The sequence below is a fragment of the Paludibacillus litoralis genome (assembly GCF_037646705.1).
Taxonomy (GTDB): domain Bacteria; phylum Pseudomonadota; class Alphaproteobacteria; order Rhodobacterales; family Rhodobacteraceae; genus Pikeienuella; species Pikeienuella litoralis.
Genome location: NZ_JBBHER010000004.1, coordinates 285729 through 401071, shown reverse-complemented (window position 1 = coordinate 401071; position 115343 = coordinate 285729). Strand labels below are relative to the sequence as shown.

Below are 115343 nucleotides of genomic sequence, written 5' to 3'. Positions count from 1 at the left end.
ACTCTCCCATTCCCGGTCGTTGGCGTAGACGACATGGCAGGCGGCGCAGCCGGAGGAGCGGTAGTCGCCCGGCTGCTCATTGGTGCCGAAGAACCAGGTGTGGGGGTCGTTGAGGCGGGTCTTGTGGATGTTCAGGATCGGGATCGCGACGCGGACGCCGGTGCCGGTGCCGCGGTTCGATTGGCGGATGTCGGGGCGGCCCGGCTCCTCGAGCCGCTGAAGCTGGCCGAGGGCGTTGGGGAGGCCGATCTCGGGGAATTGGGTGCCGATGTTGCGCCCGCCCCGCTCGAACACGCGGAAGACGTCGCCGACCGGCATCACCTCCCAGGCCGGCATCGGGTAGAGTTTGGCGATCGCGCCGCGGTCGATCATCTTCTGATTGAGGCGCACCGGGCTGTCGAGCACGGCCGGCTCGCCGTCGCGGGTGTAGGCCTCGCCGAGGACATAGCGCTTGAAGGGCAGGATGCCGTTGTTGTAGGCGGCGCCGCCCCAGAACATCGTCGCGGTCGCCATCAGCGAGCGCTCCGCGGCCTGGATCTCCTTCATGTGGCATGCGCCGCAGGATTCCCGCACCACACGGTAATCGGAGGGGTTCACGAAGCGGAGGAACTCGGGGCTCTCGCGGTTGATCAGCGTGTAGCTGCTGCGCGGGTTCGCCGAGCTCGGCCAATTCCAGGTTTTCGGATAGAGCGGCAGCACATGCGCCTTGCTCAGCGCCGCGACATAGCCATCCGAGCCGGGCGCCTCGGACGCGTCGCGGAAGACGCCGGCGTCGCCGCCATGGCAATCGGTGCAGCCGAGGGCGACGCCGCCGGAGATATGCATGGTCGGGCTGTCGGTCTGCTCATGGCAGGTCATGCAGCCGGCGGATTTCAGCGCGACGTCGGCCGGGGTCTGCCCGGCGGGGGCGGGCGGGTATTCGGGGTAGACCCGCTCCACCGGAACCTCGCCGCCTCCCGCCGCCCGAACGTCGGCCGCGCCGAACATGGCGGCGCCCGCGAGGGCGATGAAAACAAGGTGCGAGAACCGGATCATGGTCGCCTCAATAGGTCAGGACGAGGTTGGCGAGGACGGAATAGTACATATCGCGCTCCCCCTCCGCCGCGTAGAGATCGTTGAATCCCCGCCCCGGAAAGAGGGCGGCGCCGGACAGGCGGAAGACGACGTTCTGCGTCTGGAACGGGCGCCAGATCGCGGCGGCCGAGAGATCGAGGCCGATGTCGTTGCGGATGTTGCCCTGGTTGCGCAGCACCTCGAGCGAAGACGTGTCGTCGAACCACATGTAGTTGGCGTTGGTGGAGAGGCGGAGTTGCGGCGAGATGTCGAAATCCGCGCCGGCGCCGACAAGGATGATGCCCGGGTTCACGAACTGGGACTGGCCGTGCTCCTTCGACGGCCGGAGCGAGGGGAGCACCGCGTTCCGCGAGGAGAGGCCGACGCCGCCGCCGCCGATCAGCGGGATCTGCTGACGGATCCAGTAGTTGGTGTCGCCGCCGGCGAATTGCGGGTTCTCGAAGATCGCGTCGAACCCGCCCTGGCTGTTGTCGAACGGGTCGCTGTCGCCGGAGGCGTAGAGCCCCGAAAGCCGCCAGCGGGTCCAGTCGAAATCCATCGAGACCTCGGCCGCCGCGAAGAAGGCGGAGATATTGGCGCTCTCGTCGGTGAAGACGTTGTCGTCGCGCCCGAAGGCGTAATAGCCGGAGCCGGTGAGATTGACCCGGCCGATCCGCCCGTCGACATTGTAGCCGAGATAGACCACGTCGTAATTCCGGCCGCGCTGGGTGCCGAAGGAGGCGGGCCGGGCGAGAAAGCCGTTATCGTCGAAGAAGCGGTCGCCGCCTTCGCGGTTCCGGTTGTAGATCGCGGTCGCCTGGCTGGTGAGGCCGAGGACGGGGAAGTCCTGCCGGTAGACGTTGGCGACGAAGACGTCATCCTCGCGCGGGGTCTGGAACGGGTCGTTCAGGCCGGAGTTTGTGTCCTTCTCCAGCCGGCGAAACCAGGCGAGATTGTATTGCCAGAGGTTGTTGTCCCAATTGCCGAACAGGCGGACGCCGAGCTGGCTGTCCTGAAACAGGAAGCCCCGGAAATCCGAGCTGAACGGTTGAACGCCGGCGCGCACGGAAAAGAAATCGTAACGGTCCGAGATGTTCCGGACGTGGTAGTCGACGAACAGCTCCGCGAGCCCGTAATGATGATCGAAGCGCGACGTGCCGGCGCCCGGGTCCGCGCGGAGCACGCGCTTCTCCTCCACATCGGCGAAATTTCCGTTTAGAACACCGGTATAGCGGAATTCGATGTCCTGCGGCCTGAAGGCGGTGTCGCCGTTTATGAGGCTGAAGCCGTGGATGAAGTTCTGGTTGAACAGGATCTGGTCGGGCTTTCCGAAGAGATCGTCGGTGCCGGAGCGCTGCGTGGTCTGCACGCCGGTCGGGGTCGGGAAGCTCCGCGGCTCGATCACGGTGTCGGAGATGCCGAGCAGCACCAGGAAACAGTCGGTCTCGCTCTCGCCGAGCACCGGCTCGAGGAAGGGGAAGCAGCTCCCTTCCCAGACCGGCTTGTCGCCCTTCAGCGTGTTCTGCTCATAGGGGTTGAGCGGATTCTCCTTGATGATGCCGAGCGTGTCCACCAGCCGCCAGCGGTCCGGGACCGGGAGAAAGTCGTCCGGCCCGGCCGCGCGCGGCGGCGGCAGCGGCACGGCGAGCGGGTCGATGTAAGGCTCCGGCTCCGGCGGGATGATGGCGACGCCCGGCGGCGCCAGCCGGCCATCGGCGCCGCGGACCGGGCGGGCGGGCGAATCCTCGGTCTCTCCGGTGAGAAGGACGCGGTCGTTCAGGATGAACCCGCCGGGGCGGATCTGCGGGCCGGGCTCGCCGGCGCCGGGGGCGGGCGCGGTCGTGGTCTCGATCCGGGGCTCGTCGGGGGCGCGCCGCCAATCGCTTTCGCCGACCGGGGGTTCGCTCTCCGGGGCGGTTTCGGGCGCGGGGCGGCCGGTCAGCCCGCCGGGGCGCGAGCGGCCCGCCGCGTCGATCTCGTCCTCGAGCGGCGTGACCTGCTCGGGGACCGCGTCCGGCGTCGACTCGCGGATGTCGGGGCCCCTGTTGCGGCGGAGAACCTGGCTGAAGCCGAAGATCTCGCGCTCGGCGAGCGGAGCGGCGGCGTCCGCGTCCCGCGCCGCGCCGGGACCGGCGGCGCCGACGATCAGCGCCGCGGCCGCGGCGGCGGCGAGAAGGCTGGATCGGACGGCGGGGCGGTACGACATCTCTTCGCTCCTTCGAATGTCGTTCTCAGAGCACACGGCAGGGATTCTGGACATTGCTGTTGATGAACGGGCCGGGCGGGCAGGAGACGTAGCGGAGCCGGTTGCCGTTTCCTTCCCGGGGGATCAGCGTGTCCGAGCGGACCGCCTCCGGCGCATGGCCGAGCCCGCCGCCAAGCGCGAGGCCGGCGCGGCGAAGGCTGAGCGCGGAGACCATGTCGTCCTGCTCGATGCCGTCGCCGGAGACGCCGATCCCGCCGATCAGAACGCCGCCCCGATAGATCGGGACCGAGCCGGCGAAGATCTGCGCGCCGTTCGCAAGGGGCGGGCGCGGAAAGACCAGCCCGTCGCGCGGCGCGAGACCGGAGCAGCCGACCGCCGTGTCCTGGCCGAGGCCGAGAATGTAGAACACGTGCTCAAGGATGTTTCCGCCGATCAGGTCGAACTGGATCCCGGTCGAGAAGGGGGACCAGTTCTCGGTCGGGTCGGCGGAGTTGAACGGGCGCGAGAGCGGCCCGTGCGGCGAGAGGGTCCCGTTCTGCTGGCGCTGCACGCCGTCGGGGTAGAACGGGCGCGCGAGATTGCCGTTGCCGCGGTCGGAGAAGGCGTTCTTGCCGGTCAGCGCGTCGGGGGCGACGAAGCGGCGCATGGCGCGGACATAGTCGGAAAGCGGCGGGATCGTGACCGCCTGCGGCGCGCCGCCGTTCAGCGGGTCCGGCACCTGCACGACCGCGCCGCCGACCGCGTTCAGCTCCGCCCCCGCGGTGCGGGACGAGAAGAACATCGCGGTGCGCGCCTTCTGGAGCGAGACGTCGGTGCCGAAGATCGGGCCGTCCGGCGTCCGCGCGACGGCGAGGATCTCTCCATTGGTGTCGACGATCGAGACGGAGACCTGAATGCGGCTGTTCAGGGGCTTCCTGATCTGGGCGCGCCCGGCGAGCGCGGCGCCGAGCGCCTCGTCGACCAGCCGGATCACCTCGGCGCGTTTCAGCGCCTTGGCCGGGTCGCCCCCCGGCGCGTCGGATCCGGCCTTCGGCGGAAAGCGCGGCGCGCCGGCGGCGTTCACCAGAACGAAGGCGTTGGGGTTCTGATACGGCCCGCCGCCCGGCAGGTCGGACGCGGGCATGACGCCGGACGCCGGCGTCCCGTACTGGGTTCCGGGCAGAACGTCGGCGGCGCCGCCGGTCGGCGTGCGGTAATAGCCGGTCACCGGGACCAGCGCGCCGGCCGAGCCGAGGATCGCGCCGAAGCTGGGCGCGGCGGCGGGGTTGGCCCGAAGCCGGTCGGTGTCGTCGGTGGTGTCGGTGTAGCGAAGGGTGTTGCCCTCCAGCGTGATGTTGAACGCCTTGATCCGCTCCGGCGGCTCGAAGCCGGACGTCGCGGCGAGGGCGATCAGCTCATCGCGCATGTCGTCGTCGGAATCGATGTCGGTGACGGACAGGTCCAGCCCGTAGACGCCGTCCGCGATCACGCCGACGCCGCCGACGAGGACGCCGTTCTTGTAAAGCGGCATCCCGCCCGGGTCGGCGGCGAGGCCGAGCGGGGAGCGGCGCGGCCCGACGGTGGAGCCGACGATGGCGCCGGCGCCGTTGTCGCTGGCGAAGCGGGTCGAGAGGTCGGAGCAGGGCAACTGGCTGAACTGCACGCCGAAAAGCGGGCCGCCGGGCTGGAACGTCTCTCCGGGGTTGAAGTTCTCCTGCACGATCTGGCTGGCGGTGCGGGTCGTGAAGGCGTTGCCGCTGGACGAGAGATAGGCCCCGGTCACCGCCTTGGCGATGGCGCCGACGGCGGCGGCGCCGGGGATGTTCAGCCCGTCGAGGCCGGAGCCCTTCGCGCCGGTGAGGCGCGTGCCGGACAGCGGCCCCTGAGAGATCGTGCGCGGGACCTCCGCGATGGCCGAGAGCGTGGTCGGCGCGCCGTTCATCGCGAAGACGGCGAGCACGTTGCCGACCCGGTCCACCACCGCGATCGTCGCGGGCGCGCCCTGGGCGTCCGCTTCGTTCACCGCCTGGGCGATGACCCGCTGCACGTCGGCGCTGGTCAGGTTCATGAGCGGGGGAAAGTCGATCCGCCCGGTGAATTTGGTGCCGGGCGCCGGGGTCGCGCCATCGTCGCTGCCGGTCTCCGAGCCGCCGCAACCGACGAGAAGCCCCGCGGTCAGCGCGGCGGCGAATGCGTAACGGAAGACTCTGGAGAGGGATTTCATTCGCTGCGCTCCGCTGCGTCGAACCAGCCGTATTTCAGCCCTTCAGGGGTCCGGTAGGCGAGGGTGATGGTCATCGCGCCGACGCCGTCGGGGGGCGAGGTGAAGATCTTGAACACGAGATCGCCGCCTTCGCGGCGGGCGGCGCTGGGGAAAAGCGCGGCCGGGTCGCCGTTCCACTCGGCCCAGAACCCGTCCCGATCGCGCATCCATGTCTGATTGGAGGAGGCCGGGCGCAGGATGGCGTGAACCGAGAGCACCTCGTCGCCGGCGGCGTCGATCCGCGCCTCGAGCGCGCCGCCGGGGGCGAAGCTGACGGCGGGCAGGCGGACGCCGGATTCGCTCAGCCGCTCCGCCGCATGCGCCGGCAGGGCGGCGGCCATCAGCACGATCGCGAGGCCTGATCGAAGCAGCATTGGGTTCTCCCTCTTCGCGCGCGTGACGCGCTTTTCTTCCCCCCCCCCGGGGCGCGGCCTCTATCGCGTGGCGCGCTCTACGGTGGATTTCTCGGCCCTCTCCCGCTGAGCCGCCATCGCCGCGCCATGCGGCGGCGACATCGGCGCGTAGTCGTCGATATGGAACTCGTGGCACGCGAGACATTCCGACGATGCGGAGGCGCCCGCGTTCTCGCCCTTATGGCAGGCGCGGCAGTCCTCGATCGGCGGCATCAGCACGTCGGTGCTGGCCTTCGAGGTCGTCGCGGCGTGGCAGGAGACGCAGTCCATCGCGAAATGCGGCTTGTGGTTGAAGGAGGATTTCGGCATCCAATGCCGTTGCAGGAGCGCGCCCTGCACCTTCCAGACCGTGCGCCCGCGATCGTCGGGCTCGGCCGCCGCCTCCGCGACGTGACAGTCGCCGCAGAGGCTCACCTCCATGATCCGCTTCAGTTCGAGCTCCGCCTGAGCGCTCGCCCAGGCGAGCCCTTCCTCGCGGCCGGCGAGGCCGAGCGGCGTTCCGGGGCGGCGGCGCACGCTCGCGGGCGCGCCCGGCGCGGTCACCCCGCCTTCGAGCGCCCGGGCGGCGTAATAATCATGCACGATCTCCTGCACTTCGGCGGCCTTCGCGTGCGGAAGCTCCCGAAGGACGCTGAAATTCTCGGGCTGGAACACCAGTTCGTGGCAATAGCCGCAATCGCGCTCCATCTCGACCGGCCGCATCAGCGCGCCGTCCGCCTGCGGGAGATGGCAGCTCTGGCAGGTGAGATCCCAGATCTTGTCCGAGACCCGGCCGAGCCCGCGCACGCCGTCCTTGTTCAGGTGAACGTCATGCGGGAATTTCAGCCCCGATTCCTCCGTGAGCGGATAGCGCGGGTCGAGCGGGGCGCGCGCCACCGTCGGCTTCAGCGCGCCATCCTCGGTGGAGGCGACGCCGGTGACCAGCGTGGGGCGGAACTGCGGATGCTCGTCCGCGAAATCGGAGACGTTGAAGAGCGTGGTCGAGGCTGCGACGGCCTTCAGATCGGCGTGGCAATCGGTGCAGACCGAGGACGCCCGCTCGACCGGATGCTCGCCTCCCTGGTGCTCCTTGTGGCAGGCGGCGCAGCGCGCCAGCGCCGGATCGCCGGCCGCGTCCGCATGGCTGGCGACGTCGAAATGGCTCGCCGTGTCCGCGTGGCAGGCGAGGCAGGCGGCGTTGGTCGTCATCTCGAAGGGGCGAAGATGGCAGGCGCCGCAATCCTCGCCGAGATTGGCGTGGACGTTGCTGAGCGGGCCGGAGAGCCAGGCGCTCTCCATCGGCGTGAACCTGGGCGCTTCGGGGCGCGGCGTCCCCTCGGCGAGGCTGGTCCCGAAGGCGACCAGCGTCTCGATCTGGCCCGGCTCCGGCGCCGGCGGGACCATCGCGGTCACCACCGTCGCGGCGGGGTCCGGCGCGGTGCGCTGCAGGATGAAGCTCAGCGGCCAGGCGACGAAGACCAAAAGGACCGCGAGCGCCAGGATCCAGGAGAGCCGGCGGCGCGACGGCAATGTCTCGACGATGCGCTGCGGCGCTGCGGCGCCGCGCGGCGCCTCCTCCCGGCGGGTGAGCGTGATCGCGTGGTCGGCGTGCTCCGGCGCGGCCTCGCAGCCGATCTCGAACGCGCCGATCCGGCAGACGGCGCCGGGGCGGAGCGCGACGCTTTCGACCAGATCGCCGCCCGCCTCGATCAGCGCGCCGCCGACGCCGGTGAGGACCAGGCCCTCCGCGCCGGCGCTCAGCGTCGCGTGGTGATAGGCGATGGCGACGTCCGGCAGGTTGATGTCCATGTCCGAGCCGCGGCCGACGCGGAACTCCTCGGCGGTCAGAAGAGTCTCGCGGCGCGAGATCTCGTCGCTGTCGGGGCGACGCTTCAGCGTGATGAGTGAAAGACGCATCAGCGGTGCCTCACCAGTAGAAGAAGACGATGAGGACATGCGCGACGAGCGCTGCGATCAGCCCGAGCGTCAGCGGCACATGGAACCAGAGCCAAATGTCCATCATCGCCTTGTAGGACAGGTCCAGTCGGAGCCGCGCCGCCACCTCGGCCTTTCGGCTGAGGGCGGAGAGCATCTCGGTCGCGCTCGCCTGCTGATCGGCGCGGGTGAGCGCTTCGGCCTCCGCGCGCGCCGCGTCGCGCGCCGCCGCCGACCCGCACCCGGCGCTGGAGCCGCTCAGAAGGCGGAAAAACCCGCCGCCGATCCGCGTCTGCTCCAGGCTGAGCCGCGCCGCCTCCGCGAAACTGTCGGGCAGGCGCTGCGCCAGCCGCGCGATGCGGGTGTCGAGCTCCGCCAGCTCCTGACGGAGAAGGGCGGAGGAGCGCCCGGCCATGTTCTCCGACATGGCGCGCGGGTAGCGGAGATAGGCGAATATCCCGAACGCGCCGGAAATAATGACCGCCATCATAAGGGCGTAGGCGAGCGTGTGCACGTTCCAGCCGAACTCGAACCCGGTGTGCAGCGTGGCGATGATGGTCAGCGAGAGCCCGAGATAGACATGCGCCGAGGTCCAGCCCCGAATGCTGTACGCCCCGGGGGAGAAGCGGCGCTTCTTCACCCCGAGCCAGGCCAGCCAGAGGATCAGCAGCAGCGCGATCCCGCCGAGGCCATAGCCGACCCAGGTGCCGCCGTTGCGCCCTCCGACCGGGGAATAGGCCGAGTAGATGACGATGGAGATCAGGCAGAGCCACGCCGAGCGCTTGACCCATCTGAAGCGCTCATAGGCCAGAAACGAGACATGCGCGGCCATCAGGCGCTTTCCCGGATGCGGCGGAACAACTCCTCCGGGCCGACGCGGATCACCGCGCCGGTCGGGCAGGCCTTGATGCAGGCGGGATCCCCGCCGATCTCGCGACAAAGGTCGCATTTCCGGGCCAGGTATTTGTTTTCCTTGGATTTCACAGGCGCCGGCGCTTCTCCGGGCCCGTAGGCGCCGCCGAAGAGCAGCCAGGAGAAAAGCCCGCTCTTCGGCGCCGGCAGAGCGCTCATGTGGATCGCGTCGTACGGGCAGTTGCGGACGCAGTTGCCGCAGCCGATGCAGGTCTCGTTGATGTAGACCGCGCCGTCCGGGTCGCGCTGGAGCGCGTTTGGCGGGCAATCGTCCATGCAATGGGGCTGCTCGCAGTGGCGGCAGGAGATCGGGACGTGGATGTTGGCGTAGGTCGGCCCCGCCGCGCGGTCGAGCCGGGAGACGCCGTCATGGGTCTCGGCGCAGGCCTTCTCGCAATAATCGCAGCGGATGCAGAGGCTTTCGTCGATGACGATGGCGTTCATCGCCTCGCCGAGCCCGACCGAGACCAGGAAATCGATCCTGCGGCTGCCCTCGTCGTTGACGGCCTTCTGGTTCTGCTCCGCCCGCTCGCGCGCGACCCTGTCGACGATGGCGCGCAGCTTCGGCTTCTGATCCAGAAGCGCGCGAAAGAGCGCGCCGTCGAGCTCGATCGTCTCCACCGGCACGGTGGCGCGAACGGTGGCGGAACGGGTCTGATGAAAGAGCAGCGCCATCTCGCCGACGAACTGGCCGGCGGGCACATAGGCGAGCACCACGTCGGAATCGCCGATCTTCCGGGTCACGGTCGCGGAGCCGGTGCGGATGATGTGGATCGCGTCGCTCTCGTCGCCCTCCTCGATCAGCGCCTCGCCGCGGGCGTAGCGCCTGTGTTTCGCGGCGGCGATCAGCTCGGAAAGGTCGTCGAGCGTGAGGCCCGGCGAGAGGAAGGTCTGCAATTGCCGGAGGATCGTGATCTCGTCCATCACCCGCCGCGCGACCGGCGAGGAGGCGATCAGCTTCAGCGCGGCGGTGCGCGGAATCTCGATCGCGACCGCGCCGGAGCCGTTCGGGTCCGCGAGAACCGTCGCGGTCCGCCGGCGCCCCATGATCAGGCCCATCTCGCCGAAGAACTCGCCCTGGCCGAGATGAAACACCCTCTCCGGCGTCACCGGAATTTCGACGGCGCCCTCATGGATGACGAAGAGGCTGTCGCCGGCCTTGCCCTTCTCCATGAAGGCGTCGCCGGGTTTCTTGAAGTGGATCTCCGCGTCGAGAAGGAATTCGGAGAGCTGGAGGAGCGTCAGCCCCTGGAAGAGCGGCGCGCCATCCTTGATCCGCTCCAGCATGTCCTGAACGGTGGTGAAGCCCGGAACGACGTTGAATTTCTTCGCCAGCTCCTGGCGGATGATGCTTTCAACCGGATCGCCGACGATGGTGTGGACCACCTCGTAGCCCTGGTTCATGCAATGCTTGATCAGCGGATAGCCCGCAAGGGCGCCGATGATGAAGACGCCGGGGCGGTCGGTCTCGTAGATCTCGTTGACGCGGGGCGTGTCCGCGCCCTCCTCGAAGACGCCGCCGACGGCTTCGACGAAGGCCCGCGGCGCCATCGCGCCGAGCCGGGCGATCACCCGGTCCGCGGCGACGGCGCGCTCGCCTTCCGGGGTGTCGAGAACGATCGCGTTCTCCTCCACCCGGACCGGCGTCGCATTATAGGCGCATTCCAGAAGCTCGTCCTTGATCGCGGCCAGAATGAGCGAGATGTTGCCCGACTTGGCGCGCGAGAACTCGCGTTTGCGGTTGACGATGGTGACGCGGTTCTGCGCCTGCGCGAGGGCGACGGCGTTCTCGATCGCTGCGTCGCCCGCGCCGATCACCACCACATCCTTGTCGAAATATTCCTTCGGGTCGTCGAGCTGGTAATCGGTCAGCCCGTTGTCGGCGCCCGGGATCTTCGACGCGTCGAGTTTCCGGAGGTTGCCCTGAAGGCCGATGGCGAGGACGACATGGCGCGCCTTCACATCGTCGCCGGAGGCGATCTTCAGGGTGAAATCGCCCTTCTCGCCTTCAACCGAGATCACTTCCGCGTTGAGCCTGACGTTGACCCCGATCTCCGCGACGCCCTGATCCCACCAGCCGAGGATGTTCTCCCGGGTGTCGGCCTCGAACTGCAAATCGGATTGCAACGGCAGGTTGTCCGGCGTCGCCATGACATATTTGCCGCGCTGGTATTTGTAGATCGTGTCCGAGAGGTGATCCGTCCGCTCCAGCAGAATGTGGCTGACGCCGAGTTTCGCCGCCCGCGCGGCGGCGCTTGCGCCCGCGGGACCGGAACCGACGATGGCGATTTCGTAAATCTCTGACATCATGCCCCTGCGGCAACTCTTGCGCATGATGGTTTTTTTTGGCGCGACGGTCAATCGTCACGTGCCCGCCGCCACGCATTTGATGCATGGGAGCGCGAGTTGCGTTTAGTCTGGCGACGCGATCACCTCGAATGCGCCGCCACCGCCGCAGCAATGATTAACAGATAGGAAATACCGGCCCGGCGTCAACTCCGCCGAGAACAAGAATCCGTAACCCCGCCCCGAATCGTCGTCGCCGGCGATGACGCGCCCGTCCGCCGTCTCCAGAGTGGCGGCGAAATCGGCCTCCGGCCCTGAGGCGAAGACCACGCGCCCCGGTTCCGTTACAACCACGGGTATCCGCGCGGCGCCGTCGAGCGCGACCTCGCCGGCGATCCGGCCGCCGGGGCTGAGCGTCCCTGTCGGGGGCGCCGGGGGCGCGGCCGGGCCGGGCAGAATCTGGATCGGATACGCCGCGATCGGATGGAACCGGTCGCCGGGCGCGTAGACGCGGATCTCGGCCTCTCCGGGCGCGGCGTCTCCGGTCGCGCGGAGCGCGAGGAGGGCGTCGCCTTTCGCGGTCTCCTCGATCAGCGCCCGCACGCCGTCCGGGCCGCGCGCGTAGGCGCCGGCCGGGGCCGTCTCCAGCGGCAGAACCGCCTCGCCGCCGATGGCCAGCGCCGTCCGCGCCGCCGCCTTGCGCCGCGCGTCTTCAAAGGGCTGGGCCGACGCGCCCGCGCCGCCAAGGGCCGAGACCATGCGCCGGAGCGCGTCGCATGGATCGCCAAGCCGGAGCGCCCCGCCGTCATGCACGGCGACGCCGTCCGGACCGGTCTCGATCATCACCGGCGCGCCCGCCAGCCCGGCGCCGGCGGCCTGGCCGTAGAGCGCCAGCGCCGCCGCCTTCGCGCCGAGCGCGGCCTCCGCCCAGAACGCCGCCGCCGCCGCCGCGCGCGCGTCCGCCGGAACGATCTCGACCCCGTTCGGGCCGAGCCGGAGCCAGACCAGCCCTTCGGGCGGCGGCGCGGCGCGGAGCGCCTCGCACCGGGCGTCCAGATCCCGCTCGGCCGCGCCGATGGAGGCGAGCCACGCCTCGAGCCCGGCGCCGTGGCCCGGCGCGGCGAGGAGGGCGAGCGAAAGGGCGAAGACGGTCGCGCGGATCATGGCGCGATGCTATGCGCAAAGGCGATGACCGGGAAGGCGAATTGATGGGCGAGGCGTTTCTGACGGCGGGCGGCGCCGGCCTTCTCGGCTATTGCGTCGCCCGCCGCCGGTCGGATCTGGCGCTGCCGGCGCTGCGGACCGGCGCGCTCTCGGCGCTGCTGGCCGCCGGTTTCGCGGCGGCGTTGGCGTTCGCCGGCGCGGCCTGGGAGGCGTATCTCCTCTTCGCCGCTCTCGCGCCGCTCGCGGTGATCGACGCGCGCCGGATGGTGCTGCCGGACGACATCACGCTGCCGCTGATCGTCATCGGCCCGGCGCTGGGGCTGCTTGGCGGCGCCGGCTGGGGCGGGGCGCTGGGCGCGGCGCTCGGTTTCGGCGTTCTCGCGGCGCTCGGCCAGCTTCGGGGCGGCGACGGAATCGGCCTCGGGGACGCGAAGCTCTTCGCCGCGCTGGGCGGCTTTCTCGGCTGGGCGGCGCTGCCGGAGGTCGCCTTCCTCGCGGCGCTCGGCGGGATCGCGCACGCGCTTGTAGCGCATGGCTGGCGCGCGCGCGGGCGAAGCGTTCCCTTCGGGCCGGCGCTGATCGGCGCGGCGCTGGCGTCGGTGCTGTTCGGGCCGATTTTCGGCTGAGGTCAGGAGGCCTCCAACTCCGTGATCCGCGCGTGCGCCGCGCCGAGATTGCGCGTCGTCTGCTCGAGCCGGGCGGCGAGGAACCGCATCACCTGCAGGGAGACCTCGGGGAATTCCTTCAGGAGGCTCAGAAACGCGTCGCGTTCGATGCGAAGCACCTCCAGATCCGTCTTCGCGGCGATCGCCGCGGTGCGGGGGATGTCGCACAGGACGGCCATCTCGCCGAAGACCTGCTTCGGCCCGATCTCCGCCACCTCGCATTTCTCGCCGCCGACGTCGATCAGCACCGAGGCGGTCCCGGCGATGGTGACGAAGGCGCTGTCGCCCTCATCGCCCTGATCGAACAGAAACTCGCCCGCGCGATAGGTCAGACTCTCGCCCATGAAGGCGAGAAGGCGGAGACGCTTGGGATCGACGCCGGCGAAGATCGGCGTCTCCATCATCGTCTCTACAGCTTTATTCAGGCTCATTTTGGCCTCCTTGCGCTCATGTCCCGCCTCCCCGCCGCCCGCGCGTCGTCATTACGCGGCGTCGAGCAGCGCGGCGGGGTCGCCCTCGCGCACGCTTCCGTCGTCGTTGATCCGAATCAGATGGTCGAAATCCTGCGCGGCCGCCGGGTTGACCGCCATGATCAGCGTGCGTCCGGCCATTTCCTCCCGGATCGTGGCGCGGACGGCCGCGTCCTCCGGGGAGACGCCGCCGGCGACGCCGTTGACGATGAGGGCGGCGGGCCGTTTCAGCAGCGCCCGGACCAGCGCCGCCCGGCGGCGCGAGGACGCGCTGAGGCCCGAGCCGCCCGCGCCGAGCGGGGCGCCGAGGCCGACCACGGTGACGCCCTCCCTGAGGCCGCACCGATCGATGGCGGCTTCGAGGAAAGCGTCGAACCGGCGCCAGGCGCTCCGCCGGTCATAGCGGCGCTTGCCGTCGAGAAGGTTCTCCGACAACGAAAGGGCGGGAGAATAGCGGTCCTCGCCGAAGCCGACCACGGTCGGATCGTCCTTGAGCGCCTGCATGGCGCGGGCGCGCGCGGCCAGAATCTCGGCCTCCAGCGCGTCGTCCAGCACGTCGAGCCGGTCGCGGACGGGAACGAAGGTGAGCGCGAAGGACAGAAGAATGCGCCGCGCCTCGCCCTTCGGGGTCCAGTCGGACTTCTGCCCGGCCTCCTTGACGATCCCGGTCAAGGCGAGAATGTCTTTCTTGGAGTAGTCGACGAAACTGTCGAGGAGCGAGCTTTCCTCGTCGACCGAGTCGAGGAACTCCACCAGTTGCCTGGCGATGGACAGGCCCGCGCGCAAAAGCGGCTGGGTCGCGCCGGCGGCGTCGAGGATCGCCAGCACGTTCTGGTCCTCCGCATAATCGGCGATGCTGGCGCGCGCCGCCGCCGGCATGCCGTAGAGGATGTTCTCGAGCAGGGAGGCGTTCTGGTTGAAGCGGCCGACCTCCCAGAATTCGATGATGTCCGACGTTTCGGGATCCTGCGCGGCGGCTTCGCGCAGTTGCGCGCGCGCCCCGAGGACCCGCGCGGCGAAATCGGGATGCTCCTCGGGGTTCATCCGGGCCTGGAGCCCGAGATGGTAAAGCTCGTCCGCCAGCCCGACGCGGTCGGCGAGCGAGACGATGCGCGCGTCGAGTTCGGCGGGGCCGGAGACGCCGGCGGCGGCGTAATCCGTCCAGTCGCCATAGGGCGTCGCGGCGATGTTGCCGGTCTGCTCGGCCTCGCGGAGCCTGAAGGCCGCGTCGGGGCGCGGGTCCGCCTGCAGGGCGGCCGGGGTCCGCCTCAGCGAATAGGTGAGATTGTCGCGGAGCGAGCCGACGAAAAACACGCTTTCGGCGGAGACGAAGGCGAGGCTGCGGCCGATCACCGGCATGGACGCCTCGATCACGACCTCGCCGCCGATGGAGACCCGGCCCTGATCCGGCTCGATCAGCCCCGCCATCATCTTCAGCAGAAGGTCGCGCGCGCCTTCCTCGCCGCCGATCACCGCCGTCGCCTTTCCGGCGGGCGCGGCGCAGGCGGCGCCGTTCAGCCCGCTCGCGCCGGGGCCGTGGCTGACGCCGCGCACCGTGACGTCGCCGGTCAGCATCGCCGCCGGGTCGTCGGCGCCGCCGGTGACGCGGCTCTCGTCATAGACTTCGTCGCCGGAGAAATTCTCCACCACCATCTCGAACCGGCTGTTGAGATCGTTCCAGCGCTGAAAGTAGTTGAGCAGCTCCTTCCACGGCCCGGAGACGTCCTTGTAGGCGGCGAGGACCGCGACGAGGGAGCCGAGTTCGAGATTGCCCTGAATCACCTGTATCCCGCCGAAGAGATAGAAGGCGAACGGGGTGAGGGCGATCAGGAAATTGTTCAGCCCCTTGATCAGATATTTGCGCTTGAAGATGTCCAGCCGGATCGAGAAGCTCTCGTGAAGCTGGTCGGCGATCAGCGCGAGATGCCAGCGGGCGGTGGCGGAGGTGTGAATTTCCTCGATCGCGCCGACGCTTTCGCCGATATCGTCGGCGATCCGGCGCACATTCGCGATCCGGGCCTTGTTCAGCCGCACGATCTTCTTCTGCAGCTTCGGGATCAGGAAACCCTGAACCGGATAGAGCGCGATCGCCGCCGCGCCGAGAAACGGATCCTGGATGAAGATGAAGGTCATGTAGACCAGAAGCATCCCGCCCTGCCAGACGGGGGTGGAGATCACCTCGCCGAAAAAGCCGCTGAGCGCGTCGATCTCGCCCATCACAGACTGCACGATCTCGCCCTGCTTCATGTGCTGGAAGCGTTTGGCGCGAAAGCGCAGCACGGATTCGTACAGCGTGAAACGGAGCCGGCGCATCATCCGCTCGGAGGTGAGGCCGATCTGGGTGTTGAGGATGAATTTCAGCCAGTTGTTCAGGACGATCATGCTGATGAAAATCACGCAAAGGGCCAGAAGATAGGTCATCTGGTCCATGCTGAACGTCATGAACTCGACGGGAAACGACACCGGGGTCTTGCCCGCGCCGAGCGCGTCGTTGACGATGATCTTCGGGATCTCCAGAGAGATGTAGATGATCGGGAACGTCAGGAAGGTCACGATCAAAGTCTTGATCGTGTCCAGCTTGCCGTATTTCCATACGAAGCTGACAAGGCCCTGTTCCATGTCATCTCCTCGACGCCTGTTTGATTTGTGACGCATGGAGCCCGGACGATCAATGGCGCCGTTCGGGCGGATGTCGATGGAATCGCGCGGAAATGACCGGATGCGCGACCGTTCAAGCGGTTTTGAAGGGCGCGGACCCGGATCGGGCGGCGGCGGCGCGCGGCGCGTTCATCCGCCGGGTCCGAAGCGGCGGGTCAGGCGGCCTTCACCTTCGCGGCCTTGAAGACGAACTCCATTCCGTCGCGCCCGGCGAAGGCGAAGGGCGCCTTTTTGGGCAGCCGCCTCTCGATCTCGGCGATCTGGGCGTCGGTGCGGGTCGGGTTGTGGTGAAAGAGCGCGAGGCGCTTCGCCCCGGCGATGGCGGCGAGGCGCACGCCTTCATCGGGGGTCGAATGGCCCCAGCCGACATGGTTTGGATATTCGCTCGCGGTGTAGGCGCTGTCGTAGATCGCGAGATCGGCGCCGTCCATCAGGTCGAGGACGTTCTGGTCGGTCTGGCCTTCGATATGCTCCGTGTCGGAGCAATAGGCGATGACGACGCCTTGCGTCTCCACCCGATAGCCGGTGCAGCCGCCCGGATGGTTGAGCGGCCGGGTGACGATGGCGACGTCGTCGTTCAGCTTCATCCGCCCCGAGGGCTCGGGCTGAAAATATTCGAGATCGGCGCCAAGCATCGCCTCCTCCACCGGGAAGAACGGCCGGCAGAAGAGCCGCGGCATCAGGAGCCGCATGTCGTGCGGCTCGACCGCGCCGAGGCGGAAGCGCTGCCCGGGAATGAAGATCGGGGTGAAGAACGGCAGGCCGCAGACATGGTCGAAATGCGGATGGCCGAGAAGGATGAAGGTCTCCCGGTCGTCGGGCTCCTCCATCATCGCGTTGCCGAGCCGGCGGATGCCCGAACCGCAATCGATAATCACACGGGTTGTGGCGGTCGTGATCTCGACACACGGGGTGTCGCCGCCATAGATGACGGTGTCGGGCCCCGGAGAGGGCAGAGAGCCGCGCACGCCCCAGAAGCGGAAGCGGACGTCGGTGTCACTCATCGGGCCGGTCCAGTCTCTCATCGCGGTCTCCGCCAAGCCGCTCCTCCTGCGTTCCGTCCGCCCCCAGCCGGGCGCCATGCCGGCGCGTCGATGGATCCGGGCGTCCCACTCGGATCTCATATAGCGATTCTATTGTAGAATTTCTGCGCCGTCGAGCAAAGCTCGCCTCACGATGTGTGAGTTTTGTCACCATCTGGGCCCTTTTTCTTTCTGCGGGCCGGCGATGTCGGCGATGCGCATGCGCGGCTCCGGCGGCGAGACCCGGTCGGCGCGGGGGCCGCCCGGCGCCGGGCGCAGGCGTGACGGGGTCTTGTTCAACGTGCGCGATCGTATTCCCCTCTCATTCGTTTCAAGGGTAGGGGAAATTCAGTGTCGCGCAACTGTGGATTGTGCGCCTGGCGCGCGGAGGCGGCGAGACGCGTTCAGCCGGCCACGCCCCGCCGCGTCAACTCAGCAGACCCGGTAGCCAGAGCACGAACGCGGGCCAGAACGAGACGATCAGAATGACCGCGAGATGGCTGAGATAGAAGGGAATCGCGGTGATGATCACACGTTCATACGGAACGCCGGCGATCTGCGACGCGGTCATCAGGGTCATGCCGACAGGGGGCGTGATGTTCGCCACGTTCAGCGTGATGATCATGATGATGGCGAAATGGAGCGGGTCGAACCCGAGCGCCACCATCGCCGGAACCAGCACCGGCCCGACGACCACGAGGGCCGGAAGCACGTCGATCACCATGCCGAGAAGAATGAGCAGGAGGTTCACCAGCAGGATCTGGACCACGGGGCTGTCGCTGATCGTGGTGATCATCTCCGCGGCGTCCCGCGCGACGCCGGAGCGGGTGACGACCCAGCCGAGCACCGTGGACGCGGCGAGGAGGAAGAACACCACGCCGCTGAAGCGGATGGTCACGATCAGCGCCGACCAGATATTCGCCATGGTCAACTGGCGATAGAAGAAGACCCCGATGGCGATCGAATACACCGCGGCGAAGGCCGACGCCTCGGTGACGGTGGTCAGGCCGCCGAGAATGCCGCCGAGGATGATGAACGGCACCAGAAGCGCCGGGATCGTCACGACGAAGGCCACCGCCGCGGTGCGAAGATCGGTTCCGCCATGTTTGGGGAATCCCTTCAGCCAGGCCATCACGCCGCTGGCGATCAGCAGCATAACCGTCATCAGGACGCCGGGCAGGATGCCGGCGGCGAAAAGCTGGAACACCGAGACGTCGCGCAGGGTCGCGGCGTAGATGACCATCACGACGCTCGGCGGGATGATCGGGCCGATGATGGATGAGCAGGCGGTGACGGCCGCGGCGTATTCGGCGCTGTAGCCTTCGCGCTTCATCGCCGGGATCATGATCTTGCCGACGGAGACCGTGTCGGTGATCGCGGCGCCGGTGAGCCCCGAGAAGAACAGGCTGACGACGATGTTCACATGGCTGAGAGCGCCGCGAATCCGCCCGAAAAGCGCGTTGTTGAAGGCCACCAGCCGCTCGGTCAGCCCGGCCTGGTTCATCAGCTCGGACGTGAAGATGAAATAGGGGACCGCCATCAGCAGATAGCCCGAGACGCCGGAGAACATCCGCTCCGCGATGATGCCGAGAAAGGCCTGCCCGCCAAGCTCATAGCCGCCGGCGAGCCCCGAGAAGACCATGACCAGCGCGATCGGCGTTCCGATCAGAAGCAGAATGATGAAGGCGGAAAGAGCTGAGATCATGTCGGTCTTCCCGTCAGGCGTTCGATGAGACGTCGGGGTCTTCGGAATAATCGGCCATCGTCAGCAGGTCGGCGCCGCAAAGAAGATGAACAAGCACGACCAGCCCCGAGGCCGGAACCGAAGCGACGACCCAGGCCGAATGAATCTGGATCTGGTCGGAGACCATGTACGTGTCCGACGCGTTGATCAGGAACTTCCCGCCATACCAGATCATCAGCAGGGAATAGGCGCCGACCAGCAGGACGTTGACGACGCGAAGCGCCCGGGTGAGCGGCGCGGGAAGCGCGGTGGCGAGCGCCCCCATCGCGATATGCTCGCCCCGGAAGAAGGCGACCGTGACGCTCATCAGGCCGACCCAAGGGATGAACAGCCTGGCGAGCGAGTAGGTCCAGCTCAGCGCCGATCCGGTGGCGATCATGTAGAAGAAGCCGACGAACGAGATCGAGAGCATGACCAGGACGCAGATCACGCAAAAGATCTCGACCGCCCGGTTGAGCTCGACGCTCAACCGGGCGCGACGGGTCTGGCTGGTCATGTCACGCGCCCCCCGTCCGGTTCACCGCCTCAGCGGCCGTAGCGGCGCATGTCTTCGGCGTCGATATCGGCGCCGATCTTCGTCACCTCGGCGAGCATGTCGTCGATGATCTGGCCGTCGAGGCCGAAATCGGTGGTGATCCATTCACGCCATGCGGGCCGCGCGATGTCGGCCATCGCCTGCCGCTCGGAGGTGGGGAGCACATAGCACTCCTTGAATTCCTTGCAGGAGGTCTGCCAGCCGGCGATCGCCGCGAGAGAGGCGATGCCATGGCCGATCCCGATCGCCTCCTGCGCCGCGTGGATGACGATGGCCTGGTAGTCCTCGGGGAGCGACTGGAACCATTTCTCGCTGACGACCCAGGTCTGGGTGTTGTAGATGTGGCCGCTCAGGGTCGTGTAGTCGTTCACCTCCCAGAGCTTGAAATTCTCGCTGACGCCGGGCGCGTTGAACTGCCCGTCCGCGAGGCCGGTGGCGAGCGCGGTCACGACTTCACCCCAGGGAAGCGGCGTCGCGGAGGCCCCGAGCGCCTTCATCACGGTGACATGCGCCGGGTTTTCCTCGACCCTGATCTTCAGGCCCTTGATGTCGTCGGCGGTCTTGATCAGGCGCTTGTTGTTGGTGAAGGCGACGAAGCCGCCGCCATCGTCGAAAGTGCCGAGATAACGGAGCCCGGACTCCTCGGCGGAGTCGGACATGAAATCAGCGAACCAGGCGCCGTCCAGGAACGCGTGCGCGACGCGGTAGCTCGGGAAAAGGAAGGGCGCGGTGATCGCCTGATATTTCGGATAGAAGGACGACATCGCGCCCGAAGAGATCACGGTGGATTGCAGGAGCGCGCCGTCCTGCGCCTGCTTGCCGGTCTCGACCTCGGAGCCGAGCTGCATCGCGCCGAAGATCTGCACCTCGATGCCGCCCTCGGTCGCGGATTCGACGAGAGACTTGAAGTGGACGAGCGAGACCTGGACCTCATTGCTCATGGCTTCGGGCAGGATGTGCGCGATCGCCATCGTGTAGTCGGCCGCGTTGGACGCGCCGGCGCCGCCAATGATGAACGCGCTCGCAAAAAGGGCGCTTTTCAGCTTCCCGGCGGCGCGCGAAGTTTTTTGTCTGGTGATCGAAAATTGTCGCAGCATTTCGTCGCTTCTCCCTGTTCGACGCCGGATTCAAGGCGCCCGACGTATCAATCCATTAGTGGATGGGGCTCTCGGTCCCTGTCAACGTTTAAAACCCGCGCCGGCGCGGGAGGCGGCGGCGGTCAGGGCGTGAATCCGGCGAGAAGCCGGCGCAACTGACGCTCGCGGACCTGGCCGGCGGCGTCCTTTTGCGGCCACCAGCGGACGACGCGCTGCCCCTTTTCGGGGAAGCTCTCCTCCAGCCTCTCGACCTCGAGCGGAAAGAGATCGACGGCGAGGCGCGCCCATGTGCCGTCATCGCGGAATTTCAGCGTCTCGAACGCGCCGATCGGCTCCTCCGCGACGGCGCCGATCACGCCCGCCTCCTCCCAGGCTTCGATCGCCGCGCTCTCGGAGGCGGTCTTGTCGCGCATGCGCCCGCCCTTCGGGACGATCCATCGGCCGGTGCGCCGGGTGGTGATGAGCAGGATCTCTATCCCGTCGCCCGCCCGCCGCCAGCAGAGCGCGCCCGCCTGCCGTTTTCGCGAAGGGCGGAGCGCGGCGCGCGCGCGCGTCAGGCGACCTTTGAGTGAAGAACACATCCCCGCAGCTTACCCGGGATCCGGGGAAAGTCGATTGCCGGGCGCCGGAGTTTCTTCTAAGCCTGTCTCGGATCGCACGGAAACCGGAGGAGACGGCCATGGTCGCGGAACTGACTCATTTCATTGATGGCGCGCATGTGAAAGGGGCCTCGGGCCGCTTCGCGGATGTCTATAACCCGGCGACCGGGGAAATTCAGGCGCGCGCGCCGCTGGCGGATCAGGCGGAGGTGGACGCCGCCGTCGCCAGCGCGAAAGCCGCGCAGCCGGCCTGGGCCGCGGTCAACCCGCAGCGCCGGGCGCGGGTTCTGATGGAGTTCGTGCGGCTCTTGCACCGCGACATGGACAAGCTGGCCACCGCGCTCTCGCGCGAGCATGGCAAGACGCTGCCCGACGCCAGAGGCGACGTGGTGCGCGGGCTTGAAGTGGCGGAGTTCTGCATCGGCGCGCCGCATCTTCTGAAGGGCGAATTCAGCGAGGGGGCGGGCCCCGGCATCGACATCTACTCGGTGCGTCAGCCCGTCGGCGTCGCGGCGGGGATCACGCCGTTCAATTTTCCGGCGATGATCCCGATGTGGAAATTCAGCCCGGCGATCGCCTGCGGCAACGCCTTCATCCTGAAGCCTTCGGAGCGCGATCCGTCCGTGCCGCTGATGCTGGCGGAGCTGATGATGGAGGCGGGGCTGCCGAAAGGCATCCTCAACGTCGTCAACGGCGACAAGGTGGCGGTGGACGCCATCCTCGACCATGAGGATATCGCCGCGGTCGGCTTTGTCGGCTCGACGCCGATCGCGCAATATGTCTATGGGCGCGGAACCGCCTCGGGCAAGCGGGTGCAGTGCTTCGGCGGGGCCAAGAACCATCTGATCATCATGCCGGACGCTGATATGGACCAGGCGGTGGACGCGCTGGCCGGCGCCGGCTACGGCGCGGCCGGGGAGCGCTGCATGGCGGTCTCGGTCGCGGTGCCGGTCGGGGAGGAGACCGCGGACCGGCTGATCGAGAAGCTGGCGCCGCGGGTCGAGTCGATGAAGATCGCGCCCTACACCGGCGGCGAAGACGCCGATTTCGGCCCGCTCATCACCGCCGAGGCGAAAAAGCGCGTGCTCGGCCTGATCGACCGCGGTGTCGAGGAGGGCGCGAAGCTGGTGGTCGACGGACGCGGCTTCAAGATGCAGGGCTACGAAGACGGGTATTTCGTCGGCGGCTGTCTCTTCGACAATGTCACGCCCGACATGGACATCTACAAGACCGAGATCTTCGGCCCGGTGCTCTCCACCGTGCGCGCGGACAGCTATGAGACCGCGCTGAAGCTGGCGACGGACAACGAGTACGGCAACGGGGTCGCGATCTACACCCGCGACGGCGACACCGCGCGCGATTTCGTCAGCCGGGTTCAGGTCGGCATGGTCGGCGTGAACGTGCCGATCCCGGTGCCGCTCGCCTATCACACCTTTGGCGGCTGGAAGAAATCGGCCTTTGGCGATCTCAACCAGTACGGGCCGGACGCGTTCCGCTTCTACACCCGCACCAAGACCGTGACCTCGCGCTGGCCGTCCGGGGTGAAGGAGGGCGCGGAGTTCAATTTTCCGTCATAGGTCATAGGGAAAAAGAAGCCCGGCCCGGAGCGATCGCTCCGGGCCGGGCCTCGGCGTTCGGTCGGGCGCGGCTCAGGCGGCCGCGGCGCGCCGGCGCCGGCTGACGAAGCCGAGCAGGCCAAGCCCGCCGAGCAGCAGCGGCAGCGCCGCCGGAACCGGAACCGGAGAGGGCGGCGGCGTGACCCCGGTCGAGTCGAGGAAGACGCCCGAGCTGGACGTGTAGGTGACGCCGGGGTCCGCATCGATCCCGAACGTGCCGGTGTTCATGAAGTCCATCATGATGCTGATGTCGTTCTGGTTGGTCGCAGCCGCGATCGATAGCGAGGCGAAGACGTCGTACCGCTTGTTCGCCTCGACGGTGATCGAACCAGAAAGCGTCCGGTCGACGTCGAAGAACGTGTTTGACGGCGTTGCGCCGGAGGATGTGCCGTAGTCTTGGGCGAACGTCCGGGAGATGAGCGCGCCGCCCAGCGAAGTGAAGTTCTGATAGGTCGCGCCCGCGGTCGAATCGTAAACGAAGAGATTGGCGAAGACGAATGCGCTGTATCCCGTCGCCAAGGGCCCGTTCAGCAGATCGGACACCTCGATGGTTCCGTCGAAGTCGAAGGAGAAGCTGACATTCGTGCCGGCCGCGTCGGGGGAGAAGGCCACGCGCTCGCCGAACGAGGCGCCAGACTGGCCGTTGCTCTGGGCGGACGGGATATTCGTCCGCGCCTTGACGGTCCCGTCATCCAGGTCGACCGTGGACTGGAAATTGGTCCCGAAGTTCTGCGAGGCGTTCGTCGCCCCGTTCTGCTGAAGGCCGTCGATAAGGCCGCCGGCGCCCACCTGGATAAACGGCCGTACGAAATAGGAGGCCGCCTCCGCGCTTTGAGGCAGGGAGAATCCGGCGATCGCCAGAGCCGCACCTGCGATAGTCAAATGTTTCATCATGTCTTTGGATCCTTTCCCACGGGGTCCCCCCCCACTCACCACAGCGCGGACGTGATCTGAGCCGGCCCGCCCGCAGCCATCGCGAGGCTCCGGGCGGAGACTGACCACAGTGGATACCCCTGGGTGGCCAGAACCGATAACTTATGCCTTTGAGCGCCCCCGCATCGCCGTGACGACGAATTCAAATTTACACTGCACTCCACATGCGAACAAAATTTGATGAAAATTAATGATCTAGATATGTGGCGATTCGCCGCAGTTTTTCGACGCGAAAATGATTTCTGTTTTTATGTGCGCCCACAATGGATTGCGCGCATTTCAGAAAGTGAAGGATCGTATGACGATGCAGGGCTTCGGCTGATTCGCGGCCACGGCTCCATCTGGCGCGTTCGCCTCACGGAAGAGTTGACGCGCGGAAGATCGCGCGCATGCCGAAGCCCGGGAGCGGGCCGGCGGGCGGCGTTCGACGCTGCGGCGCCCCCCTTGCGTCCCGCCCGATGGCCGGGTCATTCTGCGACGGTGAAAGAACCGGTGGTCATCATCGACTTTGAAAGGCGCGGCCTTCATGTTGATCCTGAACCGCCGGCGCGCGGCGTCACGGGCCCGGAGGATAGACCATGGATTTCGCCTTAACCGAGGAACAGCAGGCCATCTTCGACATGGCCCGCGCCTTTGGCCAGGAGGAGATCGCGCCGAATGCGCGCGCGTGGGAGGCGGAGGGAACCATCCCGAAAGCGCTCTGGCCGAAGGTCGCCGCGCTCGGTCTCGGCGGCATCTACGTCTCCGAGGCGCATGGCGGCTCCGGGTTGACCCGGCTCGATGCGACGCTGGTGTTCGAGGCGCTGGCGATGGCGTGCCCCGCGACCGGCTCCTTCCTCTCGATCCACAACATGTGCGCCGGCATGATCGACCGTTTCGGCTCGGACGAGATGAAGGCGGCGTGGCTGCCCCGGCTCTGCTCGATGGAGACGGTGATGTCCTATTGCCTGACCGAGCCTGGCTCGGGCTCCGACGCGGTGGCGCTCCGGACGCGGGCGGCGCGGACCAATGACGGCTGGGCGCTGACCGGGACCAAGTCCTTCATCTCCGGCGGCGGCTATTCCGACGCCTATCTGGTGATGTGCCGGACCGGGGAGGAGGGCGCGCGGGGCGTCTCCGCGATCATCGTCGAGGCGGGGGCGGACGGGCTCTCCTTCGGCGCCAAGGAGGAGAAGATGGGCTGGCGCGCGCAGCCGACGACGGAGGTCCGGCTGGAGTCCGCCGCGGCGCCGGCGGCCAATCTGGTCGGAGAGGAGGGGCGCGGCTTCGTCTATGCGATGGCGGGGCTGGACGGCGGGCGGCTGAACATCGCCGCCTCCGCGCTCGGCGGCGCGCAGGCGGCGCTCGACGCGGCGCTGCGCTACACCGGAGAGCGGCGCGCCTTCGGCAAATCCATCGACCAGTTCCAGGGCCTGCAATTCCGGCTCGCCGATATGGAGACGCAGCTTCAGGCGGCGCGGGTGTTCCTGCGGCAAGCGGCGTGGAAGCTGGATCAGGGCGCGCCGGACGCGACCAAATTCTGCGCGATGGCGAAGCGCTTCGTCACCGATGCGGCGTTCAACGTCGCCAATGACGCGCTGCAGCTTCACGGCGGCTACGGCTATCTCGCCGATTACGGCATGGAGAAGATCGTCCGCGATCTCCGGGTGCATCAGATTCTGGAGGGGACCAACGAGATCATGAGGGTGATCATCGCCCGCGCGCTCCTGGCCGAACGGGAAGGGCGCGCGGCGTGAGCGACATCCTGGTCCGGATCGAGGGCCGCGCGGGGCGGATCACGCTCAACCGGCCGAAGGCGCTGAACTCGCTCACATACGACATGCTGCGCGCGATCGACGCCGCGCTCGACGCGTGGCGCGAGGATGAGCGCGTCGCGCTCGTGCTGATCGACGCGGCGGGCGAGCGGGCCTTCGCGGCGGGCGGCGATATCGTCGATCTCTACGAGACCGGCCGGGCCGGGGATTTCGCGTTCGGGCAGGCGTTCTGGGCGTTCGAATATCGGCTGAACGCGAAGATCGCGAATTATCCCAAACCTTATGTCGCGATCATGCATGGCTTCGTCATGGGCGGCGGGGTCGGCGTCTCCGCGCTCGGCTCGCACCGGGTGGTGACGGACGGCACCGAGGTCGCGATGCCGGAATGCGGCATCGGGCTCGCGCCGGATGTCGGCGGCTCGAAGCTCCTCGCCTCGGCGCCGGGGCGCGCGGGCGAGTATCTCGGCATGACCGGGGCGCGGATGGGGCCGGGCGACGCGATCCATGCGGGCTTCGCCGATGTCTATGTCCCGAAAGACCGGCTGGAGGCGTTGAAGGCGCGGCTGATCGAGACCGGCGACGCCGGCGAGATCGGCCGGTTCGCCGCCGCCCCCGAGAGCGGCGATCTGGTCGGCGCCGAGGCGCGGATCAACGATGTTTTCGCCGCCCCGAGCGCGGTGGAGATCGAGGCGCGGCTGGAGCGGGACGCGAAGGCGGGGTCGGCATGGGCGGAGAAAACCCTCAAGGCGCTGCGGCGCGCCTGCCCGCTCTCGGCGGCGGTGACGATGGAGATGGTGCGCGCCGCGCGGGGCATGACGCTGGAGCAGGCGCTCACGCAGGAGTACCGCTTCACCTCCCGCTGCATGGAGGAGGGCGAATTTCTGGAAGGGGTGCGCGCCGCGGTGATCGACAAGGACCGGGCCCCGAACTGGGCGAAGCCGCGTCTTTGCGACGTGACGGCGGCGGACGTGGCGGCGATGCTCCGCCCGGCCGAGACGGGCGACCTGACATTTGAGGGAGACAAGTCATGAAGATTGGATTCATCGGCCTTGGCAACATGGGGAGGCCGATGGCGGCCAACCTTGTGAAGGCCGGCCATGAAGTGACGGGGTTCGATCTCCAGCCTTTCGACGTTCCGGGGGTTGCGCGCGCCGCTTCGGCGGCGGAGGCGGCGGCGGGGCGCGACGCGGTGCTGACCATGCTGCCGAACGGCGCGATCCTCGGCTCGGTGATGGCGGAGATCATCCCGGCGGCGACGAAAGGCGCGGTGCTGATCGATTGCTCGACGGTCGATGTCGCGGCGGCGAAGGCGGCGCATGAGGCGGCGGAGACGGCCGGATTCCTCTCGGTCGACGCGCCGGTCTCCGGCGGCGTCGGCGGGGCGGAGGCGGGCACGCTCACCTTCATGTGCGGGGGCTCGGACGCCGCCTTCGCCGCGGCCGCGCCGCTGTTCGAGATCATGGGCGGCAAGGTCGTCCATTGCGGCGCGGGCGGCGCGGGGCAATCGGCGAAGATCTGCAACAACATGATCCTCGGCGCGACGATGATCGTGACCTGCGAAGCCTTCGCGCTGGCGGACAAGCTCGGGCTCTCCCGGCAGGCGATGTTCGATGTCGTCTCCACCTCCTCGGGGTATTCATGGTCGATGAACGCCTATTGCCCGGCGCCGGGGATCGGGCCAAAAAGCCCGGCCGACAACGACTACAAACCCGGCTTCGCCGCGGCGCTGATGCTGAAGGATCTGACGCTGGCGCAGGCGGCGGCGGCGGATGCGGGCGCGGCGACGCCGCTCGGCGCTCACGCCCGGGCGCTTTACGACGATTTTGTGGCGGCGGGAGGCGGAGACAAGGATTTCTCCGCGATGCTGCCCCGCCTGATGAAGATGACGAGGGAGTGATTTCATGAGCGAGACCGTGATCGTCGAGCGGCGCGGCCGCGTCGCGACGCTTCGGCTGAACCGGCCGGAGGCGCTGAACGCGCTGAACAAACAGATTCTGACCGAGATGCTGGAGAAGGCCGCCGCGCTGGATGCGGACCGCGACATCGGCTGCCTGATCGTCACCGGCTCGGAGAAGGCGTTCGCCGCCGGGGCGGACATCAAGGAGATGAGCGACAAGTCCTTCATGGACATGTATTACAGCGACGCCTTCTCGGGCTGGGACGGCTTCGCGAAGATGCGCACGCCGAAGATCGCGGCGGTTTCGGGCTATGCGCTCGGCGGCGGCTGCGAGTTGGCGATGATGTGCGATTTCATCATCGCCGGCGAGGGCGCGAAATTCGGCCAGCCGGAGATCAAGCTGGGCGTGATCCCCGGCATGGGCGGCTCGCAGCGCCTCGCCCGCGCCGTCGGCAAGGCGAAGGCGATGGACATGGTGCTGACCGGCCGGATGATGGGCGCCGAGGAGGCGGAGCGCGCCGGCCTCGTGAGTCGGGTCGTCCCCGACGCGAACGTGATGGATGAGGCGATGAAGGCGGCGGAGACGATCGCCTCCTATTCGAAGCCCTCCACCATGGTCGCGAAAGAGGCGGTGGACCGGGCGTTCGAGACCACGCTGGCGGAAGGGCTGCACTTTGAACGGCGGGTCTTTTTCGGCCTGTTCGCGACCCAGGACCAGAAGGAAGGGATGAAGGCCTTCACCGAAAAGCGAAAGGCCGATTTCAAGCACGAATAGGGCGGGCGGCGCGGCCTCGCTCCCCCACGGAGCGAGGCCCGGCTTCCTCACCGTCTCTCTTCTGAGGGATGGAGCGACGCGGCTGTCCTCACGTCGCCTTTGCCCGTAGAAGCGCCCTGCGTTAGATCATTCGATCAGACCGAAGACACGCCTGAAAGGACGAGCAATGTCGGAGAAGAAACTCGATCGGATGTTGTCGCGGGGTGTGCGGACTGGCGCTGTGGAGATGGTGTATCCGTCGGGCGAAGTCCGCCGATATGGCGACGGAAGCGCGCCGGTGGCGCGGCTGCGCATCGCGGATTCAGCGGCGGTGCGCGGCATATGGATGGATCCGGCGCTGAAGGTGCCGGAGCTCTACATGGAGGGGCGGCTGGTTGTGGAGGAGGGCGACCTCTTCGACTTCCTGATTCTGGTGAAGAAGAACGGCGCGCGCGGCTTCGTGACTTTCCCCTCCATGGCGCTCGGGGTCGGGCGCATGCTGAACGGCGTCCTCCGCCGGCATCTGCTCCCTGAGCGCGCGAAGCGGAACGTCGCGCATCATTACGACCTGGATGAACGGCTGTTCCGGCTCTTCCTCGATGAGGATCTCCAGTATTCCTGCGCCTATTACGAGACCGGCGACGAAACGCTGGAAGAGGCGCAGCGGAAGAAGAAGCGCCATATCGCGGCGAAGATGCAGCTCGAGCCGGGACGCAAGGTGCTCGATATCGGCTGCGGCTGGGGCGGCATGGGGCTGTATCTGGCCAGGGTGGCGGGCGTCGGCGTCACCGGCGTCACGCTGGCCGAGGAGCAGCTTCGGGTCGCCAAGGAGCGGGCGAAAGCCGCGGGGATGGAGAAGGACGCGACATTTCTGCTTCAGGATTACCGGAAGGTGGAGGGGCGGTTCGACCGGATCGTATCCGTCGGGATGTTCGAACATGTCGGCTCACAAAATTATGATGAGTACTTCAGGACGATCGAACGGCTCCTGACCGACGATGGAATCGCGGTGGTGCACGCCATCGTCCGGGCGAAGCCGAACCGGTTCGACGCGCCCTTCATCGACAAGTACATCTTCCCGAACGGCCATATCCCGAGCCTTGGGGAGACCTTCCCGGCCATCGAGAAGACGAAGCTTCTGGTGAAGGATGTCGAAATCCTGACGATGCACTACGCGGACACTCTGAAGGAGTGGCGCAAGCGATTCCACGCGAATCGAGAGGCGGCGCTGGCGCTTTACGACGAAAGATTCTTCCGGATGTGGGATCTGTATCTGATGGCGTCCGAGATCAGCTTCCGGTACGGCAAGCTGGCCAATTTTCAGATCGTGCTCACCCGCCGGCACGCCGAAGCCCCACGAAGCCGGGCCTATATCGCCGCCGCCGAGGCCGAACTGGCCGCGGCCGAGGCCAGGGTCGACGCGGAGATCGCGGCGGGCGCGAGGGCGCCTGCGACCGCGCCCGGCCTCGACGCCGCCGGCGGGGGGGCTTAAGGAGTCGAAGCCGGAAAAACGGAGCCCAAGCCGATGCCCGCATCAGCAATCTCGCCTGTCGTGCTATGCATTCTGGATGGCTGGGGCTGGCGCGCGGAGCGTGAAGGGAACGCTCCGGCGCAGGCCCACACCCCGAATTACGATGCGCTGGTCGCGGCGCAAACGCCTGCGATGCTGGCCTGTTCCGGCCCCGATGTCGGCCTGCCGGCGGGGCAGATGGGCAATTCCGAAGTCGGGCACATGAATATCGGGGCCGGGCGCGTGGTCTGGATGGATCTGCCGAAGATCGATCGCGCGATCGAGGATGGATCCTTTCGCGCCAATCCGGAGCTGAAGGCCTTCGCCGCCGCGCTGAAGGCGAGCGGCGGGACCGCGCATCTGATGGGGCTGATGAGCCCCGGCGGCGTCCATGCGCATCAGCGCCATATCGCCGAAGCTGCGAAGGCGTTGGCCGCGCAGGGGATTCCGGTCGCGCTGCATCTCTTCACAGACGGGCGCGACACGCCGCCGACGAGCGCGGCCGGCTATCTGGAGACGTTCGAGGCGGATCTCGGCGGCGCCGGGCGCGTCGCCACGGTTTCCGGCCGCTTCTACGCGATGGATCGGGACAAGCGTTGGGAGCGGGTGGGGGCGGCCTATTCCGCGATCGTTCACGGCGAGGGGGCGGCGGCGGCGAGCGCGGCGGCTGCGATCCGGGCCGCTTATGAGCGGGGCGACACGGACGAGTTCATCACGCCGACGGTGATCGGCGGCTACAAGGGCGCGGCGGCGGGCGACGGCGTTCTCTTCCTCAATTTTCGCGCGGATCGGGCGCGGGAGCTGCTCTCCGCGCTCGGCGATCCGGAGTTTGACGGGTTCGCCGTTCCCGGACGGCCGCGCTTCGCGGCGATGGCGGGCCTCGTCGAGTATTCGGAGCGGCACAACGCGTTCATGTCGACGCTGTTTCCGGTCGCGCCGATCGTCAACACGCTCGGCGCATGGGTTTCGGCGGCGGGGCGCCGCCAGCTTCGCATCGCCGAGACCGAGAAATATCCCCATGTCACGTTCTTTCTGAACGGCGGCGAGGAGGCGCCCGCGGTTGGCGAGACCCGGGTGATGGCGCCGAGCCCGAAGGTGCGGACCTACGATCTCGCGCCGGAGATGGCCGCGGCGGAGGTGACGGCGGCGCTGGTCGAGGGGATCGAAGCCGGCCATGATCTGATCGTGGTGAATTACGCCAACCCCGACATGGTGGGCCATACCGGCGATCTTCAGGCCGCGATCCGCGCCTGCGAGGCGGTGGACGAAGGGCTGGGGGCCGCGCTGGCGGCGCTTCGCCGGGCGGGGGGCGCGATGATCGTGACGGCCGATCACGGAAATTGCGAGATGATGATCGACCCGGAGACGGGCGGCTCGCACACGGCGCATACGGTGACGCCCGTGGCGGCGCTGCTGGCCGGGGTTCCGGGGGCGGCGCTTGCCGGGCCCGGGCGGCTCGCCGATCTTGCGCCGACGCTGCTCGACCTGATGGGGCTTGCGCCGCCGCCCGAGATGACCGGCCGGTCGCTTCTCGTTCGCTGATGCGGAAAGCCGCCCTCCTCCTCGCGGCGATAGCGCTGGCCGGCGCCGGGGCCGAGGCCGGAACGCCCGGTCGGGCGGCGGACATGCTGGAGAAGGCGCGGGCGTTCCTCGCGGCGGCGCGCACGCCGGAGGAGCGGCTGGCCGCGCTCGGGCGCGCGGCGCAGGCGGAGGAGGCGGCGCTGGCCGCGCTCCGCGCCGATCTTCGCCGGGGGGCCGACCGGCGCGCGGCGATCGAGAGCGGGCTCCATGCGAAACGCCGGCGGCTGGCCGCCATTCTCTCGGCGCTGCAGCGGATCGAGCGCGCGCCGCGGGCGGCGGCGCTGGCGCATCCCGGCGGCGTCGTGGCGGGGGCGCGGGCGGGGATGATGCTGGCGGCGCTGGCGCCGGAGCTCGAAGCGGAGGCGGCGACGCTGCGCGCGGCGCTGGCGGAGCTCGATGAACTGGCGGCGCGGCGCGCGGAAGCGGCGGCGGCGGCGCGCGCGGCGCTCGGAGCGTTGCAGCGCCGGCGCGCCGAAATCGCCAGGTTGCTGGACCGTGGAGAGGAGGGCGGCGCGGCGGCGGGCCGGCTGGCCGCCGAAGGCGCGGCGCTGGCCCGATCGTCCGAAACGCTGAGCGCGCTCGTCGCGCTGCTTCCGGCGGCGCCGGGCGCGGATACGCCGGGCGCCGCGAGATTCACTGCGGCGCGGGGCGCGCTGCCGCCCCCGGTCGAGGGCCGCCTGAAGGCGGCGTTCGGCGCGCCGACGCCGGGCGGCGGGCGGCTTGAAGGGGTCGCGCTCGCGGCGCCGCCCTACGCCATGGTTTACGCGCCGTGGCGCGGAGTGATCCGCTTCGCCGCTCCGTTCGGCGAGGACGGCGTGGTGGTGATGCTGGAGCCGGAGCCGGATGTCCTGATCGTGTTCTCGGGTCTCGCCGCCGCGATGAGGGAGCCGGGCGACCTGGTTCTGGCGGGAGAGGCGATCGGCGCGCTCGGCGGGCCGGCCCCCGCCGCGGAAGAATTTTTGCTTGCGGCGACGACGCCGGTTGAAGCCATCGGCCGGGAAACGCTCTATATGGAAGTGAGACGAGGCGGCGCGCCGGTCGATCCGGCGATCTGGTTCGAGTTCGAAACAGAGGAAGGTGACAGATAATGAAACAGGCGTTCAACGCTGCGATCGGCGGCGCCGCGCTCGGCATTCTGGCCGCGACCCAATTCGCGGCGCCGCTCGCCGCCGAGGAGCGGGGCGCGCGCAGCACCTACGAGCAACTCGACCTTTTCGGCGATATCTTCGAGCGGATCCGCAGCCAGTATGTGGAGGAGGTGGACGAGGAGAAATTGATCGAAAGCGCGATCAACGGGATGCTCTCGTCGCTTGACCCGCATTCGAGCTACCTGCCGCCGAAGGGCTTCGAGGACATGCAGGTCCAGACCAAGGGCGAGTTTGGCGGGCTCGGCATCGAGGTGACGATGGAGAACGGCGTCGTGAAGGTGGTCGCGCCGATCGACGAGACGCCCGCCGCCGAGGCGGGGATCGAGTCGGGCGACTACATCACCCAGCTGGATGGAGAGCCGGTTCTGGGCCTGACCCTGTCGGAGGCGGTCGAGAAGATGCGCGGCGGCGTCGGCGAGAAGATCGTGCTGACCATCGTCCGCGAGGGCGAGGACGAGCCGTTCGACGTCGCCATCGTTCGCGACACGATCAAGATCCGCGCGGTGCGCGCGCGCGCCGAAGGCGATGTCGGCGTGATCCGGATCACCACCTTCAACGAGCAGACATACGAGAATCTCGAATCCGGAATCGAGGAGGTGAAAACCGAGATCGGCCCGGACCGGATCAAGGGCTATGTCATCGACCTTCGAAACAATCCGGGCGGGCTGCTGAACCAGGCGATTTCGGTCTCCGACGCGTTCCTGGAGGCGGGAGAGATCGTCTCGACCCGCGGGCGCAACCTCGAGGACAGCGAACGCCACAACGCCGAGCCGGGCGATCTGACCGAAGGCAAGCCTCTGGTCGTGCTGATCAACGGCGGGTCCGCCTCCGCGTCGGAGATCGTCGCGGGCGCATTGCAGGATCATCGCCGCGCGATCGTCGTCGGCGAGAAAAGCTTCGGCAAGGGCTCGGTCCAGACGATCATGCCGCTTGGCGGCGAGGGCGCGATCCGGCTGACGACGGCGCGCTATTACACGCCGTCAGGCCGGTCGATTCAGGCGCTCGGGATCGAGCCGGACATTCTGGTGGAGCAGATCAAGCTGAAGCAGGACGACACGGAGGACTCGCCGACCGCGTTCCGCCGGTCCGAGGCGGATCTCCGCGGCAGCCTGAAGAACCAGCTGACCGAAGAGGAGCAGCGGCTGCTGAAGGAGGAGCATGACCGGCATGTGGCGACGGCGAAGCTTCGCGGCGAGGATCTTCAGCTCGCCTATGCGCTCGACCTCCTGACCGGGCTCTCCATCTATACGGAGGCGCGGTGAGGCCATGGCGGAGACGAGTCGAAGGATGAGCGCGGCGGAGATCGCCGCGCTCCCCTACCGGCCATGCGCCGGGCTGGTGCTGATGAACCGCGATGGCGCGGTGTTCGCCGGCAAACGGATCGACAACCCCGCCGACGCCTGGCAGATGCCGCAAGGCGGCGTCGAGCCGGGGGAGGCGCCGCGCGTCGCGGCCCTGCGCGAATTGAGCGAGGAGACCGGCGTCAGGCCGGAGCGGGTGAAGCTCCTCGCCGAATCGCCGGACTGGCTCCCCTACGATCTTCCGTATGACCTGGTTCCGAAGCTCTGGAACGGGCGCTTTCGGGGGCAGAAACAGAAATGGTTCCTGCTGCGCTTCATGGGCGACGATCGCGAGGTCGTCATCGATGGCGACACGCCCGAGTTCAGGGAATGGGGCTGGTTCGCGCCCGAGACGCTGATCGACAAGATCGTGCCGTTCAAGCGGCCGGTCTATGAGGCGGTGTTCGCGACCTTCGCGGGCAAGATCGGGCCCGGTTGACGAGGCCCGCCCGGCGAATGCGCAGGACGAGCGCGTCCGCTCCATATTTTCGCCGAACTGGTCTATGATCCCGCTCCGCGCTGACGAGCAGTAGAACAAAGAGGCGTGCGTGGCCCGAAAGTCGAAGAAATCCGCCGGAAAGCGGGCGGGGAGCGCGCCGCGCGCCGTGCGGGCGTCGGGCTTCGACCGCGTGATCGGCGGCGTTGTGAAATGGATGTTCCGGCTTCTGTTCAGGATCGGGCTCCGTCTGGCGCTGATCCTGCTGCTGATCCTCGGCGGGGCGGTGGGATATTATCTCTTCAAGCTGCCGCCGGCGTCGGAATTGCTGGATGCGCGCACGCATGGCTCCGTCACGATGCTGGACCGGAACGGGGACGTGTTCGCGTGGCGGGGGGCGCAGTTCGGCGGCGAGATCGGGCCGGGGGACGTCTCTCCGTATCTGGTGGAGGCGATCCTGGCGGCGGAGGACCGGCGCTTCTATTCGCATTTCGGCATCGATCCGCGCGGCCTCCTGCGGGCCATGGTGGCCAATGTCCGGGCCGGCGGGTTCGTGCAAGGCGGCTCCACGATCACGCAGCAGGTGGCGAAGAACGTGTTCCTCACGTCCGAGCGCACGCTGGAGCGCAAGCTGAAGGAGGTTCCGGTCGCGCTGGCGCTGGAGCTGAAATACACCAAGGATGAAATTCTCTCGATCTACATGAACCGGGTCTATCTCGGCGCGGGGGCGACCGGGTTCGAAGCGGCCGCGGAGCGCTATTTCTCCAAATCCGCGAAGTTCCTGACCATTCCCGAGGCGGCGATGCTGGCGGGGCTGCTGAAAGCGCCGAGCCGCTTCGCGCCGACCTCAGATCTCGGGCGCGCGGAAGGGCGGGCGGCGGTGATCATCAAGGCGATGGTCGAGACCGGCGCGATCAGCGAATCCGAGGCCGTCGCGGCGCTGGCGCGGCCGGCGCGGCTGTCAACGGCGGCGGCGCGGCGGACGGGCGGCCATTTCGCCGATTGGGTGATGGACAGCGGCCCCGCCTTCCTCACCGCGACGACGACGGAAGACGTCCGGATCGCGACGACGTTCGACGCGAAGATCCAGGCCGCCGCCGAGGCGGGGCTGGCCGAGGTTTTCGAGACCAAGGTCAAGCCCGGCAGCCCGGCGGAGGCGGCGGTGGTGGTGATGAGCCCGGCGGGCGAGGTTCGCGCCATGATCGGCGGGCGCGATCCGAAGGCCGGCGCCTTCAACCGCGCGGTGCAGGCGCTCCGTCAGACCGGGTCCGCGTTCAAGCCCTTCATCTACGCGGCGGCGCTCGAGGCGGGTTTCTCGCCGCTCGACGTCATCGTCGATCGGCCGCTGACGATCGATGTTCCCGGCTCCGGCCCCTGGAGCCCCGAGAATTACGGCGGCGGCTACGCCGGCCCGGTGACGCTGACGACGGCGCTGGCGCGCTCGATCAACACGGTCGCGGTTCGCCTGTCCGAACGGGTGGGCCGGGAGAGGGTGCGCCGCCTCGCCGCCGCCATGGGGATCACCACGCCGCTCGCCGATGGCCCGGCGCTGGCGCTTGGGGTGTCGGAATCGACTCTGCTGGAGATGACCGGAGCCTATGCGGCGATCGCGAATGGCGGCCGCCGCGCGACGCCGCGCGGCATTTCGGAGATCACCATTCGCGGCGACGCGGAGCCGGTGATGTCCGCGCCGGAGACTGGCGGGGGCGAGCGGGCGCTCTCGGCGGAGACGGCCGGACAGTTGACCGGAATGATGGAGGAGGTGATCCGGAGCGGCACCGGCCGGCGCGCGGATCCGGGGCGCCCGGCGGCGGGCAAGACCGGCACGACGCAAGCCGCGCGCGACGCCTGGTTCATCGGATTCACCGCCGATTACGTGATCGGGGTCTGGATGGGGAAGGACGACAACGAGCCGCTGGCGGGCGTCACCGGCGGCGGCCTGCCGGCGGAGATCTGGCGCGAGGTCGCGGTCAGGATTCATGAGGGGCTGCCGCCGCGCCCGTTGAAGACGCGGCCGCCGAGAGGCCCGGCGATGGCGGCGGATGATGACGCGGGGGCGGCGCGGCCGTCCTCATCCTCCGACGACGGCGTCGTCACCTCGGTGCTGAAGGATGTGATCAACCTTCTGGGAGGCGGCGGCGGCGGCGAGCGGGGCAGGGAAGAGCGGTCCGAGCCGATCAACCGCTGAGATTCCGGGCCGGAACAGCCGCGCGCCGGATGGCCTCGCCGCCGCCCGGCGCTTTTTCATGGCGAAGATTTGGGATGGAAGGGCGCCGAGACGCGGCGCCCTGGTTTCCGGCCTCAGATCAGGCCGATCTTCTTTCTGATCGCCTCGTCGCGGAGCGAGATGTCGCGGCCATGGAATTCCGCCGCCTCGGGGCCGGCGGCCCAGGCGATTCCCCGCGCCGCCCATTGGGGCGGGATATGAACGGAGGGATCGAGCTGCGAGACCGGATTGATCCCCGACGCCCGGATCGAGACCTGCATCTCGGTCGCCACGGTGCCGGGGCTGAGCCCGAGAATGCGGATCCCGGCGCCGGCCTGCTCCAGGTCCACCGTGCGGGTGAGCATCAGGACCGCCGCCTTCGACGCGCAGTAGTGGCTCCACCCTTCGAGCGGGTTCACCGCCGCGCCGGAGGAGACGTTGACGATGACGCCGGCGCCGCGCGCGCGCATGCGCGGCAGCGCGGCGTGGAGGCCGTGGAAGACGCCTTTCAGATTCACATCCACCACCTGGCTCCAGGCGGCGGGGTCGATGGTCTCGAGCCGGCCGATCGGGTCGATGGCCCCGGCGTTGTTCACCAGAATGTCGAGCGGGCCGAAGGCGGATTCCGCCCGGGCGACGGCGGCTTCGACGTCGCTGTAGCGGGTCACGTCGCAGGCGACCGCCTCCGCCCGTCCGCCGGCGGCGCGGATTCGCTCCGCGAGCGCCTCCGTTTCATTTGTGGTCCGGGCGGCGAGGATGACGGCGGCGCCGGCGTTCGCGAAAACCTCCGCGGTCGCCGCGCCGATGCCGCGGCTGGCGCCGGTGATCAGCGCGGTCTTGTCTTTCAGGTGTCGCATCGTTTCATCCCTCCTCGTTCGCATCGAATCGGTAGCGGTGAAGATCCGGCCCTTCGACCCGCAACCAGTCTCTCTGGCGCTTCCAGTTCGGCCGGAGCCGAGTCACCAGCGCCCAGAATCGGGGCCCGTGGTTCATCTCCAGAAGATGCGCCGCCTCATGCACTGCGACATAGTCCAGCACGGCCGGCGGCGCCATCGCCAATCGCCATGAGAAGCTGAGGTCGCCGCGGCTGGTGCAGGACCCCCAGCGGCCCTTCTGATCCCTGAGGGAGATTCTTCCGAATTTCGCGCCGATCTCCGCCACAGAATCGGCGACGATCGGGGTGATCGCGGCGCGCGCGCGCTCCTTCAGCCAGGCGGCGGCGCGCGGGCCGGGGGCGCCTCGCCCGTAAAAGGCCAGGGTCTCGTTTTCGATGCGGGGGGCCCGCCGCAGGCCGGGCCGGGATTCGATCAGCAGCATCCGCCCCGCGACAGGGAGTTGCGCCCCGGGGGCGATCCGGATCTGGGCAGGCGCGCGCGCAAGCGCCGCGCGAAGCCAGTCGGCCTGACGCATGAGGAACATCCGCAATTCCGGATCGGCCGCATGAGGCGGCGCGGTCAAGCGGGGCGGCGCTCCAGTGCGCGGCACGGTCAGCGTCAACCTCCGCGCGCGGGCGGAGCGATGAACGGTGACGAGAATATCCGGATTTTCCAGACGCAGATGCGTCGCCATCGGCGCGCTATTGGGCGGCGACGCCAGCCGCGTGCGGCGCCCCGTTCATGGCCTGCGCCGATGCGGAATCGCACCGGTTCTCCGAGATGAAACCGGCGACTTTCGGGTGAATCGAGGACCGGAAGCGCGAACCGGTGAAGATGCCGTAATGGCCGACGCCCGACTGCTCCCAGTGGCGTTTCCGATCGTCGGGGACCGAGGAGCAGAGATGAAGCGCCGCGCTCGTCTGGCCGCGCCCGGTGATGTCGTCATGCTCGCCCTCGACCGTCATCAGCGCGACATCGGTGATCGCGTCCGGCCGAATCCGCCGCTCGCCCCGATACGCCATCCTGCCGGTGGGCAGATCATGCCTCTGGAACACCACTTCGATGGTTTCGAGATAGAATTCGGCGGTCATGTCCATAACCGCGCGGTACTCGCGATAGAACGCCTTGTGGTTGTTCACACTCTCTTCGTCGGCCTCTTCATCCACGAGACGCAGATATTGCTTCATGTGCGCGTCGAGGTGACGGTCCAGATTCATGGACATGAAGCCGGAGAGTTGGAGAAAGCCGGGATAGACCGGCCGCATGAAGCCCAGATTGGGATAGGGCACCGTCGTGATCACGTTCTGCTCGAACCAGGAGAGCGGATTTGTGGTCGCCAGCACGTTCGGCTCGGTCGGATTCTTCGTCGTGTCGATCGGGCTGCCCATCAGAACGACGGAGGCGGGGCGCTCGGGCGCGCAATCCTCCGCCATCATCGCGGTCGCGGCCAGAACCGGAACGCCGGGCTGGCAGACCGCCATGACCGCCGGGCGCTCGCCCGCCGTCGCGCAGAGCGCGCCGCAGAATTCGCGAATGTAGTCGATATACTCATCCAGGCCGAATCGCCCTTCGGAAAGCGGCACGTCGCGCGCGTCGATCCAATCGGTCACGTAGACGTCATGCTCGGTCAGCATCTCGCGAATCGTGCCGCGGAGAAGCGTGGCGAAATGGCCCGACATCGGCGCGACGATCAGAACCGGCGCGTCGCGCCGCGAAGTCAAACCCTCGCGGCGGAAATGCAAAAGGTCGCAGAACGGCTTTCGGAGCGCGACCTCTTCGACAACCGCGCATGGCGCGCCGTCAACCACCACCGAGTCGATGCCGAATTCGGGCTTGTCGTAGCGTTTGGTGACGGAGACGAACATCTCCATCATCGCTGCGGTTGCGCGCGCAGGCAGACTCGGCGCCAACGGATTGAACGGATCACGGAGCGCCTGCATCGTCATCGTGGCTGCGCTTCGCCACGGCGACATCGCCGCATGAGTACACTCATACGCCTGATAAGTTTGATAAATCAAGATGCTTATCCCCCGTGTTGCATCCGCTTCGCGCCAGTTTTGCGCCCGATGGCGTCGCGTTGGGCAGACCCTAAACCAGCTTTCCGCACCGCGGCAAGAAAATTTCGCATCTGCGGCGCCAGCGGGAAGATTAGTACAAGGGAATTAATTTGCGCTTTCCTTTTGACTAGCGCGGCGACTTATGGCAATCCGCCGCTTCCTTCGAATCGACATGTTCTGCGCTTGGGAGCTCCAATGCCCAAAGACGAATGGGGTGTTAAACGCCTCTGCGCCGCGTGCGGCGTCCGCTTTTACGATCTGGGTCGCGATCCGGTCGATTGTCCGTCCTGCGGCGAGACATATACGCCGCCGGTCTCCACGGTGGTGAAAAGTCGCGTCTCCAAGGCGACCGCGAAGAAGACCGCGGACGACGTGGAGGATGATGATGACGATCTCGACGTCATCGAGAAAGACGATGACGACGACGATGATCTCGACATCATCGGGAAGGATGACGACGACGACGACGTGGATGTGGCGCCGAAGGGCGTCATCCCCGGCGATGATGATGACGAGGACGATGACGAGGTCCCGGTCATTGACGATGAGGCCGACGAAGACGACGAAGCCGATGACGACGACGCTCTTCTTCCGGACGACGACGACGACGACGATCTGGGCGAGTTTTCCAAGGTCGACACGAAGCACAAGGATATCTGACGATACGGCGCTCCGCTTCCGCGCACCCCATTTTGGGGGTTGCGTGGGCGGCGGAGCGACCCTAATGAGTGTCCATCGTCAGGGCCTCGCCCGGCGACGAACTTGGGGGCCATAGCTCAGTTGGGAGAGCGCTTGCATGGCATGCAAGAGGTCAGGGGTTCGACCCCCCTTGGCTCCACCACGTTCCTTCGAAGGCGGGCTGCGGCGCGCCATCAACCTCACCGCCGGAAATCCGCGCCGCTCGATGAGCGCCTGATGATTTCAGCGGAATTCTTGTGATCTTGCCGAAACATTCAGCCGCGCCGGCGGAGATATTGGCGCGCGCGCCGATTCCCTTCGGCCCTTCCCCTCAGGCCCGAACAATGGAATCCTTCACAGGGCCGATGACCTCTGCGAGGTGAAGAAGCGCGTCGATCCGACGCTGTCGCGCCAGGAGAGACGTAGTGGAAAGCCTGATCAGCAAACCCCCCGTTCACGATCCTGAGATGACAGATTGCGAAATCGCGTGACCACCGATCCCCCCGCCGCGACCGAAGAGGTCGCGTTCAGCCGCGTCGGAGCGCGGCTTGTGGCGGCGGGCCGGTTGCACATCGAGGTCCTGGAAGGTCTGGACCGGGCCAGGGTCCGGGAAATGGCCCGCGGCGCCTCGGTCATCGACATCGCGAATCTGAGCCGAATGGACACCGCCGGGGCGTGGTTTCTGGTCGATCTGCAACAGCATGCGTCCGGAGGCGGCGCCGACGTCGTGATCGAGGGCGGGGACGAGGCGCAGACGCCGCTGATCGAAACCGTTCGGCGCAACATGCCTCCGGGCGCCGCGGCCGGCTCCGGCGCGCTGTCGATCGGCGACCGGCTGGAGGCTTTCGGGCGCAGGGTCGCGCGCGGCGGGCGGACGGCGGTCGAGCTGTTCTCGTTTCTCGGTCAGGTGATGGCGACGCTGGGGGGAATCCTGATCCGCCCGCGCCGGTTGCGTCTGACCTCGCTTGTCCATCACTGTCAGGAGGTCGGGCTGAACGCCGTGCCCATCGTGGCGCTGATGGCCTTCCTGATCGGCGTGGTCCTGGCGTTCCAGGGGGCGGCGCAGCTGCGCCAGTTCGGCGCCGAAGTCTTCGTCGTCGATCTGATCGCGATCTCGGTCCTGCGCGAGCTGGGGATCCTGCTGACGGCGATCATCGTCGCCGGGCGGTCGGGCTCCGCCTTCACCGCCGCCATCGGCTCGATGAAGATGCGCGAGGAGATCGACGCGATGCGCACCCTCGGGCTCGATCCGGTGACGATCCTCGTCGCGCCGCGGGTTCTCGCGCTGATGCTGATGCTGCCGGCGCTCGGGTTCATCGCCGACATGGCCGGGCTGATCGGCGGCGCGGTGATGTCATGGATCGAACTCGGCGTGTCGCCGGCCGTGTTCCAGTCTCGGCTCGTCTCGAACACCGATGTCTGGCATTTCGGCGTCGGGATGATCAAGGCGCCGTTCTTTGCGCTGATCATCGGCGTCATCGGCTGTTACGAGGGCATGATGGTGGGCGGAAACGCCGAATCCCTGGGGCGAATGACATCGACCTCGGTCGTGCTGTCGATCTTCATGGTCATCGTGATGGACGCGCTGTTCTCGATCTTCTTCGCTCTGGTGGGCGTGTGATGACCGAGGCGCGGGAAGATCACATCATCCGGGTTCGCGGGCTGGTGACGCGGTTCGGGACGCATACGGTGCATGATGGCCTGGATCTCGACGTGCGGCGCGGCGAGATCATCGGGGTGGTCGGCGGATCCGGCACCGGCAAGTCGGTCCTGCTGCGGGCCATCGTCGGCTTGCTGAAACCGAACGCGGGCCAGATCGAGGTGTTCGGAGAAAGCGTGCGCGACACGCCCGAGGACGAATATCGCCGCTTGCGCCGCCGCTGGGGGGTGATGTTCCAGGACGGCGCGCTGTTCTCATCGCTGACCGTGCGCCAGAATGTCGAGGCGCCGATGCGCGAACAGCTGCATCTGGACGACGCCCTGCGCGAGACGCTGGCGGGCATCAAGGTGCGCATGGTCGGCCTGCCCGAAGACGCGCAGGAGAAGTTTCCGTCGGAGCTTTCCGGCGGCATGCGCAAGCGCGCCGGTTTCGCGCGCGCCATCGCGCTCGACCCCGAGATCGTATTTCTCGACGAGCCGACGGCCGGGCTCGACCCGATCGGGGCGGCGGCGCTCGACGTTCTGATCAAGCAGTTGCAGGCGGCGCTTGGCCTGACGGTGTTTCTCGTCACCCATGACCTCGACAGCCTGCACGCGATCTGCGACCGGGTGGCGGTTCTGGCGGACAGGAAGGTTCTCGCGGTCGGCACCCTGCAGGATATGCTGGAGGTTGATCACCCTTGGGTCCGTGAGTACTTTCATGGCCCGCGGGCCCGGGCGGCGACCGCGTCGGCGCGGTCGCCAGGAGCAAGATGATGGAGACCCGGGCGAATTTCATCCTGATCGGGGCGTTCACCCTGATGGCGATCCTCGGAACGCTGGGGTTCTTCATCTGGCTCGCGAACGTCCAGATCGACAGGCAATACACGACCTACGGCATCCTCTTTGACGATGTCTCCGGGCTCAATCCGTCGGGGGACGTCCTCTTCAACGGGATTTCCGTCGGCAAGGTGATCGATCTCAGGATCTACGAGAAGGATCCCGCGCGGGTGCTGGCGACGGTGGAGATCAACGCGGAGACGCCGGTGCGCGTCGATACGGTCGCGCAGTTGCAATCGCAGGGCGTGACCGGCGTCGCCTATATCTCCCTGTTCGGCGGCGCGCCCGACGCCGCGCGGCTGACATCCTCGGATGGGGAGCTGCCGATCATCAAGTCCCGCCGCTCGACCGTGCAGACCCTGGTCAGGGACGCGCCCGACCTGTTGGCGGAGACCATGCGTCTGCTGCAACAGTTCCGCGCCCTGACCGGGCCGGAAAACCAGCGCTATGTGACGAATATCCTGAAGAATCTGGACGCTTCGTCCGGTCGGCTGGATCAGGCGCTCACCGATTTTTCGAGCATCACCGGAACCGTGAGCGACGCCACCGGGCAGATCACGCGGTTCACCGGCCGGCTGGACAGACTCGGCGCCTCCGCCGAAACCACGCTCGAACGGGCCGACGCGGCGTTGGCGTCGGCCCAGCATGCCTTCGACGCGACCCGCGCTACTCTTACATCGTCGACGGCGGCGATCGACAGCGTCGAAGGGACTTTCGATGCGGCGCAGACGATCCTGCGCGAACAGGTTCCCGCCATTTTGGCCCAAGTGTCTCAGGTGGTCGGCCAGATCGATAGCGCGGTCGCGGATCTCCAGAGCCGGTCCGGCGAAACCCTTGACGGGTTTGGCGAAACCGCCACCCTGCTGAACGCGCGGCTGGCGGAGATGGAGCAGACCCTGCGGGACGCCAACACGGCCTTCGCCGCGATCACGGGCGCGTCCAAGAGTTTTGACACGCTGATCGTCGGGGACGGCGCGCTGCTGGTCGCTGAAGCGCGCGACGTGCTGGCGGGCGCCAAATCGGCCATCGCCACGATCGAATCCGTTGTCCTGAACGATGTGCCGGTCGTCGTCGCCGATATCCGCGGCGCCGTGGCGACGGCCTCGGATGCGGTGGATCGGATGGCGGCGGATCTGACCGGCCTGACCGGGCGCCTGGATCCGCTGGCCGGCGGGGCCGAACAGGCGCTGGCCTCCGCCAATGCGCTGTTGCAACGGGCGCAGATCAGCCTCGACGCGCTCGATTCCGCCCTCGCCGGGGCGGGCGGCGCGCTCGCCTCCGCCGAGACCGCCTTTGACGCCGCGACGACGGTGATGACCACGGATCTCGATCCCGTCCTCAGCGACATTCGCGCCGCCTCCAGCCGGATCAGCGTCGCGGTCGAGGATGTGGCGCGCGATGTTCCGGCCATCACGGCGGACCTGCGCGCCCTGATCGCCCGGGCCGACGCCGTCGTGGCCCAGTTTCAAGGCGCCGTCGCCGCCAGCGCGCCCGGGGTCAGCGATTTCGCCCGCACCGGCCTGCCCGAGTTGACGCGGCTCGGCGCCGAGGCGCGCGGCCTGGTCGCCTCGCTCAACAGCCTCGTGCGCCGGATCGAGCGCGACCCCGCGCGGTTCCTGCTGAACGAGCGCGTTCCCGAATACCGGAGATGACACGATGTCCCCCATGACCATGACGCGACGGGCGGCGCTTCTGAGCGGGATTTCCGCTCTGGGCGGATGCAGCGCGGTGTCGGTGCTGAATTCGGCGTCTCAGCCCCTCGCCACCTATGACCTGTCGCCGGCGGCGGGCGCCAAATCCGGGCGGCGGACGTCGCGGACGCTGCTGATCGCCCGGCCCGAGGCGCCGGCGTCCATCGCCGCCGACCGCATCATGGTCAAGCCTGACGCGCTCTCCATCACCTATCTGCCCGACGCGAGATGGGCGGATGAATTGCCGCTCGTGCTGCAATTCCTGCTGATCCGCAGCATCGCGGGGACGGGGCGCATCGGCTATGTCGGGCGCGGCGAGGGCGGGCCGGCGCCGGACACCGCGCTGCTGGTCCGTATCGATGCGTTTCAGGTCGAGGCGACGCCAGCCGGCGCGTTCGAGGCGGCGGTCGACATCACATTGACCGCCCTGAACGACCGGGACCAGCGCGTGATCGCGACGCGCGCTTTCGCGCGGACCGCGCGCGCGGCGGACGATCGCCCCCCCTCCATCGTCGCCGCCTTTCAGGGCATACTCGACGATCTTCTTCCCGAGATGTCCGACTGGGTTCTGGAGCGCGCCTGAGAGACGCGGCCTCGGCGCCCGGGCGGATGCGGGAGCCGCGCCCGCCGCCGGGTCCGGGCCTTTCGCCATCTGGAAAAGGCGATCTGCGCAGTGTATGCGGGCGATGCAACCGAAGAGCGACCGGACCTCAGCCATGACCCAGACATTCAAGACCGCAATCCTTGGCGCCTCCGGCTATACCGGAGCGGAGCTCGTTCGTCTGATCCACACCCATCCGGCGCTGGAGATCGTCGCGCTGACCGCCGATCGGAAGGCGGGGCAGGCGATGGGCGCGGTCTTTCCCCATCTCGCGCATCTTTCGCTGCCGATGCTGACGACGATCGAGGAGGTCGACTGGAGCGGGGTGGATCTCGCATTCTGCGCGCTGCCGCACGCGACGGCGCAGCAGGTGGTCGCGGGGGTGCCGGAATCGGTGCGCGTCGTCGATCTTTCGGCGGATTTCCGGCTGCGCGACCCCGAGCTTTACGCCAAATGGTATGGCCATGCGCATCTGGCGCCCGAGTTGCAGAAACAGGCGGTTTACGGGCTGCCCGAGTTCTATCGGGAGGAGATGAAAACCGCGCGGCTGATCGCCGGGACCGGCTGTTTCGTCGTCACCGCGCTGATGCCGCTGGTGCCGCTGCTCGAGGCGGGCGTGATCGCGCCCGATCCGATCATCATCGACGCGAAGACGGGGATCACGGGCGCCGGGCGCGCGCCTTCCGAGCGCAAGCTCTTCTCCGAGGTGACGGAGGGGGTGGACGCCTACAACATCGCCAAGCATCGGCACACGGCGGAATACGATCAGGAGCTCTCCAAGGCCGCCGGCCGCGAGGTCGTGGTCAGCTTCACGCCGCATCTTCTGCCGATGAATCGCGGCATTCTGGCCACGATCTATGTCCGGGGGGAGGCCGAGGAGGTGCGCGAGACGCTCGCCCGGCGCTATGCGGATGAACCGTTCGTCGATGTTCTGCCCCTTGGCGCGGCGCCGGAGACGCGCCATGTCCGGGGCTCGAATCTCTGCCGGATCGGCGTCGTGGCCGACCGTCAGCCGGGGCGGACGATCATCGTCTCGGTGCTCGACAATCTCGTCAAGGGAGCGTCGGGTCAGGCCATCCAGTGCGCGAATATCGCGCTCGGCCTGCCGGAGACGATGGGGCTTGAGGCGGCGCCTTTGTTTCCGTGAGCCGCGCCAGGGATCTCGCGCTGCTGCTCTATCGCGCCTATCAACGGTTTGAAGAGCATGACGGTTTCGCATTTGCGGGGTTCATCGCGTTTTCGGTTTTCCTTTCCCTGTTTCCGTTCGCGATCTTCTTCTCGGCGCTCGCCGGGATCCTGATCGGCCCGGAGGACAGCCGCGCGGTTTTCAACGCTCTGGTCCATCTCGCGCCCGACCATATCGTCAAGACCTTGCTGCCGGTGCTCGACGAAGTGCTGGGGCAGCGGCGCGGCGGGCTTCTGACCCTCTCGGGGCTGGGGGCGATCTGGGTCGCGTCGAACGGGGTGGAGGCGCTCAGGGTCGGCCTCGACAAGGCCTATCAGGTCTCGGGCTCGCGGGGGTTCATCCGGCGGCGGCTGACGGCGCTTGGCTTCGTTCTGCTCGCCGCAGTCACGTTCACTCTTCTCGGCTTCCTGATCATTCTGGCGCCGCTCGCGCTCAAGCTGGCCCATGAATGGACCGGATTCCAGCCGCCGGTCGGGATCGGGGTGGTCCGCTATCTGATGGGCGTGCTCAGTTTCGCGCTCTTCCTCTTCACGCTGAACCGGTGGTTGCCGTCCAGCCGCCCGCGCTGGCGCGCCGTCGTCCCGGGGATCGTCGTCTCGACCCTGCTCTGGATCTCCGGCGCTTCGGCGTTCTCGATCTATCTCGCCTTCGCGCCGAGCTACACCGTGACATATGGCGCCTTTGCAGGCGTGATCGTGACTCTTCTATTCTTTTATTTGACGGGCGCCGTAGTCATATATGGCGCGGAAGTGAACGCCGCCCGGCTGGCCGCGCGACATGAGCGCGCCGAAGAAGAGGAGGACGCCTGATGGCGATGACTCGAAAGAAGCGGCGGATGGCGCTGATCGGCGTCGGCGCCGGGGTGATGACCGCGGCCGCCGTGCTGGTTTCGGTCGCCTTTCAGGATACGATCGCATTCTTCGTGACCCCGACCGAGGCGGCCGCGTCTCAGCGCGGGCCGAATGAACGGTTGCGGATCGGAGGGATCGTGGTCGATGGAACCCTTGAGAAGGGCGTCGTCAACTCGTTCCGCCTCACCGATTACGAGACCGACATCGAAGTCCGCTTCGAAGGCGTTCTGCCCGACCTGATCAAGTCGGGGCAGGGCGCGGTCGCGGACGGCAGGATCGTCGACGGCGTGTTCATCGCCTCGGAAGTTCTGGCGAAGCATGACGAGAAATACATGCCGGCGGAGATCGAGGATCGGATCATCAAGGCCAAGGAAAAGGTCGGATCGTGAAGCCGGTCTATTGGATCGACGCATTCACCGAGACGCGATACGGCGGCAATCCGTGCGCGGTGGTCTTCGACGCGGATGACATCGGCGAGGAGGCGCGGATCGCCTTCACCCGCGAGACCGGGCTGGTGGAGTGCGCGTTCGTCGTCTCCTCCACGGCGGCGGATTTCGGCGCGCGCTATTACCTGCCGACCGGCGAGATCCCGATGGCGGGGCATCCGACGGTCGCGACCGTGACCGCGCTGATCGCCGAGGGGCTGGTGAGCGCGCCGTCCCGGTTCACGCTCGAGGTCGGCGCGGGGGTGATGCCGATCGAGGTGATCGCGCGCGAAGGGCGCCCGCCGCTCGTCGCGATGACGCAGCCCCGGCCTGTCTTCGGCCGGACATACGACCCCGCCGCGATCGCGGAGATCTACGGGCTCCGCGCCGTCGACGTGACCGGGGTCCCGCAAACGGTCTCCACCGGCACGCCGTTCTGCATCGTGCGGCTTGGCTCGGTCGTCGCGCTCCGCGCGGCCCGGCTCGACAGCGCGGCGCTGGCGCGGTTCAAGGCGGCCGAAGACGCGGATTTCATGGCGCCGTTCCTGCATGTGACGCGCGGCGCGACGGAGGAGGGCGAGACCTTCGCGCGCCTTCTCCTGCCGCCGCCGCTCCCGGCCGAGGATCCGTTCACGGGCGCCGCCACCGGCTGCATGGCGGCGTGGCTTTTCGCGCAAGGCTGGATCGCCCGGCGTTTCGTCGCCGAGCAGGGGCACGACCTCGGTCGCCCGGGGTGGGCGGAGGTCGAATTGATCGGCCCGTCCGACGCGATCGAGGGCGTTCGCGTCGCCGGCGCCGGCGTAAGGGTCATTCGTGGAGACGCGGATTTCTGACCGCCGGGCGCCCTCACGTGATCGTTGGCCCCCGCGCGCATCCGCGCATTGCTCCGACGGATGCGGCGCGTATGCTCCGGAGCCGGGAATGGAGGCCCTCACATGATCGCAGAACTCGGCCACTTCGCAGTCATCATCGCCTTTGTCCTCGCCATCGCGCAGTCGAGCGCGCCGCTGATCGGCGCGCAGAAGGGCTGGATCGACTGGATGCGCATCGGCTCGCCTCTGGCGCTTCTGCAATTCGCGGCGCTGGCGTTCGCCTTCGGGGCGCTGACCTATTCCTTCATCGTTTCCGATTTTTCGGTGCGGGTCGTCGCCTCCAACTCGAATTCGATGATCCCGCTCCTGTACAAGATCACCGGCGTCTGGGGCAATCATGAGGGCTCGATGCTGCTCTGGGTGCTGACCCTCGCGCTCTTCGGGGCGATGGTCGCGGGGTTCGGCGGCAATCTGCCGTCGGGGCTGAAGGCGCGGACGCTGGCGATCCAGGGGATGATCGGCGCCGCGTTTCTGGGATTCATCCTCTTCACCTCCAATCCGTTCTGGCGGATGTTCCCGGCGCCGGCGGACGGGGCGGACCTCAATCCGCTGCTGCAGGATCCGGGCCTCGCCTTTCATCCGCCGTTTCTCTATTTCGGCTATGTCGGCCTTTCGATGAGCTATTCCTTCGCCATCGCGGCGCTGATCGAGGGGCGGGTGGACGCCGCCTGGGCGCGCTGGGTGCGCCCGTGGACGCTTCTCGCCTGGATCTCGCTCACGCTCGGGATCGCGCTCGGGTCCTGGTGGGCGTATTACGAGCTTGGCTGGGGCGGCTGGTGGTTCTGGGATCCGGTGGAGAACGCCAGCTTCATGCCGTGGTTGATCGCGACGGCGCTTCTCCATTCGGCGATCGTCGTCGAAAAACGCGCGACGCTGAAAAGCTGGACCATCCTCCTTTCGATCTTCGCGTTTTCGCTGTCGCTGATCGGCACGTTCATCGTCCGCTCCGGCGTCATCACCAGCGTCCACGCCTTCGCGTCGGACCCGACGCGCGGGGTCTTCATCCTCGGCATGCTGATCGTCGCCATCGGCGGCGGGCTGGCGCTTTACGCATGGCGGGCGCCGAAGATGCGGGCGGATGGCGTTTTCGCGCCCGTCAGCCGCGAGAGTGGGCTGATCCTGAACAATCTTCTTCTGACCGTCGCCTGCGCCGTGGTTTTTGTCGGCACGCTGGCGCCGCTGTTCCGGGAGATGATCGACGGCGCGAAGATTTCCGTCGGCGCGCCGTTTTTCAACATGTCCTTCACGCCGTTCATGATCCTGCTCGGAATCGCCCTGCCTTTCGGCGCGATCATGCCGTGGAAGCGGGGGAGGCTCGGCAGGGCGTGGCGGAAGCTCATGCTGGGCGGCGCGATCGCGTTCCTGCTCTGCGCGTTGATCTGGACGCTTCAGACCGGCCGCTCGCCGATCGCGCCGATCGGGCTCGCGCTTGCGGCGTGGATCGTTCTTGGCGTCGTGATTGAGCTCGCGGAGCGGGTGAAGGCGGGGCGCGCGCCCCTGGAGGAAAGCCTCCGCAAATTGGTGAACGTGCCGCGCGCCGACTGGGGCAAGTTTCTGGCGCATACCGGGTTCGGGTTCACGATCTTCGGAATCGCGGCGGTGACCGCGTGGCAAGTGGAGGATATCCGACTCGCCGCGCCGGGCGATGTGATCGAACTTGGCGGCTACGAGATCGCGTTTGACGGGGTGAGCGCCAGCCAGGGGCCGAATTATCAGGCCGATATCGGCCGGTTCATCGTCTCGCGGGACGGCCGGGAGGTCACCCGCGTCTTCCCGGAGAAGCGATTCTATCCGGTGCAACGGACGCCGACCACGGAGGCCGGGATCAACAGCGGCTTCTGGCGGGATATCTATGTCGTTCTTGGAGATCCCTCCGACGGCGGCGCGAAATGGGCGGTGCGCTCCTATGTCAAACCTTACATCAACTGGATCTGGCTCGGGGCGCTGGTGATGGCGTTTGGCGGCCTGGTGAGCCTGACGGATCGGCGCTACCGCGTCGGCGCGGTGGCCGCCAAGCGGCGGGCCGCGCGGCTCGCGGCGCAATCCCTGAGCCCGGCGGAGTAAGGCGATGCGCTGGTTTCTTCTCGCTTGCGCGCTGCTCATGGCGGCGCCGGCCCTGGCGGTTCAGCCGGATGAGATTCTGCCGGATCCGGCGCTTGAGGCGCGCGCGCGTGACATATCGAAGGAGCTTCGCTGCCTCGTCTGCCGAAACGAGAATATCGATGACAGCCACGCCGGGCTCGCGCGGGATCTGCGGCTTCTGGTGAGGGAGCGTCTCACGGCGGGCGACACCGACGAGGAAGTGATCGCCTATATCGTCGATCGCTATGGGGAGTTCGTGCTTTTGAATCCGCGGATGTCGGGCGGCAATCTCGTGATCTGGCTCGCCGGACCGGGGCTCCTGCTCATTGGCGGCCTCGGGGCCTTCTTCTTCATTCGCCGGCAGCGCGGCGGCGCCGACGTCGCGGCGGCGGCGGGCTTGAGCCCTGAGGAGCGCGCGCGCGTCGCCGAGTTGACGAAGGACTAGATGTCATGAGAGCTTTTATTTATATATTTATCAATATTTTGTAGTTGAGTTTTAAATTTACGTCCCAATCTGGCGCATGCGGTCCGTTCCGTTTTGAACATGGCGCTGGAAACCACCGCGACCTGTGTGATGGCGCGGAAAAGATCCCGGAAAGGCGTCAATGACTTGCCCCGCGGCGCCGGGCGCGAGGGCGGTTGGCGCCGAACTTGCGACTCTCAGTTTGTGCGAGCGCGAAGTGTGTGAGCTTCAATGGAGCGTAGGAGTATGTCGTTCGCGTTCGCGTGTCGGCTGTGAAGTCCGGGCGGTGTTGAGCTGGTGTGATTCGAGTTGAGGGTGTGCCGCCGCCCGGACGAGCCGAACCTGGCCGAACCTGATTGAAAGACGGGCTCGCGGCCCCGATTGCGTCGCCTCGCGCCTTGGCGCCTTCGGCGCGGTCTGTATGATCGTTCCCGATGATCGAAGGAGCGAGTGCGGCCGATGGCGTATGAAGAGATTCTCTATGAGGCGGCCGACGGCGTCGCGCGGATCACGCTCAACCGACCAGAGGCGCTGAACGGGTTCACCCAGACCATGCGGGCCGAACTGAAGCAGGCGCTGACGCGGGCGGCCGATGAGGCGCGGGTGATGGTTCTCACCGGCGCGGGCAGGGGGTTCTGCTCCGGCCAGACTCTCGGGGGCGACGAAGACGCCGCCAATGTCGATCTCGAGCGCATGCTTCGCGACGAGTATGACCCGCTCCTGAACCTGTTCGAGACCAGCCCGATCCCGATCCTCTGCGCCGTCAACGGCCCGGCGGCGGGGGCGGGTGCGAGCCTCGCGCTGGCTTGCGACGTGGTCGTCGCCGCTCACTCGGCCTATTTCCTTCAGGCGTTCGCGCGGATCGGGCTTCTGCCTGACGCTGGCGGCACATGGCGCTTGCCCCGGAATGTGGGGCTCGCGCGGGCGATGGGCCTGAGCCTGCTGGCGGAGCCGCTGCCCGCGCAAAAGGCGGCGGAATGGGGCCTGATCTGGGAGGCGGTCGAAGACGACCAACTCGCCGCGCGGGTCGACGAGATGGCGGCGCGACTCGCGAAAGGGCCGACCCGGGCCTATGGCGCGATCCGCCGCGCCATTCGCCGGAGCTTCGACAACAGCTATGCGGAGCAGCTGGCGCTTGAAGCGCGCGAGCAAGGCGGTCTGGGCGCCAGCAGGGACTTCAAGGAGGGCGTGCAGGCGTTCCTGGAGAAACGAAAACCGAGCTACGAAGGCCGGTGACAACGTTCGCCGATCTCGTCTCCGCCGCGCCCCGGGCCTTCGACGCCCGGCGCGGCGCGGAAGCGGCCGACAGGGTGGGCGCGTCCGGGCGGCTTCGGGAGCTCTTGATCGGCGCGGGCGGCTCAAGCCCCTTTCTCGCCGGATTGATCGCGCGCGAGGCGGAATGGCTGCCGGGCGCGCTCGCGCTTGAGCCGAAGCGGGCGTTTGACGAGATCCTCGCGGGGCCGACGGCGGCTGACGGGCTCCGTGAGGCCAGCTCCGCGCTTCGATTGATGAAGCGGCGCGCGGCGCTCCTGATCGCGCTCGCCGATCTCGGCGGGGTCTGGGATCTGGCGGAGGTGACGCGGGCGCTTTCGGATCTCGCCGATCATGCGGTCGACCTGGCGTTCTCCAGCGCGCTCGCGGCGGAGACGAGCGGGCCGCTGAAGGGGATGACGCCGCAGGAGGCGGGGCTCGTCGTCCTGGCGATGGGCAAGGGCGGCGCGCGGGAGCTCAACTACTCCTCCGATATCGACCTGATCCTCCTTCATGACGGCGAACGCCACGGCGCGTATGGCGCGCAGGAGGTGAAGCCGCGTTGGGCCGGCGTCGCGCGGCGCGCGGTCAAGCTCCTCTCCGAGGCGACGGGGGATGGCTATGTCTTCCGCGTCGATCTCCGGCTTCGGCCCAACCCGTCCACAACGCCGATCTGTCTCTCCATGAATGCGGCGGAAGGTTATTACGAGAGCGTCGGGCGGACATGGGAGCGGGCGGCCTTCATCAAGGCGCGCCCGGCGGCGGGCGATCTGGCGGCGGGCGCGGATTTTCTTGAACGCCTGGCCCCGTTCATATGGCGCCGGCATCTGGATTTCGCCGCGCTCGAGGACATCAACGAGATCCGCGCCAAGATCCGGGACGCGAAGGGGCTCAGGGGGCTGCGCGATCTGCCCGGGTACAATCTGAAGCTTGGCCCGGGCGGCATCCGGGAAATCGAGTTTTTCGTCCAGACCCAGCAATTGGCGCTTGGCGGCCGCGACCCCTCCCTCCGGGCGCGGGCGACGATGGACGCGCTCGGCGCCCTGGCGGCGGCGGGCTGGATCAAGGCCTCGGCGCGCGACGCGCTGGCGGACGCCTACCGCGCGCACCGGACGCTCGAGCATCGCTTGCAGATGATCGAAGATGCGCAGACCCATGATATTCCGGTGTCCGCCGACGCGCGGGCGCAGGTCGCCGCGCTCGGCGGGTGGCCGGACCGGGAGGCGATGGAGGCCGAAGTGTCCGCGCGGCTTGGCGCGGTTCGGGAGTTGGTCCAGGGATTTTTCACTCGGGTCGCGCCAGGTTCGGGCGGGAATGAGCCGGTGGAGGATGTGATCGCGCGCCTTCCCTTCGCGCGCCCCGAAATGGTGGGCGACATGGTCGGGCGCTGGGCCGCGGGCGGCGTCGCCGCGACGCGGGGCAGCCGCGCGCGCCGGAAATTCCGCGCGCTGGCGCCCGCGATTCTGACCCGGCTGGCCAAGGCGGGCGACCCGGACGACGCCGTTTTGCAGTTTGACCGGTTCATGTCCGGTCTGCCCGCCGGCGCTCAGCTTTTTTCGCTGTTCGAGGCGAACCCGCAATTGCTCGATCTTCTGGCCGAGATCTGCGCCGCCGCGCCGCGCCTTTCCGCCTATCTGGGGCGCAACGCGCAGGTTCTCGACGCCGTTCTCGATTCTGATTTCTTCGCGCCGCTGGAGGGGAGAGGGGCGCTTGCGGCGGACCTCGCCGCGGCGATCAGCGATGCGGACGATTACGAGTCGACGCTTGACGGGGTGCGTGTCTGGGCGAAGGAGCAGCGCTTTCGCCTCGGGGTTCAGGTCCTCCGCGGAATCGCGGACGAGGTCGAGGCCGGCCGCGGGTTCTCGAATATCGCGGAGGTCTGTCTCGGGGCGCTCTTGCCGGTGGTCGAGGCCGAGTTCTCGCGTCGGCATGGCCCGCCGCCCGGCCGCGGCGCCGCCGTGATCGCCATGGGCAAGTTTGGCGGAAGGGAGATGACGGCGTCGTCCGATCTCGATCTGATCGTCGTCTATGATGCGGAGGGCGAAGAGCAATCGGCGGGGCCGAAACCGCTCACCGTCTCGCTTTATTACGCGCGGCTCACGCAGAAGATCGTCTCCGCGCTCACCGCGCCGACGGCGGAGGGCGCGCTTTATGAAGTGGACATGCGCCTTCGCCCGTCCGGCGGCCAGGGCCCGGTGGCGGTCAGCCTGTCCGGCTTTCAGCGCTATCAGATGGAGGAGGCCTGGACCTGGGAGCATATGGCGCTGACCCGCGCGCGGCCGGTCGCCGGATTGACGGCGCTGCGGGAGGAGCTCGGCGCGGTGATCGAGACGGTCCTGTCCGCGCCCCGCGACAAGGAGAAAACGCGCGAAGACGTCGCGGCGATGCGCGCGCGGCTGGCTGACGCCAATCGTTCGGTGAGCGGCGAGCTCTGGGCGCTGAAACATGGCCGCGGCGGCCTGATGGATATCGAGTTCGCCGCGCAGAACGCGCTGCTTGGCGCGGGACTGACCGGCGCCGGGGCCGCCCTCGCGGCGCTCGAAGCGCTGCAGGCGGCTGGCGCGCTGGCGCCCGATGACGCCGAGGCGCTGATCGCGGCGTATCGGCTGCAAAGCCGTCTCCAACAGGTCGAGCGGGTCGCGCTTACCGGATCCTTCCGCGCAGAGACGGCCGGAGATGGCCTGAAGGCGGCGATGGTTCGCGCCGTGGATGCGATGGATTTCAAGGATTTGGAATCGCGTCTGAACGTGGCGCGCGAGGACGCCGCCGCGATCGTCGACCGATTGCTGGGTGGGTGACGGGTGGCGTTTCCCATCGTCTTTCATCCCGATTATGAGATTTCGCTGAAACCGGGCCATCGCTTTCCGATGTCGAAATACGGGTTCCTGCGGCGGGCGCTGGCGGCGCGCGGGCTGATGCCTCCGGGAGGCTTTTTCGCGCCGGTCGAGGCCGGGCCTGCGGTGATCGGGCTCGCGCATGACGCCGGCTATGTCGAGCGGGTGATCACCGGGGCGCTCGGGCCGGATGAGGCGCGGCGGATCGGATTGCCGCCGAGCGCGGCGCTGGCGCGCCGGGTGCGGCTCTCTTCGGCGGGCACGCTCCTTTCGGCGCGCCTGGCGCTGGAGCATGGGCTTTCGTGCAACGCGGCCGGCGGTTCGCATCACGCGGCGCGGGGCGAAGGCGCCGGTTATTGCGTGTTCAACGATGTGGCCGTCGCCATCGCCGCGCTTCTTGCGGAGGGGATGATCCGGCGGGCGGCGGTGCTCGACCTCGATGTTCATCAGGGGGATGGCACGGCGAAGATTTTTTCCTTTGAATCGAGAGTGTTCACGGTGTCTCTTCATTCGGAAAAGAATTTTCCGGCCCGAAAGGCCCACTCCGATCTGGATGTCCCGCTGCCGGACGGGACGGGCGATGACGCGTATCTCGCGGCGCTCGGCGATGCGCTCGAACGTCTGGAGGATATCGAGACGGATATTCTGTTCATCAACGCCGGCGTGGACGTGGTGGCGGCGGACCGGCTCGGCCGGCTCGCGCTCAGCGCCGAAGGGCTCCGGCGGCGGGATGCGCGGGCGCTGGGGTGGGCGAAGGCGCGCGGCGTTCCCGTCGTGGGCGTCCTCGGCGGGGGGTATGGCCCGGATCCCGCGGAGATCGCGGCGCGGCACGCCGTGCTCTTTGAAGAGGCGGCGAAACTGACTAGATTGGGATCATGAGCGGATTATTCGAGAGACTAGCGAGCCTTTTCACCGGCCCCGAGGCGGCTACGACCGCGCCGGAGCATGACCCCGCGGCGCTGGCGATGGCGGCGCTGATGGTCCGGTTGGCGCGCGCCGACGGCCAATTCGGCCCGGCGGAGCGCGCCAGCATTCTCGCCGCGCTCGACGCGCGCTTCGGGGAAGGCGCGGCGCTTTTGTCCGCGGCGGAGGCGGCCGAAGCGAAGGCGATCGACCACCATCAGTTCACCACTCTGGTGAAGACCGCCTATGCGCCGGAGGAGCGCGGCGCGCTCCTTGAGGAGCTCTGGCGCGTGGTTCTCGCCGATGGGGCGCGTGACGACGAAGAAAACGCGCTGATGCGCCAGTTCGGCGCGCTTCTTCATGTTTCGGATCAGGACGTGGCCCGGGCGCGCCAACGCGCGGCGCGCTGAGCGGTCAGCCGCCCAGCATTCTGCCGGTCATCTCGTCCATATCCTTGGAGACGTCGGGACGCTCCGCGATCCGTCGCAATTCGCCCCGGATCAGGTCCTGGCGCGCGGCGTCGTAGCGCGCCCAGGTCTCGAAAGCGCCTGCGACGCGCGCCGCGGTCTGCGGGTTGACCGCATCGAGACGGATCAGCCAGTCGGCGAGAAGCCGGTAGCCGGCGCCGTCTTTCTGATGGAACCGGACGGGATTGCCGGCGGCGAACGCGCCGATCAACGCGCGAAACTTGTTCGGGTTTCGCCATGGGAAATCCGGCGCCTTCGCCAGCGCGGCGACCCGGTCGACGGCGCCCTGCGCCGGGCTGGTCGCCTGAACCGCGTACCATTTGTCCATGACGATGCTGTCGCCGCGCCAACGGTCGCGGAACGCCGCGAGCGCCGCGTCGGCGCCTGGCGCATTCTCGTGGACGAGCGCGCGGAGCGCGGCGAGGCTGTCCGTCATGTTGTCGGCGGCGGCGAAGGCGGCCTCCGCGGCGGCGGCGTCGACCAGCGCGAGAAGCGAGAGCGCGGCGTTGGCGAGGCTCCGCCGTCCGGCGCCGTCCGCATCGGGGGTGTAGGGGCCGGATGGGGCCATTTCGTCGCGCACGCGGCGAAGATCGGGCGCGAGCGCCCCGGCCAGCGCCTCGCCCATGCGCCGAAGCGCGGCGTAAACCGCGTCCGGATCGACGATCTCGCCCTCCGCGGCGAGGTCGGCCGCCACCTCGTCCTGGCTGGGGAGGCCGAGCGCAAGCGCCCGGAGCGCCGGGTCCAGCGCTTCGTCCAGCAAAAGCGCGCGCATCGACGAGATCCAGGCGTCGTCGACGGCGCCGTCTTCCGCGATCAGCCGCCGCGCGAGGATAAGGCCGTAGGCGCGCGCCGCCTCCCTGCGGTTGAAAGGATCGGTCTCATGGCGCAACAGAAACGCGAGAGTCTCCGTGGTCGTCTCCCGCTCGACGATCACCGGCGCGGAAAAGTTCCGAAAGAGCGAGGCGACCGGCCGCTCGGGCAGGGGGAAGCGGAAACTCTTCTCCGCCATGTCCAGGATCAGGACGCCGGGCGCGCCGATCTCGTCCCCATTTGCGCCGAGAAAGCCATAGGCGCACGGAATGACCAGCGGCCGCTTCTCCTCCTGGCCGGGCGTCGGGTTTGTTTTCTGTGTGAGCGTCAGGGTGTAAACCCCGCCGCTGTAATCTTCCTTGACCGTGATATGCGGCGTGCCAGCTTGCGCGTACCAAAGCGCGAACTGCGAGAGGTCCCGCCCGGTGGACTCCTCGAAAACCTTCAGCCAATCCTCGATCGTGCAGGCTTGGCCGTCGTGGCGCTCGAAATAGAGATCGAGCGCGGCGCGGTACGCCTCGGCGCCGACCAGGAGGTGGAGCATCCGGATCAGCTCGGCGCCTTTCTCGTAGACCGTCGCGGTGTAGAAATTGTTGATCTCGACATAGGCCTCCGGCCGGACGGGGTGGGCGAGCGGGCCGGAATCCTCCCGAAATTGCCGTGCGCGGAGCGTTGCGACATCGGCGATGCGGCGCACGGGCGCGGAGCGCTGGCTGGCTGAAAACTGCTGATCGCGGAAAACGGTCAGCCCTTCCTTCAGGCAAAGCTGAAACCAGTCGCGGCAAGTGATCCGGTTGCCGGTCCAATTGTGGAAATATTCGTGGGCGATGATCGCTTCGATTCGCTCATAATCGGCGTCGGTCGCGGTTTCGGGGCTGGCGAGAACGTATTTGGAGTTGAAGACGTTCAGCCCCTTGTTCTCCATCGCGCCCATGTTGAAATCTTCGACCGCGACAATCTGGAACACGTCGAGATCATATTCCCGGCCGTAGTTCTCCTCGTCCCATTTCATGGAGCGTTTCAGCGCGTCCATCGCGTAGGCGCAGCGATTCTCGTCTCCCGGCCGCACCCAGATATGCAGCCTGACCTCGCGCCCGGACATGGTGACGAATGTGTCGTCATGCGAGACCAGATCGCCGGCGACCAGCGCGAAGAGGTAGGAGGGTTTCGGCCATGGGTCGCGCCACTCGGCGAAGCGCCGCCCGTCGGGGAGCGCGCCGGATGCGACCGGGTCGCCATTCGAGAGAAGGACCGGCGCGTCGCCCTCGATCCGGACCGAAAACCGCGCCATCACGTCGGGCCGGTCCGGGTAGTAGGTGATCTTGCGAAAGCCCTCCGCCTCGCATTGCGTGCAATACATGCCGTTGGACATGTAAAGCCCTTCGAGGGCGGTGTTGGCGGTGGGGTCGATCTCGGTCACGCAGACCCACTCGAATTCGTCCTCCGGGAGGACCGAAGCCGAGACGGTCAGCGATTCGTCGCCCTCCGTCATGGCGTCATCGGGGACCGGGGCGCCGTCGATGGTCGCGGACACGCGCCGCATCGAATGCCCGTCGAGGCGGAGATCCGCCGGCCCGGCCCCGTTTCGGACGACTTTCAGCGTCGCAGTCACACGCGTCGCGGTCGGATGGAGATCGAAGGTGAGCCGTGTCTCCCGAACCAGCCAGTCAGGGGCGCGATAGTCGGCGAGGCGGGTGGTCTTGTCGGCGCGCGGCGCGGCGTTTTCGGGGCGCATCTTGGCATCCTTTTCTGAATGCGCCGACACTACCGCTCCGGCGGGCGCGCGTTCAAGCGCCGCCAGTTGCATCTGCGTCGCATAATCATTAACATATTGATATCATTGACTAAAACATCAGACCGATCCATATGCCGGCTTGTTCCGCCGTGGAGAAGCCGCCATGTCCTCGCCCGCCATCGTCTTTCTTGCGCTCGGTCTATCCGTCGATGCGATGATCGCGGCGCTCGGGCGCGGCGCGGCTCTGGCGCGGCCTCGCTGGGCGATAGCGCTGCGGATCGGGCTCCTGTTCGGCGTGATCGAGGCGGGGCTGGCGGTGGCGGGATGGGCGCTTGGTCGGAATCTCGGCGCCGCGTTCGCCGCGTTCGATCACTGGATCGCCTTCGCGCTTCTCGGTCTTGTCGGCGGCAGGATGCTTCTTGGCGGCGGCGAAGAGCGGCGCGAAAGGGTGGGGCTCGCGGCCCTCGTCTTCGCCGCTTTCGGCTCGAGCGTGGACGCGATGGCGGTTGGCGCCTCGCTCGCGCTGCTGTCGGTCCCGATCGCTCCGGTGGCGCTGGCGATCGGCGCCGCCACGTTCGGCATGGCGGCGGGCGCGGTGATGGCGGCCGGCGTCATCGGGCGGCGGCTCGGGCCGAGCTTCGCGCCGCGCGCCGAGGGCGCCGGCGGCGTCGCGCTGATCGGGCTCGGAACCTGGATCCTGACGCGCGGTCTCATCGCGTGATCAATGATCGGCGTGTTTCCGATAGGAAACAGATGGATTGATTCCGCTCCATCATCCCTGTATCCGCTCCCTCAGCCGACTTGACAGAAATGGGATGAAGATGAGCGCGAGAATTGAAATTGAAGGCCTGCAAGTGGATCGTCGCCTCGCCACGTTTATTGACGAAGCCGCGCTGCCGGGGTCAGGAGTCGACGCGAAGACGTTCTGGAGCGGCTTTTCCGCGCTGATCCATGAGTTCGGCCCGCGCAACCGGGCGCTTCTTGCGCGCCGGGAGGAATTGCAGGGCAAGATCGATGAATGGCATCGCGCCAACCCGGACGCGGACACCGCAACCTATACCGAATTCCTGAAGGAGATCGGATACCTTCTCGAAGAAGGCGATGATTTCGCCATCGAGACCAGCAATGTGGACCCGGAGATCGCGACGATCCCGGGCGCGCAGCTCGTCGTGCCGGTGATGAACGCGCGCTATGCGCTGAACGCCGCAAACGCGCGCTGGGGCTCGCTTTATGACGCGCTCTACGGCACCGACGCGATGGGCGACGCCCCGACCGGCGGCGGGTATGATCCCGCGCGGGGCGCGCGCGTGGTCGCGTGGGCGAAGAACTTCCTCGACGAGGTCGCGCCGCTCGCGGGCGCGTCGCACGCGGACGCCACGGAATATCGGGTCGCGGACGGCCGCCTCAAGGTCGCGGCGGGGGCGCGCGAGGTGGAGTTGGCGGATCCCGCGCAGTTCGCCGGCTATGTCGGGGAAGGGACGCCGAGCGCCGTTCTTCTGCGGAACAACGGCCTGCATATCGAGATCTCCATCAAGCGCGACCACGCTATCGGCAAGGACGACCCCGCCGGCGTCGCCGATGTGCTGCTGGAGGCCGCGATCTCCACGATCATGGATTGCGAGGATTCCATCGCGGCGGTGGACGCCGAGGACAAGGCGCTCGCCTACGGCAACTGGCTCGGCCTCAACCGGGGCGACCTTGTGGAGGACGTGACCAAGGGCGGCCAGACCTTCACCCGCCGGATGGCGCCCGACAGGATCTACACCAGGCCGGACGGCGGCGAGCTGGCGCTCAAGGGCCGGTCCCTGATGTTGGTGCGGAATGTCGGGCATCTGATGACCAACCCCGCGATTCTCGATCGCGACGGCGCGGAAGCGTTCGAAGGCCTGATGGATTCGATGATCACCGTCCTCTGCGCGATGCATGACCTGCGCGGCGCGCGGGCGAACAGCGCCGCCGGCTCCGTCTATGTCGTGAAGCCGAAGATGCACGGGCCGGACGAGGTTGCGTTCACCGACGCGGTCTTCACCCATGTCGAGTCGACGCTCGGCCTGCCGCGCAACACGGTGAAGATCGGGATCATGGATGAGGAGCGGCGCACGACCGTGAACCTCAAGGAATGCATCCGCGCCGCGAAATCGCGGGTCTGTTTCATCAACACCGGCTTCCTCGACCGGACCGGAGACGAGATCCACACCTCGATGGAGGCCGGCGCGATGGTGCGCAAGGCCGACATGAAGGCGCAGCCCTGGATCTCGGCCTACGAGGATTGGAACGTCGATATCGGGCTCGCCTGCGGGCTCACGGGGAAGGCGCAGATCGGCAAGGGAATGTGGGCGGCCCCGGACCTGATGGCGGCGATGCTCAAGGAGAAGATCGGCCATCCGAAGGCGGGCGCCAACTGCGCCTGGGTGCCGTCGCCGACCGCCGCGGTGCTGCACGCCACGCATTATCACAAGGTCGACGTTCTGGCGCGCCAGCGGGAGATCGCGGCTGGCGGCCGGCGCGCGAAGCTGAAGGATCTGCTCACGATTCCGGTCGCCAAGGGGCGGAACTGGGCGCCGGATGAGATCGCGGCCGAGATCGAGAACAACGCGCAGGGCATTCTCGGCTATGTCGTGCGCTGGATCGATCAGGGCGTCGGCTGCTCCAAGGTGCCCGACATCAACGACATCGGGCTGATGGAGGACCGGGCGACCTGCCGGATCTCGTCGCAGCACATCGCCAACTGGCTGCGCCATGGCGTTGTCTCCAAGGATGACGTGATGGATGCGATGCGCAGGATGGCGGTCAAGGTCGACGGGCAGAACGCCGGCGACAGCGCCTATGAGCCGATGGCGCCCGGATATGACGGCATCGCCTTCAAGGCCGCTTGCGACCTCGTCTTCGAGGGAGCGGCGCAGCCTTCGGGGTACACCGAGCCGGTGCTGCATCGGCGCCGGCGGGAGAAGAAGGCCGAACTGGCGGGCTGAGCGGGCCCGACGGGGCCGCAAGACTGAAGACCGGCCCGGCCGAGCGCGTAAAGAGCGTCGGCCGGGCCGGAGCGGGCCCGGCGTCTTTCAGACGGGGCCAGTGTCGAGCGCGCTCACGGCGCTCTCCGGGGCTGACGGCTGTTGATCGGATGCCTGACCGACAAGGCCTCGGCGCGCCGGGGCCTTGGGCGGACGCCGCGCGCGTTATTCTTCGGGCGCGGCCGATGAGCCCGGGGCGTCGGCATCGAGCGCTTCGGCCAGCGCGCAGAACTCCTCGAGCGTCAACGTCTCCGCCCGCCGGACGCCGTCGATCCCGGCGGCGGCGAGAAGCCGGCCAGGCTCGCCGAGCGGCTTCAGGCTCTGGCGCAGCATCTTCCGGCGCTGTCCGAACGCGGCGGCGGTGACGCGCTCCAGCACCTGCGGGGCGACGCCGGAGAGCGGCGCGCCCGGGGTCACGGTCACCACCGCGGACGTGACCTTCGGCGCCGGTGTGAAGGCGCGGGGCGAGACCTCGAACACGATCCGCGCCGCCGCGCGCCATTGCGCCAGCACGGCGAGCCGGCCATAGGCCTTCTCCCCGGGCGCGGCGGCGATCCGCTCGGCGACCTCCTTTTGAAACATCAGCGTCAGCCGCGTCCACCATGGCGGCCAGACGTCGTCGCTCATCCAGTTGGTGAAAAGCGCGGTGCCGACATTATAGGGAAGATTGGCGATGACCTGCGCGGGGCTCGTGAGAAGCGGGCGCGGGTCGATCTTCATGGCGTCGCCCTCGATCACCGTGAGTCGCCCCGGCCAGCGGGCCGCGATCTCCTCGAGCGCGGCGAGACAGCGCCGGTCGCGCTCGATGGCGATCACGCGGCGCGCGCCGTTCATCAGGAGCGCGCGGGTCAGGCCGCCGGGGCCGGGGCCGATTTCGACCACGTCCGTCTCCGCGAGCGGCGCGCCGGCGCGGGCGATCCGCCCGGTCAGGTTGAGGTCCATCAGGAAGTTCTGCCCGAGCGATTTCTTCGCCGAGAGTCCATGCCGGGCGATCACCTCGCGGAGCGGCGGCAATCCGTCCGCGCTCAGGGCGTCGGTCATCGGCGCCGCGCGGCCATGGTCGCCGCCAGTTTCATCGCTTCGATCATGCTGGTCGGGTCCGCGCGGCCGGAGCCCGCGATGTCGTAGGCGGTGCCGTGATCGGGCGAGGTGCGGATGAACGGCAGGCCGAGCGTCACGTTCACGCCCCGCGCGAAATCCAGCATCTTCACCGGGATCAGCGCCTGGTCATGATACATGCAGAGCGCGGCGTCGTATCGGGCGCGCGCGGCTTCGTGAAACATGGTGTCGGCGGGAAGCGGGCCGAACGCGTCGATCCCTCCGGCGCGAAGCGCGGCGATGGCGGGCGCGATGATCTCGGCGTCCTCAGCGCCCATCGCGCCGCCTTCGCCGGCGTGTGGGTTCAGTCCGGCGACCGCGATTCGCGGCCGCTCGACGCCAAAGTCGCGCGTCAGCGCGGCGGCGAGAATGGCGCCGGTCTCTTCGATCAATGACCGGGTGAGGCGTTTCGGCGCCTCCGAAAGTGGAATGTGGATGGTGACCGGAACCACCCGAAGGCCCGGCGCCGTCAGCATCATCACCGGGAGCGGCGCGCCGGAGAGAGCCGCCAGAAACTCGGTGTGGCCCGGATAGGCGAAGGCGGCGTCGTCATGGAGCGCCTTCTTGTTGATCGGCGCCGTCACCACCGCGCCGGCTCTCCCCTCGAGAGCCAGCCGGGCGGCGCGCTCGATCGAGCGAACCACCGCGCCCGCGTTCTCGGGGGCGGGCGCGCCGGGGCGGGGCGGGGCGGAAAGCGGTTCAGGCAAGACGGGGAGGGCGCCGCGCGGGAGCGCGCCGACATCCTCCGGCGCGCCGATCTCGGCCACGTCGGCGCCGAGCGCGCGCAGGCGGGCGGGGTCGTCGATCGCGAAAAACGCCGCGCCGTCGAGCGCGCCGGCGCGCCACGCCTTCACGAGCACCTCCCCGCCGATCCCGGCGGGGTCGCCCATGGTGACGGCGAGCGGGCGCATTCAGCGCCGCTCGATCACGGCTTCACGCCTCAGTTCCTGAAGATAGCCGTCGGCGAGGCGATTCAGGCGCCGAGAGCGGATCTGGTCGCGAAGCTGGGCGCGGGTCTGCTCGTCGACGCCGCCGACACGTTCGCAAACGACATAGATGTCGACGCTGTTTTCCGCGCGCACGGGGCCCGACGTCTGCCCCGTCTGCAGCAGCTGCACCGCATCGCGCACCGGCGCGGGCAGGGCGTTCAGCGGCGTCCGGTCGATCGACTCGACAGTGGCCTCGCCCGCGAGGTCGGGGAGCGAGGCGCACCCATCGGTTTCAGCTTTCAACGCCGCGGCTTTCGTCTCGGCGGCGGCGGCGTCGCCTGCGATCGGCACGCTGATCCGACGCAATGAAACCTGGCTCTCCCGCGCCCAGGGGGGCGTTTCGTCACGGCTGTCCGCGACGCGGTAGATCGAGACGCCCCCGGGCGTCGCGAAAGGAGGGGTGACGCCGCCCGGCGGCGTCTGGGCGATGATCTGCGCGAGCTCCGGCGGCAGCATGGTCTCAGGCACCCAGCCGACGTCCCCGCCATTCTTGGCCGACGGCGTCCGGCTGAAGCGCCTGGCGAGCTTGGCGAAATCGGTTCCGCGGCGCAGTTCGGCCAGGATGCGTTCGATCGTCGCGCGCGCCTCCGCCTCCTGTCCGCGCCCCGCCGGCAGCGCGATCTCGGAAATCCGATAGGATCTTGTCTGACTGGAGGCGGCGAGCGCGATCTCCTGATCGAGTTCGACCTCGGAAGGCGTCGCGCGCGAGCCGAAGCGCCCGTTCACCAGCTCGCGCCAGACGATCTGCGACGAAAGCAGGGTGTCGAGCGCGGCGCGGTCGATGCCCGCCTGTTTGATCTTGGCGAGGAAGGTGGCCGGATCGACGCCGGCGCGCTGCGCGAACTCCGCCACGGCGGCGTTCATTTCTTCGGGATCGGCGGTCTGCTTGAACCTCGCGCCGGCCTGCGCCCGGAGCCGGTCGTCGATCAGCTGATCCAGCGCGGCGTTGTTCAATTCCGGGCCGGGAGGCGCGCCGTTCAGCTGCAGAAGTTTGGCGCGTTGCTCGACGTCATAATAGGTGATGACGTCGTCATTCACGACCACGGCGGGCGCGAACGCGGTCTGCGCCGCCGCGACGGCGGCGAAGAGCAGCGCCGCAAGGACTCCGGCGGCCGTTCGCCGTATGGTGGACAGCATGGTCATGAGGTTCCCATTCATTGCGCGCCATAGGCGCATTGGCCCGACGCTTTTGTCTGATCGCCGCCGCCAGCCCCGAAGAGCCGCACACGCACGCCGAAACTGGTTCCTCTCGGCGCGCTGTCCGATTCGGTGAATCTGCGGCGCAGATAGAAGTCGAGTCCGGCGCATTCATCTTCATAGGACAATACCGCGCCTGCGGAGCTGAATCTATCCGCGTTCAGGTCCCGCCGCGCGTCGCCGCCGACAGTCCAGTTGCGATCGAGCGCCAGCGCGCCGCCGAGGCTGATCTCCGAGCGGTCGGTCGGGGAGTCTTCGGCCGGGTCCGCCTCGACGAAGAGGTAATATCCGTAGAGCGAAAACGGGGCGTAGTCGAGCCGTCCGCCGGCCTCGGCGCGGTTGATGGCGAAATTGTTCGAAAGCCGCCAGCGGCCGCCGAACTCCAGCCAGTCCGCGTAGCCGACCGAAGCCGCGCCCACATAATCGGAGGCATGGCCGTCGAGCCCGGACTCGCTCGGAAAATCCAGCATGTCGTCAAGCCTGAACACGCGCCCGCCGGACGCGCGAAAGCCGAGGCCGCCGTCGTTGATCATCTCGTAACGCCCGCCGATGGTGACGTTGGCCCCGGTTTCGACCCGGTCGAAGCCGGGGAAGCGGTCGGTCTCGAACAGATTCATCTCGTCGAACTCGACCAGCACGCTGTCTTCGTTCGGGATGTCGGCGTCTTTCACATTGGGCGCGACGTTGAACTGAAGGATCGGCTCCAGCACATGAACGGCGCCCTTCGCGTCGGTGCGGGCGAAGGGCGCGCGCGCCTCGACGCCGACCCGGGGAACGAATCGGGCGGCGTCGCTGTCGAAGGCGGGATCGTCGGCGATCCGGTAGAAATCCGCCTGCGCGTCGGCGAATCCGCGGAGCACGAGCCCGCTGTCGAGGATGTGCTGGCGCGACCAGTCCGCGCCGAGCGAGACCCGGCCGACATCGCGCCCGTCATCGCGCACCAATCCGACGCTGTCGAAGCCGAGCCCGAACTCGCCGCCGATCAGCGGCGCGTCCCAGACATGGCGGAGCGAAACCTCCGGCAGCGCCAGCGGAATCTCGCCTTGCGGCTCGTCGTCGCGAAGGCTCTGGATGAAGGCGGCGCCGACCGAGGCGCGGTTTCGCCCGTCATAGGCGCGTATGAACGCCTGCGTCGTCAGCCGGTCGTCTTCGGTGAAGTCGTAGCGGCGCAAGAAGGGGTCGTCCGTCGCGAAAGCGAGATCGAACCCGGCCTGGACGCCATCCGCCAGCATATAGCGTCCCGCTCCGAAGCCGCCGACGCGCGCGCGCGCGCCGCGCCCGTCATCGCCGTAATCGGTGACTCCGAAGTTCAGATCGAGATCGACGAAGCCGCGCGCGAACCGGCGGCGATATTCCGTCTCCAGAATCGCGCCGTCCTTGCTGGCGATGAAGGGGGTCAGCGTGAGATCGGAATAATCGTCGAGCACGATGAAATAGGGCGTTTTGACTCCGACCCCGTAGGCCCGGTCGCGCCCCAGCGTCGGCGCCAGAAACCCGGTCGCGCGTTTCACCTCCGGCGAGGGATGCCGGAAATAGGGCAGGAAGCCGACCGGAACGCCGACAACGTCAAAATAGGCGTCCTTGTAGTGGATCACCCGATCCTTCTGATCGTGCACGATTCTCTCCGCCCTGATCCGCCAGAGCGGGACGGGGTGTTGGGCGCAGACCTCGCAGGGGCTGAACACGGCCTTTGTCAGCACGTTGTAGCGGTCGTCGATCCGCTCGGCCTCCGCCGCCGCGATCTTGCCGCCGCCGGCGATGACCGAGCGCGCGCCCTGAACCAGGCCGTTGCGAAGCCCGGCGTCAAGCTCGGCGCCATCGGCGTACACGGTCTCCCCTTCCGGCGTCCGGAGCGTGATCGGGCCCGTCGCGGCGATGCGTTCGGAGCGGCTGTCGTACCGGATCGCGGAAGCGGTCAGCGTCCGCCCCTCCTGAAAGACTTCAACCGCGCCTTTCGCCGTCAGGACGCCGGTCGTCTCGTCGAAGGTGATCTCATCGGCGACCAGAGCCACCGGTTCGGCCGCCTCGGAAGGGGCGCCCGGACTTTCGGCCGCCGCCGTGAAAGCGAAGGCCGCCAACGCCGCCGCGCGCGCCAGATGCCTGAAAAGCGCGACCATCCGCCGTTCTCTCCTTCTCGTTTCGGCGCTGACTTAACCGCGAGCGGCCGCCGGCGGCAAGCCTAGGCGCCCGCGCCAATTCGCGCTACGCCTCTCGCCAGAGTGATTTTCCAAGCTCAAGAGGCCCGCATGACCCAGCCAGTCGAAATTTCTTTCACCCCGGCCGACGCCGCCGACATGGCCGCGATGGAAGGCGTCGTGATCGTCTTCACCATCGCGGGCGGCGCGCTGAGCCCCGCCGCCGCGACGGCGGACGGGCTGACCGGCGGCGCGGTCGGAAAGCTTGTCGCGGGGAAGGAGTTCAAGGGCGAGGCCGGCGATGTCGGCGCGCTCGCGTTCCCCGCCGGGATGAAGGCGGACAAGCTTCTCGTCGTCGGGCTTGGCGAAGCGCCCGATGCGAACGCGGCGCGCAAGGCTGGCGCGGCGGCGGCGAAAGCGGCGGGCGCGGCCCGAACTACGATCTGGGGCCCGGGCGGCGTCGCCACGGAGGCGGAGACGGCCTTCGGTTTCGCGCTGCGCCGCTACCGGTTCGACGTCTACAAGACGGATGACGACGAGACGCCGGATGAGGGCGCGGTCGTCTTCGTCAGCGCGGAGGCGGAGGCGGTGGCGCGCGCGTCGAGCCCGCTGGCGGCTCTGGCCGAAGGGGTGTTCTTCACGCGCGATCTCGTGAACGAGCCGGCCAATGTGCTGACCACCGGCGATTTCGCCGCGCGGCTGGAGGCGATGGAGGAGCTCGGCCTTGAGGTCGAGATTCTCGATGAGGCGAGGATGCGCGAGCTCGGCATGAACGCGCTTCTCGCCGTCGGCATGGCTTCCGACGATGAATCCAAGCTCGTGGTGATGAAATGGAACGGCGGCGGCGACGAAGCCCCGCTCGCGGTCGTCGGCAAGGGCGTGGTCTTCGATACCGGCGGCGTTTCGATCAAACCGGCCGCCGGCATGGAGGACATGACGATGGACATGGGCGGCGCCGGCGCCGTCTGCGGTCTGATGCGCGCGCTGGCGCTGCGCAAGGCGAAGGCGAATGTCGTCGGCGTGGTCGGGCTGGTCGAGAACATGATCGGCGGCGACGCGCAGCGGCCCGGCGACATCGTGAAATCGATGAAGGGCGACACCGTCGAGGTGATCAACACCGATGCGGAAGGCCGGCTCGTCCTCTGTGACGCGCTCTGGTACACGCAGGAGCGGTTCAAACCGGCGGCGGTGATCGATCTCGCGACGCTGACCGGCGCGATCATCGTCGCGCTCGGCCATGAGCACGCCGGCGTCTTTTCCAATGACGACGCGTTCTGCGACGCGTTTCTCGCCGCCGCGAAAACCGCGGGGGAGGGCGCGTGGCGGCTGCCGCTCGCGCCCGCTTATGACAAGCTGCTGAAATCCCGCCTCGCCGACATGAAGAATGTGGGCGGCCGGCCCGCCGGCTCGATCACCGCCGCGCAGTTTCTTCAACGTTTCGTGAAGGCCGGCACCCCGTGGATTCATCTCGATATCGCCGGCACCGCGTCGGTGAAGACGGAGACCGACCTCGCGCCGGCCGGGGCGACCGGCTGGGGGGTTCGGGCGCTCAACCAGCTGGTCGCGGACCGATACGAGCGTTGAGGCGCGCGCGCCGTGGCTGAGGTGCTCTTCTACCACCTGACCCGGCGGACGCTTGAATCCGTGGTTCCGGGGCTTCTGGAGAAATGCCTGGAGCGAAACTGGAAGGTTCTGCTGCGCGCCGGCTCGCCCGAGCGCGCGGCGGCGCTGAACCGGCATCTCTGGACCTATCAGGAGGACGGGTTTCTGCCTCATGGCGGCCCGGATGACGGCGAGGCCGCGCGTCAGCCGATCTATCTCACCGCCGGCCCGGAGGCGCCGAACGCGCCCGATGTGGTCATGCTGGTGGACGGCGCCGCGGCCGATCCGGCCGAGCTCGCCGGTTACGTCAGGGCGCTTCTCCTCTTCGACGGCCATGACGAGGAGGCGCTGGGCGCCGCGCGAAACGCGTGGAGGGCGGTGACCGCCGCCGGCATGAAAGCGGTCTATTGGGCGGAGACGGACGCGGGCGGCTGGACGAAAAAGGCCGAAAGCGCCTGAGGCGGCGGCGTCATCCCCTTGTCCGCCACGCGGGAAAAATCATGCGCCCGAAGAGGAAGCCTGAAATCACCCCGAGGGAGTTCAGGATCAGATCGTCGACATTGAACTGCCGGTAGGCGCAGGGGAAAAGCCCCCAGACGCCGGTGAGCTGCGTGGCCTCCACCAGGCATGTGAGCCCGACCCCGAAAGCCAGCGCGGCGCGGAACCGAAGCGCGAGCGGCGACAGCGCAAAGCCGATCATGGCGAGCAGCAGGTAATTCATCGTCGACGCGGCGAAGACCCGATTCGCAACCCACTCGAGCGGGGGCGCGCCGCGCGCCCAGAGCGCGCGCAATGCGTCCAGGAAATCAAACGGTTGAAGTTGCGGCGTCGCCGATGCGACGGGGCACTCCAGACTGCTCGGATCGGGGAAGGGATGTTGCGTCAGCGCGATGAAAAAGAGCGTGAGAAAGGCCGCCGGCGCGACGCGCCAGCCCGGCGCCCGGCCGATAAGGCGCAGCGCGCCGAGCCCGACGAGGAGGGCCGCGGCGGCGTAAGCCACGGCCCCGCCGAAATAGGGCAGAAACACGGAGAGAGACATGCGGGATCCCGATCAGGCGACGTCCGGCGCGGCGAAAAGCGTCTTCACTTCGTCTCGAAGAATGTTTTTCTGCACTTTTCCCATCGTGTTGCGTGGCAGTTCATCAATCAGGCGCAGCTCTTTCGGTTGCTTGTACCGCGCGAGATTGCTCTTGAGCGCGGCGCCGATCGCCGCCAGATCCGGCGCCGCGCCGGGTTCGGGGACGATGAATCCGACCACCGCCTCGCCGAAATCCGGATGCGGCGCGGCGACGACCGCGCTTTCGAGCACGCCCGGCTGTTCATCGAGCGCCAGCTCGACCTCCTTCGGGTAGACGTTGAATCCTCCGGAAATGATCAGGTCCTTGCCCCGGCCCACGATCTGGACATAGCCGTCCTCGTCGATCAGGCCGAGATCGCCGGTGATGAAAAAACCGTCCGGGCGTAGCTCCTGCGCGGTTTTTTCGGGCATGCCCCAGTAGCCCTTGAAGACGTTCGGCCCCCTGACTTCGAGCACGCCGACTTCGCCCTGCGGCAGCTCCGCGCCGGTTTCAGGGTCGCAGACCTTCAGCTCGACCCCGGGCAGCGGCATGCCGACCGTGCCGGCGCGGCGCTCTCCCTCATAGGGGTTCGAGGTGTTCATGCCGGTTTCCGTCATGCCGTAGCGCTCCAGAATCCGATGTCCGGTCCTGGCTTCGAACGCCCGATGCGTCTCGGCCAGAAGCGGCGCGCTGCCGGAGACGAAAAGCCGGGCGCGCGCGGTCAGCTCCCGATCGAAGCGCGGATCGCCGAGCAGGCGTGTATAGAAGGTGGGGACGCCCATCATGGCGGTCGCGCCGGGCATCAGGCGGATCATCTCGTCGAGATCGAACCTGGGCAGGAAGATCATCGCGCCGCCCGCGAGCGCGGTCACGTTGCTGGCGACGAAAAGCCCGTGCGTATGATAGATCGGCAGAGCGTGCAGCAGGCGATCCTCGGCGGTGAAACGCCAGAGATCGGCCAGCGCCTCCGCGTTCGAAAGCAGATTCCGCTGGGTCAGCATCGCGCCTTTGGAGCGCCCGGTGGTGCCGGATGTGTAAAGAAAGGCGGCGAGGTCGTCTTCGCTTCGCGGCACGGTCGGGAAGGTCTCCGAGGCCCCGGAAGCGGCGTCTGCGAAGCTTCCACTCCCGTCCGCGTTCAGAACCATCATCGCCGCGCCGGCCGCCGCCGCGATGGGGGCGAGCGCCCCGGCCGCGGCGCTGTCGACGAGCAGCAGCTTCGCGCCGGAGTTTTCGACGAAATAGCTTACTTCCGGCGGCGTGTAGCTGGTGTTCAACGGCAGGAAGACCACCCCGGCCCGCACGCAGGCCGCGTAGACAGCCAGCGCCTCAGGCGACTTCGAAATCTGGACGGCGAGCCGGTCCCCGGGGGCGAGGCCGGCCCCGGCGATGGCGTGCGCGTAGCGCGCCGACATCCTGATGAACGCGTCATAGCTGATCTCGCGCCCGTCCGGGAGAATCAGGAACGGGGCGTCCCGTCCGACATGCCGACCAAAGAGAGCGTCATGAAGCGGGTTGGGCATTCTTCGATTTCCTTTTCTTGTCCTTGAGTTTCGCACCGGTCTCGGCCAGCGCCCGGACCGACTTGGTGGCGGCGATCGGGCCGCGCGCCGCGTAGGCGCGATAATTGTCCGCGATCCGGGGGAGATTGTAGAGATAATTGACCATCGCGCCCTGTGATTGCTCCATTCCGCGCGGCGACGGGTCGGCGTCGGCGTGAATCTCATGCACCTGCGCGCCGTTCTCCAGATGGAACCTGGCGACCGGGTTGAGCGGCAGCCCGTCGGCGCGTTTCGCATTCAGAAGATAGTCGGCGGCGGCGGCCCGAAGGGTCTCGCCCTCAACCTCAAGCTCCTGCTCCTTCAGCCAGTCTGCGAGCCCTGGAATCGGGGAGAGCGTCACGAAGGTCTTGAGTTGCGGCAGCGCGTGGCTCAGATCCTCCGCGACCTGTTTGATCAGGAGATTGCCGAAGGAGATTCCGGCGAGCCCGTCCTGACAGTTCGAGATCGAATAGAACACGGCCGTGTCGGCCTTGTGCGCCGGCGTGTGCGCGCGCTCCTCCTCCAGCAGCTCCGCGATCGAGCCGGGAACGCCGTCCGTCAGCGCGACTTCGACGAAGATCAGCGGCTCGCCCGGCATCGCCGGATGGAAAAATGCGAAGCAGCGCCGATCCTCCGGCGCGAGCCGCAGGCGGAGATCCTCCCAGCTTTCGATTTCGTGGACGGCTTCATAGGCGATGATCTTTTCGAGAATGCTCGCCGGGCTCTCCCAGCTGATCGGGCGGAGCACGAGAAAACCGCGGTTGAACCAGGACATGAAGAGATGCCGAAGGTCGATATCCGCGCGCCCGAGCGCGGGGTCCGCCTTGGCGAGCCGCCGGAGGCAGGACCGCATCGCCACCAGCCGCGATGTCGCGCCCGGCGCGCGGTTGAGGCGGCGGACCAGCTCCTGCCGCGGCGCCTCCGCCGCAGCCATGAGCGCGCGATAGGAGGCGGAGGTCGGGTCGGCGGCGTAAGCCGCCACGGCCTCGCCGAGGGCGGCGGCGTCGATGTCCATCTCTTCGGTCAGGAACGTGAAAAAGCCGTGCTTTTCCTCATCGTTCATCGCTTCGAACCGGTCGAGAAGCCGGGCGGCGAGGGTGAAGCCGACCGTCTCGCCCTGCTGACTCATGAGCGCGTGGGCGAGCTCGCGCACGCTGCGCGCGTCCGATCCGGCGTCCCTGTCTTCTGCGCGCACACGCTCGAAAAGCGTGGAGAGCATGTCTGCGAGGAGAGTCATAACTCAGGTCCCATAATGAGGTCGGGCAACGATGTCGCGATTCCCGGGAAAACGCAGAGAAGCACGATTCCGAGGACCATGCATGCGACATAAGGCAGGGAGCCGTAAAGGATGGTTTTCAGCGGAATATCCGGCGCGATGCTGTTGATCACATAGAGATTCAGGCCGACCGGCGGCGAAATCAGGCCGATCTCCATGTTGATGGTCAGCACGACGGCGAACCAGATCGGATCGAACCCGGCGGCGAGGATGATCGGCAGCAGGATCGGCGCCGCCATCAGGATCACCGCGACCGGCGGCAGGAAGAATCCGGCGATCAGCAGAAAGACGTTGATCGCGCCCATCAGAACCCAGCGATTCACATCGAGCGTGCCGATCCACTCCGCGACCGACTGGGTGATGAAAAGCGAGGACAGCATGTACGAGAAGACCCCGGCCGCCGCGATGATGAACAGGATCATCACGCTTTCCTTCGTGCTGTCGCGGAGGATCAGCCAGAGGCGGACCGGGCTCCAGAGCCGGTAGACCAACATGGCGACGACGACGCAGAGCAGCGCGCCGACCGCGGCGGTCTCGGAGGGCGTCGCGATCCCGCCATACATCGCGACGAGAACGCCGACGATGATCAGGAGGAAGGGCAGCACCCTCGGCAGGATCTCAAGCCGCTCGGCCCAGGAATAATGCTGCGGCGAAAGCACGCCCGCCTGACCGCTCCGCCATGTGGACCAAAGCGACCAGGCCATGAAAAGCCCGACCAGCATCAGCCCCGGCATCACCCCGGCGAGAAAGAGGCGCCCGATCGAGTTCTCCGTCGCGACGCCATAGACGATCATGGTCACCGATGGCGGAATCAGGATGCCGAGCGTGCCGCCCGCCGCGATGGAGCCCGAGGCCACGCCGTCGGGGTAGCCGCGCTTTCTCATCTCCGGGATGCCCATCTTGCCGATCGCGGCGCAGGTGGCGGGGGAGGAGCCGGACATCGCGGCGAAAAGCGCGCAGGCCCCGAGATTGGAGATGACGAGGCCGCCGGGCACCCGTGTCAGCCAGCGCTCGAGCGCCTCGTATAGATCCGGGCCGGCGCGCGTCGACGCGATGGAGCCGCCCATCAGGATGAACATCGGGATCGCGAGCAGCGTGAAATTGTCCAGGCTCGCGAACAGGATCTCCGGCATCAGCTCCAGAGAGCGCGGGCCATCGAAGATGAGCAGGAAGCCGGCGGCGACGATCAGAAGCCCGACCGCCACGGAAAGGCCCGAGAAAAGGACGACAACGGTGGCGACGGCGACGATCAGGCCGAGAAGAAGCGGATCCATCAGTTTTCCCCCTCAAGGCCGAACGGCTTCTCCGCGCCGGTGACGAGGGCGACGAAATCGGCGGCGAGCTGCAGGAGAAGAAGACCGAATCCGATGGGCATCGCGAGATAGGGAAGCCAGAGTTCAACGTCCCAGACCGTGCCCGATCGCCAGCCGCGATCCCACACGTAAAGCCAGTAATCGACGCCATACCAGAGCATCAGGAAGGTTATGACGATGGTGGCGGCGAGCGTGACCACGGCGAGAACGAAGCGCGGGCGGCTCTTCATCGCGATCGGAACAAGGTCGACATTCACATGGCCGCGCAGATGCTGGACATAGGGCAGGCCGATCAACGTCGCGGCGATGACCAGGTAGACCACCAGCTCCGTCTGCCAGATCGTGGATTCGTTCAGCACGAAGCGCACGAAGATCATCTGGCAGGTGACCGCCACGGCGGCGACCAGCATCGCCGCCGAAAACCATCCGGCCAGGGTCGAGACGGCCCCGACGGCGCGGAGGAACCAGCCGCCGGGCGGCTGCGCGCCGCCCGGCGGGAGAAGGCGGCCGTCCGTCGGCCGCCCGATCTGCGTCGGCCCCGTCATTCGACCGCGAGGGCCATGTCGAGAAGCTTCTGCCCGTCAGGCGTCGACTCGACGAAGTCCTTGTAGGAGGTCTTCTTGGCGAGGTCGCGCCAGGCGTCGAATTCCTCCTGCGACATCGTCGCGATCTCGACTCCGGCGTCGCGGAACACCTTCACGGAATCGGCGTCCTCCTTCTTGGCCTCCTCGAGGTAAAACGCCTCGGCTTTCTCGGCGGCGGCGAGAAGCGCGTCCCGCTGGGCCTCGTTCAGGCCGTCGAAGGTGGATTTGTTCATCAGGAGCGGCTGATACATGAACCAGAGCGCGACATCGCCGGCGGGCGTGTAGCACGACACCTGCTCGAAGATGCGATAGCTGACGAAGGATGCGGACGAGGTGTTGGCCGCGTCCAGAACGCCGGTCTGCATGGCGTTGTAGATTTCGGACGACGCCATCGAGGCGATGGAGGCGCCGGCGCCGGCCAGCATCTGCTCGAAAGACTTGCCGGCCGCGCGCATCTGAAGCCCTTCGACATCCGCGGGCTTGGTGATGCAGCCGTCCTTGCCGGCGAATCCGCCCGCAAGATAGCCGTGGACGAGCGTCATCACGTCGTCGCCGTTCAGGATCTTCTCGATCTCATCCATGAACGGGCTCTCGTCGAGCCGCGCCGCATGGTCGTGGTTCTTCACCAGGCCGGGCATCAGCGTCAGGTTGTAGGCCGGCTGCTGCCCTCCGGCGTAGGAGAGCGGGAAGACCGCCATGTCGAGCTGGCCGCGGCTGAGCGGCTTGTACTGCTCACGCGGCTTGAAGAGCGATTTGGACGGAAAGATCTTGATCGTGAGATCGACATCGGCGGCCGCGACCTCGTCGGCGACGATCGCCGCGACCTTGTGGCGGACATCGCTGGTCGACCATTGGTGCGACAGGCGAAGCTCGGTCGCGTTGGCGGCCCCGGCGATCAGCGCGAGCGCGGCGGCGGTGGCGAGTATGGATGGTTTCATGGTGTCCTCCCAAGAGACCCGGGTGCGATTCCCGGATTTTCGACTCCTGCAAAGTCAGGCGGACTTGTATCCGATGTCAATCATTTTGTATACATTTGGGCCCAGACTGGATTCTGAGACAGGGCCATGGATGTGAGAGCGGCCGATTCTATCGCCAACGCATTGGAGGAGATGATCGTCACCGGCGCGTTCGCCGATGGCGCGCGGCTGAGCGAAGCCGCGCTGGCGGAACGCTTCGGCACATCGCGCACGCCGGTGCGCGAAGCGGTGCAACGGCTGGCGGCGTCCGGGCTGCTGCGCCGGCTCCCGCATCGCGGCGTGTTCGTCCGGCAGCCGGGGCCGGTCGAGCTGCTGGAGATGTTCGAGGTGATGGCGGAGCTCGAAGCGGTCTGCGGCCGTCTCGCCGCGCGGCGGATAACGCCGGGGCGCCTCGTCGATCTCGACGCGGCCAACACCGCCTGCCGCGCGGCGATGAAGGCGGACGATGTCGACGGGTACTTCCACCAGAACGAGGTGTTCCATCACATCATCTACCGGGAATCGGGAAACGGGTTTCTGGCGGAGGAAGCGGCGCGGCTCCATCGCCGCCTCCGCCCTTACCGCAGGATGCAGCTGCACGTTCGCGGCCGGGTGCCGCAATCCATGGCCGAGCATGAGGAGATCGTCGCCGCGTTGAAGGCGGGCGACGAGACGCGGGCGGACGCCGCGCTGCGCCGGCATGTCGCCGTGCAAGGGGAGAAGTTCCATCATCTGGTCGCCGGGCTGAAGGCGGGCGCCGCGCGCGCGTGACCCGGCGGCGCCGCGACTGGGCGGATGACGTGCGCGGATCTCCTGCGCGGCGCGCCGGACGAAAGGAGTCGGCCGGGCGCCCCGGCGGCGCCCCCCGGATCAGGGGAGGATCATCGTTCCCGCGCCATGTTCGGTGAACAATTCGAGCAGGCAAGCATGCGGCGCCCGCCCGTCCATGATGACCACCGCCTGCACCCCGGCCTCGATCGCCTCGAGCGCGGTTTCCGTCTTCGGGATCATGCCGCCGGAGATGACGCCTTCATCCGTGAGGCGGCGCACCGTCTCGGCGGTCAGCCGCGTTATGACGTCTCCCTCCGCGTCCTTCACGCCGGCGACGTCGGTGAGGAGAAGCAGCCGATCGGCCTTCATCGCGCCGGCCACCGCGCCGGCGGCGGTGTCGCCGTTGATGTTGAACGTCTCCCCCGCGCGGCCGACCCCGACAGGGGCGACGACGGGGATGAAGTCGCCCTTGATGAACATGGTGAGAACGTCCGGATTCACCTTCACCGGCCGCCCGACAAAGCCGAGATCGAGCACCCGCTCGATATTGCTTTCCGGGTCCTTCATCGTCTTCAGGGCCTTCTCGCAGATGATCAGGTCGGCGTCCTTGCCGGAGAGCCCGACGGCGCGGCCGCCCTGCGCGTTCAGCGCCTGAACGATATGCTTGTTGATCCGGCCGGCGAGAACCATTTCGACGATCTCCACGGTCGCCTTGTCGGTGACGCGCTTGCCGTCGATGAAATCCGACTTGATGTTGAGCCGCTCAAGCATCTCGTTGATCTGCGGGCCGCCGCCATGAACCACAACGGGATGCAGCCCGCATTGCTTCATCAGCACGATGTCGCGGGCGAAATTCATCATCGCCTCGTCGTCGCTCATGGCGTGGCCGCCGAATTTCACCACCACGGTGGCCCCGTGATGGCGCTGCATGTAGGGCAGCGCCTCGCTCAGCGTGCGGGCGGTGGCGATCCAATCGCGTTTCACGGCGCGGGACTTTTCCATGGGCGGGGCTCTCCTTCGCGGATGAGGCGTAACGGTTTCGTCAACCGGTCGCCAGATGATCGATGATCGGGCAACGCGCATGCCGGTCGCCCGCGCAGGCGTTCGAGATGCGCGCCAACTCGTCGCGAAGCGTGGTCAGCGCCGCCATTTTCGCGTCGATTTCGGCGATATGCGCTTCGGTGATCGCCTTCACATCGGCGCTGGCGCGGGTCTCGTCCTCGTAAAGCGCGAGCAGCCGGCGGCATTCCGCGATCGAAAACCCGAATGTGCGCGCCCGCCCGATGAATCCGAGCCGCCGCGCGTCGGCTTCGGAATAGTCGCGATACCCGTTGTCGGCCCGGGCCGGCGCGACGAGACCGATCTCCGCGTAATAACGCACGGTCTTCACCGGCAGGCCGGCGCGAGCCGCGGCGGCGGCGATCCGCATCGTCTCTCTCCTCCTCACACTCCTGTGGTTGGAGTGATTGGAGGAGAGGGCGAAGTCAAGATGGAACGGCTCCGCGCCGAACCCGCGTCAGTAGCCGATGGCCGCGCCGTCCTTCCGCGGATCGGAGGCGCCTTCATAGACCCCGCTCTCATGCAGGCGGATCATCTGCGCGCCGCCGATCGGGGTGTCCGGCGTGTGGAGGACATGCCCTTTCGCCTCGAGCGCGGCGCGGACTTCGGCGCCGTAGCCCCGCTCGATATGAAGCTTGCCGTCGGCCAGCTCCGCGAAGCAGCGCGGCGCGTCCAGCGCCTCCTGCGGGTCCATGCCGAAATTGACGATGTTGCTCAGCACGCGGACATGGCCGGTGGACTGATACTGTCCGCCCATGACGCCATAGGAGGCGAACAGCTTTCCCTCCTTCCGGATCATCGCGGGGATGATCGTATGGAGCGGGCGTTTGCCGCCCTTCAGCTCGTTCGGATGCCCTTCGGTCAGCACGAAACCCGCGCCCCGGTTCTGGAAGTTGATCCCGAACTTCGCGGAGGCGAGGCCGGTTCCGAAGCCGTGGAAAATCGAATAGATCATCGAGACGACCATGCCGTCGCGGTCCGCGGTGGTGAGGTAGACCGTGTCCTTGTGCGCGGCGCCGGCGCCAGGCGGCGGCGTCGGCATGGCGCGGTTCATGTCGATCAGCGCGGCGAGCCGGGCCGCCGCCTCGTCCGAGAGCATGCGGTCGGTCTGCGCGGTCGCCGGGTCCCCGACGAACCGGTTGCGCGCGTCATAGGCGAGTTTCGTCGCCTCCGCCTCCAGATGCGCGATCTCGGCGCCGTAGGGGTCCATCGAGGCGACGTCGAAATGGGACAGGATCTTCGCGATCAGAAGCGCCGTGACGCCCTGGCCGTTCGGCGGCAGCTCGACCAGTTCGAGGCCCTGGTATGTGGCGGAGACCGGGTCGCAATATTCGGATTTCGTCGCGGCGAAATCTTCCGCGTCGTACAGCCCGCCAAGCGCGCGGAGGCTGTCGACCATGTCCTCCATCACCTCGCCTTCGTAGAAGCCGGCCCGGCCGTTCTTCGCGACGCGGCGCAGCACCTCGGCCTGGCCCGGAGCGCGGAAAATCGAGCCGACGGCGAAGGGGGCGCCGTTGTCGAGATAGAATTTCGCGCCGTCGCCCTTCAGCTTGCCGCCGTTGTTCTTCCAGTCGAACGCCGTGCGGGGCGCTACCGGCACGCCCTCATCCGCGTAGCGGATCGCAGGGGCGAGAGAGGCGGCGAGCCCCTTCCGGCCCCAATCCTCGGCCAGTTTGCAGAACCCGTCGATCGCGCCGGGCAGGGTGGCGGCGTGGGGGCTCTCGGTGCCGATGACGGTCACTCCCTGATCCCGGAGCAACGCGGCGTCGAGCGCGCGCGGCGCGCGGCCGGACGCGTTGAACCCGACGATCCGGTCTTCGCCGGCCGGACGGATCAGCGCGAACATGTCGCCGCCGATGCCGGTCGAGCCGGGTTCGCAGATGCCGAGAAGGACCGCCGCGGCGATCGCGGCGTCCATCGCGTTGCCGCCCGCCTCCATGATGGCGACGGCTTCGCGCGCCGCGAGCGGGTGCGATGTGGCGCACATGCCGTTGACAGAAAAAACTCCGGACCGGCCGGGCGTGTGAAAATCGCGCATGTCATCCTTCCATCGCTTGGATCCGATGAATGTCTAGCGCGGCTGAGGGGGCGGGGAAAGGGGAGGGCCGTCAGACGCCCGGCGCCGCGATTCGGGTGGGGGCTGAATGACGCGGCGCCGGGCCAGCAACTGCTTGCCGTAGACTATGCTTGGCGGAGAAAAAAGGCGCTCTCAGGGCTGGAATTTGACGATTTCGCGGCGTCTTCCCGCAGGAGTCGCATCGCAACGGCGCCGCGCGCTTGCGTTTTCGCGGCGGGCGGGGTCAGTTTGATCCATGAGTGTGATTTCCTCCACGGCTTTCGGCCGGACCGGCGGCCGGCGCGCGCCCGAGGAGCGGGTGGTCGCCTTTCATCGAACGGAGCTTTCCATCATCCTCGCGGTTTACGGGCGGATGGTCGCGGCGGCCGAATGGCGTGATTATTCGATCGATTTCCTGCCTGAGCGCGCGGTGTTTTCCGTTTTCAGGCGCGCGACCGAATATCCGCTGTATCGGATCGAGAAACTCCCGCGCCTCGCGGCCCGGCAAGGAATGTACGTCCTGTTCGGGCGTGACGGCCGCGTCCTGAAACGCGGGAGCGATCTCAAACAAGTGATGCGCTTTTTCGAGTCGAAGAAGCTCAAGCTGGTCGAATGACCTCCTAGAAGTTGTCCTTCCGGCGCCGGATCTCGGCGAAGACGGCGGCGTCGTCGGCGCCCGCGAGGCCGACGGCGGCCTTCACGCCCGGCTCTCGCGCCCGAAGAAACGGATTCGTCGCAAGCTCTTCGGCCAGCGTCGACGGGCAGATCGGCTCGCCGGCCCTGTCGGCGGCGGCGATTCGCGCGATCCGGTCCTTCAGGGCCTCGTTGTCAGGCTCGATGCTGAGCGCGAACCTTCCGTTCGCGGCGCCGTAATTGTGCCCGGAATAGATCAGCGTCTCGGGCGGCAGGTCGAAGAACTTGGAGAGACTGCCCCACATCATCAGATAGGTGCCCTCGAACACCCTGCCGCAGCCGAGCGCCATCAGGCTGTCGGCGGTGAAGGCGGATCCATCGAAAAGATAGGCGACATGGCCGATGGTGTGCCCCGAGACGTCGATCACCCGGCCCCGGCTTTCGCCGAGATCGACGGTGTCGCCCTCCTTCAGCTCCCGGTCGAGGCGGGGCAGGCGGCGCGCGTCCGCCGCCGCGCCGACGACCTTCGCGCCATAGCGCGCGCGGAGCGGCTCGATCCCCTCCACATGGTCGTCGTGGTGATGGGTGATGAGAATCAGATCGAGGCCCCAGCCCCGCGCCTCCAGCGCGGCGAGGAGGGGCGCGGCCTCCGGCGCGTCGATGAGCGCGGTCGCGCCGGTCGCCGTGTCGCGCAGGATGTACCCGTAGTTGTCCGCGCGGCAGGGAACGACGATTGTTTCAAGAGCCATGGGCAAGCCTTCCATCATTGACTAGATTCGACCCAGATTAGCGGAGGCGGCCGGACGATGCATCTCGACGTGATCGACCTGAGGCGGTTCTATTATCACACGCCGCTTGGCCGGGTGGCGCAGATGGCGATCCGGAGCGCGCTGGCGGCGCATTGGCCCGACGCCCGGAGCGAAAACTTCGCCGCGTTCGGTTTCGGGCAGCCCTTCATCCGGCCGTTTCGGCGCCGGGCGCAGCGGGCGGTCGGGCTGATGCCGGCGCAGATGGGCGCGTTTCACTGGCCGGCCGAAGCCGCCAATCTGAGCGTTCTCACGGATGAGCGGCGCTGGCCGCTCGCCACCGGCTTCGTGGACCGGCTGCTGATCGTTCACGCGCTTGAAACCACGAGCCGCCCGGGAGCCGTCCTCGCGGAGGCGAACCGGGTGCTGGCGCCTGGCGGGCGGGCGCTGATCGTCGTGCCGAACAGGACCGGCCTCTGGGCGCGGCGGGAGGCGACCCCGTTCGGCCACGGGCAGCCGTATTCGATCAGCCAGTTGAAGCGGTTGCTCCGCGATCATCGGCTGGAGCCGGTCGGCCACTCCGCCGCGCTCTACGCGCCGCCGTCCCAGAGGCGATTCTGGTTGCGGATGGCGCGGGCCTCGGAGGCGGTGGGCCGGAAACTGGACGCGCAGCGCTTCGCCGGCGTGATCGTGGTCGAGGCGGTGAAGGCCGCCTACGCCGCGCCGGGGAACGGGTCTCCGGTGACGAGCAAGACGCCGCTGGAGGTTCTCGGCGGGATGGTTCGCCCCACGCCCAAGCCCGTCGTCGGTCAGACGCGCGAAGTCGCTGGCCGTCCCGCGGCGGAGCCGTTAAACCACCCGCGCGAGCGAGTGGAGGAATGATGATGGCTGCTGAAAACACTGGCGTGGATCCGCGCCCCGGCGTGATGTCGATCGCGCCCTATCAGGTCGGCGGCAGCAGCATCGAAGGCGCGGGGCGCGCCATCAAGCTTTCCGCGAACGAGAACCCCTGGGGGCCGAGCCCGCGCGCCGTCGAGGCCTACAAGGCCGCGGCCGGAGCGCTCGCCGCCTATCCCGACCCGGCGAGCCGCGCGCTTCGCCGCGCGATTGGCGATGTTCACGATCTGGATCCGGACCGGATCATCTGCGGCAACGGCTCCGATGAGCTGTTGCAGCTTCTCGCCTTCGCCTACGCCCGCGACGGCGACGAGGTGGTCTATTCCCGGCATGGTTTTCTGCTCTATCCGTCATATGCGTTGATGAACGGCGCGACCCCGGTCGCGGCGGCGGAGACGAACCTGACCTCCGATGTCGACGCGCTTCTCGCCGCCTGCACGAAACGCACGCGCCTCGTGTATCTCGCCAATCCGAACAACCCGACCGGCACGCGCCTGAACGGGCAGGAGGTCGCGCGCCTCGCGGCCGGCGTCCCCGAACACGCGCTTCTCGTTCTGGACGGCGCGTACGCGGAATTTGTCGACGCCGACGATTACGATGGCGGCGCCTCCCTGGTCGCGCGCCAGCCGAATGTGGTGATGGCGCGGACCTTTTCGAAAATCTACGGGCTCGCGGGGCTCCGCGTCGGCTGGATCTACGCGGACCCCGAGGTGATCTCCGTGATCAACCGGATACGCGGCCCGTATAACCTCAACGCGGCGGCGCAGGCGGCGGCGGAGGCGGCGATGCGCGATGTGGACTACACCGCGTGGGCGAAGGCCGAGACGCTGCGTCTTCGGGCCGAGCTGACGGCGGCGCTGGCCGAGTCGGGCGTGAAGACGACGCCCTCGGAGGCGAATTTCGTTCTCGCCGAGTTCGGGCTCGAGGCCGAGACCGGCGCGGCGGCGGCGGACGCGTTCCTGAAATCGCGCGGGATCATCGCCCGCCGGATGGAGGGATACGGGCTCGGCGGCCATCTCCGGATCAGCATTGGCGACGAGGCCGCCTGCGCCGCGGTGGCGGCGGCGGTGAAAGAGTTTCGGGGCGGCGCGTGAGCGCGATCTTCGAGCGGGTCGCGCTGATCGGGCTTGGTCTGATCGGCGGGTCCATCGCTCTCGCGGCGCGCCGCGCCGGCGCGGCCGGGCGCATCGTCGGATTCGCGCGAACGGCCGAGACCCGGGCGGCCGTGCGCCGGATCGGGTTCTGCGACGAGGTGGCGGAGACGGCGGCGGACGCGGTCGCGGGGGCCGATCTCGTGATTCTCTGCGTGCCGGTCGGCGCGATGGCGTCCGTCGCGGCGGAGATCGCGCCGCATCTCGCCGAAGGGGCGACCGTCTCCGATGTCGGCTCGGTCAAGGGCGCGGTGATCGAAGCGCTGAAAACCTTGCCCGATCATGTGCATGTGGTCCCGGCGCATCCGCTTGCGGGGACCGAGCACAGCGGCCCGGACTCGGGCTTCGCCGAGCTTTTCGACAACCGCTATTGCCTTCTGACGCCGTTGCCCGGCGGCGATGCGGCGGCGGCCGAGCGGTTGGCGGCGTTCTGGACCGCGCTTGGCGCGCATGTGGAGATGATGGCGCCCGAGCGGCATGATCTCGTCCTCGCGGTGACGTCGCACGCGCCGCATCTCATCGCCTATACGATGGTGGGCGTGGCTGACGACATGCGCCGGGTGACGAAGTCCGAGGTCATCAAGTATTCCGCCGCCGGGTTTCGGGATTTCACCCGGATCGCGGCGTCCGACCCGACCATGTGGCGGGACGTGTTCCTGAACAACAGGGAGGCGACGCTGGAGATCCTGGGCCGGTTCACCGAGGAGCTTTTCGCGTTGCAGCGCGCGATCCGGACCGGGGATGGCGACCTTCTGCACGCGTATTTCACCCGAACCCGGGCGATCAGGCGCGGAATCGTCGACGCGGGGCAGGACACCGCGCAACCCGATTTCGGCCGTTCGCCGCCGCGGAAACCGGTGGCGTGAGAGGCGCGGGGCCGCTCTTGCTCATCGCGGCGCTGGCGGCGGGGGGCGGGGCGCTTGGCGAGCCGGCGCCTGAGCCGACGACGCGACAGGCGGCCATGAGGGCGGCGGCGCCGCACATCTCCCCGGCGCCGAGCCCGCGCAGCGCGCCGCCGCGCGTCTCGCCGGCGCCGAACCCGCGCGACGTGGCGCCGAAGACCTCGCCGGCGCCGGCTCCGCGCGGCGCGGCGGTGAAAGTGGCGGCGCGCGCCGCCCCGGTCGGCGCCGGGAGCGTCTGCGGCGATCCGCGCCTGATCGGCGTGCGGATTCCCGCCATATCCGGCGCGCATCCCGGATGCGGGATCGAGGCGCCGGTGCGCCTCGTCGCGGTCGCGGGCGTGACGCTGACCGGAAAGGCGGAGGTGAGCTGCGAGCACGCCGTCGCGCTCGCCGATTGGGTGGAGCAGACCGCGCAGCCGGCGGCGAACGAGCTGCTCTCGACGCGTCTTGTCTCCATGCGCCCTGTCGCCTCGTATGTCTGCCGCACCCGGAATGGAAAGAGAGGCGCGAAACTCTCCGAGCACGCGAAGGGCAACGCGCTCGACATCGCCGGGTTCAGCTTCGCGGGCGGCGAGACCGTCGCCGTGCGGCGCGGGTGGGGCCGGGAGGACCAAAGGGGAGAATATCTCCGCAGCGTCTGGGCGGGCGCGTGCGGCCCCTTCGGCACGGTTCTCGGCCCCGAAGCGAACCACCACCACCATGATCATTTTCATTTCGATACGGCGCGGTATCAGAATGGAACCTATTGCCGATGAGCGGCGTCAGTCGATCAGGCGGGGGGCCCGGCCGATCGGGACCGGCCCGATTCGGGCGTAGCCGCCGGACAGCGACAGCGACACGTTGAGCGTCTCGCCGTCTCCGGTCAGCCGGGCGACGAAACCGAGGCCGGTCTTCAGCGTCTCGACGAACGGCGCGCTCAGCGCGCCGCTGGCGGCGGCGGCGTCGAGCATCGCCGTCCAGTTGGTGGCGCCGATGGCGAACTCCCCTTCGCCGTATCCCTCGGCGTCCGCCTTCATCGAACCGGAGACCGTGAGCTTCAGCCGCCCCCATTCGGCGTCGGCGGCGTCCAGCGAAAGAAGCCGGAGGCCGGGCTTCGGCCCCTCCAGCGCGAAGCGGTCCAGCGGCCGGTCGAACGCGGCGCGCCCCTCCAGCGTCACCGTTTCGATCGCCGGCGGCAGCGTGTCGGTGGGGTCCAGCAGCGCGCGGATGTGATTCGGCAACCGGAGCCGCAGCCCGTCGGCGCGAAATTCATAGGCGTTCTCCGGGCCGGCGTCGGGCGCGGCGCGGACATGCGCGGAAATCCGCGCCGCGCCCGCGGTCCAGCCCGCATCCGCGGCGAGGGCGCCGCGCTCGATATCGAGAGAGGCGCGAACCAGCGGCAGCGCGGCGCTGGTTTCGGTCCGGAAGCTCGCCTTCATGGTTTCGGTGCGCAGGACGGCCCGCCCGCCCGGGGCCGCGAGCCGTTGTTCCGGCGGCCAGATCCCGATGAAGAGGCTCGGCTGGTAGATGAGGTGCGCGACCTCGAACCATGGCGCGGACCAGGCCCAGCCCGACGCGGGGTCCGCGAGCGCGGGTTCCGTCAGCTTGAGATCGAGCCGGTTCGGAAAGCCGAGAATGGAGACATCCGCCGCCTCGGCCTGCCAGCCGGCCGCCCGCCGCTCCGCCAGCCATCCGGCCAGCGCGGCTTCCTGGGCGCGCGCGGCGAGCAGCCACCAGACGCTCACGCCGACGATTACGGCGATGACGGCGCCGGCCAGCAGCTTGAATTTCATAATCTGCATCCTTCGACTGGCCGCGCCGGCGCGAGGGCTGTAAAATCTCCGGATGGCTCAGGAACCACCCGATCTCTGGGTATTTGCATACGGCTCCCTGATGTGGAAGCCGGGTTTCCCGCATGAGGAGCGCCGACGCGCCCGAATGCCGGGATATCGCCGGCGGTTCTGCCTCGATTCGATCACCTATCGGGGCACGCCGGCGTACCCCGGCCTCGTTCTCGCGCTCGATGAAGACGCGGGCGGGGCCTGCGAGGGAATCGCCTATCGCGTTCACCCTTCTCATCGGGAGGAGACGCGCGCATATCTTCGGGCGCGGGAATTGGTTACCTATTCCTATCTGGAGCGGTTTCTGCCGGTCGAGATCGGGGGCGGCGAGCGGGTCGAGGCGCTCGCCTATGTGATGGACCGGACGCACCGGCAATATCGCGGCGGGCTGACGCCGGAGGAGCAGGCGGAGGTGATCGCCCGAGCGGTCGGCCCGGCCGGAACCAACGCCGAGTATCTCGACAATACGATGGCGCATCTTGAGGAGATGGGGGTGGACGATATGGAGATTACGCGGCTTCATCGCCTTGTGGCCGGTTTGATCGGGCCGCCCGCGTCATGATCGTCATCACCGGAGAGATCGAATTTCACCCGGAGGACGCCTGGCCGGCGATGAGCGCCGCGCTGGAGATGATGGAGGCGTCCGCGGCGGAAGACGGATGTTACGTCTACCGGTTCTATTCCGATCTCGTCAATTTGCGCTGCTTTCGGGTCTATGAGGAATGGCGGGACGAGGCGGCGCTGAAGGCTCATAACGAGTCCGCGCACATGGCGGCGTTCCAGGCGAAGCTTGGCTCTCTCCGGGTTCTGCGGCGGCGGCTTTACCGAATGAACGTGGATCTGGTCGCGCCGCTCTGAGCGCCGGTCAGCCGGGTTTCCGCCGCTCGAAATCGCGCCGGGCCTCCTCGCAGAAGGCGACCGAAAAAACCACGTTCGACCAATCCCGACGGGCGAGGCGGGCCGGGGTGTTTTCAGGATTGACGACAAGCCGGAGCGAATTGCGATCGTCCTTGTCGGATGTGATCTTGGGGCGGGTTGGAGTGTCGGGCATGATGGATCCCTACGCGAATTTGACTGTCGGGGCGTCGGAAAGGCTTGCGGCGTCCCGGAGGCCCTCATCTGTCCCTAACTGCGCCGATTGTGAAGGGGTCTGGCGCAGGATCTGTGACGCCACGCACATGATTTCACACGGAATTCACGCTCGTCGGGTCTGACGGCGCTTCGTGTCACGCCGCGGCGGCGTCACGGTCCGAAGCGGTCACGCGGCGCGGGCCCGCGCATCCGCCACCGCGCGCCAGCCGGCCCGGTCGCGCACGCGCGCCATATAGGCGCCCACTTCGCCCTCCGGCGCGGGGAAGCCCATGGCTTTCGCCCAACCGCCGAGATGCCCGAGGATGATGTCGGGGACCGTGAAGGCGTCGCCCATCACGAACGGCCCGTCGCCGAGATAGGCTTCGAGCGTCCCCATCGCTTTCGCGAACTCGTAAAGGCAGGCGGGCTGAACCGCGTCGGCGGCGCGCAGATGCTCCGGGAGCATGGCGCGATGCTTCGTCAGCGTCCAGAGCGGCTGCTCCACATCGTCGATGGCGAAACAGATCAGGCTCATCATCCGGTCCCGCTCCGGCGCGCCGACCGGGAATGTCAGTTTCCCGTGCTTGTCCGCGAGATGGAGGAGAATGGCGGTGGAATCGAAGATCGCGCGGCCGTCGTCGACCAGAACCGGGATCTTGCCGCTGGCGTTGAGCTCCAGAGCTTCGGCGCTGTGCGGCTTCGCCGGGACGATCTCGTAAGGCGCGCCGATCTCCTCCAGCATCCAGATGACGCGGGCGGCGCGAGACGCCGGGGAACCGTAGACTTCATACATGGAGCAGATCCTTCAAAGAGGCGGCGAGCCCGTCGCGACCGTCGGGGTGAGTGATCCTCGCGAGCCTGGGTTACCAGGTGGGCGCCAGGTGCGTAAGACCACGGTCGAACACAGAGCCAGCTCCCGCGAGAAAGATTAAGGCCACCAGGTCACGCCCCGGCACGGGAAGGACAGAACTCGCCGCTTCGAGAGATAGTGTCCGCGACCCGGAAATGGAAGCGGGAAACGAAGATAATCCCGCTTCGCGCCGTCGGCGATCAGCCGGCGATCAGCCTGCGCCGCTCTCCGGGCCCGCCGCGCGCAACGCCTCGAGCCGCGCGGCGGCGGCGTCGATGGTCGCCTGGACTTCGGCGGCGTCCATTTCGCTGAGCGCCGTCTCGGGCGGCGGCGCGTCTCGGAGGGCGGCCTCCGTCTCGTCCAGCTTGTCCGCGAGCATCAGCGCCGACATCAGGAGAAGCCGCGCTTCGGTGATCCGCCCGCCCGACGCGGCGAGCGCGGTCGCCTCGTCGTCGATCCGCTGGGCGAGCGCGGCGACCCGCGCCTCCTGCCCGTCGTCGCAGACGATCTGATACGCGCGGCCGCTGATTCTGATGGAAACCTCAGCCATGCGCCCTGACCCCGCTCAATTCCTTCAATTCGCCGATCGCGGCGTCGAGCGCCTGGGCCGCTTCCTCGCGGAGTTGCGCGTCGTCGTCCCGCGCCGCGCGGAGCGTCTCGACCTCCTTCAGCGCGGCGTCGCGCTCGGCCGCGGCCTCCCGGGCGTCCGCGCGGGCCGTCTCGGCCGCGCGCTCCGCTTCCGCCGCGCGGGCTTCGAGCGCAGCGGTGTCGCCGGCCTCGGCCAGCGCCTCTTCGAGCGCGCTGATCCGGAGGCGCGCGGTTTCGGCTGCGGCTGCGGCGTCCTCCCGCGCCTGGCTCAGCAAACGCGCGGCCTCATGGGCGCGCGCCTCGGTCTCGGCCGCTTTCCGCCGCTCCTCGCGCAGCGTTCGCTCCAGGGCCGATACCGCGGCCGTCAATCGTTCCGTCGCCGCCTTCAAATCGGTCATCCCGTCCCTCTCCTTACGATCCGTCGCTCCCTGTAGTCTCTCCTCGGCGCCGAATCGACGCGTGCGTCGTCAATCCCGCGACACTATCGCCAGTGGCCGCGTTTGTCGCAATGCGGCTTGACCCTCCGGGGCGGGTTCCGCGATAACGCCGATGTTCAGGGCCTGCGGCCCGTCATCAGACCGAAAGCCCGTCTCTTGGATATTACCGCGCTCCGCTCAGCCCACCCCGATCACTGGCGCCTCGCCGCCGCGCTTCGCGTTCTTGCGATGGATGCGGTCGAGGCGGCGAATTCCGGCCATCCCGGCATGCCGATGGGCATGGCGGATGTGGCGACGGTTCTGTTTCGCGATCATCTGAAGTTCGACGCGGCCGCGCCCGATTGGCCGGACCGGGATCGGTTCGTGCTTTCGGCGGGCCACGGCTCGATGCTGCTCTACGGCCTGCTGCATCTGACGGGCTATTCGGATTTCCCGCTCTCGGAGCTGAAGCGGTTTCGCCAGCTCGGCTCGAAGACCGCCGGCCACCCGGAATACGGCCACGGCGCCGGAATCGAGACGACGACCGGCCCGTTGGGGCAGGGGCTCGCGACCGCCGTCGGCATGGCGATGGCGGAGCGGTCGATGGCGGCGCGCTTCGGGAAGGGGCTCGTCGATCACCATACCTATGTGATCGCCGGCGACGGCTGCCTGATGGAGGGGATCAGCCAGGAGGCGATCGGGCTCGCCGGGCGGCAACGGCTCGGCAAGCTGATCGTGCTTTGGGACGACAACGGAATCTCGATCGACGGCGCGGTGTCGCTGTCGGACGTCACCGATCAGCCGGCGCGGTTCCGCGCGTCGGGCTGGACCGTTCTGGAGATCGACGGCCACGATCCCGCGGCCATCGGCGCGGCGCTGACCGCGGCCAAGGGCGCGGAAGGGCCGACCCTGATCGCCTGCAAGACCCATATCGGTCTGGGCGCGCCGACCAAACAGGACAGCGCCAAGGCGCATGGCTCGCCGCTCGGCGCCGAAGAGATCGCCGCCGCGCGCAAGGCCTATGGCTGGACGCATGGACCGTTCGAGATCCCGGACGACGTCGCGGCCGATTGGGCGAAGATCGGCGCGCGGGGCGCCGCCGCGCGTGCGGAATGGACGGCGCGGCTCGACGCCGCCTCCGCGCGCCGCCGCGATGAGTTTTTGCGGGTCATCGCCGGCGAAGCGCCGAAAAAGCTCGCCGGCGCCATCCGCCGCGTGAAACGCGAGATCAGCGAAACGCAACCGAAAGTGGCGACGCGGAAAGCCTCCGAAACCGCGCTCGCGGCGATCAACCCGGTGACGCCGGAGACGATCGGCGGCTCCGCGGACCTCACCGGCTCCAACAACACGCTGACCGACGGGCTCGGCGTCTTCTCCGCCGAGAATCCGGGCGGCCGCTACGTCCATTACGGCATCCGCGAGCATGGCATGGCGGCGGCGATGAACGGGATGGCCGTGCATGGCGGCGTCATCCCCTATGGCGGCACGTTCCTTGTGTTCGCCGATTACGCGCGCGGCGCGATCCGGCTTTCGGCGCTGATGAAGCAGCGGGTCGTCTACGTGCTGACCCATGACAGCATCGGCCTCGGCGAAGACGGGCCGACCCATCAGCCCGTCGAGCATCTGGCGAGCCTCAGGGCGATGCCGGGGCTCACCGTCTTCCGGCCGGCGGACGCGGTCGAGACGGCGGAGGCGTGGGAGCTCGCGCTCACGCTCTCGGGGCCGAGCGTGCTGGCCCTCACCCGGCAGAGCCTGCCGACCGTCCGCACGGCGCACTCGAACCGGAACCTCGCGGCCAACGGCGCCTATGTGCTGGCCGAGGCGGAGGGCAAGCGCCGGGCGATCCTTCTCGCCACCGGCTCCGAGGTCGAGATCGCCCTTGCGGCGCGTGAGCGGCTGCAGGCGGAGGGGATCGGCGCGCGCGTCGTCTCGATGCCGTCATGGGAGCTGTTCGCGGCGATGGACGAGAGCTACAGGCGGAAGGTGCTGCCGCGCGGCCCGGTTCGCGTCGGAATCGAAGCCGCGGGCGGATTTGGCTGGGATCGCTGGCTTTCCGGCGAACGGGGCGATTGCCGCAAGGCGGCCTTCATCGGCATGGAGGGCTTCGGCGCCTCGGCGCCGGCGACCGATCTCTACGCCCATTTCGGCATCACGGCCGAGAAGATGGCGGCGGCGGCGAAGGCTCTGCTCTGAGGCGGGGCGCGCGGGTTTTCCGCCGCGGGAGCGGCGGCCGCGCCCCTGAAATCATGTACCGCGACGGCATGTGAATCATGACGCGCGCCTGCGGCGCCGCGACAACGCGTCTCCCTGTCCGGATCGCAGATTCGAGAAAAACCTGTTTGAAGAATCCGCCCGTTGGGGTAGGTAGAACCTACCCCGATGGGTAGGCGGCCGCGAGTCGTCTTGTGGTGGGTTCAAGATGTGGGAGAGCAGCATGGCGGTGCGGGTGGCGATCAGCGGGTTCGGGCGGATTGGGCGTCTGGTGGCGCGGACCATCATCGAATCGGGGCGCTCGGATGTGGAGCTGGTCGCGGTGAACAATCGCGGCCCCGTCGAGACGGCGGCGCATCTTTTCAAATATGACAGCGTTCACGGCCGTTTCGGCCTTCCGGTGAAGCCGGACGCCGAAGCCGGAGTGATCGATCTCGGCCGCGGCCCGGTGGCCTATACCCGGCACACGGACCCTCGCGCCTGCGAATGGGCGGCGCTGGATGTCGATATCGTCATGGAATGCACGGGGCGCTTCACCGCGCGCGACGACGCGGCGCTGCATCTCGAAGCGGGAGCGAAGCGCGTTCTCGTCTCCGCGCCGTCGAAGGGCGCGGACCGGACCATCGTCTTCGGCGTGAACGACGACATGCTGAAAGCCGAGGATCTCATCGTCTCGTCGGCCTCCTGCACGACGAACTGCCTCGCGCCGGTGGCGAAGGTGCTGCTGGAGCTGGCCGGGATCGAGCAGGGGTTCATGACCACGATTCACGCCTATACCGGCGACCAGCCGACGCTGGATGCGACGCACAAGGATCTCTACCGCGCCCGCGCCGCGGCGACCTCGTTGATCCCGACGAAGACCGGCGCGGCGAAGGCGATCGGCGAAGTGATCCCGGCGCTGCGCGGCGTCCTCGACGGCGTGGCCATGCGCGCGCCGGTGCAGAACGTCTCCGCCGTCGATCTGACCTACACCGCCGGGCGCGACGTGACCGTGGCCGAGATCAATGACGCGATGCGCGCGGCGGCGGACGGGCCGATGAAGAACGTGCTCGGCTACACCGACGAGCCGCTGGTCTCCGTCGATTTCAATCATGACCCGCGCTCCGCCGTGTTCCACACCGATCAGACCCGGGTTCTCGGCGGCCGCTTCGTCCGCGTTCTCGCATGGTATGACAATGAATGGGGCTTCTCGCACCGGATGACCGATCTTGCGGCGTTCATGGGCGCGCAGATGGGCCGGGTGAAGGCGCAGAAAGCCGCCTGAATCCGGGGTTTGTCGCCCGGAGCCGTTCTTCCGGGTGGCGACCTGCGGCCGCAAGACGCATATTCATGGGGGCGCGCCGCCTTCCCGGCGCGAGTCACTCCTGAAGAGGCTTTTGTATGTCTGTCAGAGCCGCAATCAACGGATTTGGCCGGATCGGCCGCAACGTGCTCCGCTCCATCGTCGAATCCGGTCGGGACGATATCGAGATCGTCGCGATCAACGATCTCGGCCCGATCGAGACCAACGCGCATCTTCTGCGTTTCGACAGCGTGCATGGGCGCTTTCCTCGCAAGGTCGAGGTGGTGGGTGGCGGCATCGACATCGGCTACGGCCCGATCCGGGTCACGGCGCTCCGCGATCCGAAGGAGCTGCCGTGGGCCGATGTCGACGTCGCGCTGGAATGCACGGGCGTCTTCAAGGACCGGGAGAAGGCGGAGCGGCATCTTCAGAACGGCTCCCGCCGCGTGCTGATCTCGGCGCCTGGCGACGGCGCGGACCGGACCGTGGTCTATGGCGTCAACCATGCGGATCTGAGGCCGGCGGATCGGGTGATCTCGAACGCGTCCTGCACCACCAACTGTCTCGCGCCGCTGGCGATGGTGATGGATGAGGCGTTCGGCCTCATGAAGGGGCACATGGTGACGGTGCACTCCTATACCGGAGATCAGCCGATCCTCGACAAGCTGCACCGCGATCTCTACCGGAGCCGGGCCGCCGCGATGTCGATGGTCCCGACCTCGACCGGGGCGGTTTCGGCGCTGAAACGGGTGTTGCCGAACCTCGCGGACCGGATCGACGGCGCGTCGGTGCGGGTGCCGACGCCGAATGTCAGCCTCGTCGATCTCACCTTTCTCGCCGGGCGGAAGGTGACCGTGGACGAGGTGAACGCGGCGGCGAAGGCGGCGTCGGAAGGCCCGCTGAAGGGCGTGTTCGTCTATGACGAGGCGCCGAAAGTCTCCATCGACTATAATCATGACGGCGCCTCCGCCAGCTTCGCGGCGAACGAGACCAGCGTCGTCGGCGGCGATTTCGTCCGCGTCGTGGCGTGGTATGACAATGAATGGGGGTTCTCCTGCCGCATGGCCGATATCGCGGCCCTGGTCGGGCGTCTCGGTTAGGGCGCGGCGGGTGATTTTTGACGGAGGCGAGGCGTGGGCTTCAGGACGATCGACGATATCGACCTTGCGGGGAAACGGGTTCTGATCCGGGTCGACGTCAACGCGCCGATGGTGGACGGCGTCGTCACCGACGCGACCCGGCTTCGCGCCGTGGGGCCGACGGTGCGCGAGGTTCTGGCGAAGGGCGGGCGGCCGATTCTTCTGGCCCATTTCGGGCGCCCGAAAGGAAAGCGGGATCCGGAGATGTCGCTCGCGCCCATCGCGCCGGCGCTGGCGGAGGCGATCGGAACGCCGGTCGTCTTCGCGCCGGAGACGACCGGGCCGGTCGCGGCGGCGGCGGTGGCGGATCTCGCGCCCGGGACGGCGCTCCTGCTGGAGAACACCCGCTTTCAGCCCGGGGAGGAGGCGAACGACGCCGAATTCGCCGCGGCGCTGGCCGCGCTCGGCGACGTCTTCGTGAACGACGCGTTTTCCGCCGCGCATCGGGCGCACGCCTCGACCGAGGCGCTGGCGCGGCTCCTGCCCGCCGTCGCCGGACGCCTGATGCAGGCCGAGTTGAAGGCGTTGAGCGCGGCGCTGACCACGCCGGAGCGCCCGGTGATCGCGGTTGTCGGCGGCGCGAAGGTCTCGACCAAGCTGACGCTCCTCGGCAATCTTTCGGCGCGGGTCGATCAGATCGTGATCGGCGGCGGCATGGCGAACACGTTCCTCGCCGCGCGGGGCGAGGAGGTCGGCGCTTCGCTCTGCGAGCATGACCTCGCGTCGGCGGCGCGCGACATCATGGACCGGGCGGCGGCGCAGGGCTGCGAGATCGTGCTGCCGGTGGATCTGGTGGTGGCGCGGGAATTCGCCGCGGGCGCGGCGCATGAGGTCGTGGCGGTCGGGGACTGCCCGAAGGACGCGATGATCCTCGACGCCGGGCCGGCGACGGTCGCGGAGATCATCCGGCGTTTCGGCGCGGCGAAGACCGTGGTCTGGAACGGCCCGCTCGGCGCGTTCGAGATCCCGCCGTTCAACGCCGCGACCGACGCCGCGGCGCGCGCGGCGGCGGAGCTGACCGCGGCGGGGCGGCTCCTCACCGTCGCGGGCGGGGGCGACACCGTCGCGGCGCTCAACGCGTCCGGCGCCGGCGCGCGCTTCTCCTACGTGTCGACGGCGGGCGGCGCCTTCCTCGAATGGCTCGAGGGCAAGACCTTGCCCGGCGTCGCGGCGCTGGAGAAGGGGTGAGCGCGCCGGCCCTCGCCGCTTCGCCCGGGCGCGACCACGTTCCGCTTGACCCGGCTTCCCGTCACGGGCTACCGCACACATGAAAACGCCGTCCGCAACTGGAGAGACATCGATGAAAGCCACGCGCATCGTTCAGAAGATCCTCGCCAATTACGAGGGCGAGACGCCCGGCGTGAAGGGCAAGCTTTGCCAGATGCTGATGAACGGCAAGCTCGGCGGGACCGGCAAGATGGTGATCCTGCCTGTCGATCAGGGCTTCGAGCATGGCCCGGCGCGCAGCTTCGCGCCGAATCCCGCCGCCTATGACCCGCATTATCACTATCAGCTGGCGATCGACGCCGGCCTGAACGCCTTCGCCGCGCCCCTCGGGCTGCTGGAGGCCGGGGCGGACAGTTTCGCCGGCCAGATCCCGACGATCCTGAAGGCGAACAGCGCGAACTCCCTGATGCCGGAGGAAGCCCCGAAGGATCAGGCGATCACCGCGAGCGTGGACGACGCGCTCCGGCTTGGCTGCGCCGCGATCGGCTTCACGATCTATCCGGGCTCCTCCGCCGGGCTGGACATGTTCGAAGAGATCTCCGCGATGCGCGAAGAGGCGGCGGCGAAGGGCGTCGCCACGGTCATCTGGTCCTATCCGCGCGGCGAGGCGCTGACGAAGGCGGGCGAGACCGCGATCGACGTCGCCGCCTACGCGGCGCAGATCGCGGCGCTTCTCGGCGCGCACATCATCAAGATCAAGCTGTCCACGGACCATCTGGAGCTGAATGAGGCGAAGAAGGTTTACGAGGCGGAGAAGATCGACATCGCGGCGCAGGCCGCGCGCGTCGCGCATTGCATGCAGGCGGCGTTCAACAGCCGCCGGATCGTGGTCTTCTCCGGCGGCGCCAAGAAGGGCGAAAGCTCCGTCTATGACGACGCCCGCGCGATCCGCGACGGCGGCGGCAACGGCTCGATCATCGGGCGGAACACGTTCCAGCGCCCGCGCGATGAGGCGCTGAAGATGCTCGCCGAGATTATCGACATCTACAAGAATCGCGCTTGATGGCTGCGCGCGGGGATGGGCGATGCGGAAAAACGTGGGGCCGACCGGCGACCTCGACCCGCGCGCGCTGATTCTCGACGCCTACCGTATCGAGGGGATCGGGGCGGCCGATTGCCGCGCGATCTTCCTCGACTGGGCGCTCGGCGTCGCTCCTGAGCGCGACATGGCGGCCGACGCGCGGCGCCTTCTGGCGCATCACGGCCCTTCCGCGCCGGATCATCCGATGACCGCCATCCTGCGCGACAGCGCCGCCCGGCCCGCGCCCGCCGCCCGCCGCGGCGGGGCGGCCGGGCGGCGGGCGCGCCGCGGCTGAGCGCGCCGCCGGGGCGGCTTATCCGTTCCCCAGCGCCGCGAGAACCCGCGCCCATGAGCGCGCGCCCTTCTGAAAGCTGGTCAGGGAATATTTCTCGTTTGGCGAATGGATCCGGTCGTCATCCAGGCCGAAGCCGATCAGAAGCGAGTTCATGCCCAGGATCTCCTGGAAATGGCCGACGATCGGGATCGATCCGCCGCAGCCGGCGAAGGCCGCCTCGTTCGGCCATTCATCGGAGAGCGCGCGGCGCGCGGCCTCGAATCGCGGATCATCGGTGGGCATGACGATGCCGCCGGAGCCGCCGTCCTTCGTATCGAACGCGATCGTGCAATCGGAGGGCAGCATCTCGTGGAACCGCTGGTGGATCGAGTCGCGGATCGCGACCGGGTCCTGATCGCCGACCAGCCGGCAGGAGATCTTCACGAACGCCTCCGCCGGCAGAACGGTCTTGAACCCTTCACCGGTATAGCCGCCGCTGACGCCGTTGAACTCGAGCGTCGGGCGCGCCCAGATCTGCTCCAGCGCCGAATACCCGGCTTCGCCCGCCGGCTCCGAGAGGCCGACCGCGCCGAGAAACGCCTCATGGCTGAAGCCGAGCGCCTCCCATTGCGTGAGGATCTCGGGCGGGGTCTCGGGCACGCCGTCGTAAAAGCCGGGCAGGGTGACGCGCCCGGTCTCGTCGTGGAGCGACGCGAGGATCTTCGCGAGCACGCGGATCGGGTTCGCCGCGGGGCCGCCATACATGCCGGAATGGAGATCGCGATTCGCGGCCTTCACCGTGATCGTCTCTCCCATCATGCCGCGCAGCATGGTCGAGATCGCCGGAGTCTCCGCATCCCACATTCCGGTGTCGCAGACGAGGGCGAGCTCCGCCTTCAACTCCTCCGCGTTCTCCTGAAGGAAGGGGATGAGCGAGGGCGAGCCGGATTCCTCCTCGCCCTCGAAAAGCAGCGTGATGTTGGCGGGGAGCTTTCCGGTCCTGGCCTTCCAGGCGCGGCAGGCCTCGATGAAGGTCATCACCTGGCCCTTGTCGTCGGACGCGCCGCGGGCGCGGATCTCCGGCCCCTGGGCGCCTTCGGCGATCACCGGCTCGAAGGGCGGCGCGGTCCAGAGATTGAGCGGGTCGACCGGCTGCACGTCGTAATGCCCGTAAAACAGGAGATGCGGCCCCTCGCCGCCGGAATGCGCGACCACCATGGGATGCCCCGGCGTCTCGCGGAGCGACGCGTCGAACCCGATTCCCCGCAGGTCCGCGACCAGCCATTCGGCGGCCTTGCGGCATTCGTCCTTGTAGGCGCTGTCGGTGGAGACGCTCTTGATCCGGAGAAATGCGAAAAGCCGCTCGATCGCGGCGTCCCTGTCGGAATCGAGATGAGCGAGTACGGCGTCGAGTTCGGTCATGAAAGGCTCCTTCATATGATCGGGCGACGATGACTCGCGCCGGCGCCGCTGTCCATCGGGCGCCGGCTCCGCAGGGGCGGGAAGATGGGTGGATTGCGGCCGGCGGCGGCGGTCAACCGCGGGTGATCCAGCCGCCGCCCAGCACGCGCTCGCCTTCGGCTTCATAGAAAACACAGGCCTGACCGGGGGCGACGCCTTCCTCCGGCGACAGAAGCTCGACCACGGCGCCGGCGCCCTCGGGCGTGATCCGCGCCTCGATGGCGGGGCGCGCGGAGCGCAGCTTCACCCGCGCCTCCCAGCCTCCGGCCGGTGCGTCCTCGAAGCGGCCGGGGCCGATCCAGTTCACGTCCTTGACGGGAACGCGGCGCACCGCGAGCGCGTCGCGCGGGCCGACGATGACGCGGCGCGCGGCGGCGTCGAGCCGCACGACGAAGAGCGGCTCGCCCCCGGTCTCGCCGCCGCCGAGGCCGAGGCCGCGGCGCTGACCGATCGTGTAATGGATGATTCCCGGATGCGCGCCGAGGATCCTGCCGTCGAGATGCGCGATCTCACCCGGCTCGGCCGCGCCCGGACGCAGCTTCGTGATCACGTCGGCGTAGCGGCCCTCCGGCACGAAGCAGATATCCTGGCTGTCGGGCTTGTCCGCGACCGGAAGCCCGAATTCGGCCGCCAGCGCGCGGGTCTCCGCCTTGGTGGCGAGGGAGCCGAGCGGGAAGCGGAGAAAGTCGAGCTGATCCTGCGTCGTGGCGAACAGAAAATAGCTCTGGTCGCGGGCGAGATCGACCGCGCGGTGCATCTCGGCGCCGGCCGGGCCTTCGACCCGGCGAATGTAATGTCCGGTGGCGAGGCAATCGGCGTCCAGATCCTTCGCGGTCTCCAGAAGGTCGTGAAACTTGACGCTCTGATTGCAGAGAACGCAGGGGATCGGGGTCGCCCCGGCCAGATACTGGTCGGCGAACTCCTCGATCACCGCTTTGCGGAAGCGGCTCTCATAGTCGAGCACATAATGCGGAAAGCCCATCCGCTCGGCGACGTTGCGGGCGTCGTGAATGTCGCGCCCGGCGCAACATGCGCCCTTTTTCGCCAGCGCGGCGCCATGATCGTAGAGCTGAAGCGTGACGCCGACGACATCGTACCCTTCGCGCGCCAGCATCGCCGCGACGACGGAGCTGTCGACGCCGCCCGACATCGCGACCACCACGCGCGTCGTCTGCGGCGACTTGGCGACGCCGAGGGAATTGAAGGGGGCCGAGCCATCCATGACGCCCGTCTAGCGCCGTGGGAGGCGCGCCTCAAGCCCGCGATTCACCGCCTGTTAGGCGAAAGATCCGAAACTCGCGCGATGTGTGATGTTGTGTGGGAGTGAGTGATGCGGAAGGTCGTGCCAATTTCCGAATGTCGTGACGCGCGGCGAACCGAGCGGATACTCCGGAACCTTCCGCCCGCCGATACGGCGCGCTGGGTTGCGAGCCGCAAGATCGCGGTCGTCATCGCGGTCGAGAATGGCGTGATCAGCGAAGACGAAGTGTGCCGCCGCTATGACCTGAGCCCGGAAGAGCTCGATCTCTGGCGACATTCTCTGGCGAAACATGGCCGAAATGCGCTTCATGTGACCAAACTGCAGCATTTTCGCAACACGCATGAGGGGTAGCACACACGTCGCTCCCCCTCAGGTAATAACTCGTTTACCCTTTTGTCCTTAATGTGGCATCAATCTTAAGGAGTGTGCAGCGAAAGGATGAGCGTAATGCGGGTATTGTTGATTGAGGACGATCAGTCAACTTCGCGCAGCATCGAGCTGATGCTAGCGAAGGCGAACCTGAACGTCTACGCAACGGATCACGGCGAAGAAGGGATCGATCTCGCAAAATTATATGATTACGACCTGATTCTTCTGGATCTGAATCTGCCCGACATGACGGGCTACGACGTTTTGAAAGCGCTGAGGGCCGCGAAGATCGCGACGCCGATTCTCATTCTTTCCGGCATGTCGGACACCGATGACAAGCTGAGAGGGTTCGGGTTCGGCGCCGACGACTACATGACGAAACCGTTCAACCGGGACGAGCTGATCGCCCGGATTCACGCCATCGTCCGCAGGTCGAAGGGGCATGCGCAGTCGATCATCGCGACCGGGGAGGTCTCGGTGAATCTCGACGCCAAGACCGTGGAGGTCGCGGGGACGCCGGTGCACCTGACCGGCAAGGAGTATCAGATGCTGGAGCTCCTCAGCCTCCGGAAGGGGACCACGCTGACGAAGGAGATGTTCCTCAATCATCTCTATGGCGGGATGGACGAACCGGAGCTGAAGATCATCGACGTGTTCATCTGCAAGCTGCGCAAGAAGCTCTCCGCGGCGAACGGGGGGCAAAACTATATCGAGACCGTCTGGGGGCGCGGCTATGTTCTGCGCGACCCGGCGCCCGCCGCCATGCCGCGCGCGGCGCCGGCGATGGCGTAAGCGCGCCTGCGCGCTTTCCCGCGAAATCCGGGCCGCGCCATCCGGCGCGCGCCCGGCCTTTCGGCGAATTTCGGGCGCATTCCGTGACATGAATGGCGCCTTTCGAGGTTTTCTCATCTCCATTTCGTGATCGGCGCAACCTGATCCTAACATCTGTGTTGTACGGAGGGGATGGGCGTGGCGGGTTCCGGTGGCGCGGGGGGCTTGCAGCGCGACGCTGGTCCCGTCCACGCCCGCTCCGCGTTTCGCGCCGCCCCGATCTTCGCCTCCCCCCGATCTTCACCTCGCTTTGAGCCGCCTTGACCGCGGCGCCCGGCGTTCTTAGCGTCGCCGGGAAACGCGCCGCGGCGCCGCAAGGGCTGTGGAGCCGAGGGAGATGCGAGCATGCCGCCGATGACGTTTGACGAAGCTGCGGACCATATGGTCCGGACCGATCCGCTCTTCGCTCTGTCGACGGCGACGATCCGTGGAGAGCCGCTGCCGGTGTTCGCCAACGCGCCCGCCAACGCCTACGCGCTTCAGCTTTACGGCCGGACGATTCGCGCCCCTGGCGCCGATTACATCGTCTATGAGGGGGAGCGCGTCAGCTATGACGCCTGGTGCGCCGAGACGGCGCGGCTCGCCGCCGGCCTCCGCGCCCGGGGCGTGAAGCCGGGCGACCGGGTCGCGGTGGCGATGCGGAATTATCCGGAATACGTGACGCTGATCATGGCGATCGCCGCGGTCGGCGCGGTGTCCGTGCTGATCAACGCCTGGTGGACGACGGAGGAGCTGGAGTACGGCTTCACCGATTCCGGCGCCAAGCTGGTTTTCGCGGACGGGCCGAGAGCGGAGCGGATCAGGCCGTTCGCGCGGCGGCTGGGCCTCGATCTGGTGGCGGTGCGCGACCCTGCGCCGGCGGGCGAGCCGCGCTACGCGGACGTGCTGGCGCCCGAAGGCGCGTCGGCGCCGGATCTGGAGATCGGCCCCGATTCCGATTTCATGATCGTCTACTCCTCCGGCTCCACCGGATACCCGAAAGGCGTGGTGCTGACGCATCGGAGCGCGATGCAGGCGGTCTGGTCGTGGCTGATGACGCTCGCGCTTTCGCCCCTGATGATGGAGACGCCGCCGAAGAAGAAGCCGCAGGTCGTGCTCTGCGTCACGCCGCTCTTTCATGTGACGGCGACGCATCCGGTCTTCCTGCTCTCGATCCCGCTCGGCGCGAAATTCGTGATGATGCGGAAATGGGATGCGGAGGCGGCGGTCGACCTGATCGAGAGGGAAGGGGTCACGCGCTTTCTCGGCGTGCCGACGATGGCGGCGGAGCTGGCGGCGGCGGCGCGGCGGGCGGGGCGAACCTTGCCCAGCCTGTCCAGCCTGAGCGCCGGCGGCGCGAAACGGCCCGGCGCGGAGGTCAGGCGGCAGGCGGACGCGTTTCCGCATGCGGCCGTCGCCTCGGGCTACGGGCTGACGGAGACCAACGCGCTCGGCGTCGGGATCACCGGCGCGGAATACGTGGCGCGGCCGGATGTCGCCGGCCGGCTCTACCCGGCGATCCAGCGGCTGAAGATCGTCGATGACGCGGGCCGGGAGGCGCCGACGGGCCAGGTCGGCGAGATCTGCATGAAAAGCGCGGCGCTGATGCGCGGCTATCTGAACGATCCGGAGGCGACGGCCGCCGCGATCCGGGACGGCTGGTTTCACACCGGCGATCTTGGCTCGGTCGACGAAGACGGATATGTCACCATCGTCGACCGGAAGAAGGACATCATCATCCGGGGCGGAGAGAACATCTCCTGCCTTGAGGTGGAGGGCGCGCTTCATCGTCATCCGGCGGTGGCGGAGGCGGCCGTGTTTCCCATACCGGACGACCGGCTCGGCGAGGCGGTGGGCGCCGCGGTCAGCATCAGGGCGCCGTTGACGGAGAGAGAATTGTCGCTGTTTTTGAACGACGTGCTTGCGCCATTCAAGCATCCGAGCCGCTATTGGCTGCAGGAGACGCCGCTGCTGCGCGGCGCGACCGACAAGATCGACCGGCGGATGATCCGCGCGGCCTGCGTCAAAGAGATGACCGCCGCATGAAGCTTCGCGCGGTGATCTTCGATTTCGGCGGGGTGTTCACCTCGTCGCCGGTCTCTCATTTCGCCGAATACGAGCGGCGCGAGGGATTGCCCGAGCGGTTCCTCGGCGGCGTGATCAAGGCGCGGCTCGGCGATGGCGCGTTCTCCCGCTTCGAGCGGGCGGAGATCTCGCTCGACGAGTTCGACGCCGCGTTCGCGGCCGAGACCCGCGCCGCCGGCCATGAGGTGACGGGGCGGACGCTCCTCTCGCTGATGAAGCTCGATTTCCGGCCCGACATGATCGCCGCGCTGGACCGGATCGGAGCGGCCGGGTTCCTCACCGGCTGCATCACCAACAACATGCCGGGCGGCGGCGCCGTCGAATGGGCGCGGAACGAGGACGGGCGGGCCATGGCCGCCGAGGTTCTGGCGAAGTTCGACCACCTGATCGAAAGCGCGAAGGCCGGGGTCCGGAAGCCGGAGCCGCGGATCTACGAGATGATGTGCGAGGCGCTCGGCGTCGCGCCGGCGGAGTGCGTCTTCGTCGATGATCTCGGAGTCAATCTCAAACCCGCCGCGGCGATGGGGATGCGGGTCGTCCGCGTTCCGTTCGACGATTACCGCGTGGCGCTCGCCGAGCTGTCCGCGCTCACTGGCCTCGACCTTCAGGAGAAACAGGATGTCTGATCTTTTCAATCTGGCCGGCAAGGTCGCCCTTGTCACCGGCTCGTCGCGCGGCATCGGGCGGGCGATGGCGGAGGGGCTGGCGATGAGCGGCGCCTCGGTCGTGATCTCCTCGCGCAAGGCCGAGTCCTGCGCGGAGACGGCGAAGGAGATCAACGCCCTCGTCGGGGCGGAGCGGGCTTTTCCCATCGCCGGCAACGCGGGCCGCGCCGCGGAGGTGGAGGCGCTGGTCGCGGAGACGCGGAGCCGGCTCGGCCCGATCGACATTCTCGTCGGCAACGCCGCCGTGAACCCGCATTTCGGCCCGATGGACACCCTGAGCGACGAAGCCTTCGACAAGATCATGGCGACCAATGTGCGCGCCAATCTGCATCTCGCCCGGCTCTGCGCGCCGGATATGGCCGCGAAAGGCGAGGGGGCGATGATCTTCACTTCGTCCATCGGCGCCTTCAAGCCGTCGCTGGAGATCGGCGCCTACAACATCTCGAAGCTGGCGCTCCTCGGGCTGGTGCGCAATCTGGCGGCGGAGCTGGGGCCGAAGGGGGTGCGGGTGAACGCGGTCTGCCCCGGCCTGATCCGCACCGAATTCGCGCGCGCGCTCTATGAAGATCCGAAACGCGAGGCGGCCGCGGTCGCGCAGATCCCGCTCGGGCGGCTGGGCGAGCCGGAGGATTTTCGCGGCGTCGCCGCCTTCCTCGCCAGCGGCGCGAGCCGCTATATGACCGGACAGGCCGTCACGCTCTGCGGCGGCTCCAACATGTGGACCTGAGATGGATATCAAAGACAGGATCGTCGTCGTCACCGGCGCCGGCAGCGGCATCGGCAAGGCCATGGCGCTCAGATTCGCGAAGGCCGGCGCGAAGATCGTGATCGCCGCCGACATCGACCTCGCCGGGGCGGAGGAGACCGCGAAGGCGGCCGGCGGCGCGGCGATCGAAGTGAACGTGGCGAAAGAGGAAAGCATCAAGGCCTTGATCGACCGGGTGGAGTCGGAGCACGGCCCGATCGACATCTTCTGCTCCAACGCCGGCATTCTCGTTCCCGGCGGCCCGGAGACGCCGAACGCCGACTGGAGCCGGATCATCGACATCAACCTGATGGCGCATGTCTGGGCCGCGCGGCATCTGGTTCCGCTGATGATCGCGCGGGGGGGCGGATATCTGCTGAACACCGCATCGGCCGCCGGGCTCCTGAGCCAGGTCGGCTCGATGCCTTACGCGGTCACGAAGCACGCCGCCGTCGGCGCCGCGGAATGGCTGGCGCTCACCTATGGCGATCAGGGGATCAAGGTCTCCGTGCTCTGCCCGCAGGCGGTGCGCTCGCGGATGACGGCCGGCCACGAGGACGGCGTCGCCGCGCTCGACGGCATGATGGAGCCGGAGCCGGTGGCCGACGCCTGCGTCAAGGCGATCGAGGAGGAGACGTTCCTCGTGCTGCCGCATCCCGAAGTCCTGCAATACATGCGGAACAAGACCGCGAATTACGACCGCTGGATCGGCGGCATGCGGAAGCTGAACCGGCGCTTCGGCGGCGCCGTCGAAGGGCGCTGATCCCTATCGGGGGCCTCAGCCCTCTCTGAACCGGCCGCCTCCTTTTCATGAAGGGAGGCGGCGCCCGGCGCCTGCGGCCCCTCGCGCGCCTTTTCGCCGCCACGAAAAATTTTTCCGGATCCGGGAACCCGCGGCCACGCTGCGCATCCAATTCCGCGAGAGCGCCAGAGATGGCGGACTCCCGCATGTGAAAAGGAACGCAGAATGACCAAGTATTTCGCCACCACCGCGGCGGCCGCCGCGATCTTCGCCACCGCCGCCTGCGCGCAGAACCCGCTGAACCCGATGCACGGCCCCGAGGCCGACGTCGCGACCGCGCCGCCGGCCGCGCCCTACCAGCAGGTCAGCGCCCTCGTCCCGCTGCCCGATTTCCTGCCCGGCATGGGCCAGCTTTTCGTCGACCCCGCCACGCTGCCCGCCGGCCCGTTTGTCGCCTATGACCATGACGGGCGTCTCGTGAGCACGATCTACATGATCCCGGTCAAGGATCTGAACCCCGACACCAGCTTCGACAATCTCGCGGTGCCGGGCCGCGTCGTCGATCACACCGACATCTATTACAACGCCGGCCACCCGGGCGTTCCCGAGCCGCATGTCCACATCGTGCTCTGGCATGTTTCGGCGGCCGATGAAGCCAGCGTGGCGAAATAACATGCTGCGCCGGACATTCATGTGTGCGGGCGGCGGCTTTCTGGCCGCCCTCCCTTTCCTTGGAGATTCCGCGGCGGCCGAAGGCGGCCCGGCGCTCATCGCCATGAGTGGCCGGCCGGACGGCTCACGCGTCTGGTTCGATCCGATCGGAATCCTGATCCGCCCGGGCCAGACCGTCCGCTGGACCAACAGGGACAAGAGCAACTCGCACACCGCCACCGCCTATCACCCGGACAATTACGATCACGCGCTGCGAATCCCGAAGGCCGCGCAGCCGTTCGACAGCGACTATCTGCTGACCGATGAGAGCTATGAAGTGACGCTCACCGCGCCTGGGGTGTATGACTACTATTGCGCCCCGCATGAGGCGGCGGGAATGGTCGGGCGAATCGTGGTGGCGGACTCGGGGCGCGTCGATGGCGGCGCCTACCCGCCCGCCGATCTGCCGCAGGCCGCGCTGGATCGGTTCCCGTCCGTCGCCGACATCCTCGCGCAGGGCGCCGTCCGGGCCCCGGAGGTGGGATGATGATGAAGGTTGAACGCCTCGCCGATTACCGCTCGCTGGATGGGCTGCCGGAGGAACGCCTCGTCGCGCTCGCGCGCGAACGCGACGAGATGGCCGTCCGCGCCCTGATCCAGCGGTGCAATCAACAGATGTTTCGGGTCGCGCGCGGCATCGTGCATAGCGATTCCGAAGCCGAGGACGTGGTGCAGGCGGCGTATGTCTCCGCCTTCACGAAACTGGAGAAGTTTCGCGGCGACGCCGCATTTTCAACCTGGCTGACGCGGATCGTCATGAACGAAGCCTATGGGCGTCTGCGCCGCCGGAAGCTGGTCGTCAATCTCGACGACTATCGCGAGGGGGCGATGAGCGAGTTGGAGGAAGCCATGTCTCATTCGACGACTCCCCCCCCTTCGAGCGCGGAGACCGAGGTCGGGCGCGCGGAGTTTCGCCGGATCCTCGAAGAGGCGGTCGACAGCCTGCCCGAGCCGTTCCGGCTGGCCTATATCCTGCGCGATGTTCAGGAGATGAGCGCGAAGGAGGTGGCCGCGCTTCTCGGCGTCAAGGTGGTGACGATCAAGACGCGCCTGTTTCGCGCCCGCAGATTGCTGCGCGGCAAGCTGGAGAAAACCGCGGCGCGGGAGTTCACCGGCATCTTCCCGTTCGACGGCGAACGCTGCGTCGGAATGACCGACCGAGTATTGAACAGTCTTTTCAATCAGGTGAAGGGAGGTGACGCCAGTTGAGCCAAAAAAAACGCTTCGGCGTCTAGCTTCGCATGCGCTCACAGGATAGACCTTATTTAGGCCATATTTCATCGGGCCGAAACAAAGATTTCATGTGTTGCATTTACGATAGCTTGTGTGCCTGGCGGCGACTGGACGTGTTCTGGCGCCGGCGCGCGGGAAGAAGCGGAGGTTATGATGGCGGATGGTGTCATGCGGCGAGTCCGCGCGAAAGCGGGCATCGTGCGTGGAACTACTTTGACTGATCAGGTGTATGCGGAATTGCGCCGCCGCCTGCTTTTCGGCGTGTTGAAACCCGGAGAGAAGATTTCCGCCCGCAGTTTGGGCCGGACGATGGGGGTGAGCCTGACTCCGGCGCGCGACGCGATCGCGCGCCTGGTGCGGGAGGGCGCGATCGACGTCTCCGCGACGCAGATGTTCTCCGTCCCGTCGCTCGGCAAGGCGCGCTACCGCGAGATCGCCCGGCTTCGACTCATTCTGGAGCCGCTGGCGGTGGAGCTCGCCAGCCTCTCCTTCAGCGAGGATCTCGCGGATGAGCTGGAGATGCTGAACGAGGAGATGCGCGCGAACAACACCGCCGAATCCTATGACGAAGCGTTGCATTTGGACGCGAAATTTCATCTCGCCCTCTATGACGCCACCGAATCTTCCGACCTCCGGCGGCTGATAGACGGATTATGGCTGCTCGTCGGCCCGACGAGGACCCAGCTGCCGTTCGCGTATCGGCAGCGGGAGTCGGGATACGCGCATCATTGCGACATCATCGCGGCGATTCGCATGGGAGACGTCGTCGCCGCGAAGGAGGCGCTGACGCGGGATCTGACGCGCGGCGTGAACGAGATCCTGGAGATCCTCGACTAGCCGCCGCGCGCCGCCATGGGTCAATACGTGGCTTCGATCGTCGCCTTTTTCGCTTCGCCGGCGCGCGCCTTTCCGGCCGCCCACGCCAGATCCTCGAGGAAAGCCTCGCGGGATTTCTCATGCAGCAGCGACATCATCGCGTGCAGGCCCTTCGGATTCCGCGTCAATCCGGGGAGCCAGCCGCGGGTGGTCATCGCTTCGGCGATCTCGAAGACGTCGGCGTCGTCGGTGGTGTAGTTGATGATCGAGAAATCGGGCCGGGCGATCATCCGGAAGCCGAGCTCCTCGAGCCCCGAGACATAGTTGTCGATCATCGTCGAGAGCTGCGTGGCGATCCGCTTGTAGCCGCTTTCGCCGAGATGGTTCAGCACCGCCCAGGACGCGGCGACGGCGCCGCCGGGGCGGGTTCCCGCCAGGGTCGGGGTGCCGAACTTCCCGTTCGGCCACGCGTCGGCCATGAACGTCGCGCGTTCGAGATCGGCCCGGTCCCGGTAGAACACGGTCGAGGCGGGTTTCGGGCAGAAGCCGAACTTGTGGAGATCGGCCGAGATCGACCGGACGCCTTCATGGCGGAAGTCGAATGTCGGGGTCGACCGCCCGATCGCGGTGAACCACGGCGCGAGCCACCCGCCGACGCAGGCGTCGACATGGAGCCAGACATCCGCTTCGAGCGCGAGCGCGGAAAGCTCGTCGATCCGGTCCACCACGCCATGCGGGAAGCAGGGCGCGGAGCCGACGATGGCGATCGTGCGCTCGTCGATCAGCGGGCGGAGGCTGTCGGCGCCGGCGCGCTTGTCCTCGCCGACCTCGCCGCGCCGGATCTCGATATCCATCGCGTCGGCGGCCTTGTCGAAGCCGGGATGCGCGGTGATCGGCATCACCAGGTTCAACCTGTCCTCGCCCGGCCGGAACCCGCGCCGGGCGCGCAGGCTGTCGCGCGCGGCCTTCATCGCCATGAAGATGCTTTCGCTGCCGCCGGTGGAGAACGCGCCGGCGGCGCCGTCCGGGGCGGTGAAGAGGCTGAGCCCGTAATCCAGGATCTCGCGCTCCATCTCGCCGATGCTGAAGAAGGCGCGTTTGCCCCCGAGCGCGTTCTCTCCGAAGAATTCGAGATAGGCGTTCTTGCCGATCTCGTAGGTCTCGTCGTCGGCGTGGAAGACGAAGAGCGGCGTGCGCCCGGCGCGCCAGTCGATGTCGTCGGCCGTGCGGTTGGTCATGTCCGCCTTCAGGTCGTTCCATCCGCGGCCGCCCGCCGGGAAGGGCTTTCTCTGCTCGGTCGTCATGTCATTCTCCTCCACTGCGCCCTTGCGGGCTCCGGCGCCGGTCGCGCCTTTTCATTTCGATTGCGTGGTCGCCAGTCGGGATTCGACGCGGCGCCCGTACCAGGAGATGGCGCCGCACATCGCCGCGTAGATAAGCGCGGCGAAGACATAGGCCTCGACGTAGAATCCGATCCAGTTCGGGTCCGCGAGCGAGGCCTGCGCCGCGCCGAGAAGATCCATCATCGCGACGATGATCACGAGCGAGGTGCCCTTGAGCGCGCCGATGAAGAGGTTGACCATCGCCGGCAGCACGATCAGGAACGCCTGCGGCAGGACGATCCGGCCCATCAGGACCGGGTAGCGGATCCCGAGCGCGCGCGCCGCCTCGAACTGGCCCGACGGGATCGCCTGCAGCCCGCCGCGCAGCACCTCGGCCATATAGGCGGCGAAGAAGATGGTGATCCCGGCCAGAACCCGGCCGAGCCCGTTGGGCGTGAACCCGTCCGGCAGGAAGATCGGCAGGAGCACCGAGGCCATGAACAGCACGCTGATCAGCGGCACGCCGCGGATCAGCTCGATATAGAGCGTCGCGGCCCAGCGATGGACCGGGTAGCCGGAATGCCGCGCCAGCGCGACCGGCACCGCCACGATCAGGCCGAAGAAGACCCCGAACACGGTGAGCAGGATGGTCAGCGGCAAGCCGCCCCAATAGGAGCTCTCGACGAAGGGCAGGCCGAGGACGCCGCCCCACATCAGGAGCGAATAGAGCGCGAGCCCGCCAAGCCAGGCGGGGCCGAGCCACGGCCGCCAGCAGCGCGGGTTGAGCGACGCGATCACCAGCGCGACCAATGTCAGCGTCGCCGCGGCGGCGCGCCATTGCTCTTCGTACGGGTAGCGGCCGAAGACGATCAGCCGCGCCTTCGAGCCGATGAAGGCCCAGCAGGCGCCCGCGTCGGGGGGGCAGCCGTTCATGTCGTCCGCCCGCCAGATGGCGGAGAGAACGGCCCAGTCGAAGATCGGCGCGGCGATCAGCGCCAGCGCGACGACGACCGCGAGGTTGACCGCGCCGGTGATCGGCGTCGGGAAGAACCGCCGGGCGAATCCCGCCGCGGCGCTCATCGCTCCACCAACGCGGCGCGCGCGTTCACCCAGTTGAGAAAGCCCGCGGTTATCAGGCTGAGCGTCAGATAGATGACCATGATGATCGAGATGCATTCGATCGCCTGGCTGGTCTCGGCGAGAGTGATGTTCGCGACCCGCACGATCTCCGGATACCCGATCGCGACGGCGAGGGAGCTTTCCTTGGTCAGGTTCAGATAGGAGTTGCTCATCGGCGGGATGATGATGCGCAGCGCCTGCGGCAGGATGATCTTGCGCATCACCTGCCCGCGCGAGAGGCCGAGCGCGTAGCCGGCCTCGGCCTGGCCCTTGCTCACGCCGAGGATGCCCGCGCGGATGATCTCGGCGTTGAAGGCGCCGACATAGAGCGTGAGGCCGAGGAGCATGGCGGCGAACTCGGGCGAGATCACGATCCCGCCGCTGAAATTGAATCCCTTGAAGGCCGGCGTCTCGATCGCGAGCGGCGCGCCCGCGGCGATGAACGCGGCCAGAGGCGGCGCGATCAGCGCCATCGCCGGCCAGAGCGCGGAGAGCCCCCTCCCGGTCAGGCGCCGCCGCCGCCGGCTCCAGATCAGCGTGAGCAGCGCCGCGAGCGCCCCGCCAAGCAGCGCGAGGCCGATCGCGCCATGGGCCGGGTCCGCGACCGGCGCCGGCAGATAGAGGCCGCGATTGGTGAGAAAGACGCCGTCGACCGGCGAGAGCGCCTGGCGGACGTTCGGCAGCGCCCGGGTCAGGAAGGTGTGCCAGAAGATCAACTGCAGCAGCAGCGGCACATTGCGGATAAGCTCGATATAACCGCGGCAAAGCCGCGCGAGCGCGACGCTCTTCGAAAGCTGGCCGAGCGCGATAAAGAGGCCGAGAAAGGTGGAGAGAGCGATCCCGAGGAGCGCGACCTTCAGCGTGTTCAGCGTCCCGGCCGCGAAGGCGCGCAGATAGGTGTCGCCGGCGCGGAACGGAATCAGCGATTCGCCGATCTCGAACGGCGCCGCCTCCAGCAGAAAGCCGTAGCCCGATTTCACCGACAGGCGAGAGAGGTTCTGGCTCGCCGTCTGCCAGACGACGAAAACCAGAAGGGCGACGACGATCAGGAACAGCGTCTGAGACCGGAATCCCGGCCGCGTCGTCGTCGCGCGCAAACGCGCCGCCCATCCGGATCGGCCGCCGGCGCGCGCCGCCGCTTCCGCGCGCGCGCCAGCTTTCATCGGGTGGTTCACTGCCAGCTGGGAGCCGTCAGCGCGCCGCCGTCCTTCACCAGCGCGTTGAGCCCGCGCTCGACCTTGAGCACCGAGTTCATGCCGAGGTTGCGGTCATAGAACTCGCCGAAATTGCCGACGGCCTTGATGACCGAGACCATCCAGTCGTTCGGCACGCCCATATCCTCGCCGATCGTGTCGTCGACGCCGAGGAACCGCCGGATGGCGGGATCGGTGGAGGTCGCGGCCATCTCCTCGACATTGTCCTGGGTGACGCCCATCTCCTCCGCGGTGATCATGCCCCAGTGCATCCACTGCAGCACTTCGCGAAGCCTCGGGTTGCCCTCCATGATGACCGGCCCCTCGAAGGATTTGGTGATGATGTCTTCGAGGATGACATGGTCGCTCTCGGTTCCCATGCGCAGGCGGCGGATGGCGAGATAGGCCGGCTCCATGGTCACGGCGTCGCAGCGGTTGTCGAAATACATCGAGAACATCTGGTCGGAGTTCTCGGCCGCGACCGGCGAGAAGGCGAGATTGCGCGCCTTGAACCACTCGGCGAGGATGCGCTCCGTCGTCGTGCCGGAGAGCACGCAGATCGTGGCGCCGTCAAGCTCCTCCGGCTTGGTCACGCCGGTGGCGGCGTGGACCATGAATCCCTGCCCGGAGAGGTTGTTGGGGCCGATGAAATCCATGTTGAGGGTCGTCTCGCGGGCGATCGTCATGGTGACGCTGCGCGACAGGATGTCGATCTCGCCGGATTCGAGCACGGGGAACTTGTTCGCGCCCGTGGTGGGGACGTATTTCACTTTCGACGGGTCGCCGAGGATCGCCGCGGCCGCGGCCTGGCAGAACTCCACGTCGAAGCCCGACCATTCGCCCTTGTCGTTCAGAAAGCCGACTCCGGGGAGATAGTCGAGCGTGCCGCAGACGACCTGGCCGCGCTCCTTGATCGTGTCGAGGAGATCGGCCTGCGCCGCGGTCGCGCCGATGGCGAACACGAGTGCTGAGGCGGCGAGTGACTTCTGGAGCATTGGATCGATCCCTGTTGTTAAGATTTGTTGGTGGTGGGATCGAGCCCGGATGTTGCGCTCTCGTCAAGAGAAATTGACGTCCGATATATCGATTTTCGAGAAAAAATGGTCGTTCGCTGGTTGCGACATTCAGGCGTCAATTAAGTATTTGATATCCGATTTGGTTCGTCTACCGTCGTCTGAGCGCCGGCTCTTGCAACCGGGAGTCGCCGCCAACACAGCGTGGTGAAGCAACGATGCCCAGGTCGGACACCGTCGGCGGAAGCAGCCAGGGGCTCGCGCTGAGCACCGCGGCGTTCACCATGTGCTTCGCGGTCTGGACCATCTTCGCGGTCATCGGCGTCGAGATCAAAGCCGAGTACGGCCTGAGCGAGACCGAGTTCGGCCTGCTGATCGCGACCCCGGTGCTCACCGGATCGCTCACGCGGCTCATTCTCGGCGTCTGGGCCGAGCAATACGGCGGCCGCCTGGTCTTCACCCTGCAGATGCTGCTCACCGCGCTCGCGACCTGGGGGCTGACCCTGGCCGACAGCTACGGCGCGTTCCTTCTGGCGGCGCTGGGCGTCGGTCTGGCGGGCGGCTCGTTCGCGATCGGCGTCGTTTACGTCTCGCACTGGTTCCCGAAGGACAAGCTGGGCGCCGCGCTCGGCGTCTTCGGCGCGGGCAATGTGGGCGCGGCGGCGACCACGTTCATCGCGCCCCTGGTCATGGTGGCCTGGGGCTGGGAGGCGGTGGCGCAGGTCTGGGCGGCGGCGCTGGCGCTGGTCGGGGCGGCCTTCTGGCTGTTCGCGGCGGACGATCCCGCCCACGCCGCGCGCGTGGCCTCGGGCGCGGCCCCGGCCTCGATCCGCGAGCAGCTCGCGCCGCTCCGGAAGCTTCAGGTCTGGCGGTTCTCGCTTTACTATTTCTTCGTGTTCGGGGCCTTCGTGGCGCTGGCGCTCTGGCTGCCGAATTACCTTGTCGAGGTTTACGAGGTCGATATCCGCACCGCCGGCATGGCGGCGGCGGTCTTCTCCCTCTCGGCCAGCCTCTTTCGGGTTTATGGCGGACATCTCTCCGATCAGCGCGGCGCGCGGACGGTGATGTACTGGACCTTCGGCTTCTCGATGGTCGTCCTTCTGATGCTGTCCTACCCGCCGACCGATTATGTAATCCACGGCCTCAGGGGGCCGATCTCGTTCTCGACGCAGATGGATTTCGCGCCGTTCGTCATCGCGATCTTCGTGCTCGGCTTCTTCATGAGCCTCGGCAAGGCGGCGGTGTTCAAGCATATCCCGGTCTACTATCCCGACAATGTCGGCGCGGTGGGCGGGCTCGTCGGCATGGTGGGCGGGCTCGGCGGCTTCGCGCTGCCGATCCTGTTCGGGACGCTGCTGGACCTGACCGGGATCTACACCTCGTGTTTCGCCTTTCTCTTCCTTCTGGTCGGCGGCGCGCTGGTCTGGATGCATCTCTCGGTCCGGGCGATGGAGCGGACCGCGGGCGCGGAGGCGCTGGACGCCTTGCCGGCCCTGCCGGAGATGCGGGAGATCCACGATCCCGCGCTGCATACGGAGACCCGGCTCCTCGTCGGCTGGGACCCCGAGGACGAGGCGTTCTGGGAGCGGGCGGGGCGGCGCATCGCCAGGCGCAATCTCTGGATCTCGATCGCCTGCCTTCTCTTCGCGTTCTCGGTCTGGATGGTCTGGTCGGTGGTGGTGGCGGAGCTGCCCCGGGTCGGCTTCGATTTCACCCCGTCGCAGCTCTTCTGGCTCGCGTCGCTTCCCGGCCTCTCCGGCGCGACCTTCCGGATCTTCTATTCGTTCATGGTGCCGATCTTCGGCGGCCGGCTCTGGACGACGGTCTCGACCGCGTCGCTGCTCCTGCCGGCCTTCGGCATCGGCTACGCGGTGCAAAACCCCGAGACGCCCTATTTCATCTTCCTGGTGCTGGCGCTGCTCTGCGGCTTCGGCGGCGGCAATTTCGCCTCGTCCATGGCCAATATCGGCTTCTTCTTCCCCAAGAAGGAGAAGGGCGCGGCGCTCGGCAAGAACGCCGGCCTCGGCAATCTCGGCGTGTCGGTGATGCAGTTCCTGGTGCCGGTGGTGATCACCGCCGGCGTCTTCGGCGCGCTCGGCGGCCCGCCGCGGCCCTTGCCGGACGGGGGGGAGATCTGGCTGCAGAACGCCGGTTTCGTCTGGGTGCCGTTCATCGTGGTCTCCTCGATCGCGGCCTGGGTCGGCATGAACGACATCGCCGACGCGAAGGCGTCCTTCTCCGAGCAGGCGGTGATCTTCCAGCGCAAGCACAACTGGATCATGTGTCTGCTCTACACCGGGACCTTCGGCAGCTTCATCGGCTTCTCTGCGGGGTTCCCGCTGCTGGCCAAGAGCCAGTTTCCCGAGATCGACTCGCTGCAATTCGTCTTCCTCGGGCCGCTGGTCGGCGCGCTCAGCCGCGCCTGGACCGGGTGGGTGGCGGACAAGTATGGCGGCGCGCGGGTCACGGTCTGGGTGTTCGCGAGCATGATCCTGGCGGCGCTCGGGGTGCTGTTCTTCCTGTCGATCGGCTCGTTCCTCGGCTTCTTCGCGATGTTCATGGCGCTGTTCTTCTTCACCGGGGTCGGCAACGCCTCGACCTTCCAGATGATCCCGAACATCGTCGGCGATTACGTGCCGCGGCTGGTCCCCGGCCTCACCCCCGACGAGGCGCGCCGCCAGGTGGCGCGCGAATCGGCCGCGATCACCGCCTTCACCTCCGCGATCGCGGCCTATGGCGCGTTCTTCATCCCCAAGGCCTATGGCAGCTCGATCTCGATGACCGGCGGCGCCGAGGCCGCGCTCTGGGGGTTCGTCGCCTTTTACGTCGTCTGCCTCGCCGTCACCTGGGTCTGGTACGACCGGCCCGGCGGCCTGCTTCACGCCCTCGAGCGCCGCCGCGGCGCCGCGTCGCCCGGCGACGCCCAGCCAGCCTGACCGAAGGAGCCAAGGTCATGAGCCATCTTCTGGATCGACTGAATTTCTTCCGACCGAAGCGCGTCGGCGCCTTCTCGGGCGGCCATGGCGAGACGACGGACGAGAGCCGCGCCTGGGAGGACGTCTACCGGAACCGCTGGCGGCACGACAAGATCGTCCGCTCGACCCATGGCGTGAACTGCACCGGCTCCTGCTCGTGGAAGATCTACGTCAAGTCCGGCATCGTCACCTGGGAGACGCAGCAGACCGACTATCCGCGCACCCGGCCGGACATGCCGAACCATGAGCCGCGCGGCTGCTCGCGCGGCGCGAGCTACAGCTGGTATCTCTACTCGGCCAATCGGGTGAAGACGCCGCTGGTCCGCTCGCGGCTGCTGAAGACATGGCGCCGGATGCGCGAGACGATGAGCGCGACCGCGGCCTGGGCGGCGATCCAGGCCGACCCGATCCTGCGGCGGGACTACGTGAAGGTGCGCGGCAAGGGCGGCTTCGTCCGCGCCTCATGGGACGAGGCGGCGGAGCTCGTGGCGGCGGCGAACGCCTACACCGCCAAGACCTACGGGCCGGACCGGGTGTTCGGCTTCTCGCCGATCCCGGCGATGTCGATGATCTCCTACGCGGCGGGCGCGCGCTATCTCTCGCTGCTTGGCGGCACCTGCCTCTCGTTCTACGACTGGTATTGCGACCTGCCGCCGGCCAGCCCCCAGACCTGGGGCGAGCAGACCGACGTGCCCGAAAGCGCGGACTGGTACAATTCGTCGTTCCTGCTTCTCTGGGGCTCGAACGTGCCGCAGACCCGGACGCCCGACGCGCATTTCTACACCGAGGCGCGCTATCGCGGCGCGAAATCCTGCGTCATCAGCCCGGATTATTCCGAGGCGTCGAAATTCTCCGATATCTGGCTCTCGCCGCGCGCCGGCACCGACAGCGCGCTGGCGATGGCGATGGGCCATGTGATCCTGCGGGAGTTCCATGTCGACCGGCAGCCGGAGTATTTCGGCGATTACGCGCGCAAATACACCGACATGCCGATGCTGGTGCGGCTGGAGGAGAAGGACGGCCGGCTGATCCCGGGAAGGATGCTGCGCGCGGCCGATTTCGACGGCGCGCTCGGCCAGACCAACAATCCCGACTGGAAGACCGTGGCCTGGGACGACGAGACCGGCGAGGTCGTGGTCCCGAACGGCTCGATCGGATTCCGCTGGGGCGACGACGGAACCTGGAACCTGGAGGAGAAGGCCGGCGGCGCGCCGACGCGGCTGCGCCTGACCCAGATCGCGGAAGATCACCGGGACGAGGTGGCGGGCGTCGACTTCCCGTATTTCGGCGGCGCGGCGCATGGCCCGTTCGTGAAATCGGGGCATCCCGAAGTGCTGACCCGCAACGTGCCGGCGCGCCGGATCCGCACCGCCGAGGGCGAGTTTCTGGCGGCGACGGTGTTCGATCTCTTCTGCGCCAATTACGGGATCGACCGGGGCCTCGGCGGCGACTGGGTCACGGCGGATTACGCGGAGGATATCCCCGGCACGCCGGCCTGGGCGGAGAAGATCACCGGGGTGAAGGCGAACGCCATCATC

102 protein-coding genes and 1 tRNA gene (2 of these 103 cut by a window edge) are annotated in these 115343 nt (G+C 67.8%); 58 read left to right on the top strand and 45 right to left on the bottom strand.

The annotated features are described in order from the left end of the window. From WG921_RS08650 to WG921_RS08615, 8 genes are all read right to left on the bottom strand, one after another. On the bottom strand, nt 1–1035 hold the 5' end (the start) of the coding sequence (locus WG921_RS08650; RefSeq protein WP_340108813.1) for a hypothetical protein. 2844 nt of this gene lie to the left of the window's left edge; 1035 of the gene's 3879 nt are visible here — the first part of the coding sequence; its start codon is at nt 1033–1035; its stop codon lies beyond the left edge, outside the window. Nucleotides 1036–1042: 7 nt separating this feature from the next. Then, nucleotides 1043–3259, bottom strand: coding sequence for a hypothetical protein (locus tag WG921_RS08645; RefSeq protein WP_340108812.1), 2217 nt, complete (start codon nt 3257–3259; stop codon nt 1043–1045). A gap of 25 nt (nt 3260–3284) precedes the next feature. Next, entirely contained in the window at nt 3285–5462 is a 2178-nt protein-coding gene (locus WG921_RS08640; protein ID WP_340108811.1) for a heme-binding protein, read from the bottom strand. Next, nucleotides 5459–5875, bottom strand: a complete 417-nt coding sequence (locus WG921_RS08635) for a hypothetical protein (protein ID WP_340108810.1) — start codon at nt 5873–5875, stop codon at nt 5459–5461. The genes WG921_RS08640 and WG921_RS08635 overlap by 4 nt, the downstream gene beginning before the upstream one ends. Nucleotides 5876–5935: 60 nt before the next feature. Next, complete coding sequence (locus WG921_RS08630; protein WP_340108809.1) at nt 5936–7810, bottom strand: cytochrome c3 family protein; 1875 nt, start codon at nt 7808–7810, stop codon at nt 5936–5938. A gap of 10 nt (nt 7811–7820) precedes the next feature. After that, nucleotides 7821–8660, bottom strand: coding sequence for a hypothetical protein (locus WG921_RS08625; RefSeq protein ID WP_340108808.1), 840 nt, complete (start codon nt 8658–8660; stop codon nt 7821–7823). Further along, on the bottom strand, nt 8660–11047 hold the full coding sequence (locus tag WG921_RS08620; RefSeq protein WP_340108807.1) for a cyclic nucleotide-binding domain-containing protein: 2388 nt from the start codon (nt 11045–11047) through the stop codon (nt 8660–8662). The genes WG921_RS08625 and WG921_RS08620 overlap by 1 nt, the downstream gene beginning before the upstream one ends. Before the next feature lie 105 nt (nt 11048–11152). Further along, on the bottom strand, nt 11153–12190 hold the full coding sequence (locus tag WG921_RS08615; protein WP_340108806.1) for a hypothetical protein: 1038 nt from the start codon (nt 12188–12190) through the stop codon (nt 11153–11155). Nucleotides 12191–12201: 11 nt separating this feature from the next. On the opposite strand from WG921_RS08615, the gene WG921_RS08610 reads away from it, so the two are divergent. Beyond that, a complete protein-coding gene (locus WG921_RS08610; RefSeq protein ID WP_340108805.1) occupies nt 12202–12816 on the top strand; it encodes an A24 family peptidase in 615 nt (204 codons plus the stop codon). 2 nt (nt 12817–12818) lie between these two features. On the opposite strand, the gene WG921_RS08605 is transcribed toward WG921_RS08610, so the two are convergent. The 7 genes from WG921_RS08605 to WG921_RS08575 form a co-directional block, all read right to left on the bottom strand. Next, a complete protein-coding gene (locus WG921_RS08605; protein WP_340108804.1) occupies nt 12819–13286 on the bottom strand; it encodes a cyclic nucleotide-binding domain-containing protein in 468 nt (155 codons plus the stop codon). A 51-nt stretch (nt 13287–13337) separates the two neighbouring features. After that, entirely contained in the window at nt 13338–15944 is a 2607-nt protein-coding gene (locus tag WG921_RS08600; protein ID WP_340108803.1) for an ABC transporter transmembrane domain-containing protein, read from the bottom strand. A gap of 194 nt (nt 15945–16138) precedes the next feature. Continuing rightward, nucleotides 16139–16987, bottom strand: a complete 849-nt coding sequence (locus WG921_RS08595) for an MBL fold metallo-hydrolase (protein WP_340108802.1) — start codon at nt 16985–16987, stop codon at nt 16139–16141. Nucleotides 16988–17432: 445 nt separating this feature from the next. Further along, nucleotides 17433–18710 carry a TRAP transporter large permease gene (locus WG921_RS08590; protein WP_340108801.1) on the bottom strand — a complete coding sequence of 426 codons (1278 nt, stop codon included), beginning with the start codon at nt 18708–18710 and terminating at the stop codon, nt 17433–17435. Nucleotides 18711–18723: 13 nt separating this feature from the next. Then, nucleotides 18724–19245, bottom strand: a complete 522-nt coding sequence (locus WG921_RS08585) for a TRAP transporter small permease (RefSeq protein ID WP_340108800.1) — start codon at nt 19243–19245, stop codon at nt 18724–18726. Nucleotides 19246–19274: 29 nt separating this feature from the next. Continuing rightward, nucleotides 19275–20381 (bottom strand): TRAP transporter substrate-binding protein DctP, encoded by a 1107-nt coding sequence (dctP, locus tag WG921_RS08580; RefSeq protein ID WP_340108799.1) that lies wholly within the window; start codon nt 20379–20381, stop codon nt 19275–19277. 122 nt (nt 20382–20503) lie between these two features. After that, complete coding sequence (locus WG921_RS08575) at nt 20504–20962, bottom strand: NUDIX hydrolase (RefSeq protein WP_340108798.1); 459 nt, start codon at nt 20960–20962, stop codon at nt 20504–20506. A 98-nt stretch (nt 20963–21060) separates the two neighbouring features. On the opposite strand from WG921_RS08575, the gene WG921_RS08570 reads away from it, so the two are divergent. Next, complete coding sequence (locus WG921_RS08570) at nt 21061–22557, top strand: CoA-acylating methylmalonate-semialdehyde dehydrogenase (protein ID WP_340108797.1); 1497 nt, start codon at nt 21061–21063, stop codon at nt 22555–22557. Between the two features lie 72 nt (nt 22558–22629). On the opposite strand, the gene WG921_RS08565 is transcribed toward WG921_RS08570, so the two are convergent. Beyond that, entirely contained in the window at nt 22630–23487 is an 858-nt protein-coding gene (locus WG921_RS08565; protein ID WP_340108796.1) for a PEP-CTERM sorting domain-containing protein, read from the bottom strand. Nucleotides 23488–24107: 620 nt separating this feature from the next. Between WG921_RS08565 and WG921_RS08560 the strand changes: the two genes are divergently transcribed. From WG921_RS08560 to WG921_RS08515, 10 genes are all read left to right on the top strand, one after another. Continuing rightward, complete coding sequence (locus WG921_RS08560) at nt 24108–25265, top strand: acyl-CoA dehydrogenase family protein (RefSeq protein WP_340108795.1); 1158 nt, start codon at nt 24108–24110, stop codon at nt 25263–25265. Then, the gene (locus tag WG921_RS08555) at nt 25262–26314 is read left to right on the top strand and encodes an enoyl-CoA hydratase/isomerase family protein (RefSeq protein ID WP_340108794.1); all 1053 of its coding nucleotides are present in this window, start codon (nt 25262–25264) and stop codon (nt 26312–26314) included. Before WG921_RS08560 ends, WG921_RS08555 begins: the two co-directional genes overlap by 4 nt. Then, the gene (gene mmsB, locus WG921_RS08550) at nt 26311–27180 is read left to right on the top strand and encodes a 3-hydroxyisobutyrate dehydrogenase (protein WP_340108793.1); all 870 of its coding nucleotides are present in this window, start codon (nt 26311–26313) and stop codon (nt 27178–27180) included. Before WG921_RS08555 ends, mmsB begins: the two co-directional genes overlap by 4 nt. Before the next feature lie 4 nt (nt 27181–27184). Continuing rightward, complete coding sequence (locus WG921_RS08545) at nt 27185–27955, top strand: enoyl-CoA hydratase (protein WP_340108792.1); 771 nt, start codon at nt 27185–27187, stop codon at nt 27953–27955. A gap of 166 nt (nt 27956–28121) precedes the next feature. Then, on the top strand, nt 28122–29426 hold the full coding sequence (locus WG921_RS08540; RefSeq protein WP_340108791.1) for a cyclopropane-fatty-acyl-phospholipid synthase family protein: 1305 nt from the start codon (nt 28122–28124) through the stop codon (nt 29424–29426). A 33-nt stretch (nt 29427–29459) separates the two neighbouring features. Next, nucleotides 29460–30986, top strand: a complete 1527-nt coding sequence (gene gpmI / locus WG921_RS08535; protein WP_340108790.1) for a 2,3-bisphosphoglycerate-independent phosphoglycerate mutase — start codon at nt 29460–29462, stop codon at nt 30984–30986. Further along, entirely contained in the window at nt 30986–32113 is a 1128-nt protein-coding gene (locus WG921_RS08530) for a murein hydrolase activator EnvC family protein (protein ID WP_340108789.1), read from the top strand. The genes gpmI and WG921_RS08530 overlap by 1 nt, the downstream gene beginning before the upstream one ends. Continuing rightward, a complete protein-coding gene (locus WG921_RS08525) occupies nt 32113–33435 on the top strand; it encodes a S41 family peptidase (RefSeq protein ID WP_340108788.1) in 1323 nt (440 codons plus the stop codon). Before WG921_RS08530 ends, WG921_RS08525 begins: the two co-directional genes overlap by 1 nt. 25 nt (nt 33436–33460) lie before the next feature. Then, complete coding sequence (locus WG921_RS08520; protein WP_340108787.1) at nt 33461–33952, top strand: RNA pyrophosphohydrolase; 492 nt, start codon at nt 33461–33463, stop codon at nt 33950–33952. Between the two features lie 109 nt (nt 33953–34061). After that, nucleotides 34062–36137, top strand: coding sequence for a transglycosylase domain-containing protein (locus tag WG921_RS08515; RefSeq protein WP_413788571.1), 2076 nt, complete (start codon nt 34062–34064; stop codon nt 36135–36137). Nucleotides 36138–36250: 113 nt separating this feature from the next. Here the strand turns inward: WG921_RS08515 and WG921_RS08510 are convergent, their stop codons facing one another. The 3 genes from WG921_RS08510 to WG921_RS08500 are packed head-to-tail and all read right to left on the bottom strand — an operon-like array spanning nt 36251 to nt 39048. Beyond that, the gene (locus tag WG921_RS08510) at nt 36251–37012 is read right to left on the bottom strand and encodes an SDR family oxidoreductase (protein WP_340108786.1); all 762 of its coding nucleotides are present in this window, start codon (nt 37010–37012) and stop codon (nt 36251–36253) included. Between the two features lie 4 nt (nt 37013–37016). Then, complete coding sequence (locus WG921_RS08505) at nt 37017–37724, bottom strand: M48 family metallopeptidase (RefSeq protein WP_340108785.1); 708 nt, start codon at nt 37722–37724, stop codon at nt 37017–37019. 7 nt (nt 37725–37731) lie between these two features. Beyond that, the gene (locus tag WG921_RS08500) at nt 37732–39048 is read right to left on the bottom strand and encodes a polyhydroxyalkanoate depolymerase (RefSeq protein WP_340108784.1); all 1317 of its coding nucleotides are present in this window, start codon (nt 39046–39048) and stop codon (nt 37732–37734) included. Between the two features lie 234 nt (nt 39049–39282). Here WG921_RS08500 and WG921_RS08495 point away from each other — a divergent pair, with 234 nt between their 5' ends. The 16 genes from WG921_RS08495 to WG921_RS08420 all read left to right on the top strand — a co-directional run bounded on the left by WG921_RS08495 (nt 39283) and on the right by WG921_RS08420 (nt 55812). Next, the gene (locus WG921_RS08495) at nt 39283–39747 is read left to right on the top strand and encodes an FYDLN acid domain-containing protein (RefSeq protein WP_340108783.1); all 465 of its coding nucleotides are present in this window, start codon (nt 39283–39285) and stop codon (nt 39745–39747) included. Between the two features lie 105 nt (nt 39748–39852). After that, a tRNA-Ala gene (locus WG921_RS08490) sits at nt 39853–39928 on the top strand. 324 nt (nt 39929–40252) lie between these two features. Next, complete coding sequence (locus WG921_RS08485) at nt 40253–41386, top strand: ABC transporter permease (RefSeq protein WP_413788570.1); 1134 nt, start codon at nt 40253–40255, stop codon at nt 41384–41386. Beyond that, a complete protein-coding gene (locus tag WG921_RS08480; RefSeq protein ID WP_340108782.1) occupies nt 41386–42180 on the top strand; it encodes an ABC transporter ATP-binding protein in 795 nt (264 codons plus the stop codon). Before WG921_RS08485 ends, WG921_RS08480 begins: the two co-directional genes overlap by 1 nt. Continuing rightward, nucleotides 42180–43895 (top strand): MlaD family protein, encoded by a 1716-nt coding sequence (locus tag WG921_RS08475; RefSeq protein WP_340108781.1) that lies wholly within the window; start codon nt 42180–42182, stop codon nt 43893–43895. Before WG921_RS08480 ends, WG921_RS08475 begins: the two co-directional genes overlap by 1 nt. A gap of 13 nt (nt 43896–43908) precedes the next feature. Further along, entirely contained in the window at nt 43909–44517 is a 609-nt protein-coding gene (locus WG921_RS08470; protein WP_340108780.1) for an ABC-type transport auxiliary lipoprotein family protein, read from the top strand. 133 nt (nt 44518–44650) lie between these two features. After that, nucleotides 44651–45682: an N-acetyl-gamma-glutamyl-phosphate reductase gene (gene argC, locus WG921_RS08465; RefSeq protein WP_340108779.1), complete on the top strand. Its 1032-nt coding sequence runs from the start codon at nt 44651–44653 to the stop codon at nt 45680–45682. Beyond that, nucleotides 45679–46530, top strand: coding sequence for a YihY/virulence factor BrkB family protein (locus tag WG921_RS08460; protein ID WP_340108778.1), 852 nt, complete (start codon nt 45679–45681; stop codon nt 46528–46530). Before argC ends, WG921_RS08460 begins: the two co-directional genes overlap by 4 nt. After that, nucleotides 46530–46961 (top strand): cytochrome c maturation protein CcmE, encoded by a 432-nt coding sequence (gene ccmE / locus WG921_RS08455; protein ID WP_340108777.1) that lies wholly within the window; start codon nt 46530–46532, stop codon nt 46959–46961. Before WG921_RS08460 ends, ccmE begins: the two co-directional genes overlap by 1 nt. After that, on the top strand, nt 46958–47830 hold the full coding sequence (locus WG921_RS08450; RefSeq protein ID WP_340108776.1) for a PhzF family phenazine biosynthesis protein: 873 nt from the start codon (nt 46958–46960) through the stop codon (nt 47828–47830). Before ccmE ends, WG921_RS08450 begins: the two co-directional genes overlap by 4 nt. 102 nt (nt 47831–47932) lie before the next feature. Then, nucleotides 47933–49933: a heme lyase CcmF/NrfE family subunit gene (locus WG921_RS08445; protein ID WP_340108775.1), complete on the top strand. Its 2001-nt coding sequence runs from the start codon at nt 47933–47935 to the stop codon at nt 49931–49933. Nucleotides 49934–49937: 4 nt separating this feature from the next. Next, nucleotides 49938–50396 (top strand): cytochrome c-type biogenesis protein, encoded by a 459-nt coding sequence (locus WG921_RS08440; RefSeq protein ID WP_340108774.1) that lies wholly within the window; start codon nt 49938–49940, stop codon nt 50394–50396. 477 nt (nt 50397–50873) lie between these two features. After that, nucleotides 50874–51650 (top strand): enoyl-CoA hydratase-related protein, encoded by a 777-nt coding sequence (locus WG921_RS08435; protein WP_340108773.1) that lies wholly within the window; start codon nt 50874–50876, stop codon nt 51648–51650. Further along, a complete protein-coding gene (locus WG921_RS08430) occupies nt 51647–54463 on the top strand; it encodes a bifunctional [glutamine synthetase] adenylyltransferase/[glutamine synthetase]-adenylyl-L-tyrosine phosphorylase (protein WP_340108772.1) in 2817 nt (938 codons plus the stop codon). Before WG921_RS08435 ends, WG921_RS08430 begins: the two co-directional genes overlap by 4 nt. A 3-nt stretch (nt 54464–54466) precedes the next feature. After that, entirely contained in the window at nt 54467–55378 is a 912-nt protein-coding gene (locus tag WG921_RS08425) for a histone deacetylase family protein (RefSeq protein WP_340108771.1), read from the top strand. Beyond that, on the top strand, nt 55375–55812 hold the full coding sequence (locus tag WG921_RS08420) for a tellurite resistance TerB family protein (protein WP_340108770.1): 438 nt from the start codon (nt 55375–55377) through the stop codon (nt 55810–55812). Before WG921_RS08425 ends, WG921_RS08420 begins: the two co-directional genes overlap by 4 nt. 4 nt (nt 55813–55816) lie before the next feature. Here WG921_RS08420 and pepN read toward each other — a convergent pair whose 3' ends face one another. Beyond that, nucleotides 55817–58414, bottom strand: a complete 2598-nt coding sequence (pepN, locus tag WG921_RS08415) for an aminopeptidase N (protein ID WP_340108769.1) — start codon at nt 58412–58414, stop codon at nt 55817–55819. Nucleotides 58415–58577: 163 nt separating this feature from the next. On the opposite strand from pepN, the gene WG921_RS08410 reads away from it, so the two are divergent. Both WG921_RS08410 and WG921_RS08405 read left to right on the top strand, forming a co-directional pair. After that, complete coding sequence (locus WG921_RS08410; protein ID WP_340108768.1) at nt 58578–59135, top strand: manganese efflux pump MntP; 558 nt, start codon at nt 58578–58580, stop codon at nt 59133–59135. A 100-nt stretch (nt 59136–59235) separates the two neighbouring features. Beyond that, nucleotides 59236–61386: a malate synthase G gene (locus WG921_RS08405; protein WP_340108767.1), complete on the top strand. Its 2151-nt coding sequence runs from the start codon at nt 59236–59238 to the stop codon at nt 61384–61386. 204 nt (nt 61387–61590) lie between these two features. Here the strand turns inward: WG921_RS08405 and rsmA are convergent, their stop codons facing one another. The 4 genes from rsmA to WG921_RS08385 are packed head-to-tail and all read right to left on the bottom strand — an operon-like array spanning nt 61591 to nt 66826. Further along, a complete protein-coding gene (rsmA, locus tag WG921_RS08400; RefSeq protein ID WP_340108766.1) occupies nt 61591–62466 on the bottom strand; it encodes a 16S rRNA (adenine(1518)-N(6)/adenine(1519)-N(6))-dimethyltransferase RsmA in 876 nt (291 codons plus the stop codon). Further along, nucleotides 62463–63434, bottom strand: a complete 972-nt coding sequence (pdxA, locus tag WG921_RS08395) for a 4-hydroxythreonine-4-phosphate dehydrogenase PdxA (RefSeq protein WP_340108765.1) — start codon at nt 63432–63434, stop codon at nt 62463–62465. The genes rsmA and pdxA overlap by 4 nt, the downstream gene beginning before the upstream one ends. Then, a complete protein-coding gene (locus WG921_RS08390; protein ID WP_340108764.1) occupies nt 63435–64655 on the bottom strand; it encodes a peptidylprolyl isomerase in 1221 nt (406 codons plus the stop codon). 11 nt (nt 64656–64666) lie between these two features. After that, nucleotides 64667–66826, bottom strand: a complete 2160-nt coding sequence (locus WG921_RS08385) for an LPS-assembly protein LptD (protein WP_340108763.1) — start codon at nt 66824–66826, stop codon at nt 64667–64669. Between the two features lie 129 nt (nt 66827–66955). On the opposite strand from WG921_RS08385, the gene WG921_RS08380 reads away from it, so the two are divergent. Both WG921_RS08380 and WG921_RS08375 read left to right on the top strand, forming a co-directional pair. Beyond that, nucleotides 66956–68428, top strand: a complete 1473-nt coding sequence (locus tag WG921_RS08380) for a leucyl aminopeptidase (RefSeq protein ID WP_340108762.1) — start codon at nt 66956–66958, stop codon at nt 68426–68428. 12 nt (nt 68429–68440) lie between these two features. Next, nucleotides 68441–68905 carry a DNA polymerase III subunit chi gene (locus tag WG921_RS08375; RefSeq protein WP_340108761.1) on the top strand — a complete coding sequence of 155 codons (465 nt, stop codon included), beginning with the start codon at nt 68441–68443 and terminating at the stop codon, nt 68903–68905. Nucleotides 68906–68915: 10 nt separating this feature from the next. Here the strand turns inward: WG921_RS08375 and WG921_RS08370 are convergent, their stop codons facing one another. Genes WG921_RS08370 through dctP (WG921_RS08345) form a run of 6 tightly spaced genes read right to left on the bottom strand, consistent with a single transcriptional unit; the run spans nt 68916 to nt 75153 of the window. Then, nucleotides 68916–69485 (bottom strand): VanZ family protein, encoded by a 570-nt coding sequence (locus WG921_RS08370; protein ID WP_340108760.1) that lies wholly within the window; start codon nt 69483–69485, stop codon nt 68916–68918. A 12-nt stretch (nt 69486–69497) separates the two neighbouring features. After that, nucleotides 69498–71024, bottom strand: a complete 1527-nt coding sequence (locus WG921_RS08365) for a malonate--CoA ligase (protein ID WP_340108759.1) — start codon at nt 71022–71024, stop codon at nt 69498–69500. Further along, nucleotides 71005–72279, bottom strand: a complete 1275-nt coding sequence (locus WG921_RS08360; RefSeq protein ID WP_340108758.1) for a malonyl-CoA decarboxylase — start codon at nt 72277–72279, stop codon at nt 71005–71007. Before WG921_RS08360 ends, WG921_RS08365 begins: the two co-directional genes overlap by 20 nt. Next, nucleotides 72276–73592, bottom strand: a complete 1317-nt coding sequence (locus WG921_RS08355; RefSeq protein ID WP_340108757.1) for a TRAP transporter large permease — start codon at nt 73590–73592, stop codon at nt 72276–72278. Before WG921_RS08355 ends, WG921_RS08360 begins: the two co-directional genes overlap by 4 nt. Beyond that, nucleotides 73592–74176 (bottom strand): TRAP transporter small permease, encoded by a 585-nt coding sequence (locus WG921_RS08350; protein ID WP_340108756.1) that lies wholly within the window; start codon nt 74174–74176, stop codon nt 73592–73594. Before WG921_RS08350 ends, WG921_RS08355 begins: the two co-directional genes overlap by 1 nt. Beyond that, the gene (gene dctP, locus WG921_RS08345) at nt 74173–75153 is read right to left on the bottom strand and encodes a TRAP transporter substrate-binding protein DctP (RefSeq protein ID WP_340108755.1); all 981 of its coding nucleotides are present in this window, start codon (nt 75151–75153) and stop codon (nt 74173–74175) included. Before dctP (WG921_RS08345) ends, WG921_RS08350 begins: the two co-directional genes overlap by 4 nt. Nucleotides 75154–75279: 126 nt before the next feature. On the opposite strand from dctP (WG921_RS08345), the gene WG921_RS08340 reads away from it, so the two are divergent. Further along, nucleotides 75280–75942: a GntR family transcriptional regulator gene (locus WG921_RS08340; RefSeq protein WP_340108754.1), complete on the top strand. Its 663-nt coding sequence runs from the start codon at nt 75280–75282 to the stop codon at nt 75940–75942. Nucleotides 75943–76041: 99 nt separating this feature from the next. Here the strand turns inward: WG921_RS08340 and argB are convergent, their stop codons facing one another. The 3 genes from argB to WG921_RS08325 form a co-directional block, all read right to left on the bottom strand. Continuing rightward, nucleotides 76042–76944, bottom strand: a complete 903-nt coding sequence (argB, locus tag WG921_RS08335; RefSeq protein ID WP_340108753.1) for an acetylglutamate kinase — start codon at nt 76942–76944, stop codon at nt 76042–76044. Nucleotides 76945–76984: 40 nt separating this feature from the next. Further along, nucleotides 76985–77371 carry a MerR family DNA-binding protein gene (locus tag WG921_RS08330; protein ID WP_340108752.1) on the bottom strand — a complete coding sequence of 129 codons (387 nt, stop codon included), beginning with the start codon at nt 77369–77371 and terminating at the stop codon, nt 76985–76987. A gap of 87 nt (nt 77372–77458) precedes the next feature. Next, nucleotides 77459–79039, bottom strand: coding sequence for a gamma-glutamyltransferase family protein (locus WG921_RS08325; protein WP_340108751.1), 1581 nt, complete (start codon nt 79037–79039; stop codon nt 77459–77461). A gap of 274 nt (nt 79040–79313) precedes the next feature. Between WG921_RS08325 and WG921_RS08320 the strand changes: the two genes are divergently transcribed. Further along, complete coding sequence (locus tag WG921_RS08320) at nt 79314–79673, top strand: DUF2794 domain-containing protein (RefSeq protein ID WP_340108750.1); 360 nt, start codon at nt 79314–79316, stop codon at nt 79671–79673. A 4-nt stretch (nt 79674–79677) separates the two neighbouring features. Here WG921_RS08320 and gloB read toward each other — a convergent pair whose 3' ends face one another. Beyond that, nucleotides 79678–80439, bottom strand: coding sequence for a hydroxyacylglutathione hydrolase (gene gloB, locus WG921_RS08315; protein WP_340108749.1), 762 nt, complete (start codon nt 80437–80439; stop codon nt 79678–79680). Between the two features lie 57 nt (nt 80440–80496). Here gloB and WG921_RS08310 point away from each other — a divergent pair, with 57 nt between their 5' ends. Genes WG921_RS08310 through WG921_RS08295 form a run of 4 tightly spaced genes read left to right on the top strand, consistent with a single transcriptional unit; the run spans nt 80497 to nt 84141 of the window. Beyond that, nucleotides 80497–81318 (top strand): class I SAM-dependent methyltransferase, encoded by an 822-nt coding sequence (locus WG921_RS08310; protein WP_340108748.1) that lies wholly within the window; start codon nt 80497–80499, stop codon nt 81316–81318. A gap of 2 nt (nt 81319–81320) precedes the next feature. Next, nucleotides 81321–82427 (top strand): histidinol-phosphate transaminase, encoded by a 1107-nt coding sequence (gene hisC / locus WG921_RS08305; protein ID WP_340108747.1) that lies wholly within the window; start codon nt 81321–81323, stop codon nt 82425–82427. Beyond that, nucleotides 82424–83350, top strand: a complete 927-nt coding sequence (locus tag WG921_RS08300) for a prephenate/arogenate dehydrogenase family protein (protein WP_340108746.1) — start codon at nt 82424–82426, stop codon at nt 83348–83350. Before hisC ends, WG921_RS08300 begins: the two co-directional genes overlap by 4 nt. Then, nucleotides 83347–84141: an extensin-like domain-containing protein gene (locus WG921_RS08295; protein WP_340108745.1), complete on the top strand. Its 795-nt coding sequence runs from the start codon at nt 83347–83349 to the stop codon at nt 84139–84141. The genes WG921_RS08300 and WG921_RS08295 overlap by 4 nt, the downstream gene beginning before the upstream one ends. Nucleotides 84142–84147: 6 nt before the next feature. Here the strand turns inward: WG921_RS08295 and WG921_RS08290 are convergent, their stop codons facing one another. Continuing rightward, the gene (locus WG921_RS08290; RefSeq protein ID WP_340108744.1) at nt 84148–85158 is read right to left on the bottom strand and encodes a DUF2125 domain-containing protein; all 1011 of its coding nucleotides are present in this window, start codon (nt 85156–85158) and stop codon (nt 84148–84150) included. A gap of 52 nt (nt 85159–85210) precedes the next feature. Here WG921_RS08290 and WG921_RS08285 point away from each other — a divergent pair, with 52 nt between their 5' ends. Further along, entirely contained in the window at nt 85211–85768 is a 558-nt protein-coding gene (locus WG921_RS08285; RefSeq protein ID WP_340108743.1) for a gamma-glutamylcyclotransferase, read from the top strand. Further along, nucleotides 85765–86064 carry a putative quinol monooxygenase gene (locus tag WG921_RS08280; RefSeq protein WP_340108742.1) on the top strand — a complete coding sequence of 100 codons (300 nt, stop codon included), beginning with the start codon at nt 85765–85767 and terminating at the stop codon, nt 86062–86064. Before WG921_RS08285 ends, WG921_RS08280 begins: the two co-directional genes overlap by 4 nt. A 7-nt stretch (nt 86065–86071) precedes the next feature. Here WG921_RS08280 and WG921_RS08275 read toward each other — a convergent pair whose 3' ends face one another. From WG921_RS08275 to WG921_RS08260, 4 genes are all read right to left on the bottom strand, one after another. Then, complete coding sequence (locus tag WG921_RS08275; protein ID WP_340108741.1) at nt 86072–86257, bottom strand: hypothetical protein; 186 nt, start codon at nt 86255–86257, stop codon at nt 86072–86074. Between the two features lie 207 nt (nt 86258–86464). Beyond that, on the bottom strand, nt 86465–87070 hold the full coding sequence (locus tag WG921_RS08270) for a glutathione S-transferase family protein (RefSeq protein ID WP_340108740.1): 606 nt from the start codon (nt 87068–87070) through the stop codon (nt 86465–86467). Nucleotides 87071–87338: 268 nt separating this feature from the next. Next, nucleotides 87339–87677, bottom strand: a complete 339-nt coding sequence (locus tag WG921_RS08265; protein WP_340108739.1) for a cell division protein ZapA — start codon at nt 87675–87677, stop codon at nt 87339–87341. Continuing rightward, entirely contained in the window at nt 87670–88113 is a 444-nt protein-coding gene (locus WG921_RS08260; RefSeq protein ID WP_340108738.1) for a hypothetical protein, read from the bottom strand. The genes WG921_RS08265 and WG921_RS08260 overlap by 8 nt, the downstream gene beginning before the upstream one ends. A gap of 195 nt (nt 88114–88308) precedes the next feature. Here WG921_RS08260 and tkt point away from each other — a divergent pair, with 195 nt between their 5' ends. From tkt to WG921_RS08230, 6 genes are all read left to right on the top strand, one after another. Beyond that, nucleotides 88309–90324, top strand: a complete 2016-nt coding sequence (gene tkt, locus WG921_RS08255; protein ID WP_340108737.1) for a transketolase — start codon at nt 88309–88311, stop codon at nt 90322–90324. Between the two features lie 241 nt (nt 90325–90565). After that, nucleotides 90566–91606: a type I glyceraldehyde-3-phosphate dehydrogenase gene (gap, locus tag WG921_RS08250; RefSeq protein ID WP_340108736.1), complete on the top strand. Its 1041-nt coding sequence runs from the start codon at nt 90566–90568 to the stop codon at nt 91604–91606. Between the two features lie 116 nt (nt 91607–91722). Next, a complete protein-coding gene (gene gap / locus WG921_RS08245; protein WP_340108735.1) occupies nt 91723–92724 on the top strand; it encodes a type I glyceraldehyde-3-phosphate dehydrogenase in 1002 nt (333 codons plus the stop codon). A gap of 33 nt (nt 92725–92757) precedes the next feature. After that, nucleotides 92758–93951 (top strand): phosphoglycerate kinase, encoded by a 1194-nt coding sequence (locus WG921_RS08240; protein ID WP_340108734.1) that lies wholly within the window; start codon nt 92758–92760, stop codon nt 93949–93951. 112 nt (nt 93952–94063) lie between these two features. Continuing rightward, nucleotides 94064–94993: a class I fructose-bisphosphate aldolase gene (locus WG921_RS08235; RefSeq protein ID WP_340108733.1), complete on the top strand. Its 930-nt coding sequence runs from the start codon at nt 94064–94066 to the stop codon at nt 94991–94993. Between the two features lie 22 nt (nt 94994–95015). After that, nucleotides 95016–95306, top strand: coding sequence for a hypothetical protein (locus tag WG921_RS08230; protein WP_340108732.1), 291 nt, complete (start codon nt 95016–95018; stop codon nt 95304–95306). 18 nt (nt 95307–95324) lie between these two features. Here the strand turns inward: WG921_RS08230 and WG921_RS08225 are convergent, their stop codons facing one another. Then, a complete protein-coding gene (locus tag WG921_RS08225) occupies nt 95325–96707 on the bottom strand; it encodes a dipeptidase (RefSeq protein WP_340108731.1) in 1383 nt (460 codons plus the stop codon). 112 nt (nt 96708–96819) lie between these two features. Beyond that, complete coding sequence (gene mnmA / locus WG921_RS08220; RefSeq protein ID WP_340108730.1) at nt 96820–97968, bottom strand: tRNA 2-thiouridine(34) synthase MnmA; 1149 nt, start codon at nt 97966–97968, stop codon at nt 96820–96822. 108 nt (nt 97969–98076) lie between these two features. Between mnmA and WG921_RS08215 the strand changes: the two genes are divergently transcribed. The 10 genes from WG921_RS08215 to WG921_RS08170 all read left to right on the top strand — a co-directional run bounded on the left by WG921_RS08215 (nt 98077) and on the right by WG921_RS08170 (nt 106204). Next, a complete protein-coding gene (locus WG921_RS08215; RefSeq protein WP_340108729.1) occupies nt 98077–98358 on the top strand; it encodes a DUF1153 domain-containing protein in 282 nt (93 codons plus the stop codon). Between the two features lie 96 nt (nt 98359–98454). Further along, nucleotides 98455–99168: a response regulator transcription factor CtrA gene (gene ctrA, locus WG921_RS08210; RefSeq protein WP_340108728.1), complete on the top strand. Its 714-nt coding sequence runs from the start codon at nt 98455–98457 to the stop codon at nt 99166–99168. A 384-nt stretch (nt 99169–99552) separates the two neighbouring features. Beyond that, on the top strand, nt 99553–101232 hold the full coding sequence (locus WG921_RS08205) for a class I adenylate-forming enzyme family protein (RefSeq protein WP_340108727.1): 1680 nt from the start codon (nt 99553–99555) through the stop codon (nt 101230–101232). Further along, nucleotides 101229–101897: an HAD-IA family hydrolase gene (locus tag WG921_RS08200; RefSeq protein ID WP_340108726.1), complete on the top strand. Its 669-nt coding sequence runs from the start codon at nt 101229–101231 to the stop codon at nt 101895–101897. Before WG921_RS08205 ends, WG921_RS08200 begins: the two co-directional genes overlap by 4 nt. After that, nucleotides 101890–102663 carry an SDR family NAD(P)-dependent oxidoreductase gene (locus WG921_RS08195; protein WP_340108725.1) on the top strand — a complete coding sequence of 258 codons (774 nt, stop codon included), beginning with the start codon at nt 101890–101892 and terminating at the stop codon, nt 102661–102663. Before WG921_RS08200 ends, WG921_RS08195 begins: the two co-directional genes overlap by 8 nt. Before the next feature lies 1 nt (nt 102664). Beyond that, the gene (locus WG921_RS08190) at nt 102665–103444 is read left to right on the top strand and encodes an SDR family oxidoreductase (protein WP_340108724.1); all 780 of its coding nucleotides are present in this window, start codon (nt 102665–102667) and stop codon (nt 103442–103444) included. Between the two features lie 204 nt (nt 103445–103648). Then, nucleotides 103649–104095, top strand: coding sequence for a DUF5602 domain-containing protein (locus WG921_RS08185; protein ID WP_340108723.1), 447 nt, complete (start codon nt 103649–103651; stop codon nt 104093–104095). A 1-nt stretch (nt 104096) separates the two neighbouring features. Then, a complete protein-coding gene (locus WG921_RS08180; RefSeq protein WP_340108722.1) occupies nt 104097–104621 on the top strand; it encodes a plastocyanin/azurin family copper-binding protein in 525 nt (174 codons plus the stop codon). Continuing rightward, nucleotides 104621–105343, top strand: a complete 723-nt coding sequence (locus tag WG921_RS08175; RefSeq protein ID WP_340108721.1) for an RNA polymerase sigma factor — start codon at nt 104621–104623, stop codon at nt 105341–105343. Before WG921_RS08180 ends, WG921_RS08175 begins: the two co-directional genes overlap by 1 nt. A gap of 237 nt (nt 105344–105580) precedes the next feature. Then, nucleotides 105581–106204, top strand: a complete 624-nt coding sequence (locus WG921_RS08170) for a GntR family transcriptional regulator (RefSeq protein ID WP_340108720.1) — start codon at nt 105581–105583, stop codon at nt 106202–106204. 20 nt (nt 106205–106224) lie between these two features. On the opposite strand, the gene WG921_RS08165 is transcribed toward WG921_RS08170, so the two are convergent. Genes WG921_RS08165 through WG921_RS08150 form a run of 4 tightly spaced genes read right to left on the bottom strand, consistent with a single transcriptional unit; the run spans nt 106225 to nt 110812 of the window. After that, on the bottom strand, nt 106225–107487 hold the full coding sequence (locus WG921_RS08165) for a pyridoxal phosphate-dependent decarboxylase family protein (RefSeq protein WP_340108719.1): 1263 nt from the start codon (nt 107485–107487) through the stop codon (nt 106225–106227). Between the two features lie 51 nt (nt 107488–107538). Continuing rightward, nucleotides 107539–108585 (bottom strand): amino acid ABC transporter permease, encoded by a 1047-nt coding sequence (locus WG921_RS08160; RefSeq protein ID WP_340108718.1) that lies wholly within the window; start codon nt 108583–108585, stop codon nt 107539–107541. Continuing rightward, the gene (locus WG921_RS08155; RefSeq protein ID WP_340108717.1) at nt 108582–109787 is read right to left on the bottom strand and encodes an amino acid ABC transporter permease; all 1206 of its coding nucleotides are present in this window, start codon (nt 109785–109787) and stop codon (nt 108582–108584) included. Before WG921_RS08155 ends, WG921_RS08160 begins: the two co-directional genes overlap by 4 nt. Before the next feature lie 8 nt (nt 109788–109795). Continuing rightward, on the bottom strand, nt 109796–110812 hold the full coding sequence (locus tag WG921_RS08150; protein WP_340108716.1) for an amino acid ABC transporter substrate-binding protein: 1017 nt from the start codon (nt 110810–110812) through the stop codon (nt 109796–109798). Between the two features lie 236 nt (nt 110813–111048). Here WG921_RS08150 and WG921_RS08145 point away from each other — a divergent pair, with 236 nt between their 5' ends. Together WG921_RS08145 and WG921_RS08140 are read left to right on the top strand one after the other, a co-directional pair. After that, entirely contained in the window at nt 111049–113766 is a 2718-nt protein-coding gene (locus WG921_RS08145; protein ID WP_340108715.1) for a nitrate/nitrite transporter, read from the top strand. A 17-nt stretch (nt 113767–113783) separates the two neighbouring features. Then, nucleotides 113784–115343 carry the 5' end (the start) of a nitrate reductase subunit alpha gene (locus WG921_RS08140; protein WP_340108714.1) on the top strand. 2205 nt of this gene lie beyond the right edge of the window, so only the first 1560 of its 3765 coding nucleotides appear in the window; it begins with the start codon at nt 113784–113786; the stop codon falls past the right edge of the window.

Coding starts and splice junctions, on each gene's coding strand:
- WG921_RS08645 (WP_340108812.1), bottom strand. CDS start 3,259: ATGTCGTACCGCCCCGCCGTCCGATCCAGCCTTCTCGCCGCCGCCGCG.
- WG921_RS08640 (WP_340108811.1), bottom strand. CDS start 5,462: ATGAAATCCCTCTCCAGAGTCTTCCGTTACGCATTCGCCGCCGCGCTG.
- WG921_RS08635 (WP_340108810.1), bottom strand. CDS start 5,875: ATGCTGCTTCGATCAGGCCTCGCGATCGTGCTGATGGCCGCCGCCCTG.
- WG921_RS08630 (WP_340108809.1), bottom strand. CDS start 7,810: ATGCGTCTTTCACTCATCACGCTGAAGCGTCGCCCCGACAGCGACGAG.
- WG921_RS08625 (WP_340108808.1), bottom strand. CDS start 8,660: ATGGCCGCGCATGTCTCGTTTCTGGCCTATGAGCGCTTCAGATGGGTC.
- WG921_RS08620 (WP_340108807.1), bottom strand. CDS start 11,047: ATGTCAGAGATTTACGAAATCGCCATCGTCGGTTCCGGTCCCGCGGGC.
- WG921_RS08615 (WP_340108806.1), bottom strand. CDS start 12,190: ATGATCCGCGCGACCGTCTTCGCCCTTTCGCTCGCCCTCCTCGCCGCG.
- WG921_RS08610 (WP_340108805.1), top strand. CDS start 12,202: ATGCGCAAAGGCGATGACCGGGAAGGCGAATTGATGGGCGAGGCGTTT.
- WG921_RS08605 (WP_340108804.1), bottom strand. CDS start 13,286: ATGAGCCTGAATAAAGCTGTAGAGACGATGATGGAGACGCCGATCTTC.
- WG921_RS08600 (WP_340108803.1), bottom strand. CDS start 15,944: ATGGAACAGGGCCTTGTCAGCTTCGTATGGAAATACGGCAAGCTGGAC.
- WG921_RS08595 (WP_340108802.1), bottom strand. CDS start 16,987: ATGAGTGACACCGACGTCCGCTTCCGCTTCTGGGGCGTGCGCGGCTCT.
- WG921_RS08590 (WP_340108801.1), bottom strand. CDS start 18,710: ATGATCTCAGCTCTTTCCGCCTTCATCATTCTGCTTCTGATCGGAACG.
- WG921_RS08585 (WP_340108800.1), bottom strand. CDS start 19,245: ATGACCAGCCAGACCCGTCGCGCCCGGTTGAGCGTCGAGCTCAACCGG.
- dctP (WP_340108799.1), bottom strand. CDS start 20,381: ATGCTGCGACAATTTTCGATCACCAGACAAAAAACTTCGCGCGCCGCC.
- WG921_RS08575 (WP_340108798.1), bottom strand. CDS start 20,962: ATGTGTTCTTCACTCAAAGGTCGCCTGACGCGCGCGCGCGCCGCGCTC.
- WG921_RS08570 (WP_340108797.1), top strand. CDS start 21,061: ATGGTCGCGGAACTGACTCATTTCATTGATGGCGCGCATGTGAAAGGG.
- WG921_RS08565 (WP_340108796.1), bottom strand. CDS start 23,487: ATGAAACATTTGACTATCGCAGGTGCGGCTCTGGCGATCGCCGGATTC.
- WG921_RS08560 (WP_340108795.1), top strand. CDS start 24,108: ATGGATTTCGCCTTAACCGAGGAACAGCAGGCCATCTTCGACATGGCC.
- mmsB (WP_340108793.1), top strand. CDS start 26,311: ATGAAGATTGGATTCATCGGCCTTGGCAACATGGGGAGGCCGATGGCG.
- WG921_RS08545 (WP_340108792.1), top strand. CDS start 27,185: ATGAGCGAGACCGTGATCGTCGAGCGGCGCGGCCGCGTCGCGACGCTT.
- WG921_RS08540 (WP_340108791.1), top strand. CDS start 28,122: ATGTCGGAGAAGAAACTCGATCGGATGTTGTCGCGGGGTGTGCGGACT.
- gpmI (WP_340108790.1), top strand. CDS start 29,460: ATGCCCGCATCAGCAATCTCGCCTGTCGTGCTATGCATTCTGGATGGC.
- WG921_RS08530 (WP_340108789.1), top strand. CDS start 30,986: ATGCGGAAAGCCGCCCTCCTCCTCGCGGCGATAGCGCTGGCCGGCGCC.
- WG921_RS08525 (WP_340108788.1), top strand. CDS start 32,113: ATGAAACAGGCGTTCAACGCTGCGATCGGCGGCGCCGCGCTCGGCATT.
- WG921_RS08520 (WP_340108787.1), top strand. CDS start 33,461: ATGAGCGCGGCGGAGATCGCCGCGCTCCCCTACCGGCCATGCGCCGGG.
- WG921_RS08510 (WP_340108786.1), bottom strand. CDS start 37,012: ATGCGACACCTGAAAGACAAGACCGCGCTGATCACCGGCGCCAGCCGC.
- WG921_RS08505 (WP_340108785.1), bottom strand. CDS start 37,724: ATGGCGACGCATCTGCGTCTGGAAAATCCGGATATTCTCGTCACCGTT.
- WG921_RS08495 (WP_340108783.1), top strand. CDS start 39,283: ATGCCCAAAGACGAATGGGGTGTTAAACGCCTCTGCGCCGCGTGCGGC.
- WG921_RS08480 (WP_340108782.1), top strand. CDS start 41,386: ATGACCGAGGCGCGGGAAGATCACATCATCCGGGTTCGCGGGCTGGTG.
- WG921_RS08475 (WP_340108781.1), top strand. CDS start 42,180: ATGGAGACCCGGGCGAATTTCATCCTGATCGGGGCGTTCACCCTGATG.
- WG921_RS08470 (WP_340108780.1), top strand. CDS start 43,909: ATGACCATGACGCGACGGGCGGCGCTTCTGAGCGGGATTTCCGCTCTG.
- argC (WP_340108779.1), top strand. CDS start 44,651: ATGACCCAGACATTCAAGACCGCAATCCTTGGCGCCTCCGGCTATACC.
- ccmE (WP_340108777.1), top strand. CDS start 46,530: ATGGCGATGACTCGAAAGAAGCGGCGGATGGCGCTGATCGGCGTCGGC.
- WG921_RS08445 (WP_340108775.1), top strand. CDS start 47,933: ATGATCGCAGAACTCGGCCACTTCGCAGTCATCATCGCCTTTGTCCTC.
- WG921_RS08440 (WP_340108774.1), top strand. CDS start 49,938: ATGCGCTGGTTTCTTCTCGCTTGCGCGCTGCTCATGGCGGCGCCGGCC.
- WG921_RS08435 (WP_340108773.1), top strand. CDS start 50,874: ATGGCGTATGAAGAGATTCTCTATGAGGCGGCCGACGGCGTCGCGCGG.
- WG921_RS08420 (WP_340108770.1), top strand. CDS start 55,375: ATGAGCGGATTATTCGAGAGACTAGCGAGCCTTTTCACCGGCCCCGAG.
- pepN (WP_340108769.1), bottom strand. CDS start 58,414: ATGCGCCCCGAAAACGCCGCGCCGCGCGCCGACAAGACCACCCGCCTC.
- WG921_RS08410 (WP_340108768.1), top strand. CDS start 58,578: ATGTCCTCGCCCGCCATCGTCTTTCTTGCGCTCGGTCTATCCGTCGAT.
- WG921_RS08405 (WP_340108767.1), top strand. CDS start 59,236: ATGAGCGCGAGAATTGAAATTGAAGGCCTGCAAGTGGATCGTCGCCTC.
- rsmA (WP_340108766.1), bottom strand. CDS start 62,466: ATGACCGACGCCCTGAGCGCGGACGGATTGCCGCCGCTCCGCGAGGTG.
- pdxA (WP_340108765.1), bottom strand. CDS start 63,434: ATGCGCCCGCTCGCCGTCACCATGGGCGACCCCGCCGGGATCGGCGGG.
- WG921_RS08390 (WP_340108764.1), bottom strand. CDS start 64,655: ATGACCATGCTGTCCACCATACGGCGAACGGCCGCCGGAGTCCTTGCG.
- WG921_RS08385 (WP_340108763.1), bottom strand. CDS start 66,826: ATGGTCGCGCTTTTCAGGCATCTGGCGCGCGCGGCGGCGTTGGCGGCC.
- WG921_RS08380 (WP_340108762.1), top strand. CDS start 66,956: ATGACCCAGCCAGTCGAAATTTCTTTCACCCCGGCCGACGCCGCCGAC.
- WG921_RS08370 (WP_340108760.1), bottom strand. CDS start 69,485: ATGTCTCTCTCCGTGTTTCTGCCCTATTTCGGCGGGGCCGTGGCTTAC.
- WG921_RS08365 (WP_340108759.1), bottom strand. CDS start 71,024: ATGCCCAACCCGCTTCATGACGCTCTCTTTGGTCGGCATGTCGGACGG.
- WG921_RS08360 (WP_340108758.1), bottom strand. CDS start 72,279: ATGACTCTCCTCGCAGACATGCTCTCCACGCTTTTCGAGCGTGTGCGC.
- WG921_RS08355 (WP_340108757.1), bottom strand. CDS start 73,592: ATGGATCCGCTTCTTCTCGGCCTGATCGTCGCCGTCGCCACCGTTGTC.
- WG921_RS08350 (WP_340108756.1), bottom strand. CDS start 74,176: ATGACGGGGCCGACGCAGATCGGGCGGCCGACGGACGGCCGCCTTCTC.
- dctP (WP_340108755.1), bottom strand. CDS start 75,153: ATGAAACCATCCATACTCGCCACCGCCGCCGCGCTCGCGCTGATCGCC.
- WG921_RS08340 (WP_340108754.1), top strand. CDS start 75,280: ATGGATGTGAGAGCGGCCGATTCTATCGCCAACGCATTGGAGGAGATG.
- argB (WP_340108753.1), bottom strand. CDS start 76,944: ATGGAAAAGTCCCGCGCCGTGAAACGCGATTGGATCGCCACCGCCCGC.
- WG921_RS08330 (WP_340108752.1), bottom strand. CDS start 77,371: ATGCGGATCGCCGCCGCCGCGGCTCGCGCCGGCCTGCCGGTGAAGACC.
- WG921_RS08325 (WP_340108751.1), bottom strand. CDS start 79,039: ATGCGCGATTTTCACACGCCCGGCCGGTCCGGAGTTTTTTCTGTCAAC.
- WG921_RS08320 (WP_340108750.1), top strand. CDS start 79,314: ATGAGTGTGATTTCCTCCACGGCTTTCGGCCGGACCGGCGGCCGGCGC.
- gloB (WP_340108749.1), bottom strand. CDS start 80,439: ATGGCTCTTGAAACAATCGTCGTTCCCTGCCGCGCGGACAACTACGGG.
- WG921_RS08310 (WP_340108748.1), top strand. CDS start 80,497: ATGCATCTCGACGTGATCGACCTGAGGCGGTTCTATTATCACACGCCG.
- hisC (WP_340108747.1), top strand. CDS start 81,321: ATGGCTGCTGAAAACACTGGCGTGGATCCGCGCCCCGGCGTGATGTCG.
- WG921_RS08290 (WP_340108744.1), bottom strand. CDS start 85,158: ATGAAATTCAAGCTGCTGGCCGGCGCCGTCATCGCCGTAATCGTCGGC.
- WG921_RS08285 (WP_340108743.1), top strand. CDS start 85,211: ATGGCTCAGGAACCACCCGATCTCTGGGTATTTGCATACGGCTCCCTG.
- WG921_RS08280 (WP_340108742.1), top strand. CDS start 85,765: ATGATCGTCATCACCGGAGAGATCGAATTTCACCCGGAGGACGCCTGG.
- WG921_RS08275 (WP_340108741.1), bottom strand. CDS start 86,257: ATGCCCGACACTCCAACCCGCCCCAAGATCACATCCGACAAGGACGAT.
- WG921_RS08270 (WP_340108740.1), bottom strand. CDS start 87,070: ATGTATGAAGTCTACGGTTCCCCGGCGTCTCGCGCCGCCCGCGTCATC.
- WG921_RS08265 (WP_340108739.1), bottom strand. CDS start 87,677: ATGGCTGAGGTTTCCATCAGAATCAGCGGCCGCGCGTATCAGATCGTC.
- WG921_RS08260 (WP_340108738.1), bottom strand. CDS start 88,113: ATGACCGATTTGAAGGCGGCGACGGAACGATTGACGGCCGCGGTATCG.
- gap (WP_340108736.1), top strand. CDS start 90,566: ATGGCGGTGCGGGTGGCGATCAGCGGGTTCGGGCGGATTGGGCGTCTG.
- gap (WP_340108735.1), top strand. CDS start 91,723: ATGTCTGTCAGAGCCGCAATCAACGGATTTGGCCGGATCGGCCGCAAC.
- WG921_RS08235 (WP_340108733.1), top strand. CDS start 94,064: ATGAAAGCCACGCGCATCGTTCAGAAGATCCTCGCCAATTACGAGGGC.
- WG921_RS08230 (WP_340108732.1), top strand. CDS start 95,016: ATGCGGAAAAACGTGGGGCCGACCGGCGACCTCGACCCGCGCGCGCTG.
- WG921_RS08225 (WP_340108731.1), bottom strand. CDS start 96,707: ATGACCGAACTCGACGCCGTACTCGCTCATCTCGATTCCGACAGGGAC.
- mnmA (WP_340108730.1), bottom strand. CDS start 97,968: ATGGATGGCTCGGCCCCCTTCAATTCCCTCGGCGTCGCCAAGTCGCCG.
- WG921_RS08215 (WP_340108729.1), top strand. CDS start 98,077: ATGCGGAAGGTCGTGCCAATTTCCGAATGTCGTGACGCGCGGCGAACC.
- ctrA (WP_340108728.1), top strand. CDS start 98,455: ATGCGGGTATTGTTGATTGAGGACGATCAGTCAACTTCGCGCAGCATC.
- WG921_RS08205 (WP_340108727.1), top strand. CDS start 99,553: ATGCCGCCGATGACGTTTGACGAAGCTGCGGACCATATGGTCCGGACC.
- WG921_RS08200 (WP_340108726.1), top strand. CDS start 101,229: ATGAAGCTTCGCGCGGTGATCTTCGATTTCGGCGGGGTGTTCACCTCG.
- WG921_RS08195 (WP_340108725.1), top strand. CDS start 101,890: ATGTCTGATCTTTTCAATCTGGCCGGCAAGGTCGCCCTTGTCACCGGC.
- WG921_RS08190 (WP_340108724.1), top strand. CDS start 102,665: ATGGATATCAAAGACAGGATCGTCGTCGTCACCGGCGCCGGCAGCGGC.
- WG921_RS08185 (WP_340108723.1), top strand. CDS start 103,649: ATGACCAAGTATTTCGCCACCACCGCGGCGGCCGCCGCGATCTTCGCC.
- WG921_RS08180 (WP_340108722.1), top strand. CDS start 104,097: ATGCTGCGCCGGACATTCATGTGTGCGGGCGGCGGCTTTCTGGCCGCC.
- WG921_RS08175 (WP_340108721.1), top strand. CDS start 104,621: ATGATGAAGGTTGAACGCCTCGCCGATTACCGCTCGCTGGATGGGCTG.
- WG921_RS08165 (WP_340108719.1), bottom strand. CDS start 107,487: ATGACGACCGAGCAGAGAAAGCCCTTCCCGGCGGGCGGCCGCGGATGG.
- WG921_RS08160 (WP_340108718.1), bottom strand. CDS start 108,585: ATGAGCGCCGCGGCGGGATTCGCCCGGCGGTTCTTCCCGACGCCGATC.
- WG921_RS08155 (WP_340108717.1), bottom strand. CDS start 109,787: ATGAAAGCTGGCGCGCGCGCGGAAGCGGCGGCGCGCGCCGGCGGCCGA.
- WG921_RS08150 (WP_340108716.1), bottom strand. CDS start 110,812: ATGCTCCAGAAGTCACTCGCCGCCTCAGCACTCGTGTTCGCCATCGGC.
- WG921_RS08145 (WP_340108715.1), top strand. CDS start 111,049: ATGCCCAGGTCGGACACCGTCGGCGGAAGCAGCCAGGGGCTCGCGCTG.